The following is a 111,610-nucleotide window of genomic DNA, read 5'->3' on the forward strand; positions in this document are numbered from 1 at the left end:
GCGACAGGGTGCCGGCCTGCGCGTCGAACCGGATGGTCATGGGCGGAACGGGGGGTGTGATGAATTCGCTCACGGGCAGAAGTCTCCTGAGAATCAGCAAATAATCCGTTGCCGAAGCGGCAACCTGTAATTACAGGTTACATGCCAAGGGGGTCCTTGGGAATCGTCAGGAGGAGCGGGCCCGCGCGGCCCGCAGAGCTTAGCCGGTGGTGACGCGGTGGAAGCCGGCCGTGCCGGAGCCTGCCGAGGCGGCGTCGATGACCACCTCAAAACGGCTCTGGTCCCCGCGGTGGTGGGCCACAAAAAACTCCAGCGGCCGGTCCGCCGCGTCGTAGACGATGCTCCGCAGCTGCATCAGCGGGGCGCCCTTGACGATGCCCAGCGCCTCGGCCTGGGTCTTGTTCGCCACCGTGGCCTCAACCGAGCGGATGCCGTGGTGCGCCCGGATTCCGTTGCTGGCCAGCAGGGCGTAGAGCGACTGGTTCCGGAAGTCGGCGCCGAGCACAATCTCCGCCATGTCGCCGGGGAGGTAGGTGGTGGTGAGGGACCACGGGGAATCTTCGACGTAACGGAGCCGCTCAAGGGCGACGACGGGTTCACCCTTGGGGATCCGGAGCGCGTCGGCCACTGTTTCGTCGGCCGGGACCAGTTCCAGGCGGCGCACATCGCTGTAGACGCGGCCGCCGCGGGATTCCACGTCCGCGTAGAGGCCGCGGAGGGTGTGGACCAGGCTTTCGGAGACCTTGCGGGGAGCCACGAAGGTGCCCTTGCCCTTGACCCGTTCGATCACGCCGTCGTGCTCGAGCTGCCCCAGTGCCTGCCGGACCACGGTGCGGGACACCCCGTACAGCTCGCACATGCCGTGCTCGCCGGGGAGCCGGTGACCCGGGGCCAGCTTGCGGGTCGAGATTTCGCGGATCAGCTGGTCGCACAGCTGCTTGTACATCGGCAGCGACGCGTCCTTGACCATCTTGGCCGGGGCCGCGGCATCGCTCTGCGCCGCGGTGGCCGCGGCTGGGGGGTTTGTCATGGAAAACGCCATTCTGTGCATCCGGCGTCGGCACGCCTGAAAAACATCTTAGACCCGGTCATCCGGGGCCCCGGGCGGGAGGGAATCAGGCTCCCGCGCCGCGGCGGTACACCCGGTGCGCTGTGGCCGCGAGGATGTCGTCCTGTTCGGCCGGGCTGAGTGTTCGGATTAGTTCATGCAGCACCTGCCAGGTGGGCTGGTAGCCGCCGGAGATGACCGACACGGGCCAGTCGCCACCGTACATGAGCCGTGCCGGGCCAAACAGCTCAAGGGCGTCCTGGAACACCGGCTCCAGTGCGGCGATCGTATATTCCGCACCGGGAATATGAAGGCCGGACAGCTTCGCCACCGTGTTCGGGCGGGCGGCGCACGCGGCGAGTTCGCGGCGCCACAGTGCCATCGCGGCCGGATCCGCGAGCGGCGGCTTGCCCAGATGGTCCACGACAACGGTGAGCTCCGGGAGCGCCCCGGCCAGCTCCGCCGTGGCTCCCAGATGGCGCGGAAACGCGTCCGGGACGTCGAAGGGCAGGCCGGCCGCGGCGAGCAGGCCAAGTGATTCGCGGACCGGGGCGAGGGCGAGGAAATCGTCCCGCGGGTCGTCGTGGACCAGGTGCCGCACCCCGCAGAACATGTCCGCTTCCAGCCACCGGTCCAGCTGCGCCCCGGCGCGGGCGGGCGAGTCCAGCTGGATCCAGCCGACGACGCCGCGGATCCACGGTTCCGCGGCGGCCGTTTCCAGCAGGAATTCCGTGTCCTCCAGCGTGTCGTCGGCCTGGACGAGGATCGCCTCCGCCACTGCCGCCGCATCGAGCTCCGCACGTGCTTGGCCGGCAGTGAAATCCTGTTTCAGCTCCGGCACCGAATCCAGCCACCGGTACCGGCTGCGGCCAAGGCTCCACAGGTGTAGGTGCGAGTCGATCGTGGGCAGCCCGCTCATCGGGGAATCAGTCCCTCCGCTTCGAGCGCGTCCCAGAGCTCGTGGGGGAGCGGCCGGTCCATGCCGGCGATGTTGGCGTTGATCTGCTGCGCGCCCCGCGCCCCGATGACCACGTTGCGTACGGCCGGGTGCCGCAGCGGGTACTGGATGGCGGCGTCGGGCAGGGCCACGCCAAACGTGGCGCAGACGGCGGCCAGACGCCGGGCCCGGGACAACAGCTCCCGCGGCGCCGGTGCGTAGTTGTAATGGGCGGTGGCGGGAACTTTGGCCTTGGCCAGGACGCCCGAGTTGAACACTCCGGCGGCAACCACTCCGACGCCGAGTTCAACGCACCGGGGCAGCAGGCCGGTCAGGGCAGGCTGCTCGAGCAAGGTAAAGCGGCCGGCGAGCATGACCAGGTCCAGTTCGCTGCGGTCGACGAGCGTGAGCAGGGCTTCCGCGGAGTTGGAGCCCACCCCGATGGCCCGGACGAGTCCTTCGCTCTTCAAGCGTTGCAGTGCAGGCAGGGCGTCAGTGAGCGCTGCGCCCATGTCGTAGACGTCCGGGTCATGCAGATAGAGGATATCCACCTGCGGGATGCCCAAGCGGTCCAGCGAGTCTTCGAGGCTCTGCCGGATGCCGCGTTCGGTGAAGTCCCACCGCCGGTTGCTGCGGGCCGGTACCGCGAAGCCCTCGGTGTCCAGCTCGCCGGATTGGTATGTCGGGTTCGGCTCCAGCAGGCGGCCGACTTTGGTGGAAATGACGTAGTCATCCCGGGGGCGGGTGCGGAGGAAGTCACCGAGCCGCCGTTCCGAGAGCCCGAGTCCGTAGTGCGGCGCCGTATCGAAATAGCGGATCCCGCCGAGCCAGGCGGCCTCCAAGGTGCGCCGGGCGGCGTCATCGCCCATGCTCGAGTACAGGTTCCCGAGAGCGGCGGCGCCGTAGCCCAGCCGGCCGAGGGGCAGCTGCGTCATTGCCGTGCAAGCTCCCACACCATCGGTATGCCGCGGTCCTCGCCTGAATAGTCGTCCTCGACCTCGAGGAGCTCTGCCATTTCCGCTTGCCAGGGGATGTTCGCGGGATGGTCGGCCAGGAACTTGCGCATTTTGGCGTAGTCGTCGACCTCCACGACGTGGAAAAGTTCGCGTCCACTGCGCCAGATCCGCCAGCTGTGGACGCCGATCGCGCGCATGGCAGCCGCGAGCTCGGCGGGGATCCGGGCGTGGATCCGGTCGTAGTCGGCCTCGCGGCCGGCTTTGAGCCGGGTGTGCAATGCGATGCGTTCCGGGGCTGTGCTCATCGGATTAGCCTGCCACAGCTTCAACCGGAGCGGACCACGCCGGACCGGCGGGGAAGGCAAACTCCGCGAGGGAGTGCGCTTTCATTTCGCTGCCGCCGCCAGGAGCGGCAGGCGGCCAGTAGCGGCCGTCATGGACATCGACGGGGACGACGAAGTGCTCGTGGAGGTGGTCGACGAACTCGATCATCCTGCCCTCCAGCTGCCCGGAAACCGCCACGTAGTCGAACATCGAGAGGTGCTGGACGGCTTCGCAAAGGCCGACGCCGCCGGCATGCGGGCAGACCCGGACCCCGAATTTCGCCGCGAGGAGCAGAATGGCGATGTTCTCGTTCACGCCGGCGACCCGCGCCGCGTCGAGCTGCAGCACTTCGAGCGACCCGGCCTGCAGCATCTGCTTGAACACCACCCGGTTCTGGACATGTTCGCCGGTCGCCACCGGAACCGGGGCGATGGCGCGGGCGATTGCGGCGTGCGCCAGGATGTCGTCCGGGCTTGTGGGTTCTTCCACCCAGGCGAGGTCACTGTCGCCGAGGCCGCGGATCCATTCGATGGCCTGTGCCGTGTCCCAGCGCTGGTTCGCGTCCACGGCAATCTCGATGCCCGGACCGCAAGCCTCCCTGGCAACGCGCAGCCGCCGGACGTCATCTTCAAGGTTGGCGCCCACCTTGAGCTTGACCAGCGGGAAGCCGTCCGCGACGGCCTCGCGGCACAGCCGGGCGAGCTTGGCGTCGTCGTAGCCGAGCCAGCCCGGGGTGGTGGTGTAAGCCGGGTACCCCGCCCGGCGCAGCTCGGCCTCGCGGCCCGCACGCCCGGCCTCCGCGCTGCGCAGCAGATCGAGGGCCTCGTCCGGAGTGAGCGCGTCGCTGAGGTAGCGGAAGTCCACCAGCTCAACCAGTTCCTCGGGGGACAGCCGCGACAGCAGCTGCCACAGCGGCAGCCCGGCGCGCTTTGCCTTCAGGTCCCACAGGGCGTTGATGGCGGCCCCGATGGCCATGTGCATGACTCCCTTTTCGGGACCCAGCCAGCGCAGCTGCGAGTCGTGCACCATGGAGCGCCAGGTCCCGCCCATGTCCTCCAGGAGCTCCTCGGTGTTCCGGTTCTGGAGGTACGGGGTCAGGGCCGTCAGGGCGCTGGCGACCACTTCGGTGCCGCGCCCGATGGTGAAGACGAAGCCGTGGCCCTCGAGGCCGTCCCCGGCGTCGGTGCCGATCACCAGGTACGCCGCAGAGTAGTCCGGGTCGGGGTTCATGGCATCCGAGCCGTCCAGGGACGACGACGTCGGAAAGCGGACGTCACTGACCGTGACGGCGGTGATGGTACTCACGTGGGAACTCCTCATGCTCCGGGCAATGCCGGGGACGTCGCGTCGCCCGGTCGGGCGGTGATTTCGACAGTAAACATCCGATGTATGGCTTGTCAACGACGGTGTGGTCTGTATTGTGGTGTGCGACACCTTTCCGTGCGGCCGGCCCGGCTGCCGGGTTAACGGCGGGCAATGATGCCCGATTTGGAGGAAGTGTGAAGCTGGTTCGCCTGGGCGCCGCGGGAGCGGAACGACCCGCCGTTATTGCCGTCGATGGCGCCGGAACGGAAAAGACATATGATCTATCTCCTCTGACTCAGGACATCACCGGCGAGTTCCTGGCCGGCGGGGGAATCGCGGCCGCACGGCGCGCCCTGGAGCGCGGGGAACTCGAGCCGCTGGACGCGGCAGGGGTCCGGACCGGTGCCCCGATCGCCCGTCCGTCGGCGGTCATCTGCGTAGGGATGAACTATGCCGCGCATGCCGCGGAATCCGGAGCGCTCCCGCCCGAGGTCCCCATCATCTTCCTCAAGACGCCCAACACCGTCGCGGGACCGGACGATGCGGCGTTCATCCCGCGCAACTCCACCAAGACCGACTGGGAGGTCGAACTCGGGGTGGTGATCGGCCGGCGCGCCAGCTACCTCGGGTCGCCGGCGGAGTCCGCGGCGCACATCGCGGGCTACCTGGTTGCCAACGATCTGTCTGAACGGACTTTCCAGATCGAGGAGTCGGGGGGCCAGTGGTCGAAGGGCAAGTGCTCGCCGGGATTCTCCCCGCTCGGGCCCTGGCTTGTGCCGGCCGACGAGGTGGAGCCCGGCAGGCTCCGGCTCCGGAGCTGGGTCAACGGCGAGCCGCGGCAGGACTCCAGCACAGCGGACATGGTCTTTCCGGTCGACTTCCTCATACACCACCTCAGCCAGTACATGACCCTGGAGCCCGGTGACGTCGTCCTGACGGGCACGCCCCAGGGGGTGGCGCTCTCCGGCAAATTCCCTTACCTCAAAGCCGGCGACGTTGTTGAGGTTGAGATCGAGGGCCTCGGCCGGCAGCGGCAAGTCTTCACGCAGGCCTGAACCAGCGGCCCACGCCGCGCCTGCCCGCGCCAGCCGGCACAGCGCACCCGCAAAACGTTTTTGGAAAGGAAAAACATGACAACGGAGATGGATGGGCTGGTCGCGATTGTGACCGGCGGCGCCTCCGGCATCGGTGCCGCCGCGGCGGCGCGGCTCGCCGCAGCCGGAGCCGCAGTGGCGGTCCTGGACCTGAACCCGGAGGACGCCGCAGAAGGGCACTTCGCGGTGCGCTGCGACGTGGCGGACGACGCTTCCGTAGTCGCGGCCGTCCAGACCGTGGCCGAGCACTTCGGTCGGATCGACGTCGTCGTCAACAACGCCGGAATCGGCGCCCAGGGCACCATCGCCGACAACGACGACGAGGAATGGCACCGCGTGTTCGACATCAACGTGCTCGGCATGGTCCGGGTCAGCCGCGCCGCGCTGCCGCAGTTGCGCCGCTCGCCGGCTGCCGCGATCGTCAACACGTGTTCCATCGCGGCGACGGCGGGACTGCCTCAACGGGCGCTGTACGGTGCCAGCAAGGGCGCGGTCCTGTCCCTGACCTTGGCCATGGCCGCGGACCACATCCGCGAAGGCATCCGGGTCAACTGCGTGAACCCGGGCACCGCGGACACACCCTGGATCGGCCGCCTGATGGACCAGAGCGACGATCCGCAGGCCGAACGCGCCGCGCTCAACGCCCGCCAGCCCCACGGCCGTCTGGTCACGGCGGACGAGGTGGCGGCCGCCATCGTCTACCTCGCCTCGCCCGCCGCAGGCTCCACGACCGGAACGTCGCTCGCGGTCGACGGCGGCATGCAGGGCCTGCGCCTGAGGCCGGTAACGTGACGGAGCAGCCGGCCCGGACGCGGGCGGTGCTCGGCGTGGACATCGGCACCAGCAGCAGCAAAGGCGTCGTCGTGGCCCTGGACGGCCGGGTGCTCCGCTCCGCGTCGCGCAGCCATGATGTGAGCCGGCCCAGGCCGGGCTGGGCTGAGATGGACGGGCGCCTGTGGTGGGAGGAGTTCACCGCGATCAGCCGTGAACTGCTGGCCGGTGCGGGCGAGGCCGAGGAAATAGTCGCCGTCGGCGTCAGCGGCATGGGTCCCTGCGTCCTGGTCACGGACGCGGAGGGCACCCCGCTGCGCCCGGCCATCCTCTACGGCATCGATTCCCGGGCCACCGAACAGATCGAGTCGCTCACCGCCCGGTTGGGCGGCGACGACGTCATCATGGAACGTTGCGGTTCGGTGTTGTCCACGCAGGCGGTCGGGCCGAAGCTGGCGTGGCTGAACCGGCACGAGCCGGCAGTGTTCGCGATGAGCCGTCGGCTCTTCATGCCCTCGTCCTGGCTCGCGTACCAGCTGACCGGAGCGTACGTGCTGGACCACCACTCGGCCAGCCAGTGCACACCGCTCTACGACACGGGGGCGCTGGAATGGTATCCGCCCTACGCGGACCAGATCGCCCCCGGACTGGAACTTCCGCCGCTGCTTTGGCCCGGCGACACCGCCGGACACGTCACCCCGGACGCCGCCGCCGCCACTGGGCTGCCGGCCGGGGTGCCGGTCATTGCCGGAACGATCGACGCCTGGAGCGAAGCCGTCAGCGTGGACGGCCAGAACAACGGCGACCTGATGCTGATGTACGGCACCACGATGTTCCTCGTGAACACCGTGCCGGACCGGGTCACTTCTCCCCAGCTGTGGGGAACGGTCGGTGCCTTCGAGGGAACCCGCAACCTGGCCGGCGGGATGGCCACCTCCGGGGCGGTCACTTCGTGGCTCAAGGAACTCTTCGGGTCCCTCGACTTCCCGGAACTGCTGGGTCTGGCGGCCGCGGCCGGCCCGGGCGCGCGGGGACTTCTGATGCTGCCCTACTTTGCCGGTGAACGGACCCCGGTGGCGGATCCGCAGGCCCGCGGCATCATCGCCGGGCTGACCCTTTCGCACACCCGCGGGGACCTTTACCGGGCTGCCCTGGAGGCCACGGCGCTCGGCGTCCGGCACAACATCGAATCCATGGAGCGCGCGGGCGGGAACATCCGGCGCATCGTGGCGGTGGGCGGCGGGACCCAGGGCGAGCTGTGGACCCAGATCGTCTCCGACGTGACCGGGCAGCCGCAGCTCATTCCGAGCCAAACAATCGGCGCCAGCTACGGTGCAGCGTACCTGGCCGCAGGCGCCGTTGCTGAGGTCAGCATCAGCGAATGGAATCCGCCAGCCCGGACCGTGCACCCGAACCCCGCCCTCACCGCGGACTATGACGAGCTGTACGACCTCTATTTGCGGCTCTACCCGGCCACGCAGGACATCGCCCACGCCCTGGCCGGACGCGAGGAGCGCCTGAGCCCCCAAAACCTCGAAAGGGAACCCACACCATGAGCAACTACACCTTCCCGACCGTCGCGGAGACCCCCGCCGCTGAGGCCAACACGGTCTACACCATCAGCAGCGGCGACCTCCGGCTCGCCGCGAACACCAAGTGCTGGCCCACCCAGCAGCAGCTCGAAGGGCACTTCGCTGCGGCCGTGGAATCGCTCGGCTACCAGGTGGTCCGTGCGCACGGCGTCAACCCGGACACCGGGCACGGCTTTATCGACAGCCAGCGCATGGGCATGGAGGTCTTCAAGAATATTCCGCCGACGGCGCCGGTGGTGGTGGTGGAGGCCGTCTGGCAGTACAGCCACCACGTCCTCGCCGGCCTGCGCACGCACCGCGGTCCGATCCTGGTCGTGGCGAACTGGGCCGGTGACTTCCCGGGGCTGGTGGGCCTGCTTAACCTCACCGGAAGCCTGACAAAGGCCAAAGTCGACTACTCCGCGCTGTGGAGCGAAGACTTCACCGACGAATGGGCGGTGGGCAAGCTGAAGGACTGGCTCACCTCCGGCAGCATCACCCACGACACCAGCCATGTCCGCGAGCTGCCGCCGCTGGCGGACACCGAAGAGGTCCGGCTCGGACGCGCCCTGGCGCAGCAGCTGATGGCGGACAAAGCGATCATCGGCGTCTTCGACGAGGGCTGCATGGGGATGTACAACGCCATCATCGACGACGAAATGCTCAACCCGCTGGGCATCTACAAGGAACGGCTCTCGCAAAGCGCCCTCGTGGCCGAGATGCAGAAAGTCCCGGACGCCGAGGCCGACGCGGTGAAGAGCTGGCTCGACGACGCCGGCCTTACCTTCCACTTCGGCACCGACCCGGCGACGGAACTGACCCCCGACCAGGTCCACAGCCAGCTCAAAATGTACATCGCGGCGCTGCGGATCTCGGACGACTACGGAGTCGACGCCGTCGGCATCCAGTATCAGCAGGGGCTCAAGGACACCGTCCCGGCCTCGGACCTGGCCGAAGGCCTGCTCAACAACGTCCAGCGGCCACCGGTCTACTCCCGCGACGGGGGCCGCGAGCTGTTCGCCGGCAAGGCGCTGCCGCACTTCAACGAAGTGGACGAAGGGGTCGCCGTCGACGCGCTCATCACTAACCGGATCTGGACCGCGATGGGCCTCGACCCCGCCACCACGCTGCACGATGTGCGCTGGGGCGCCGACTACGACGGCGAATTCGTCTGGGTCTTCGAAATCTCCGGCTCCGTGCCGGCCTCCCACAACGGCGGGTACGACAAGTCCTACAGCATGCGCCAGCCCGCAATGTTCTTCCCGCTGGGCGGCGGCACCCTCAGCGGCGTCTCCAAGCCCGGGGAGATCGTCTGGTCACGGGTGTTCATCATGGACGACCGGTTGCACGTGGACCTCGGCCGCGGCCACGTCGTCGAGCTTCCGGAGGAGGAGACCCGCCGGCGGCTGGACGCGACCGACCCGCAGTGGCCGATCATGCACGCCGTCCTCAATGGGGTCAGCCGGGACCAGCTGATGGCCCGCCACAAGGCCAACCACGCCCAGGTGGTCTACGCCCCGGACGCCGCGACGGCGGACAAGGGGCTGGAAGCCAAGGCTGCTTTCTTCGCGGAGCTGGGCGTGCAGGTCCACCTCTGCGGCGACGTGTCGCTGTAGCGAAAGACCTGAGGGTGGCCGCCGCGGGACCGGAGGCGGCCACCACCGGGGTGCACGGATGGAATAGTCCGGGGTAGGTGCGGGTTGGCGCCTGTGGGACCCGGTGCTGCCTTAACGGGCAGGCCGGCCCCACGCACTGGGGCGGGAACCGCCGTCGACGCCGAACCCGGCGCCACCCGCGGTCCGCGCCCGAACCGGCTCAAAACCAGCCAGAAACGGAGATGGTGGACCTATGACTGCCTACAAGACAGTGAACCCCGCAACCGGAGAAACGTTGAAGGAATTCCCGCTGGCGACCGCCAGCGAGGTGGAAACCGCGCTCGCGGCCTCGGAGCAGGCGTTCCAGGCCTGGCGCACGGCCCCCGTCGAGGCGCGCGCCAAGGTGATCGCCCGCGTCGCCGAGCTGTACCGGGAACGCCAGGACGAGCTCGCCCGGCTGATCGCGACCGAAATGGGCAAGCCCCTCGCCCAGTCCCGCGGCGAAGTCCAGTTGGTCGCCGACATTTACGACTACTACGCCGCGGAGGGCCCGGGCTTCCTCAAGGACGAGCCGCTGGAGGTCAAGAGCGGCGGCTCCGCCGTCGTCCGCTCCGCCCCGATCGGGCCCCTGTTGGGCATCATGCCGTGGAACTACCCCTACTACCAGGTCGCCCGGTTTGCCGCGCCCAACCTGATGCTGGGCAACACGATCCTGCTCAAGCACGCCGGCAGCTGCCCGCAGTCGGCCCTCGCGATCGAGGACATCTTCAAGGACGCCGGCCTGCCGGAGGGCGCCTACACCAACCTGTTCCTGGACAACGACCAGGTTGCCGAGGTCATCGCCGACAGCCGGATCCAGGGTGTCTCCCTGACCGGCAGCGAGCGGGCCGGCGCGGCCGTGGCCGAGGTGGCCGGCCGGAACCTCAAGAAGTATGTGCTGGAGCTCGGCGGCAGCGACCCGTTCATCGTGTTGGACTCCGATGACCTCGACGCGACCGTCAAGGCCGCCGTGGGCGGCCGGATGGGCAACGCCGGGCAGGCCTGCACGGCGTCCAAGCGGTTCATCGTGCTCGAGGACCTCTACGAACCCTTCGTGGAGAAGTTCACGGCCCGGATGGCCCGGATCAAGCCGGGGGACCCGCTGCTGGACGACACCAAGTTCGGTCCGCTCTCCTCGCAGAGCGCCGCAGACGGCCTGATCGAACAGATCCAGGACGCCGTGGACAAGGGCGCAACCCTGCGTACCGGCGGCCACCACGTGGACGGCCCCGGGGCCTTCGTGGAGCCCACAGTGCTGACCGATGTCACGCCGGAGATGCGTGCCTTCTCCGAGGAGCTGTTCGGGCCGGCCGCGGTCATCTACAAGGTGGCCAGCGTCGAGGAGGCCATCGAGCTGGCCAACGGGTCCCCGTACGGTCTCGGCGGCTCGGTCTTCAGCGCGGACGCGGAAAAGGCCCAGGACGTCGCGGACCGCCTGGACACGGGCATGGTCTTCATCAACTCCGTGGCCGAAACGCAGGCGGACCTGCCGTTCGGCGGCGTCAAGCGCTCCGGCGTCGGCCGTGAACTGGGCCGGTTCGGGATGGACGAGTTCGTGAACAAGAAGCTGATCCGCACCCCGCGGTAAGCGTCGCCCCGCGCTAGGCGTGACCCGGCCACGCGGGACCCCGCCAGGCGGGAATGCAGGGGACACGGCTGCGGCCGGAGGCAGGGAGCTTCCGGCCGCAGCCGTTGCCGTCCCGTTAGGCTCCTGCCATGGAGAAAACGGCCACCGCACCGGCGCGGCGCAGCCTGGCACTGGTGGGGATCAACGCGGGTCTGGCACTGCATCCGGCGGACTCCCGCGGAGTCCAGGTTCCGGGCGAACCGGCCAGTTGCTTCGCCACGTTCTGGCAGGCCGACTGGTCCCGTTGGGGTGCCGGGAGCGCCCTGCTGGTGGCCACCCTGCAGGGCTGGCGCAGCTACGGCGCCAATGCGGCGCTCGCGGAGACCCTGGCCACCGAACTTACCCGCTATTTCCCCGAGGCGGCACGCTTCCCGCTGGCCGGGATCAGCCACACCCACGAGGAATTCACGGTGCAGGTGGACCCGGCGTCGGGCTTCCGCGCCACCGGCCACAAGGCGGAGCTGGCCATCACCGGCGTCCTGGACCGTCGGCAGTTCGCCGCCCCCGACTTCCAGCTCGGCGACACCAGCGCCGCCTTGAGCAATGTGTACCTGCCCTGCAGCTCCGGACGGCTCGCCGAATTCGGGGTGGAATGGCCGGGTGGGCCGTCGGTCTACCCGGGCCCCCTGGGCCCATCCTCCTCGGCCTTCATCGCGCTGGCCGAGTCGTGGGCGCTGTAGCGGACCGGCCCGACGGCGGCTAACTGGCGGCGCGCGACCGGCTGTCTGGCGGCGCGCGACCGGCTGTCTGGCGGCGCCCGGACCGGAGCAGCGGCCGTCCCGGCGCGGCCGGCGGGCACGTGGCCTAGTGTTAAGGCTGGACGAAGTTCAGCACCCTTATGGTTCACGGAGAGGCGATGATGGCCAAGCGCAGCAACCCGGCAATGAAGATTGCCCAGAAGACCGCCCACAGCGCAATGTTCGACGCCGAAGGCAAGCCCAAGCCCGGTGTCCACAACATGCTCCTGCGCGCGGTGGAAATCCAGCGGCCACTGGTCCTGGCGAACCTGCGCCGGCTGCAGCGGAAGCACCCGCAGGCCACCGCGGCGCAGCTCGCAGCCATCCTGGAACGCAACTACCTGACCGCCGTCACCGGCGGCGGTGCCCTCGTCGGCGGCTCCGCCGTTATCCCCGGCGTCGGCACCGTGGCCGCGCTGGGCCTCTCCGCCGCCGCAACCGTCGGCTTCCTGGAGGCCACCGCCCTGTTCGCCACCTCGCTGGCGGAACTGCACGGGGTGCGGATGGTGGATCCGGACCGGGCCAGCACGCTGGTCATGGCCATCATGCTCGGCGAAGAAGGCACGGCCCTGCTGAGCTCCCTCAGCGGCCAGGCCGCCGGACAGGGCAAGGGCCCAACGCAGGCCTGGGGCACGCTGTTCGCACGCCGGGCGCCGATGATCGGCTTTGGCTCGGTGCGCGAGCGGATCCAGCGGGCCTTCCTGCGGAACCTGCTCAAGCGCCAGGGCACCGCGCTGCTGGGCCGGGCCCTCCCCTTCGGCGTCGGCGCCGTGGTGGGCGGCGTCGGCAACCGGATCATGGGACGCGCCGTCATCGAAAACGCCAAGGAGGCCTTTGGCCCCATGCCGGTGACCATTCCCGGCGAGCTGAAGCCCGGCGCTCCCGCCGCGGACGCGGGTTCGGAGCTGGAAGGCGGAACCCGTGGATCTGAACGCTGACCTGGGGGAGTCCTTCGGCTCCTGGACCATGGGCGACGACGCCGCCATGTTCCCGCTGGTCACCAGCGCCAGCGTGGCCTGCGGCATGCACGCCGGGGACCCGGTCACCATGCTGGACACCTGCCGCGCGGCCTATGAACTCGACGTCAGGGTGGGCGCCCACCTGGGCTACCCGGACCTGGCCGGCTTCGGCCTCCGCGCCATGGACATGACCTTTGACGACCTGTTCGGAGTGGTCCTCTACCAGCTGGGGGCGCTCGACGGCGTGGCCCACGCGGTGGGCGCCTCGGTGGACTACGTCAAGGTCCACGGCGGCCTCTACGACCGCACGGTGCACGACGAGGACCAGGCCTCCGCCGTCATCGCTGCCATCCAGGCCTACGATCCTGGTCTGCCCATCCTGGGCCTGGAGCGCTCAGCCCTGCTCCGGTTCGCCCGGGAAGCCGGCCACCCCGTGTTCCACGAAGCCTTCGCCGACCGCACCTACCTCCCCGACGGCACCCTGGTGCCGCGCCTGGAGGACGAATCGGTGATCGAGGATCCCGACGAGATCGTCGAGCGGGCGCTCCGCCTGGCGCTCAAGGGCGAGGTCGTGGCGGTCGACGGCACCGTGGTGACGCTCTCGCCGCATTCCCTCTGCCTGCACGGCGATACCCCCGGCTCGGTCGCGGTGGCCGCGGCCGTCCGCGCCGCGCTGGAGAAGGCCGGCGTCGAGCTGGAGCCCTTCGCCTAAGCAGGACCAACAAGGCGCGAACGGACACTTGCGGTCCGCGCGCTGCCCAGTGCCCTAAGGCCCTAGCCGGGCCCAAGCGCGGCCCATAGCTTTGGGGGCATGACTGCCGGAGGCTCCGCGGGGTTGGACGGACCCGCCTCGGACGCAATGTTGAAGCTGGGCCGATTTTTCACGAAATGGGACCAGACCGACGACGGCAGGGCGGTGTTCCGGGAAGGCGGCCGCAAGGGCGACATCTTCTACCGGGACCGCTGGAGCCACGACAAGGTGGTGCGCTCCACCCACGGGGTGAACTGCACCGGCTCCTGTTCCTGGAAGGTGTACGTCAAGGACGGCATCATCACCTGGGAGTCCCAGCAGACGGACTACCCCTCGGTGGGCCCCGACAGCCCCGAATACGAACCGCGGGGCTGCCCGCGCGGGGCGGCCTTTTCCTGGTACACCTACTCGCCGACGCGGGTCCGGTTCCCCTACGCCCGCGGTGTGCTGGTGGAGATGTACCGCGAGGCCAAGGCCCGGCTGGGCGACCCGGTACTGGCGTTCGCCGACGTCGCGGGCGACCCGGAACGGCGCCGCCGCTACCAGCGGGCCCGCGGCAAGGGCGGGCTGGTCCGCGTCTCCTGGCAGGAAGCGATCGAAATCGCCGCCGCCGCGCACGTCAACACGATCAAGACCTACGGTCCGGACCGCTGCGCCGGATTCTCCCCGATCCCCGCGATGTCGATGGTCTCGCACGCGGTCGGGACCCGGTTCATCCAGCTCATCGGCGGGGTGATGACGTCCTTTTACGACTGGTACGCCGACCTGCCGGTGGCCAGCCCGCAGGTCTTCGGGGACCAGACGGACGTCCCGGAATCCGGTGACTGGTGGGACGCGGGCTACCTGATGATGTGGGGCTCCAACGTCCCCGTGACCCGCACCCCGGACGCGCACTGGATGGCCGAGGTGCGGTACCGCGGCACCAAGGTGGTCACGGTCAGCCCGGACTATGCGGATAACACGAAGTTCGCCGACGAATGGCTCCCCGCCCAGGCCGGCACGGACGCCGCGCTGGCGATGGCCATGGGCCACGTGATGCTCAAGGAGTTCTTTGTCGACCGCGAGGTGCCGTTCTTTGCCGACTATGTCCGCCAGTACACGGACCTGCCGTTTTTGGTCCGGCTGGAACGGCGCGACGACGGCTCCCTCACTCCGGCGAAGTTCCTCACCGCCAAGGATCTCCCGGCCGAGTCCTTGGCCGACGACGCGGCGTTCCGCACCGTGCTGTTCGACAAGGGGACCGGCCGACCGGCCGTGCCTAACGGCTCGATGGGCTTCCGTTATTCCGTCAGCGGCGAGGGCAAATGGAACCTGGATCTGGAGGGGATCGAACCGGCGCTGTCGCTGCGCGAGGTCTCCGCTGACAGCGCCGAGATCCTGTTGCCGTGCTTCGAGGACGCAAGCGGTGAGGGCAGCGTGCTCCGCCGCGGCGTGCCCGTCCTGGAGGTGGAGGGCCAGCTGGTCACCACCGTGTTTGACCTGATGCTGGCCCAGTACGGTGTGGGCCGCGACGGGCTGCCGGGGGACTGGGCCGCCGGATACGAGGACGCCGCGACGCCGTACACCCCGGCCTGGCAGGAGGAGATCACCTCCGTTCCCGCGCAGGCCTGCATCCGGGTGGCCCGGGAGTTCGCCCGGAACGCCGAAGAGTCCAAGGGCCGGTCCATGATCATCATGGGCGCCGGGATCTGCCAGTGGTTCCACGGCGACGCGACCTATCGGGCCGTGCTGGCGTTGGTGATGCTGACCGGCTGCATGGGCCGCAACGGCGGTGGCTGGGCGCACTATGTCGGCCAGGAAAAGACCCGCCCCGCCACCGGCTGGGTCTCGCTGGCGAATGCGCTGGACTGGTCCCGGCCGCCGCGGACCATGATCGGGACCGGGTACTGGTACATGCACACGGACCAGTGGCGGCAGGACGGCTACTCCGCCGACGCGCTGAAGTCCCCGCTGTCCACCGGCGCGCTGGACGGCATGCACACCGCCGACGCGATGGCCCAGTCCGCGCGGCTCGGCTGGATGCCGTTCTACCCGCAGTTCGACCGCAACCCGCTGGACCTCGCGGACGAGGCGGAAGCCGCCGTCGCCGCCGGCACGGCGCAAGACACCCCCGGCTACATCGCCGACGCGCTCAAAAACCGCACCCTGAACCCGGCGATCGAGGACGTGGACGCCCCGGAAAACTGGCCGCGGACCCTGGTGCTGTGGCGCTCCAACCTGTTCGGCTCCTCGGCCAAGGGCAACGAGTACTTCCTGCGGAACCTGCTGGGCACCCACAACAACGTGCTGGGCAAGGACCACGCGGAGGGCCTCAAGCCTAGGGATGTGAAGTGGCACGAGCAGGCGCCGGAAGGAAAACTGGACCTGCTGGTCTCCGCCGACTTCCGGATGACCTCCACCACGCTGCTGTCCGACGTCGTGTTCCCGGCCGCCACCTGGTACGAGAAGCACGACCTGTCCTCCACCGACATGCACCCCTTCGTGCACGCCTTTACCCCCGCGATCGACCCGCCCTGGGAAACCAAGACGGACTTCGACACCTTCCACCTGCTGGCCCAGGAGTTCTCCCGGCTGGCCAAAACCCACCTGGGTGTCCGCCGGGACCTGGTCAGCGTGCCGCTGCAGCACGACACCCCCGGCCAGCTCGCCCAGCCCGGCGGGATCGTCCATGACTGGCGGGACACGTCCATCCCCGCCGTGCCGGGGCAGAACATGCCCATCTTCTCCATGGTGGAGCGGGACTACACCGCCATCGCGGACAAGCTGGCCGCCGTCGGGCCGCTGGCCGGCAAACTGGGCTTCACGGTCAAGAACGTCACCTACAAACTCGCTGGAGCCTTGGACCGGCTCAGCCGCTCCAACGGGGTGATGCTCGGCGGCGCCGCGGACGGCCGCCCCGCGATCGACACCGACGCGAAAATGGCCGAGGCCATCCTGGCCTTCTCCGGCACCACCAACGGCGCGCTGTCGGTGCAGGGCTTCAAGGACCTGGAAGTGCGCACCGGCCGGAAACTGGCCGACCTGTCCGAGGGGTCCGAGGAGAAGTTCATCACCTTCGCGCAGACCCAGGCCGGCCCGGTCCCGGTGATCACCTCCCCGGAATGGTCCGGCTCCGAGACCGGCGGACGGCGCTATTCACCCTTCACGATCAATGTGGAGCGGCTCAAGCCGTGGCACACCCTGACCGGCCGGATGCACTTCTTCCTGGACCACGACTGGATCCGGGACATCGGCGAGGCGCTGCCGATTTACCGGCCGCCGCTGGACATGCACCGGCTCTTCGGCGAACCCAAACTCGGCCGGGACGGGGCCATGGAGGTGGTGGTCCGCTATCTGACGCCGCACTCCAAATGGTCCATCCACTCCGAATACCAGGACAACCTGCTGATGCTCTCGCTCTCCCGCGGCGGCCCCACGGTCTGGATGAGCCCCGCGGACGCGGAAGCCATCGAGGTCAAGGACAACGACTGGGTGGAGTGCGTCAACATCAACGGTGTCCTCGTGGCCCGCGCGATCGTCAGCCACCGGATGGCGGCCGGCGTCGTCTACGTCCACCACGCGCAGGAACGCACCATCGACGTGCCCAAGTCCGAGGCCACCGGGCGGCGCGGCGGCATCCACAACTCGGTGACCCGGCTGCTGGTCAAACCCTCGCACCTGATCGGCGGCTACGCCCAACTGGCCTACGCCTTCAACTACCTTGGCCCCACCGGAAACCAGCGCGACATGGTGGCCACCGTCCGTCGTCGTTCCCAGGAGGTGCAGTACTGATGCGTGTGATGGCTCAAATGGGCATGGTCATGAACCTGGACAAATGCATCGGCTGCCACACCTGTTCCGTGACCTGCAAACAGGCCTGGACCAACCGGGCGGGCACCGAATACGTCTGGTTCAACAACGTCGAAACCCGCCCCGGGCAGGGCTATCCGCGCCGTTACGAGGACCAGGAGAGGTGGCACGGCGGCTGGGTGCTGAACAAGCGCGGCAAGCTCGTACTCAAGGCCGGCGGCCGGGTCAAGAAGCTACTGGGGATTTTCGCCAGCCCGGTCCAGCCCGAGCTCAAGGACTACTACGAGCCGTGGACCTACGACTACAAAACCCTGGTGGACGCGCCGCTGGGCGACGATTTCCCGGTGGCGCGGCCCAAGTCCCTGATCACGGGGGAGGACACCAAGATCACCTGGTCCGCGAACTGGGACGATGACCTGGGCGGTTCCATGGAGAACGGGCACCTGGACCCGATCGTGGAAAAGGTCCGGCGCGAATCCGAGGACAAGATCAAGTTCGCCTACGAGCAGACCTTTATGTTCTACCTGCCGAGGATCTGCGAGCACTGCCTGAACCCGTCCTGCATGGCCTCCTGCCCCTCCGGCGCGATCTACAAACGCGTGGAGGACGGGATTGTGCTGGTGGACCAGGACAAGTGCCGCGGCTGGCGGCAATGCGTGACCGGCTGCCCGTACAAGAAGATCTACTTCAACCACAAGACCGGCAAGGCCGAAAAGTGCACCTTCTGCTACCCGCGGGTGGAGGTGGGGCTCCCGACGGTGTGCTCGGAAACCTGCGTCGGCCGGCTGCGGTATCTGGGGTTGTTCCTGTACGACGCCGACGCCGTTACCGCCGCGGCCGCCGTCACGGACCCGCAGGAACTTTACGACGCCCAGATGGACGTACTGCTGGACCCGAACGACCCTGCCGTCCAGGCCGGGGCGCGGGCCCAGGGCATCCCGGAGGACTGGATCGACGCGGCCCGGCGCTCGCCGGTCTACGCCCTGGCCAAGGTCTACAAGGTGGCCCTGCCGCTGCACCCCGAATACCGGACCATGCCGATGGTCTGGTACGTCCCGCCGCTCTCACCCGTCGTCGATCTGCTGCGGGACCAGGGGCACGACGGCGAGGACGCCGGCAACCTGTTCGGCGCCATCGATGCGCTGCGCATTCCGGTTGAATACCTCGCGGAACTCTTCACCGCCGGGGACGCGGATCGGGTCACCGCGGTGCTGAAGAAGCTCGCGGCGATGCGCTCCTTCATGCGCGGGATCAGCCTCGGCAATGATCCGGACGACTCGATCCCGGAAGCGGTGGGAATGGACAGCCAGACCATGTACGAGATGTACCGGCTGATGGCGATCGCCAAGTACGAGGAACGCTACGTAATCCCCAAGGCCCATGTGGAGCAGGCGCACGACCTTGAGGAAATGGGCTGCTCGCTGGACTTCGACGGCGGGCCGGGCATGCAGGACTCCTCGCCGTTCGGCGAGGCCAGCGGCAGGCCCGTCCCGGTGGCGGTGGAAACCTTCAACGCCCTGAAGGACCGGCAGACCTCCGGCGCCGCGCCCGGCGAAACGACGCTGCGGGGACGGGTGAACCTGCTGAACTGGGACGGCACGGGGGCGCCGGCCGGACTGTTCCCCGAAAAGCAGCCAGGTCCCGGACCCGTTCCTGGTCCCAGCGGCCGGCCGGGGGAGCGGCCATGACCCGCCGCGAGCAGGTCGTCTACCTCGCCGCCGCCTGGTGCCTGTCCTACCCGGACGAGGAGCTACTCGGCAAGGTCCCGTTGATGCGGGCCGCGCTGGCCGAGTTCCCCGGCGCCGGAGCGGACTTCGCCGAGGTGTTGGAACGGCTGGAAACCACCCCGCCGATGGAGCTCCAGGCCCACTACGTGCGCGAGTTCGACCTCGGCAAGCGCCACGCCCTGCACCTGTCCTACTGGACCGACGGGGACACCCGCCGCCGCGGCGAAGTACTGGGGAACTTCAAGAAGACCTACCGGCAAAGCGACATCCTGGTGGACACCCACGGCGAACTGCCCGACTACCTTCCGATGGTGCTGGAATACGCCGCGCTGGTGGATCTCGCGGCCGGCCGCGAGTTGCTGAGCCGGTTCCGGGCCAGCCTGGAGATGCTGCGCTTCGGCCTGCTCCGGGACGAGCTGCCGCACGCCCGGATCCTGCAGGCCATCTGCGCCACCCTGCCCGGGAAATCGCCGGCGGACGAGCAGGCCGTGATGCGGATGGCCGGCTACGGGCCGCCCAGCGAAGCGGTGGGCCTGGACCCGTACGATCCGCGTCTGCTGCCCGTGAAGGGGGCCTGACCATGCTGGAGCTCGAGACCGAACCCGGACCGGCCGTCGACATCACCGCCTTGGACATCGTGCTGTGGGGCGTCCTGCCCTACGTTATGGTGGTGGTCCTGGTCGGCGGCCTGGTCTGGCGCTACAAGTACGACCAGTTCGGCTGGACCACCCGGTCCTCCCAGCTCTACGAATCCCGGCTGCTGCGGATCGCCTCGCCGTTGTTCCACTTCGGCCTGCTCGCCGTGATCGCCGGGCACTTCTTCGGCCTGGTGATTCCGATGGCGTGGACCCAGGCCGTGGGCATGAGCCAGGAGTTCTACCACTTCAACGCCCTCCTGGTGGGCGGCATTGCCGGGGTTGGCACCTTGGGCGGCATCATCCTGCTGATCTACCGGCGGCGAACCACCGGGCCGGTCTTCATGGCCACCACCAAAAACGACAAAACCATGTACGTGGTCCTCACCGGCGCGATCGTTTTCGGGCTCTGGACCACCCTTGCCAGCGTCTTCGAGGGCGAACACGGGCACAACTACCGCGAGACCGTGGCCCCCTGGTTCCGCTCGCTGTTCATCTTCCAGCCGGACATCGCGGCGATGGCGGCGGCGCCGTTCTCCTTCCACCTGCACACCTTGGTAGGCATGGCGCTGTTCGTCATCTGGCCGTTCACCCGCCTCGTCCACGCCTTCACGGCACCGTTCCACTACCTCTTCCGGCCCTACATCGTGTACCGCTCCCGGGACCGTGACCGGGACGGCGCCAAAGCCGGCGCGGCCGCGGCACGGTCCTCTTCCACCGCCGCCCGCCGCGGCTGGTCCGCCGTCGGAACCCGCGACGGGGACACCCGGAACCGGTGACCGGCTGGCGGTGCTGAACGCGCAGCCCCAAACCCGCCCTGCCGAATCGAAAGGAGACCCCCAGTGGCCGGAACAGTGTCCCCCTCCGCGGCCGCCCCGGGCGGCCGGACCCTCAACCTGGTGCTCGCCACCGCGGCCTCGGTGGCCGGATTCTGGGCGTGGAACTCGGTGGCCACCCTGGGGGCCTTCTACACGCAGAACCTCCAGCTGAACCCGGCCACCACGGGCATCCTCGTCGCGATGCCGGTCTTCGTCGGCTCACTGGGAAGGATCGTCGTCGGCGCCCTGACGGACAAGTACGGCGGCCGCGCCCTGTTCAGTTTCGTGCTGCTGGCGGCCATTGTCCCCATCCTGCTGGTCGCGGTCGGCGGCACCATCCGCTCCTTCGCGCTGGTGCTGGGCGCCGGGCTGCTCCTTGGCGTCGCCGGGACGGTCTTCGCCGTCGGCATCCCCTTCGTCAGCGCCTGGTACGAACCCTCACGGCGCGGTTTCGCCACCGGAGTCTTCGGCGCCGGGATGGGAGGCACCGCGCTGGCCGCCTTCTTGAACCCGCGGCTGGTCGCCTGGATCGGGTACTTCCCGACGCACCTGCTGATCGCCGGGGTCCTGGCCGTCATGGCCGCGCTGGTCTGGTTCCTGATGAAGGAGTCCCCGGCCTGGCACCGCACCGACGCCCCGGTCCTGCCCAAGCTGCTCGACGCCGCGAAGACGCCGGTCACCTGGAAGATGTGTTTCCTCTACGCCGTGGTGTTCGGCGGGTTCGTGTCCTTCGCAACGTACCTACCCACCTACCTGCGCGACATTTACAGCTTCGACCCCAGCGCCGCCGGTGCGCGCACGGCCGGGTTCGCCCTCGCCGCCGTGCTGGCCCGGCCGGTGGGCGGCGTCCTCGCAGACCGGTTCGGACCCAAGCCCGTGGTCATGGTGTCGCTCGCCGGCGTCGCCGTGCTGGCCTGGGTAGTGAACCTGCAGCCCGACGGCGATGTGCCCGCCGGCCTGACCTTCGTCGCCATGGCAGCCGCCCTGGGACTGGGCACGGGCGGCGTCTTCGCCTGGGTCGGAGTCCTCGCCCCGCCCGGGAAGGTCGGCAGCATCAGCGGGGTGGTCAGCGCCGCCGGCGGTCTGGGCGGCTACTTCCCCCCGCTGGTTATGGGCGCCACCTACGACGCCGCGACCCGCAGCTACTCGATCGGGCTGATGCTGCTCGTGGTCACGGCACTCGCGGCGCTGGCGTTCACGGTCTTCGCCATGCGCGGCCGGGCCAGGGCGACGGTCGCGCCGGCCTGACGGGCGCTAAACGGACAGCGCACCGAGCTGACCCATGCCTTTGCAGCGACCGGCCGCGAGGCAGAAGCGCCGGATACACCGCGATCAACGGAGAGGTCATCCCCGCCGTACTCCGGCGGCCAGAAGATCTGCCTGGTGCCGGTCGGTGGACTGCCGCCGCCTTGAAACGCGTGCATGCCGATGAGTTTGATCATGCCTGCCGTATGGATGTCTCATAACCGCCGTTGGATACAACGATCCGACCAGAAGGTTTCGAGACGTAGTTATGAGAATCGCCCGTCAGGGGGACCCCGTGGGATGCCAACGAAACTGGAGACGCGCCTTCACTGCGCCGACTCGATGGGCGAGACGTCTCCTATCCCAAGGGTTTCGAGACGCCACAGTGTGTAGCGTTTAGGGCACGTTCGCCGGGCATTTTGCGGGCGGGGTATAACGGGAGTGGTAGTAGGTGGGTCGAGCGGGCCTCCGGTCGGGGATGGGTGCGCGGTGGGCCACGACTGAGGGAGCATTGACTGTCCGTCCGAAGGCAATAGGCTGACCTCCATGCCCTACCCACTGAGAACGCCTCGGCTTGCTCTCTCTCCTTTGACTACTGGTGACATTCCGGCGTTCGTCGCCTACCGCCAAGATGCGGACGTGGCCCGTTGGCAAGGATGGGACTCGAGCTACAACGAGACGGACGCCGCGGGGCTCGTAGCATCCCAACCGACCACGGAGCTCCCCGGCCCGGGCGGATGGCTACAGCTTGCGATTCGAAATCCCGAGGACGGGACCCTTTACGGCGATATCGCGATTCACTCCCTGGATGAATTCCACGACACGTTCGAGATCGGAATCACCATCGCCCGATCGAACCAGCACCGAGGGATCGCCCGCGAAGCGGTCATGCGAGTCCTGGATCACCTCTTCACGTCTGCAAATGCCTACCGGGTGACGGCGAACTGCGACACCCGAAACGCGCCCGTGGCCAAGCTTCTAACCGCGGTAGGAATGAAGAAGGAATCGACGGAGGCTGGCGTCGAATTCTCCAAAGGCGAATGGATCACCCTTGACAGTTACGCCATCCTCAAAACGGACTTCCTCCGAAGCCTTGACACAGTCACACCGGGCTAAGCCGCCCCGCCGAAGCCACCTGCGCGGGAGGTCGTGGAGCCCCCCCCGGCGGGATATTCAAGGATTTCGAGACGCCACAGTGTGTAGCGTTTAGGGCACCTTCACCGGGCAGTTTTGCGGGCGGGGTATACGGGACACCCTGAACCGGGACCCCGCAACGCCGCACGTCAGAGGCGGGTAGTCGCAGTAGGGGACCGTCTTACGGGACGGTGCATCGGAAAGCCCTCTTGCGGGTGAATTAGGCAGGTTGGGGCGGCTTGGAGGGTGCCCAGCTCCAGATTGACCTGTAATGATGAGCGTGGCTCCGGCTTCCTGAGCGGGATTCGAATAGCTGGTATTTTGCTCGCTTAGGGGGAACATCGAGATGTTTGAAGTCGAATCAACTGACCACGGGCGCGAACACCGTGTCATCGATAGAGCGGCCGACGTCTATCTGAAATGGCTGGTCGCCGGAGGACCCTACTTCACGGAGGTTTTCCAACTCGTGCACCCCAAGGGCAGTGTCCCCTTCACTACGTTGCGCGAGGAAGGCAATGACCCTGAAACGGGCCTGCCTTACTTCGTATTCAGGTTCTTAACCTTCGGCAGTGCGCCTAAGGCTCATCGAAACACCAGAGATCTGGTCAACTGCAGCTTCGAAGAAGAAACCGAAAAACGACACTGGATGAGCGTGGCGACAGAAGCCCTGCTGGTCTTTGGATGGGCCTATAACGGACTGAGGGCTCCCCATCCGAGCTACACCCGTGTGAACCTCGATGGAAGAATTTACACTCTAGGAGACTTCGGCTACACCCTCAGCCCGGATTGAAGTCACCGCGGCCCGGAGAGGGGACAGACCGCACTCAAGGACTCCGACATAAAGCCACGGGGTTTCCTAACCCGCTCCACTTACAAGCCGAACCTCTCACGGTCCGCGATGGATTGCCTCAACGGCGTCCGTTCAGGGATCCCCTATAGGGCACCGGGGCACGGGTGAGCAAGTTGGGTGTCAGGTTCAAACGCCGTCTGCACTCACTATTGGTCACCGGTACGCTTCGATGGAGATCCAGTGGGCGCAAGAAGGGAAGCTCCGTGAACCCTTTTGCGGCCAGCGGGCAATACATAGTGTGAGCACAGACAACGACATCATCAGGCGGTCCCGGGACAGCCCCGAAGTTTTCGGGGAGTTGTACGACAGGCACGCCTCAGTCATCTACAGATATGCCGCCAGAAGAGCCGGCGACTTCGCCGCCGACGACGTCACGTCTGAGACCTTTCTGGTGGCTTGGGAGCAGCTGGAAACCTACGACCTGGACCGGGACGATGCCCGGCCCTGGCTTTTCGGGATCGCCACAAACCTGCTCAGGCGGCACCACCGCGCCGAAGCCAAGATGCTGAAAACAGCAGCGAAAGCGGCTTCAAGAGAAGCCATGGCCGACGATTCGGACCGGATTGCAGCCCAGGTGGACGCCGTTGCGGCGACCGGGCGCATCGCCCTCAGTCTGAAAGCTATGGCGGCCATCGACCGGGAAACGCTGCTCCTCTACGCCTGGGCGGACCTGACCTACGAGGGCATCGCCCTGGCTATGGACGTTCCGCTGGGAACCGTGCGGTCCCGCTTGAACCGTGCTCGTCGGACCCTGCGAACCCAGCTCGACCTCAAAATACTTGATGAAACGGAGAATGACCATGGACGACTTGCAGCTGCTCCGCGAAATGCGTAGCGACGTCGGCTCCGCCCCGCCGGCCACGTTGGCCCGCGGACGCAACAAAGTCATGGACAGGATCAGCCCGGCATCCAACTACTCGGCAGGGGACACAGACGCCACTGCGACCGCCAGGCCGATCCGCTTGAAGCACCGCATCCTCCTTGCTTCAGCCGCTGCGGCCCTGCTCGTCAGCGGAATGGTCGTCGCAGACGTAGTAAAGCCCACAGGGACAGGCGCCACTGCCCAAGCGGCCGAGGTACTGAACGACGCCGCGGCAGCAACCATCCAGACAGCAGACCCCGCAGTAAGCCCTGGACAGTACCTGAAGATTCAAAGCACCAACCTATGGGCCTCAGCCGCAGTGGATGAAAACCGAAAAGAGTATCAGTGGCTGGATACGGAGAAGCAGACGATGTACATCCCGGCCGACAGGAACCAAGAATGGGTATGGGAACGCTCGGGCCGGATTCCGACGACATTTTTTGACGACGTGTCAAAGGAATACGTCCAGCGCACTCAAGGCGGCCAGCCGAAGGCATACGTCTTGCGGGGCGCGAACGGAGCCTTCTACGGGCCAGGAAGCGAATCCACATTCCCTTCTGTCAGCTACCTGAGCTCCCTCTCCCGGGAACCACGTGCGCTTCTGGATGACATCTATAAGAAAACCTCAGGAAAGGGTCAGTCGGTTGACGGTGAGGCGCTGGTCTTCATCGCCGATCTCCTCCGAACTGGGGTCGTTCCCGCCGACCTCCGCGCCACGTTGTACAAGGCTGCGGCGCTGATCCCAGGAGTGACGGTGATCGATGAACAAGCAACCCTCGACGGCCGCCAAGGTATAGCCATCGGACGTATAGAAGATTCCTCGCATTTCCGTCAAGACATCATCATCGACCCCCAAAGCGGGCTTCCCATTGGGGAACGGCAAGTGCTCACCAAACCACGAGGATCGATGCCTGCCGGAACAGCGACAGCATGGACAACGGTAGAAACTACGGTTTCGAACACCGCTCCCTAGTCCATTGGAAACGCCCGTTTCCGTCACACGAAGGCACGGAGGCGGGCATTTCTGAGATGCAATAGCTCTTAGCCAAAAGGTAGTGATTCGGTTCCGACCCGGCCAAAGGAGCTGGGAAGACGGTGTGTCCGGTAAAGGATCCCCTATCGTGCACCAGGGCGTCCGTTGAGCCACCGGCTAACGGGCGGGGCTCGACAACCGACGCCGATCCTTTGTCGTGGCCAGTGCAAGCGGCGCTACTTCTCCTACGCCGTCCGCTAGGGTGTCGAATATGGGTCCGGCAGCCGTGCGAAATGTAAAGACAGTAGCGCTGCCTCTCCTGGCCCGGGCTGTTCTTACCGGGGCACTGCTGGGTGCGACTGTCAGCGCGGGCATCTCAGCGTTTTCCACCATTCAGGCAGCTCTGTTTCCGGAGCAGTTCGGGCTCTGGGGCATGAATGGCGGCCAGATATTCTTCATCGCCATGCTTGGGCTCAGTATCGGAGCAGTTGCCGGGCTGGCAACGGGTGCCGGTTCGGTAGCGGCGCTTTGGATTGACGCCAGCGCCTCCCTATCAGTCGTGCTGCCACGGGCGCTCACCGCTGGACTGGGAGCAGCCGCGGTGACGGCCGTTTACACCGTCATCGCCTTCGATGTGTCGGGAGCAACCGGGTTGGCGCTGGCAGGATTCGGAGCCGGCTTCGCCACAGTCTCCGGGTTGCTGGCTGCCTTTCATACTCGACGACTTATCCGCCGGTACCATTCCACCCGCCAAAAGCAGTCCCACTGAACGATCGGTTACCGGACGACTATCGTGTCGATGTTCTCGATGTGACGAGATAGGTTCGAACGATGAATGAAGCCCTGAGGCTGCAGAGGCACGAAGACCTCGGCATGATGGAACTTGCCGCAATGCAAAAGCTTTTCGACAGCGAGTATCTAAGCGATTACGGCCGATGGAACCCACACGCGCCTTACGGATATTCTCCGGCGGATTTCCATGTGCTGGCGTTTCAAGGGTCTGTGCTGGCGGCGCATGTGGGCTTTCAGCGTCGCGTGATCTCAGTAGGAGCCGACGACGTCCTTGTGGCTGGCACGGGAGGCGTGCTGGTCGATCCACGCTTTCGCGGTACTGGTCTCGGCGGCCGAGCTATGCGACACGCTCAAAAGGCGATGCGCGATGAAGCCGAAGCCCACTTCGGTTTCCTCGGATGCCGGAAGGAGGTGGTCCCCTTCTACGAGTCGGCCGGGTGGGTTCAGGTGCACGCCACGGAACGGTGCTTGTCCCGCGCGGACCAGAAATCAGTCATCGTATCTCAGGAAGGGCCAACGCTCATCTGCTCGTCGACTTGCGATACAAGTGAGTGGCCGAACGGCGACATCGATCTTCGAGGGACGCCCTGGTGACATCATGGCTCAAAGCGTCTTCCCGCGTCCGGTAGAGGATCCTCTTACGGGACATCTGACTCGATGTGTCTCATAACCTCAGTGCCTCGAAACCCTAGGGTTTTGAGACAACAGGAGTCTGATGGCCCACGAGGTTGGACCCGAGGCCCACGGACTTAGTAGCCGATGGGCATCCTGAGGGTGGAGGGCTCTTCCATGGCATTGATTTCCTCGTCTGTCAGGCGGAGTCGTGGGCTGCGACGGCCGGTCCGTGGCGGGGCCTAGCCGAAGACCAGGTGCGCTGCGCTGAAGATGGCCAGCCCGGCCAGGGCGCCTACCACGGTGCCGTTGATCCGGATGAACTGCAGGTCCTTGCCGACCTGGAGTTCGATCTTTTCCGAGGTTTCCTCGGCATCCCAGCGGGCCACGGTATCGGTGATCACCCCGGCAATGTCGGCGCGGTAGTTGTTCACGAGGTAGCCCGCGGCGTCGCCGATCCAGGTGTTCACCTTGCCGGCCAGCTCCGGGTCAACCACCAGCCGGGTGCCGAAGTCGTGCACGGCGGCCTTGAACTTCACGGTCAGCTCGCTGTGCGGATCGTCGACGGCGGCCAGCAGGGCGGCCTTGACGGTGCCCCACGTGCGGGAGGCGAGTTCGCGGACCTCCGGGTCGCCCAGCACCTGGGCTTTGATGCCCTCGGCCCGGGCGATCATGACCGGATCGTGCTGCAGGTCCTGCGCCAACTCCTTGAGGTACTTGTCGATCGAGAGCCGGACCTGGTGCTGCGGATCGCCCTGCACCGCGCGGGTGAACTTCAGGATCTCCACGTAAACCTTGTCGCCCACGAGCCCGTCCACGAAGGTGGGCACCCAGGTGGGGGAGCGGTCCGTGACCAGCCGGTTGACCGTCTCGTGGTTGTCCCGCACCCAGTCCACCGCGCGGTCCACCAGCAGGTCCACCAGTGCGTGGTGATGGCCGTCGTCGAACACGCGCTCCGCGAGCCGGCCCACCGGGGGTCCCCACGGCGGCGCCAGCAGGTGCCTACGGACCATGCCCTCGATGACGGCCTGGACGTCGTCGTCGTTCAGCACCGTGAAGGCACCGCGGATCACGGCGGCGCCTTCCTTGGCCACCCGCTCGGGCCCGCCCGGACCGGACAACCAGCCGCCGACCTTCCGCGCGATGTCCACGCTGGCGAGTTTCTCCTTCACCACCTGTTCGGAGAGGAAGTTGGTTTCCACGAATTCGCCCAGCGAGGCCCCGATCTGGTCCTTGCGCCGCGGGATGATCGCGGTGTGCGGGATCTTCAGTCCGAGCGGGTACTTGAACAGGGCCGTCACGGCGAACCAGTCCGCGAGGGCGCCCACCATGCCGCCCTCGGCCGCGGCCCGGACGTACTGCAGCCACGGGTACTGTTTCTGCAGGGCGAAGGCGACCACGAAGATGACGGCCATGCCGATCAGCAGCGACACGGCCAGCAGCTTCATCTTCCGCAGCGCCGCGGCCTTTTCGGCGTCCGCGGCGGAGAGCCGGTGTTCGACGCCGGCCGGGGGGACGGCGGGACGGGCGGGTCGTTCAGTGTTCACCTGCATGTGCCCAGCCTAGCCGCGCATCCGTCACCGACGTCGGCTAACGTGTCAGCATGACTACCGAGGAGTCCGCCGCCGCCCGCCCGCTGGTCTACGCCCACCGCGGCGCCAGCGGAGCCTTCGCCGAGCACACCCGAGCCGCTTATCTGCAGGCGATCGCCGACGGCGCCGACGGCGTCGAATGCGACATCCACCTCACCCGCGACCAGCACGCGGTGCTGCTTCACGACGCCAACCTGGACCGCACCTCGAACGGCACCGGCCCGGTCGCGGACCGCACATTGGAAGAGCTGAAGATGCTGGACTTCTGCTCGTGGAAGGGCGCCCGGATCCCGGAAGAGTACGGCGCCCCCTCCGAGCAGTTCCTCACGCTCCCGGACCTGCTGGACATCCTGCGCCTGGCCGGCCGCGAGATCGGGCTGGCGATCGAACTCAAGCACCCCAGCCCCTACCAGCTCAAGCTCGAGGACCGGGTCCTGGAAATCCTGGAAGCCGAGGGCTGGGACCGTGCCACCTCGAGGCTCGAGAACATCCGGATCTCGTTCATGAGCTTCAGCCCGGACGCGGTGAAGCACCTGCTGCGGTCTGTGCCCGCCGCAGCCATCTGCCAGCTGGTGGACGACGTGAACGTTGAGGAAATCCGCGAGGAACTGGGCCTCGGAGCCGTCACCGGCGGTGCTCTCGCCAACGTCATGAAGGCCGCGCAGACCGAGGGGGAGAGGATTCTGGACGACTGCGAGGTGGGCCTGGCCGGACCGGGAATCGACTACGTCCGCGAGCACTCCCGGACCGTGCAGCGCTGGCTCGATTCGGGCCGCCGCTTCCGGGTCTGGACGGTGGACTCCGCGGCCGACGTCGACCTCTGCCGGGAGCTGGGCATCCAGGAGATCACCACGAACCGCCCCGCAGAGGTCCGAGCCCAGCTGCTCGCCCCGCTGTAGGGAACTGCTGCGGGCCGGCGGTGTCAGCCGGTGGTTTGGTGCGGTTCCGTGACCGTGCGCCCGCTGGCGCCCCAGCTGGCCAGCAGGCGGAGCCGTTCTGCCGACGGGGAACCGGGTTCTGCGGTGTAGACCATCAGGACGAGCCCAGGCTCCGCGGTGATGGCGAGCTCTTCGTACGCCAGGGTCACTTCGCCCACCACCGGGTGGCGGAAACGTTTCGTTCCGGAGCCGTGCATGCGGACGTTGTGCGCACCCCAGAGGGCGCGGAAGGTCTCGCTTCGGGTCGAGAGCTCTCCGACGAGGTCCTGCATGGTGCGGTCGTGCGGGTCGCGGCCCGCCTCGGCCCGCATGATGCCGACGCACATCTCGCTGAACAGCTCCCAATCCGGGTAGAAATCCCGGGCAGCCGGGTCGAGAAACTGGAACCGCGCGAGGTTCGGCACGCGACCGCCGTCGCCGATCAGCGGCGAGTAGAAGGCGCGCCCCAAGGCGTTGGTCGCGAGCAGGTTCTGGTACGGGTCGCGGACAAAGGCGACGCCCTCGGTGATCGCCTCCAGCGCCCACTGCAGGCTCAGTCGCGCCGGCGCCTGGGTGGCGGCACGTTTCCGGGGCCTGCCGGAGGTGGGGATGCCGTCTGCCGCCCGGGCCAGGTCGAACAGGTGCGCCCGCTCGGCCTCGTCAAGGCGGAGGGCGCGGGCCAGGGAATCGAGCACGGACGAGGAAGCCCCCGCGATGGAACCGCGCTCAAGCTTGGCGTAGTACTCGACGCTGACGTCGGCGAGGAGCGCGACTTCGCTGCGCCGCAGCCCGGCTACACGGCGATTCCCGCCGGCGACGATGCCGGCTTCTTCCGGGGTGAGCCGTGCGCGCCGCGACATCAGGAACTCACGTACTTCAGCCCGGTTATCCATGCTCCAAGGATAAATCGACGTCGGCACAGCAGGGGTTCCCTGCCGGTACACCCCTCCACAGTGACTCCCGCGCGGAATGCATCCCATGTTGACTGGATGAAGATTCCCAGCACATAACCCGTCCGCTTCCCCGCGGGCAAGGAGAGCATATGGACACCACCACCCTCCCGGCGCCGGCCCCGGCAGCTATTGAACCGGCGAAACGACTGCCGCTGGCCACTCTGGCGGTGCTGGCCGTCATCGGCTTCGTCCTCGTTGCGATGGAGACCATGCCGGCCGGCCTCTTGCCGTCCATCGCCGCCGGAATGGGGACCAGCGAAGGCACCGTCGGACTGTTCGTCAGCGCCTACGCCCTCGGCACGGTGGTCATCACGATCCCCGCCATCACCCTGACCCGGGGTATGCGCCGCAAGCCGTTGCTGCTCGGCGCGGTCCTCGGCCTCATCCTGGCCAACAGCGCCACCGCCCTCTCCGGCGACGTGACCTTGTCACTGGTATCGCGTTTCGTTGCCGGCGCCTTCTCGGGAATCATCTGGGGGATGTTGGCCGCGTACGGCAGGAAGATCAGCCCGCCCTCCCGTGCAGGCCTGTCGCTGGCGATCGTCTCCGTCGGGGCACCCGTCGGGTTCGCCCTCGGCACACCGTTGGGGTCCTGGCTCGGAACGACCTTCGACTGGCGCTGGGCGTTCGCCGGACTTACCGCGGTGGCCATCATCGCCGGGGTATTCATTGCTGTTATCGCCCCCGATGCCGGCGGGCAGCCTGGCGCCACCCGGCTTCCCCTGGCCCGGGTGTTCCGCCTCCCCGGCATCGCCGTGATCCTGGCCGTCATCTTCACCTGGATGCTGGCCCACAACACCATCTACACCTACATCGCCCCGTACCTGCGGACCACCGGAACCAGCCTCACCGTCGACGTCGAACTTTTCATCTTCGGAGTCGCCTCGATCGCCGGAATCATCATCACCGGCGCCCTCCTGGACAAACACCCCCGCCCGCTGCTGCACGGAAGCGTGGCCCTGTTCATCGCGGCCGCGGTGGTGCTGCTGGTCGGCTACGCCTCGGCCCCGGCTGTCATCGCCGCGACCGTCCTGTGGGGGCTCACCTTCGGCGGGGCCGCCGCCCAGCTCCAAGCCGCCCTCACCACCACCGGAGGCGCTGACTCCGACGTCGCCAACTCATTCCTGCCGGTGGCGTTCAACCTCGCCATCTTCACCGCCGGCATCCTCGGCGCCGCCCTGCTGACGAGTTTCAGCGGCCTGGTGCTGGCGGTCGTGATGATCGCCGCCGGACTGGCCGCGCTGATGCTGACCGTCTACGGGCGCCGCACCGCGTTCCCCGCCCGCCTGTAGTACCACGGAAGGGCGTCCAGATTCACCGCCGCGCATCCCCGGAAAGGATCCACCTATGAACACTCGCAACCGGTTCTTGCCGGGAAAAGCCCTGCGCCCGGGCCTTCTGGTGCCGGCGATGGTCGGGATCGCCATCGCCATGGCTGGCTGCAGCTATAACCCCGGCGGCAGCGCTGAAACACGGCCGCCCTCACCGGGCACACCGGCAGGCGGTCCGGCTGCCGCCCCGACCGCAACGCCAACCACCACGCCAATCGTCATCGAGCTCCAGGGCCGGAGAATTGCAGGAGAACTCGACGGCAGCGCCACGTCGGCGTCCCTCCTGGCCCAGCTTCCCCTGACCCTGGCGTTCCGGGACCACGGCGGCCAGGAAAAGCTAGCGCAGCTGCCGGTCCCCCTGGACCTCGCGGGCGCACCAGCGGGTAGCGAGGCCGCGCCGCTCACCATCGGGTACTACGCCCCCGACCAAAGTCTCGTCCTTTACTACCGGCACGTCGGCTACTTCAACGGGATCGTGCCCATCGGCACCTACGAAAACACCGACGCCGTCGAAAACCAGGCTGACGGATTCGCGGCCACCATCCGCAAAGCCGACTGACCGGCACCGCCGACCCGAGTCTCCACGCACCCACCGAAAGAAGGAACATCATGACTGACCAACCCAAGCAAGTCGGCGGCGGCCGGCGGATGTTCGGCGACTTCGCCCCGAAGCTGGCCGAACTCACCGACGACGTGCTCTTTGAGGACGTCTGGAGCCGGCCCGAGCTCTGCGCACGCGACCGCAGCCTCATCGCCGTTGCCGTCCTCGCCGCGGGCGGAAACACAGAGCAGCTTGGCTTCCACCTCGGCCGCGCCCTCGAGAACGGCGTGACGCGGGAAGAGCTCATCGAAGCCATCACCCACATCACGCTCTACGCCGGCTGGCCCAAGGGTATGGCTGCAATGGGCGTGGCCCAGCAACTCCTGACCGACAAAAAGTAGGGAAAAATCATGAACATCGAACCCCCCGTGCCCACCTCGAAGAACCCGGCCGAGCAGTTCGCCGGCGACGTCTGGCTTGATCCGATCGCGCTGCCCCACGAGCCGGACCAGACGATGGTCGTCGCCACCGTCCGCTTCGCCCCCGGAGCCCGGACCGCCTGGCACTCCCACCAGCGCGGCCAGTACCCCCGGGTCACCCAGGGCGTCGCCCGCTTCGGCGGCCGCGACGGCAAAATCATCGAAGTCCACCCTGGCCAAACGCTTTACACCCCGCCCGGCGAAGAGCATTGGCACGCCGCTGCCCCCGGCTGCTTCATGGAACACATCGCCATGCTCCAGAACGGCGAAGACCCCGCCGCCACCACCACCTGGGGTGAGCACATCACCGACGACGAATACAACGGCAGGTAGGCGACGGGCCCCTTTTTGGTCCAGCCACGGCCCGGACGACGTCGGAGCGGCGCAGCTACGCGGCCAGGTCCCGCCGCCGCCAGCCGACGAAGCCCAGTACCGCCAGCCCGGCGGCGACGGCGGTCAGGGCCGCCAGCGCGGGCACCGCGTCCGACCCGACCGGCAGCAGCGGGGAGTGCCGGAACGGGGAGAGGTCCATCAGCCAGCCGGGGGCGTTCCAGAGCACGCCAAACTCTCCGAGCGCCACGAACGCCAGCAGCACGCCCCAGACCGCCCCGGCCAGCCGGGGCGCCCAGCCGAACACCGCCAGCGCCACGCTCGTCAGCACCCACGCGGCGGGAATCTGGGCGAGCGAGGCGATTGTGGCGCGGCCCACCAGACCGGCGTCCTGGACGGCGGCTGCGGCGCCGGCGCCGATCGACACCCCGGCCAGCATCATCAGCACCGCGACCCCGGCCAGCGCGAAAACGTAGTGGCTGCCCGCCCACCTGGTACGCGTGGTGGCCGTCCCCAGCAGGGCCTCGGTGTGGCCCGCGGATTCCTCGCTGCGTAGATGGTTCGTCGCCGCCACACCGTACGCTGCGGCCAGCAGGCCCATGATGCTGATCTCCGCCGCCAGGAAGGCGTCCCTGAGGGCGTTCGTGCCACCGATTAGCTTGATCAGGTCCTGGGCATTGGAGGAACTCAGCATCTGTGCCACATTGCTGACCAGGGACCCGATCACCACGCCGAAAACGACGAAGGCCACCGCCCAGGCCAGCCACACCCGGTGCTGCAGGCGCACGGCCAGGGCCCAGACCCCGGAGAGCGAACCGACGGCGGGTCCGGGACGCTCGTCGCGCAGCCCCGCGCCAAGGTCCCGCCGGGCCCGGAGGGCAAAGGCCGCCGGGACGAGGAGGACGCACAGCGCCAGCGGCAGCGCCAGCACCCACCACCGGTCCCCGGCGAACGCCCGGATCTGCTGGTTCCAGCCGATCGGCGAGAGCCAGGAAAGGAACGACGGCCCCGGTTCGGCGAGGTCCCCGACGGCGCGCAGCCCGTACGTGACCGCGATGACGCCGACGCTGAGTCCGGTGGCGGCGCGGGCGCTCGCGGTCAGCTGTGCCGCGACGCCGGCCACGGCGCTGAAGGCCAGTCCGGTGGCGGCCCAGCCGAGGCCGAAGGCCAGCGACCCGGCAGCCGGCAGGCCCCCGGCGGTCAGGGCGGCGGCGGACAGCAGTCCCACGCCCAGGCTGGCGCCCAACCCGATCACCAGGGCGGCAGCCAGGGCCGCGTCGCGTCCCAGCCGGCCGCCCCCAAGCAGTTCCAGCCGTCCGCTCTCCTCGTCGGCCCGGGTGTGCCGGATGATCAGGATGGCGATCAGGACGGCGAGGATGGCCGTCATAAACGCGGTGTATTTGATCAGCGAGAGGGCCCCCAGCGAGGCGGGATCATAGATGCGGCCGAACATCGCTACCATCGAGGCGGTCGCATTCAAGGCGTTGGCGGCCTCGATCCTGCTGCGGACATCGGGATAGAGATCCGCGCCGGCCGCCGCCGTCGAATACGCCACGACGGCGAAGCCGAGCACCCAGGATGGCAGGAGCCAACGGTCCCGCCGCAGCCCCAGCCGGACCAGCGTCCCGGTGCCGGCCAGCGTCTCAGGCACTGCCGGCCCCCGGACCGGTGGAGCGCGTCCCGGTGGAAAGCGGCCCGGCGGAGCCGGCGTCTTCGGAGTCCGTCGGGCCCGCCGGGCCCGTCCCGCTCCGGGAGACGCCGTTTCCGGCGCCGTAGTGCCGCAGGAACAGGTCCTCCAGCGTGGGCGGCTGGCTGGTGAGTGCCCGCAGGCCGGCCGTGGTCAGGGCCTGCAGCAACGGGCCGAGGCCGGCGGGATCCACCTGGGCACTGATCCGGTGGTTGGCCACCACCACATCGTGCACGCCGGCCAGGAGCTCCAGCCCCGGCGGCACGGCGGCGACGTCGGCGGTAACGGACGTGCGGGTCAGGTGCCGCAGGTGCTCCAGCGGACCGGTCTCCACCACCCGGCCGGCCCTGATGATGCTGACCCGGTCGGAGAGCGCCTCGGCCTCGCTGAGGATGTGGCTGCTGAGCAGCACGGTGCGGCCCTGCGCCCGGAGTTCGCGGACGCAGCCGCGGAAGGCGTCCTCCATCAGCGGATCCAGGCCGCTGGTGGGTTCGTCCAGCAGGAAGAGTTCGGCGTCGGTGGCCAGGGCGGCGACGAGCGCCACTTTCTGCCGGTTGCCCTTGGAGTAGGTGCGGGCCTTCTTGGTGGGGTCCAGCTCGAACAGCTCCAGCAGCCGGTCCCGACGAGCCCGGTCCTGGCCGCCCTGCAAGCGGCCGAGGAGCTCGATAACCTCGCCACCGGTCAGGTTGGGCCACAGCGCCACGTCGCCGGGTACGTACGCCAGCCGGCGGTGCAGCGTCGCGACGTCGCGCCAGGGGTCCAGTCCCAGCACGCGGATGCTTCCGGCGTTGGACCGGAGCAGGCCCAGCAACAGCCGCAGCGTGGTGGACTTGCCGGACCCGTTGGGGCCCAGGAAACCGTGTACCTCCCCGGCGGCCACCTCGAAGTCCAGGCCGTCGAGGGCAGTCACGGCCCCGAACCGCTTCACGACGCCGGCCATTTCCACGACACTGCTCATAGTCAACAAGGTACTCCGGGCCGCCGCCGCCGGACCCCTGCGGAAAGTCCCGTGTTCGCAGCCCGCGGCGCAGGTTACGGCCCCCGGTTACCGGGCACCGCGCGGCTGTGGTTGCATGGTTCCATGCGTTTTCGCTGGTCCCCCCGGGCAACCCAGACACCCTCCGCGGCCGCCCTGAGCGGGCTGCTGCTGGCCAGCGCGGCAAAACACTTCCGCGATCCCGGATTCTACGCCCCGGTGGTCCCGGACTTCCTCTGCCGTGATGACTCCGGCAACCGGCGCAACGGGCCGCTCGCCGTGCTGTCCCGCGAGGAATGGGTGGCGGCGAGCGGGCTGCTGGAGGCCGGCGCCGCCGTCGGACTGCTGCTCCCGCCCACCCGCCGAGCGGCCGCCGCCTGCGTCACCGCCATGCTCACCGCCTTCCTCGCCGGACACCTGGACGCGCTCCGCAAGGCGTTCGGCCCCGACGGAACGCCCTCCCAACGCCGCATCCACAGCCTGCGTCTGCCGCTGCAGGCGCCGCTCATCGCCTGGGCGTGGAGCCTGGGCAGGCCGGTCCCGAAGCGGCCGGGCCGTTGAAGTTCACGCAATCCCCGGCGGTCCGCGTCGGGCTGTCCATCAGCATCGCCACCGGACTGTACGGCATCTCGTTCGGGGCCCTGTCCGTGACGTCCGGGCTGGATTTCTGGCAGACCATGGCCCTGAGCCTGCTGCTCTTCAGCGGCGGCTCGCAGTTCGCCTTCATCGGCGTCGTGGCCGGGGGCGGATCCGGCGTTGCGGCGATGAGCGCGGCCACCCTGCTGGGCATGCGCAACGGCATCTACGGGATGCAGCTCAACGCCCTGCTGCAGCCGCGGGGCTGGCGCCGGTTCGCCGCCGCCCACGTGACCATCGACGAATCGACCGCCACGAGCACCGGCCAGACCGACCCGGCGGAGCAGCGCCGGGGCTTCTGGACCGCGGGGATCGGCGTCTTTGTGCTGTGGAACCTGTTCACTGCGGTGGGGGCGCTGGCCGGCAGTGCCCTTGGAGACCCGAAGCAGTGGGGGCTCGACGGCGCCGCCGTGGCGGCGTTTCTGGGCCTGCTCTGGCCGCGGCTCAAGGGCCGCGAACCGGTCGCGATCGCCGTCGTCTGCGCCCTGGCCACCGTCCTGGCCGTGCCGTTCGTGCCGGCCGGGGTGCCGATCCTGGTCGCCGCGCTCGTGGCGGCGGTGGTCGGCTGGTTCAGCCACGGTCGCAGCGACGAGGGACTGGAACCCGACGTCGACCCCTACGCCGAGCCGCACCACGTGGCCGGCCGCGGCCCGGGGGAGGCCTCATGACGCTCTGGCTCTGGCTCCTGCTCTCCTGTGTGCTGGCCTACGCCTGGAAGCTGGTGGGGTACCTGGTGCCCGCCAGCCTGCTGCGCAATCCCCGGATGTCCCGGATCGCCGGCACCATGACGATCGGCCTGCTGGCCTCCCTGACCGTCGTGAACACGGTGGCGTCCGGGCAGTCGCTGGCGCTGGACGCCCGGCTCGGCGCCCTCGCCGCGGCGGCCGTCGCACTCTGGTTCCGGGCACCGTTCCTGGTGGTGGTCCTGGCGGGGGCGGGCGCCGCGGCCGGGCTGCGGCTGCTCGGCTGGAACTGAGGGCCGCCGCCGGACGCTCAACGGTCTTTAGCCCCTAGTTCCGCCCGGCGGCCGGTGCGAGCATTCGATCATGACCGACAATGACGCGCCGAATGCCGCTGCCTCCGGTCCGGATGATCCGGAAGGGGTGAACCCGGAAGCGGCCGGCAAGGCGCACCATTCCAAGACGCACGAACATTTTGTGTCCCCCGGGGCCGAGTCCACCCGGGAACTGCGCGAAATGGCGCGCCGCCGCCGGGAAGCCGAGGAGAAGCTGCAACAGCACCTCCAGGAGGCACACCACCTGCACGAAGCCAAGGAAAAGCCCGACCTCCACGAAGCCAAGGAAAAGCCCGCGGACGGCTAACCGCTCCGGATCAGGCGGCCCTAGTCGCCTCCGACCGTGACCACGATCTTGCCGCGGGTATGACCCTCCATGTTGAGCCGGAAGGCATCGGCGGCCTCCGCCAGCGGGAAGGTCCGCGCCACCTCGACCCGGAGCTTGCGCTCGTCGACCAGGTCGGCGAGCTCCTGCAGCTCGGCGCCCACGGGGTTCACCCACATCCAGGTGCCGCCGTGCTGCTCTACCTCGCTGTCCGCGATGGAGGCGTGGCGGCCGCCGTCGGCCAGCACCGCCAGGGTGGCTTCGAGGTTGCCGCCCACGAAGTCCGCGACGACGTCGATGCCTTCCGGGCGCAAGGCCCGCACCCGCTCCGCGAGCCCCTCGCCGTAGCTGACCGGCTCGGCGCCGAGGGACCGGATGAAGTCGTGGTTCTTTTCGGAGGCGGTCGCGATGACCCTGGCGCCGAGCGCCGCGGCGATCTGGATTCCCAGCGACCCGACGCCGCCGGCGCCGCCATGGATCAGCACGGTCTCACCCGAAATGAGGCCCAGCCGGGTGAGAACCTGGTAGGCAGTCAATCCCGCCAGCGGAAGGCCGGCGGATTCGTTCCACCCCAGGGACGCGGGCTTGCGGGCCAGGAGCCGTTCCGGCAGGGCGATGTATTCAGCGAAGCTTCCGCCGTGGACATAGTCTTTGCGGCCGTAGGAAATGACTTCCTCGCCGGGCTGGAAATGCGGAGCATCGATGCCAACCGACTCGACGACGCCGGCCACATCCCACCCGGGGATGGCCGGGAACTGCAGATCCATGGCGGCGTCCAGGTAGCCGGCCATAATTTTCCAGTCGACCGGATTGACCGACACCGCCTTGACTTTGACCAGGACCATCCCCGGCCCGACCTTCGGCATCGGCCGCTCCGTCAGCTCAAGGACGTCCGGACTTCCGTATTCGCTGTAAGTTATTGCCTTCATGCAGCCCATAACAGCGGCCGCCGGGGCCCTATTCCGCGCTCCGGTCCAGGACGGCCGGTGGTTGCGGTGCCTGAGAATGGTGCCTCAGCGCGCGGTGCCGAGGCCTGCCAGCTTCAAGATGAGCTGCAGGCCCTCCGGGGTGCCGGGCCAGTGCCGCTCCACCGCCTCCACGCCCGCCCGGGCGACCACGGACCGCAACACCAGGGCGACAATCACGGCGTCGTCCGCGTAACCGATCACCGGCACGAAGTCCGGCACCAGGTCGATCGGGGAGAGCAGGTACGCCAGCAGCAGGCCCAGCCGGACACGCACCCCCACCGCGACGGTGCGGTCGGCCAGCAGCCGGCGGATCAGCCGGAGCAGATCCGGCAGCAGCCGCAAGGCGTCCTTCATGGTGACGGTTTCGGGATGCCGCCGTGCGTAGCCCCAGAGGAGCAGGAGCATCACGGCATACAGCAGCAAGAGGCCGCCGAGCACGCCGGCAGCGGTTTCCCAGGTCATGGGGCCAACGCTACTTGGTTCCGTAGGCAGACCCGAAGCCGACGCCGAATGCGGTGCCGTACGTGGTTCCCGGCACCAGCGACTGGGGCGGCAGGGGACGGTCGGGCCGCTCGGCACGGATGGCATCCTCCACCAGGGCCACCGGACGGCGCCACGCGTCCGACCCGGCCTCCATCGTGTCCACCACGCCGATCAGCATGGCCAGCAGCCGGATCATGTCCGTCATCGAAATGTCACTGCGCAGCGTGCCCTGGCCCTGCCCGCGGCCCAGCAGCACGGCGACGGACTCGATCAGGTCTCCGGTGATCCCGGTGAGCACCCCGCGGCGTCCCGCCACCGCGCCGAGGAGGTTGGCCTCGTCGCTGGCAACACCCATCAGGGCCTCGATGATGCGGAACAGGCCTTCCGCGGCGTCTTTGCCGGCCAGGGCCTCCTCGATCACCGGATTGACCCGTAGCTTCAACTGCTGGTGCAGGGCGGCGAGGACGAGTTCTTCCTTGTCGGCGAAGTTCCGGAACAGCGTGGCGGGGCCCACCCCGGCGGTGACGGCGATGGTCTGCAGCGGGACTTCGGGGCCGTGGTCCCGGAAGCACTGGCGGGCGGCGGCAATGATCTTGTTGACGTTCCGCGCGGCGTCGGCGCGGAGCGGCCTGCGGTCTACTGCCCGGTTCATTTGCTCAGGGTAGCAACGGGAAGGCGGAGGAAACCTGTTACCGGCCGGTACTTCTGTATGTGACGTGTTGGGCCGCCGTTCCAGGCCCCGGCGCGCCCCGCCCCGCGTGGCAAACTGGAGCCATGTTGCTTGCATTTTCTGTCGCACCCTCAGGCCGCCCCGCGGGATCCCCGGCCGGTTCCGAAGCCGACGACGCGTCGGTCCACCACGCCGTCGCCGAGGCGGTGCGGATCGTCCGCGAATCCGGCCTGCCGAACCACACCGACTCGATGTTCACCACCATTGAGGGCGACTGGGATGAGGTGTTCGACGTCGTGAAGCGCGCCACCGAGGCCGTGGGCCGCTACGGCAGCCGCGTCTCCCTGGTGATCAAGGCCGACATCCGCCCCGGCTATACCGGCGAGCTGACCGGCAAACTGGACCGGCTGGAACAAGCCTTGGGCGGTTAGTCCCCTTCTGCTGCGCGGCGGCGGCCCGTGGCGCCTTGAAGCCCGGCCCTACCGCCGGGCGGGGGCAACTGGAAGACTGACCGCATGATCGAGCACCAGCCCACATCCCGCTGGATCGCCGTCGAGGAATTCCTCTCCGGCGTAGTAGTCCGGCCCGACAATTCGCTGCGGCACGCGGTGGCCGCCGCCCTGGCGGCGGGAATGCCGCCCATCGAGGTCACGCCAAACGCGGGCAAGCTCCTGAAACTGCTGGTCCAGATCTCCGGAGCCCGGCGGGTGCTTGAGATCGGCACCTTGGCGGGGTTCAGCACCATCTGGATGGCCCAGGGCCTGCCGGACGGCGGCCGGCTCACCACGTGCGAATTTGTGCCCAGGCACGCCGAGGTGGCCCGCGCCAACCTCGACCAGGCCGGACTGGGCCACCTGGTGGAAATCCGGGTGGGTGCCGCCCTGGACACGCTGCGCGCCCTGGAAGGCGAGGGCGCCGGGCCCTTCGACTTCGTGTTCATCGACGCGGACAAGGAAAACAACCCGCAGTACCTGGACTGGGCCATCCGGCTCGGCCGCCCCGGTACCACGGTGGTGATGGACAATGTGGTCTGGGAAGGGGCGGTGCTGGAGCCGGCCCTGGACACCGTCAACGCGCCGGGGATCGTCGCGGCGCTGCAGATGATGGGCGAGGACCCACGCCTGGACGCGACCGTGATCCAGACCGTGGGATCGAAGGGCTGGGACGGCTTCGCCCTCGCCCGCGTTCTCTAGTGCGGGAGGGTGTGCGGTGCTGAGTCCCGGTCCGGCGGGCAAGGACCGGCGGGCAGGGACCGGCCAAGTGCTAAGTATGCTTAGATTTACCCAGCGGCGGCTTCGGCCGGCAGCTGCAGGCACGGACAACACCAGGCGCACTTCGCAAAGGACACGGACGAGGCAATGAACGCGACCCAGGAAGCCCGTCCTCCCCAGGCCGTGCGGATCAGCTCCACACCTGGCGACCTGGCCGGGCTCAGCCCGCTGCTGGAAGCCGCCGAGTCCGGCATCGGTGATGTCCCGGCCCTGCTGGCCCTGGCCAAGGACCTGGGCGGGACCGCACCCAAGCCCGGCGCAGGCCGGACCGGCTACCTCTGGGAGATCCTCGCCTCGGTGACCGCCGTCGACGTCGCCGCGGGCCGGATCCTGGAACCCCACCTCGACGCCGCCGCCATCCTCACCCAGGCCGGCGCGGCCCCGGGTTCGACCGGCGTTTCCTTCGACGGGACGTGGGGTGTCTTCGCCGCCGAGGCTCCCGGGCTGAAGCTGGAAGCCAAAAGCGCCGGCGGCGGCGTCGTCCTGAACGGCTCCAAACCGTGGTGTTCCATCGCCGCGCAACTGGACCACGCCGTGCTCACCGCGCACCTGGACGACGGCGGCGGCCGCGCCGCGTTCGCCGTCGACCTGCACGCCGCCGGGGTGAGCTTCGCGGACCCGGAATGGACCAGCCTGGGCCTGCGCGAGGTCCCCAGCGGCACCGTACACTTCGACGCCGTGCCGGCCGTACCGCTCGGCCCGGCCGGCTGGTACTACCAGCGTCCCGGCTTCGCCTGGGGCGGCATGGGGGTCGCCGCCTGCTGGTTCGGCGGCGCCGTCGCGGTGGCCCGCAGCTTCGTGGACTCCCTGCAGAAAGCGGCCGACGGCGGCCGCGAACCGGACCAGCTCGCCCTCGCCCACCTCGGCGAAATCGACCGCACCCTGACCGGGCTCACCCAGTACCTCGCCCGGACCGCGGCCCGGATCGACGCCGGCGAGCTCTCCGGAGCCGGTGCGTGGAGCGAGGCGCTGCGCGTCCGCGGCACCGTGGCCGCCGCCGTCGAACGCGTCCAGGCGCTGGTGGGCCAAAACCTCGGGCCCGCCCCGCTGGCCTTCGACGCACGCTACGGCAAGCGCATGGCCGACCTCTCGCTCTACCTCCGCCAGCACCACGCCATGCGCGACGACGCCCAGCTCGGCGCCCTGGCCTTCAAGGGGGACCACCCATGGTGAGCTTCACCCACCACGACGCCGGGACGCCCGAAGGCGACTGGGCGCGCAGCGGCGCCGCCGCCCTGCCGGAATTGCCGCTCGACGCCGGCGAGCTGGCTGGCACCGCGTTCATTGTCCTGGCCGCCCACCCCGACGACGAGTCCCTGGGCGCCGGCGGGCTGATGGCCAGGCTGCACGGCCTCGGCGCCGAGGTGCGGCTGCTGCTGTGCACGGCCGGGGAGGCCTCGCACCCCGATTCGCCCAGCACCACGCCCGAACAGCTTGCCGACCTGCGGCTGCGCGAATTCGCCGGCGCACTCGGACAGCTCGTCCCGGACGCCGGCTGGCGGTACCTCGGGCTGCCGGACGGGCAGGTCGCCGGGCACCGGGAACAGGTCCTGGCCGCGATCACCGAGGCCGCTGCCGCCACCGGCCGGACCGCGGACCGCGTCGTCCTCGTGGCGCCCTACCGCCACGACGGACACACGGACCACGACGCACTGGGCTCCGCCGCCGCGGAGGCGGCCGCCGTTGCCGGCTTCGGGCTGCTGGAATACCCGGTCTGGTACTGGCTCTGGGCCAATCCCGAGGACCCGGCCTGGCAGTCCTGGCTGCGGCTCCCGCTGACCCCGGCCGAGGAACAGGCGAAGGCGCAGGCCATGGCCGCGCACACCTCCCAGGTCCGGGCGCTCTCCGACCAGCCGGGGGATGAAGTGCTGCTCCCGCCGGCCTTCCTGCAGCACTTCTCCCGGCACTGGGAAACATTCGCCTGGCAGCGGCCGGCCGTACCGGTCAACGGCCACGAGGCCGGCCCCACCGGCGGCGCGGCAGCAGACGCCGCACTGGCCCGCGCCGGCTACGCCGCCGCGGACGCGGAGGGACTCTTCGACACCGTCCACGCCCGCAGCGAGGACCCCTGGCAGTACACCACCAGCTGGTACGAACACCGCAAACGTGCCCTGACGCTCGCGGCCCTGCCCGGCCGCAGCTACAGCGCGGGCCTCGAAATCGGCTGCTCCATCGGCACCCTCAGCGTTGAACTCGCGGAACGCTGCGACAGCTTCCTGGCCGTCGATGCGAGCAGCGCCGCCCTGGCCCACGCCACCCGCCGGCTCGCGCACCTGCCCGCCGCGCAGACCCGCCACCTCACGGTTCCGCAGGACTGGCCGGAGGGCGCCTTTGACCTGATCGTGGTGTCCGAGGTCGGTTACTACCTCAGCCCGGAGGAACTGGCCGCCCTGTTCGAACGGGTCGAGGCCGCGCTGCTGCCCGGCGGCACGCTGGCGCTGTGCCACTGGCGGCACCCCATCGAGGGCTGGGAGCTCGACGGCGACACCGTCCATGCCGCCGCGCGCCGGCAGCTTCGCTGGGCCGACGCCGGGCTCTACCGGGAGCGCGACTTCGTGCTGGAAATCCTCCGCGCCCCGGAGCCGCACGGGTGAGCGGCACAGCCGCTGCGGCCCGGAGCCCGCAGCGCCGGCCGGACATCGACGCGGTTGCCGTGGTCATGCCAGCCCACAACGAGGACCAGCACATCGACCGGGCGCTGAGGGCGGTGCAGTGCGCCGCGGACGAACTGCAACGGCGCCGCCCCGGCGTCGCCGTCCGGGTGATGGTGGTCCTGGACAGCTGCACCGACCAGTCCGCTGCGATCACCGCCGGGTACGTCGACGCCGACCCGCGCTTCAGCGCGCTCGACGTCCGGCTGCGCAGCGCCGGCGCGAGCCGGGCGGCAGGCGTCCGCGCCGCCGTGCTCGGCCCGCCCCGGCGTGCCCCAGGCCAGCGTTCCGCGCCGCTGCCCTGGCCGGGACGGACCTGGCTGGCCAACACCGACGCCGACTCTCAGGTTCCGGTGAACTGGCTGGTGCGGCAGCTCGAATTCGCCGAGGCCGGGGCCGACGCCGTGCTGGGCTCGGTGGAGCCGGATCCCGTCGGGATGGATCCGGAGCTGCTGCGCCGCTGGCTGGAGCGCCACCCCTTCGAGGAAAACCACCCGCACATCTACGGCGCCAACTTCGGCGTCCGGGCCTCCGCCTACCTGGCCGCCGGCGGGTTCTCGCACCTGGAATCGCATGAGGACCGCACCCTGGTCCAGAGCCTGCGCAGCCTCGCCTTCACCGTCCTGGCCACGGACAGCATGCGGGTGCTGACCTCCGGCCGGACCCACGCACGGGCACCCCAGGGTTTTGGGACGTACCTGCGCTCGCTGGGCCGGCAGCGGCCGCCGGCGGCCGCCGGCAGCTAAGCCCTGCTGCTGAACCCTGCTGCCCGGCCCCGTTGCCGGGCCATGTTGGTGAGCCCGGCCGCGGTGACCTTTGGCCCTAACCGGCCGCGCCGCGCCGGCGCATCCTCGGAGGCATGAGGGACCTGGACAGGGCCGGGGCTGGGTGCTGCACGTGACGGGCGGCGGGCGGTGATCCCGGCCGCGGGCGCCGGGCCGCTGCAGGATCTTTCCGGCCTCAGTTCGGCGGAGGCCGCCCGCCGGCTGGAACGCAGCGGACCGAACCGGCTGCCCCAGGTCCGCGCGGTTCCGGGCTGGCGGCGGCTGCTGGCAGAGCTGACCCACTTTTTTGCCGTCATGCTCTGGGCCGCAGCGGCGCTCGCGTTCGTCGCCGGGATGCCGCAGCTGGGCGTCGCCATCATTGTGGTGATCGTGGTGAACGGGGTGTTCGCCTACATCCAGCAGGAACGCGCCCAGCACGCCGCCGCCAAGCTGCGGGAACTGCTGCCCGCCATGGTCTCGGTGCGCCGGGACAATCGCATCGTCAAGGTGCACACCACCGAGCTGGTGCCCGGCGACGCCGTCGTGCTGGTTGCCGGGGACCGGGTCCCGGCGGACCTGCGCCTCGCGCTGGCCGCGGGCTGCACGGTGGATGAATCGATGCTCACCGGCGAAAGCGAGGCGGTGGCCAAAGCGGCCGGGGACACCGCCTTCGGCGGGACCTTCCTGGTCATCGGCACGGCCGAGGGCCTGGTGGCCAGTACCGGGGGACAGACGCGGCTCGCCGAGATCGCCTCGCTCACCGGCAAGGTCGAGGCGCCGCCGAGCCCGCTGGCGCTGGAGCTGCAGCGGATCGTCCGGATCGTCGCCGGCGTCGCGCTGGGCATCGGCATCCTGTTCTTCATCCTTTCCCTGCTGGTGGGCATCTCCTGGCGCGACGCGTTCCTCTTCGCGATCGGCGTGGCCGTGGCGCTGGTGCCCGAGGGGCTGCTCCCCACCGTGACCTTGTCGCTCGCCATCGGTGCCCAGCGGATGGCCGCGCGCAACGCCCTGGTGCGGAACCTGCAGGCGGTGGAGACGCTCGGCTCCACCACGTTTATCTGCACCGACAAGACCGGAACCCTCACGCAGAACCGGATGAACGCCGTCGAGGTCTGGACCCCCGCCGGTCTGCTCGGCATCACCGGGCCCGGCTACGGGCCGGAGGCGCAGGTCAGCGGCGAGGACGGCGCGGACGCCGGGGCCGCGGCGTTCCAGGCCGGGCAGCGGCTCAGCGCCGCCGCGCGCGCCGCCTCGGTGGGCCGGGCCGTGCTGCACGAGGGCCAGTGGATCGCCGAGGGCGACCCGATGGAAGCCGCGATCGACGCCCTGGCCACCCGGCTGGCCGGACCCGGCGGCCAGCCGGGTGAGCCGGCGCCGTCGCACCGCTTCGCCTTCGACCCCCGCCGGCTGCGGGAGTCCGCCATCGTCGGCACCGAACTCCTGGTCAAGGGCGCGCCGGAGTCCGTGATCCCCTTATGCAGGCGCGGCGGCGGCAGTGTCGACAGCGGCGGTGACGGCGGCACAGACGGCACTGACGGCGCGCTGCGGATGGTGGACCAGATGGCCTCGCACGGGCTCCGGGTGCTCGCCGTCGCCGAGCGAACGCTGCCGGGGCCGGTGCCGGACAGCACGACGGCGGACGAAGTGGAGGCCGGGCTGACGCTGCTGGGCCTGATCGGCCTGCACGATCCGCCCCGCGCCGAGGTCCGGCTCTCGTTGCAGGCAGCCCGCGAGGCCGGCATCAAGGTGGGCATGGTCACCGGCGACCACGCCTTCACCGCCGCCGCCATCGCCCGGGAGACCGGCCTGATCGGCTCCCCGGAAATGGTGCTGGAGGGGCACACCCTGCCGGAGGACGACGAGGTCCTGGCCGCGCTGCTGGACCGTGACGGCGTCGTCGTCAGCCGGGTGACGCCCGAACAAAAGCTCCGGGTCGCCAGGCTGCTGCAGCACCGCGGGCATGTGGTGGCCATGACCGGCGACGGCGTTAACGACGGCCCGGCGCTGCAGCAGGCGGACATCGGCGTCGCCATGGGCCTGAGCGGCACCGACGTGGCCCGCGAAGCGGCGGACCTTGTGCTGCTCGACGACGACTTCGCGACGATCATCGCGGCCGTGGAGCAGGGTCGCGCAACCTACGCGAACATCCGGCGCTTCCTGACCTACCACCTCACCGACAACGTGGCTGAACTGACCCCGTTCGTGTTCTGGGCCCTGTCCGGCGGCCGGTTCCCGCTGGCGCTGAGCGTCCTGCAGATCCTCGCCCTGGACATCGGCACCGACCTGCTGCCGGCCCTGGCCCTTGGCAGCGAGGCACCCAGCAAGGGGGCGCTGAAACGCCCACCTGAACGCCGGCACCTGATGGACCGCGCCCTGATGTTCCGGGTCTTCGGCCTGCTGGGCCCGGTGGAGGCGCTGCTGGAGATGACGGCGTACACCGCCGTGCTCCTCGGCGCCGGCTGGAGCCCGGGTGCCGCACTGCCGCCGTCGGATGTGCTGATGGCGGGCTCCGGCGCCGCGTTCACCACCGTGGTGCTGGCCCAGCTCGCCAACGCCTTCGCCTGCCGCAGCGCCACCTCCCCGCCCTGGCGGCTGGGCTGGTTCACCAACCGGCTGCTGCTCTGGGCCGTGCTGGCGGAGCTGGGTCTGCTCGCGGTCTTCCTGTTCCTCGGCCCGGTCGCCGCGCTGCTGGGCCATGCCCCGCCGACCCCCGGGGGACTGGCCGTGGCCCTCGCCGCCATCCCGGCGGTCCTGCTCGCCGACTGGCTCTACAAGGTGGTCCGGCACCGGCGGTCCGGCGGCGGCGCCCAGTCCGGCCGCGCCGCCTAAAAGGTCGAAAGCCTCTGACCGCATACGGCCCCGGGCCGCAGGATCGGACCATGGATGACACACGCCCAAAGGAGCGCCGGCATGCCCGAACACGTGAAGTGGTTTGAAGAAATCGGCATGGGCGACGTCCCCCAGGTCGGCGGTAAAAACGCCTCCTTGGGCGAACTCATCCAGTCCCTCAAGGCCCGGGGCGTGCGGGTCCCGGACGGCTTCGCCACCACCGCCGCGGCCTACCGGACCTTCATCGCGGCGAACGGGATCGAACCGGCCATGCGCTCGCGGATCCTCGCCTACCGCGCCGGGGACGCCACGCTGCGCGAAACGGGCGAAGCCATCCGGGAACTGTTCCTGGCCAGCGATTTCCCGCCGGACATCGCCGACTCCATCCGCTCGCACTACGGCGAACTGGGGCAGCGCGCCGGGCGGGAGCGGCTTTCCGTCGCGGTCCGAAGCAGCGCCACGGCCGAGGACCTGCCCGATGCCAGCTTCGCCGGCCAGCAGGAAACCTTTTTGAACGTCGCCGGCGAGCGTGAACTGATGGATGCCTGCCGGCGTTGCTACGCCTCCCTTTTCACGGACCGGGCCATCAGCTACCGGGAGGTCAAGGGCTTCGACCACCTCGACGTCGCACTCTCGATCGGGGTCCAGCGGATGGTGCGCTCCGACGTCGGCGCCTCCGGGGTGATGTTCTCGATCGACACGGACTCCGGCTTCCCGCGGGCTGCCGTCATCAGCGCCGCCTGGGGCCTCGGCGAGACCGTGGTTCAGGGCACCATCAACCCGGACAAATACCTGGTCTTCAAGCCGCTCCTGACCGAGGCCGCGGCCGCCGGGGGGCCAGCGGAAGGACCGGCGGAAAGAATCAGCCCGATCATCGAAAAGACCCTCGGCTCCAAGGCACAGAAGATGGTCTACAGCCGCGGCGGCCACGCCCGCACCCGCACCGTGGACACCTCGGAAGCGGAGCGCCGGGCCTTTGTCCTGGCCGACGCCGAGATCCTCGCCCTGGCCCGCTGGGCCGTCTCGGTGGAGGAGCACTACGCCCGCCCGATGGACATGGAATGGGCCCGCGACGGCGAGACCGGCGAGCTGTTTATGGTCCAGGCCCGGCCGGAGACGGTGCAGTCGCTCAAGACCGGCTCGCGGTTCACCCTCCACCACCTCCTGGAAACCGGGCCGGTGCTGGCGACCGGGTCCGCGATCGGCGATTCGATCGCGCAGGGGACGGCGTGCGTGATCCGGAGCGCCGCGGACATTGAGAAATTCCGCGACGGCGCCATCCTGGTCACCGAAATGACCGACCCGGACTGGGTCCCCATCATGAAGCGCGCGGCCGGGATCGTCACCGACCGCGGCGGACCCACCAGCCACGCGGCGATCGTAAGCCGCGAACTGGGGGTGCCCGCCGTCGTCGGGACCGGCAACGCCACATCGGTGCTGGCGGAGAACCGGGCCGTGACGATCTCCTGCGCCGAAGGCGATGTGGGACGCGTCTACGCCGGCAGCCTCGCGTTCGAAACCGAGGACGTGGACCTCGGCGAGCTGCCGCCGACGCGCACCAAAGTCATGGTCAACATTGCCAGCCCTGCGGCCGCCTTCCAGTGGTGGCGGCTGCCCGCGGACGGCGTCGGGCTGGCCCGGATGGAGTTCATCATCAGCGCCCTGATCCGGGTCCATCCGATGGCGCTGGTCCATCCGGAACGCGTCACCGACCCGCAGGAAGCGGCGCAGATCCGGGAGCTGACGCGCGGTTACGCCGATCCATGCGACTACTTCGTGGACACCCTGGCGCTGGGCATCGCGAAGATCGCCGCCCCGTACCACCCGAACCCGGTCATTGTGCGGCTCAGCGACTTTAAAACCAACGAGTACGCCCACCTGGTGGGCGGTTCAGCCTTCGAGGAAGCCGAGGAGAATCCCATGCTCGGGTTCCGTGGCGCCTCGCGGTACTACGACGAGCGGTACCGGGAGGGCTTCGCGCTTGAATGCCGGGCCCTGAAGCGGGTCCGGGAGGAGTTCGGCTTCAGCAACATCATTGTGATGATCCCCTTCTGCCGGACGCCGCAGGAGGCGGACAAGGTCCTGGCGGTGATGGCGGAGAACGGTCTGGTCCGCGGCGAGCAAGGCCTGCAGGTGTACATGATGTGCGAGATCCCCTCCAACGTGGTCCTGGCCGACAAGTTCGCCACCCGCTTTGACGGTTTCTCGATCGGCTCGAACGACCTTACCCAGCTGGTCCTGGGGGTGGACCGCGATTCGGCGCAGCTGGCGGCGCTGTTCGATGAGCGCGATGAGGCCGTCATGGCGATGATCAGCGAGGCGATCCGGAAGGCGCACGCGGCAGGGATCAAGATCGGCATCTGCGGGCAGGGCCCCAGCAACCACCCGGAGTTCGCGGCGTTCCTGGTGGGCGAGGGCATCGATTCGATCTCGCTGAACCCGGACAGCTACCTCAGGACCGTCCCGCGGATCGCGGAAGCCGAGAAGCTGGCGTCCGGGGGCTAGGCACGCCGGCCGCTGCGCCGGGCACCGCGGGCCGCCCGGAACCCAGGGCGCGCAGCGCGTTCAGGATGGTGGCAAGGTCCACCACCTCCTGGGACAGGGCTCCGGCGATGGCCGGGACGTAGCCGGCGGCCGCGGCGAGCATCAGTGCCACGCTCAGCGCGATCCCGATCCAGATGCTCTGCAGCGCGACCTTCACGGTGCGCTGGCCGATCCGCACGGCCGAGGCCACCTTGGACAGGTCATCGAGGATGATCACGACGTCGGCTGACTCACCGGCCGCCGTCGATCCCCGCGCGCCCATCGCGATCCCGACGTCGGCGACGGCCAGGACGGGGGCGTCGTTGACGCCGTCGCCCACCATCATGACCGGGCGGACGGGGAGGGCCCGGACGGCTTCGACCTTGTCCGGCGGCAGGCACTCGGCCCGGACATCGGTCAGTCCGGCGGCTGCCGCGATGTGCTCGGCGGTGGCGAGGGCGTCGCCGGTCAGCATGACCGTCCGCGTGGCGCCGAGTTCCCGGAGTTCGGCCACGGTGCGGCGGGTTTCCGTGCGGATGGGGTCGCTCATCACCAGGGCTCCGGCGAACTCCCCGGCCACGCCCACGTAGATGGCGAGTTCGCCGCTGGCCAGCCCGGTTTCCACGACGCCGGCGGCCGAGTCCGCCACGAAGTTGGGCTTGCCGACGACCACGTCCCGGCCGTCGAAACGGGCCCGGACGCCGTGCGTGGCGAATTCGGTGGCCTCCGTGGCCGTATCGAAGACCAACCCGCGGCTCCGGGCCGCGTCCATCACCGAGGCGGCGAGCACGTGGGAGGAATATTGTTCGGCGGACGCCGCCAGCCCCAGGACCTGGTCCTCGGTGAAGGACCCCGCAGTCCGGATGCCGACCAGGGAGGGCCGGCCGTAGGTCAGGGTGCCGGTCTTGTCGAAGGCGACCGTTTTGATCCGGCTCAGCTGTTCCAGGACGCCGGCGTATTTGACGATGATGCCGCCGCGCGCGGCTCGGCTCATGCCGCCCAGGAAGGCCACGGGGGCGGCGATCAGCAGCGGACACGGCGTTGCCACCACCAGCACCTCCGCGAACCGGACCGGGCTGCCGCTGGCGATCCAGCCGATCGCCCCGAGAACGTAGGCCAGGGCCGTGAACGGCACGGCATACCGGTCCGCGAGCCGCACCATCGGGGCCTTGCTGTCCGCGGCCTCCTTGACCAGCGCGACGATGCGGCTGTACTGCGAATCCTCCATCCGTGCCGTGACCTGCATCCGGACCGCGGCTTCGCCGTTGAGGGAGCCGCTCATCAGCCCCTCGCCGGCCACCCGCTCCACCGGAAGGCTCTCCCCGGTGAGCGAGGACTCGTCGAAGGTCCCGGACTCGGACAGCAGGATGCCGTCCAGCGGCACCACTTCACCCGGCCTGACCAGCAGGATGTCACCGATCCGGACGTCGGTGGCGGCAACATCCTCGTGCTGGCCGCCAGCGTGGGTGTTGGCATCGGTGGTTCCGGCTGCGGCTCCCTCGGTGGTGCCGGCGGCATTGGTGGCGGTGCCCGAGCCACCGTTGGCGGAGTTGCCGTTGCGTTCCCGGTGGGCCGTCTGCGGAACGCGCTCCAGCAGGGATGTCAGTTCCTTCTTGGCCCGGCCGGCGGCGTAGTCCTCGAGCGCGGTGCCGCCGGCCATCATGAGCACGATGATCATCGAGGCGATGAATTCGCCCACCAGCACGGTGCTGACAATGGCGGTGACGGCCAGGATGTCAATGCCCCACTGGCCGCCGAGCAGCCGCCGGACCATGCCGACGGCAAGGTAGGCCGCCACGGCCAAGGCGTAAATGCTCGCCGCGATCCGCGCGATGCCTTCCTGGCCCGAAGCCAGCAGCAATACCACCGCCAGGAGGGCGGCGACCGTGCCCGCCACCAGCGGATACCGGAGCGCAATTTTCACGGTTGTCCCGCCTCGTTCCTCGCGCAGGACCTGACGTCTGCGCCTACCTGCATCCTACTGCGCCACCCCGCCCCGCCCCCGGGCCGAACGGACACTTGCGGCGGGGGCGTGCAGGGCCCCAAGGGCCCGTTCGCGCATGGTCAGGAGCTGGCTGCGGGCCTTTCAGCCCTACCCCGCGCGGGGCCGGTGGTGCCAGGGTGAAGCATGTGGTCGGTCTTCGCCGGCGGACGCCGTCGGCTGATTGCGCTGGTGGCCGCGGTGCTGCTCCTGGCCGCCGCGGTCGTCACGGCGCTGGTCCTCTCCCGGGAACGCCCGGCCGCCGCTCCGTCGACGGCTCCGGTTGCCAGCCCCTCCACCGCAACCCCGCGGACGGCCACTCCGTCGCCGAGCGTGTCGACGCCGACGGCGACGCCCAGCCCGACGCCGACCGCCAAGCCCGTCCCGCCGTCGAGCGCCGCCCCGGTCCCGCCGCCGGTTACGACCCCAGCGCCGCCCCCTGCACCTCCGGCCCCGTTCCCGGCCGCGCTCCGGGGACTCGACGTCGAGGTCATCCCGAACGCCGGCCGTGCGGTTGCCCTGACTTTCGACGCCGGGGCCAATTCGGCCGGGCTGCCCAGCATTCTGCGCACCCTCGGCGCCACCGGGGTCCGGGCCACCTTCTTCCTCACCGGCAACTGGGCCAGCGCCAACCCCGCGGGCGTCGCCTCGATCGTTGCCGCGGGCCACCGCGTGGGCAACCACTCGATGACGCACCCGGGTTTCACGACCCTCTCCGATGCCCAGATCGCCCAGCAACTCTCCGCTGCGCAGGCGGCGATCACGGCCGGGGGCGCCGACGCCCGCCCGCTGTTCCGCTTCCCCTTCGGCGAACGCGATGCGCGGACCATCGCCGCGGTGAACGCACTGGGCTACGTGCCGGTGCGCTGGACGGTCGACACCCTGGGCTGGAAGGGCACCAGCGGCGGAGTGACCGCCCAGATCGTCGCCGACCGCGCCCTCGGCGGCCTGCAACCCGGGGAAATCGTCCTGATGCACATCGGCTCCAACCCGGACGATGGCAGCACCCTGGACGCCGACGCGCTCCCGCAACTGATCAACCGGATCCGCCAGGCCGGCTACGGCTTCACCACCCTCGATGCGCTCCTCGGCTGAGCGCCGCAAACGGGGCCGCGCGCCACTGTTGCCGGCCCCGGATGACTGGTACGAATAGCCCATGACGGAGTCGCCCACGGTTGCAGCTGCCCTGGCGCCCGTCGACGCGGTGGTCTTCGAACTGGACGGCGTCGTGCTGGATACCGCCGAGCTCCGTGCCGCCGCTTGGAAACGGCTCCTCGCTGACGTTTTCAAGGACCCCCGGCTCCCGGCGCGCGCCCGCCGGGAGCCGCTCACCGACGCCGACTACACCGGCTACATCGAAGGCCGGACTCCCGCCGACGGCGCCTCGGCGTTCCTGGCCTCACGGGGCGTTTCACTGCCGGCCGGCTCACCCGCGGACGGTCCGGCCGACTGGACGGCGTTCGGGCTCGGGAAACGCCAGAACGAACTCTTCGGGCAGATGCTGCGCGGCCAGCCGCCGCGGGCCTTCCCCAGTACCCTGGCCCTGCTGGAACGGCTCAGGGCCGGCCGGATCCCGGTGTTGTTGGCCACCTCCGCCCCCAATGCGGGCACGCTCCTGGCCGCCGTCGGCCTCGACGGGTTCTTCGACCATGTGGCGAACGGGCAGGCGGCGCTGCGCCAGGCCATCCCCGGCAAACCGTCCCCGGCCCTGGCCCTGGAGGCGGTGCGGCGGCTGGATATCCCGCCCGCGCGGGCCATGGTCATCGAAGCGTCCGTCGCCGGGGTCGAAGCCGGCCGCCGCGGCGGATTCGGGCTGGTCGTCGGCATCGACCGGACCGGCCGGCGGGCCGAACTGGAGAACGCCGGCGCGGACATCGTGGTCGAAGACGTCAGCGAACTGGACATAGGACTGGTCATAACCCACCCGTGGATGCTGGTCTACGAGGGCTTCGACCCGGCCCACGAAGGGCACCGGGAGGCGCTGACCACCCTGGGCAACGGTTACCTGGCCACCCGTGGCGCGGCGCCCGAACACCGCGGCGGCGAGATCCACTATCCCGGAAGCTACCTCGCCGGCGTCTACAACCGGCTGGCCAGCGTCGTGCAGGGACAGCGCACCGTGGACGAGCACATGGTGAACATTCCGGACTGGCTGCACCTGGACCTCCGGATCGGGGACGGCGCCTGGTGGTCCGAGGGCGGCCTGAAGCTCCGGAAGGAGCGCCGCACCCTGGACCTCAAACGCGCGCTGCTCACCCGCGAGGCGCTGCTGGAGGACGACGCCGGGCGGCGGCTGCAGCTGGTACAGCGCCGCATTGTGTCGATGGCGGAGCCGCATCTGGCAGCGCTGGAAACCGTCCTCACCGCTGACGGCTGGAGCGGCAGCATCAGCGTCCGCAGCGGCTGCGACACCGCGGTGACCAACTCTAACGTTCCCGAGGACGCGCAGTTGTCCAACCGGCACCTGACGGCGGTGCAGGCGACCGAGTCCGCCGGTGGGCAATCCGCCGGAGGGCAAAATACAGTCGGACGCGGCGCCGTCGGACTGAGCGTGCAGGTGCAGACCAGCCAGAGCCGCATCGGCATCGCACTGGCACTGCGCACCGAAGTGTCCGGGCCGGCCAATTCCACCTTCGAGCAGCTGGACGGCCTCTACGCGCACCGCTTCGAAGTCCCGGTCGCGGACGGGACCGCGGTGAAGGTTTCCAAGACGCTGGGGGTCGCCAGTTCCAGGGACCACGCGGTCTCTTCGCCGCTGACCGCTGCCGAGGCGGTGCTGGCGCGCGCGGGCGGCTTCGAGGCGCTGCTGGCGGACCACGAGCGGGCCTGGTCGCTGCTGCTGGCGCCGTTCATCATTGAGTCCGACGCCCCCTCCCAGGCGCAGCTGATCCTGAACCTGCACGTCTTCCACCTGCTGCAGACCCTGACGACGCACACGGCCGAGCTGGACGCCGGGGTGCCGGCCCGTGGGCTGCACGGGGAGGGCTACCGCGGCCACGTTTTCTGGGACGAGCTGTTTGTCCTGCCGGTGCTGAACTCCCGGCTGCCCTCGCTCGCCCGGGAGCTGATCGATTACCGCTGGCGGCGTCTGGGCACGGCCCGCGACGCCGCGCGGGCCGCCGGCCTGCGGGGCGCGCTGTTCCCGTGGCAGAGCGGCAGCGACGGCACCGAGCAGACCCCCAAGCTGCTCTTCAACAAGTTGTCCGGGCACTGGATGCCGGACTACTCCCGCCTTCAGCGCCATGTGGGACTGGCCGTGGCCTACAACGCCTGGCAATACTTTGAGGCCACCCAGGACCGCGGCTGGCTGACCCAGCACGGCGCGGAACTGATCGTCGACGTAGCCCGGCTGTTCGCCTCGATGGCGGATTACGATGCCATCGACGACCGGTTCCACCTCAGGGGCGTTATGGGCCCGGACGAGTACCACACCGGGCCCCCGGGCAACCCGGGCGGCGGCCTCGATGACAACGCCTACACCAACATCATGGCCGCCTGGGTCTTCGACCAGGCCGAATGGATCATGCACTCCGTCCGGGGCTTCGACATGGAGGACCTCCGTGCCAGGCTCGGCATCACGGCCGGGGAGATCGCGGCCTGGGCCCGGCTGAGCCGGCGCATGTTCGTGCCTTTCCACGACGACGGCATCATCAGCCAGTTCGCCGGCTACGGCGCGCTCCGCGAGCTGGACTGGAACCACTACCGCCGCAGCTACCGCAATATCGAACGGCTGGATCTCATCCTGGAGGCCGAGGGGGACAGCGCGAACCGTTACCGGCTGGCCAAGCAGGCCGACGTCTTGATGCTGCTGTACGTGCTGGGCGAGGACCAGCTCGTGGGGTTCCTCGGGCGGCTGGGTTACACCGTCACCCCCGCGCAGATGGCCGCGACCGTGGATTTCTACCTGGCCCGGACCGCGCACGGCTCCACGCTGAGCCGGGTGGCACACGCCTCGGTCCTCGCGCAGCGCGATCCGGAGCGCGCCTGGGCAACGTTCCGGGAAGCCCTGGACGCGGACCTGGACGACACTCAGGGCGGCACCACAAGCTCGGGCATCCATCTGGGGGCGATGGCCGGCTCGATCGACGTCGTCCAGCGCAGTTTCGCGGGGCTGCGGATTACCCGCGACGCCCTCGACTTCACCCCCCGGCTCCCGGCGGAACTGCGCCGGGTGGACTTCCAAGTCCGTTACCGGGACCAGCTCCTCTCCGTGCACCTGGAAACCGACCGGCTTCTCGTCTCCGCCGCCCCCGGCGACGCCGCTCCCGTGCTGGTCCGGGTCGGTGCGCAAAGGGTGCTGCTCCGGGCCGGCGAGCAGCACGAATTCCCCCCACCGGCCCCGCGCCTAACTGACTGGCATTAGTTGGCGGGGACTGGGTCAGGGCGCGACGCGGATGACGGCGGCGCCGGTGACCCGGTCCGCGGCCAGGTCCCGCAGCGCCTGGTCCGCCGCATCGAAGGGGTAGGCGACCGTGGTGGGCCGCAGGGGAATCTCCGCGGCGATGCGGAAGAACTCCTCGCCGTCGGCCCGCGTGTTGGCGGTGACGCTGCGCAGCTGGCGCTCCTGGAATAGCTCCTCGGCGTAGTGCAGGGGCGGAATGTCGCTGAGGTGGATGCCGGCGACGGCGAGGGTCCCGCCACGGTCGAGGGCACGCAGCGCCGGCGGCACCAGGGTCCCGGCGGGGGCGAAGAGGATGGCGGCGTCGAGCGGGTCCGGCGGTTCCTCCTCGGCCCCGCCGGCAAAGGTGGCGCCGAGGTCCAGGGCCAGCCGCCGGGCCTCCGCGGACCGCGTCATCACATAGACCTGGGCGCCCTGGTAGAGCGCAAGCTGCGCGGCGAGGTGGGCGGAGGCGCCGAAACCGTAGATGCCCAGCCGGCCGCCGACGGGCAGTTCGGCCCGGCTTAGGGCGCGGTAGCCGATGATGCCGGCGCACAGGAGCGGTGCCGCTTCCTCGTCGTCGAAGGCTTCCGGAACCCGGTAGGCGAAGTCCTCGGCGACGGTAATGAGTTCGGCGTAGCCGCCGTCGCGGTCCCAGCCGGTAAAGGTGGGGGACAAGCACAGGTTTTCCTGCCCGCGCAGGCAGAACCGGCAGGTTCGGCAGGTCCCGCCGAGCCACGCCACCCCCACCCGCTCACCGCGGCGGAACCGGTCCGCGCCGCGGCCGCGTCCCACCACCTCACCGACCACCTCGTGGCCCGGAACCACGCCGGGGCGCCTGGGGGCCAGCTCACCCTCGGCCAGATGCAGGTCTGTCCGGCACACACCGCACACCCGCACGCGCAGCAGCACTTCGCCGCGGCCGGGGACGGGGTCCGGGCGCTCGCCTGAAACCAGCGGACCGGTGGCGATCGGTCCCGGCTGCGCAACCCACCAGGCTCGCACTGAGCCTCCCTTTCTGGCTCCTCGTCCGGCCCCGGGGCTGGACGAGGCACTGGTCCCGAAGCCTAAGAATCAGCGTGTAATCATGACATTGCAGGCGGCCTTGTGCAGCACGGCGGAGACGGTATTGCCGACGCCTCCGGCACGGCTATGGGTGCCCAGCACCAGCACGTCCGCTTCGTCGGCTGCCTCCACGAGCTCCTTGGCCGCAGAGTGGTCTTCCCTCAGGATCCCGGAGACCGGCAGCCCGGGGGCGAGTCGGCGGGCTTCGTCAAGGGCGTGCTCCAGCAGGTCCGAGCCGTGCAGCGGGGCGTGCCGGCCGTGCGGCTCCGCGTTGCCGCCCCGGCCCGAATCCACGTGGACCAGCTGCAGTTCGGCACCGACGGCGGCGGCCAGCCGGGCGGCCTCGGCCAGCACTGCCGAGCTGCGGGCCGCGGCATCGACGCCCACGACGACGGGCTTGCCGGGCAGGTGCGGGCGGCGGACCACCATGAGCGGGCACGGGGCGGAGCCGGCCAGGTCCAGGCATACCGAGCCGGCCAGGTGCCCGAGTACGCCGCCGATGCCGCGGCTTCCCACCACGAGCAGGGCGGCATCCCGGGCGGCCTGCCGCAGGATCTGCGCGGGTAGTCCGGCCTCCATCACGCCCTCGACGTCGAGTCCCGGGTCAACGCCGTGGGCCAGCCCCACCCCTTCAGCGATGATGGTCTCGGCGGAATGCCGGAGACCGCTGCCGGCCACGCCCTTGACCGGGCCGAGATCTTTGGTGAACATCGGCCAGACCCAGGCGTGCACCACCCGCAGGCGCAGGCCCTGCGCGGCGGCATGTTCTGCGGCCCAGCGGACGGCGAGCTGCGAGGATTCTGAACCGTCGTAGCCCACGGCGACGGCGGCGGGCGGGGGATCAACTGCGGGTGCCGGCATGGATCCTCCCGGTAGGCGGACGCAGCACCCCCAGCGGTGCGTCCCCCCAGTACAGCGGGTTGAGCGGCGGGGCGGCTAGGGGCTTTGGTCCCGCGCCCCGGACGCGGAAACGGCGCCGGCCGGCGGGTATCCCGCGCGTCCGACGCCGTTCGGCGCTTCCCCTCCCGGTACTAGGGTTCGCGGTGCCTGTTCCGGTCGGTGGCGCCGTACTCCGCGGAGGGCTGCCCGCTGCCGCTGTGCTCTTCGCGCAGCTCGCGGCCGCGGCGGACGTCCTCTTCCTCCTGGGCCTGCAGCTTGTCGCTCTTCTTCGTGTCGCGCGGCGGCAGCTGAATGGTTTCCTCAGCCTCGATGCCGGCCTGGAGCTGGCGTCCGCGCTCGGTCTCGGCGTCGAACTCGGCGCCGAAGAGCAGCGACATGTTCAGGATCCACAGCCAGAGCAGCGCGATGATCACGCCGCCGATCGCTCCGTAGGTCTTGTTGTAGCTGCTGAAGTTGGCCACGTAGAAGCCGAACGCGAGGGAGGCCAGCAGGAAGACCACCAGGGCGATGGCCGAGCCCATGCTCATCCAGCGGAATTTCGGCTGCTTGACGTTGGGGGTGGCGTAGTAAAGGACGGCGATCGCCACAATGACGAGTACCAGCATCACCGGCCACTTGGCGATGTTCCAGACGGTAAGGAACGCCCCGCCCAGGCCGACGATGTTCCCGACGGACTCCGCTACCGGCCCGCTGAGCACCAGCATCGCGGCCAGTACGACGACGATCAGCAGATTGACGACGGTGACGCCGAGCATGGTGCCGCGCAGCTTCAGGAACGGCCGGCCCTCATCGATCTCGTAGACCCGGTTCATGGCCCGGCCGAAGGCGCCCACGTACCCGGACGCGGACCAGAGTGCAGTGAGGAGGCCGATGACCAGCGTGAAGCCGGCTCCCGGGGAGCTTGCCAGGTCTTGAACCACCGGGCCGATGGTTTTTACCGTGTCCCCCGGGGCGAATCCCTGGACGACGTCCAGCAGCGCCGACGTGGTTTTTTGGGCGTCTCCGAAGAGACCCAGCAAGGACACCAGCGCCAGCAGCGCCGGGAAGATTGACAGTACCGCGTAATAGGTCAGCGACGCCGCGAGGTCGGAGCACTGGTCCTTGGTGAACTCCCGCAGCGTCTTTTTCGCGATGTACTTCCAGGACGGCTTGGTAACGTCCCCGGGGCTGTCCGGCTTGCGGGCATCGTCCGGCGCGGGTGCGGTCCGGGCTTTGGCGGTGCTGCTCTTCGCGGTTTCGGCGTCGTCCATGGAGCCAGTGTCCGCCTTGGTGAGGTTCTTGGCCATCGGAATCTTCTTTCGTGGGTTAAGCGCAACGGCCGGCTGCCCAGCGCGTCAGCGAGGGCAACCGGCCATCTTCCGGGTGGGGCTAGGCCTGCTGGACGTTGTCCTTGGCGTCAGTGGCGCGGTCCTTGACGTCGGAGACCGCCGTCTGGCCCTCGCCCTTGACGTTCTGGGCAGCGTCGGTGGCCGTGGCCTTGACGTTTTCCATAGCGGCCTGGGCAGGTTCCTTGAGCCCCTCGGCGACGTGCTGGGCGGCCTCGGTCAGTTCCGTCGTGAGCGGCTCAGCTGCCGTCTTCAACGCGTCGGCGGCCTCGCGTTCCTTCTGGCTGGCCGGGATCAGCGAGGACACCAGCAGGCCCGCGCCGAAGGCGATGAGCCCGGCAGCGAGCGGGTTGCCCTGTGCCTTGGCTTTGACCTGCTGCGGGGCGTCGGCGACGGCGGAGCCGGCATCGCTCAGGTGCGAGGCGGCGCTGCCGCCGGCAGAGTGCACGTTTCCGGCGGTGTGGTCGGCTGCTCCCATGACTTTCTCCTTCACTCCGAAGACGGCGTCCTTGACCTTGTCAGTCTGGCGCTGGACGATGTGCGACGGCGTGACCTTGTCGGCCACGGCATCTACGTTCGTTCCGAGCCGGGCGCGGGTTGCTTCAATGTCGGCGCGGATGGCATCCGGGTTTTCACTCATGGTGTTTTCCTCGCTTTAGTGGCTGGGCTTGAGAGTCGGGGGGATTTCCTGAATCGTCTCGGCGGTCTGGGGCATGCCCTTGATCGCTTTGAGTTCCTTGCGGCCGATCGAGGCCAGGACGGCGCCGATGATGCCCCAGATGATCGCGACGACGACGCCGGCCCACCCGAGTCCCATCAGCGTTCCCAAGCCCCACCACAGGGCGAGGGAGAGGAACAGCAGGACGAAGTGGCCAGCGACGCCGGCGCCGGCAAGCATGCCGCTGCCTTTGCCGGCCCGGCTGGTGGTCTGCTTCAGTTCAGCCTTGGCAAGTTCCAGTTCCTGACGCATCAGGGTGGACATGTCCCGTGTGACGTCACCGAGCAGGTCGCCCAAGGAGTTGGTTTCCGCCTTCACGTGGGCCTCCGAGGGAGGCATCGGGGCGCCCGTCGGCATCTCGCTGCTCATCGACGGCCTCCGTCGAACGGATCCTTACGGTCGGGATCGACGGTGGGATCGACCCGGTACGGATCGGCGGCCAGCGGGTCGGTTGCCCACTGGTCGGCGTGAGCACCGGTGCCCTCAAGCGGGCTGGGCGGGTAGGTATCGGCGACGCCGGCGGTCGTCGTTTCCGGGTAGGTTACCGGCGGCGGGGGGACCGCGACGCCGGCGTCGGGCACCCGGGTGACCGGTGCGCTGTACTGCGCCGGGGTGCCGGTGGTTGCCGTCTCCGGGGCGCCGGCGCTGAGGCTGCGGCTCAGGCGTCCGGCCAGGATGCCGGCGCCGGCAGCGGCCAGCAGGAAGGTGCCGGGACGCTGGCGGGCAAAGGACTTTACCTCGTTTAGCAGTGAACCGGGGTCGCGGTTATCCAGCCAGGTGGCCACGGACTGTGACCGTTCGGCGGCCTGGCGGATCAGGTCGGTCGCCACGCCGGGCTGGTCGGAGGCGTCAGCCATCGTGTGCAGCTCGCTCGAGATGGAGCGCAGGCCCTGGGCAGCCTTTTGCTGCTGCGTGCCGGCCTGGGCGGTGAGGTCCGTGCGTGCCTGATTGATGAGGTCCTTGGCGTTGCTCTTGACCTCGCCGGCGACGTTTGCCGCTTCGGCCTTCGCCGTTTCGGTGACGTTCTGGGCCGATTCCGCGGCCTGCTGCTTCACTTCGCTGGCTTCGCCCTTGGCGGCCTCGGTCTTTGAAGACGTCCCGGTTGAAGTCCCGGTGGAAGCGGGCGGGAACGTCGAGCTCTGCCGCAGGTCCGACTCTCCCTGCGCCACCCCGGGGGTGCCGTAGGTGGTGTCCTGGGGCCATTGGTTCTCTGTCATCGTCGCTCTCTTTCCTTGTAGATCTGCTGCCGGTGGGAAACCAGCAGCGCCGAACGCGAATAGTAAGCATGATTACTAAAGAATAGTAAGCACGCTTTGCATTGGATTACAAGGAGATCCCGAAAATCGGGGAATTCCAGCCGCTAGGGTTGGTTCATGAGCGAAACGGTGCATGGCTGATGGCCAAACGGGGCAGGGCGGCCGGCCGCAACTCCGGAACTGCTACGCCGGGAGTGGTGGAAGTTCCCAAGGGCTCCCGCCCGGACGGCCCCGTCGCGGGCGTCTATTACATCGACACCGGCGATTGCGAACTGATCCCGGACCAGGACAATTCAACCGGCTGGCTGCTGCGGATCAACGGCGTCATGAGCTCGCACATCGACCTTGCCGATCCGCTGTTCCTCGATTTCGAGTACATGCGCTGGATCGCCGCGCTGGTGGAGTCCCGCTGGCCGCCGACAGCCCGGCCCAGGCTGCGGGCCCTGCACCTCGGCGGGGGAGCATGCTCCCTGGCGCGCTACTTCCATGCCGCCTATCCGGACGCCCGCCAGGTGGTGGTGGAGCTGGACGGCAAACTCGCCGAGTACGTCCGCGGCTGGTTCGACCTGCCCAAGGCGCCGCTGCTGCGGCTGCGCGTGGGGGAGGCCCGCGAGGTCACCGAGAGCCTCACGCCGCAGACGCGGGACCTCATCATCCGCGACGTCTTCGCCGGCTCACTCACCCCGCGACCGCTCACCACAAGCGAGTTCACCGAGCACGCCAAGCGCGTCCTGGCACCCGGCGGAATTTACCTGGTGAACTCCGGCGACGCCCCCGCCCTGGCCAACGCGCGGGAGGACGCCGCCACGATCGCAGCCGCCTTCGAACACACCGTGATCATCGCCGATCCGGCCATGCTCAAGGGCCGCCGCTACGGCAACATGATCATCGCCGGCAGCGACGCGCCGTTCGACGACGACCCCGGGCTTGCGCGCCGGCTGCTGGGCGGCGCGGTCCCGGCCCACATCTGGCACGACGACAGGGTGCGGGCCTTCGCCGTCGGCGCCGCCGTCCGCCACGACCCGGCGCCGACTGCTCCGTGACGGCCCTTTTGCGGACCCGAAACGGCGGCTACTGAGCAATCGCTGCGTATCCGGCCCGGCCCATCAGCGCCTCCCGGTGCGCGTCGGTCTGCTCGCGCAGGGCCTGGACGAGCGCGGCGACGGCGGGGCGGCGCATCGAGTCGGGCCGCAGGACCATCCAGTAGGGGAGCAGTTCCGCGAACTCGTCCGGCAGCAGCCTGACCAGGTCCGGGTGCAGGTCCGCGGCGAAGCAGGGCAGGAAACCGATGCCGGCACCGGCCCGCGTCGCCTCGACGTGGACAAAAACGTTGGTGGAGCTCAGCCCGTCCCGCATGGTCGGCACCAACCGCCGCGGGGCGTCCAGGTCGTCCACCTGGAGCATGGAATCGACGAAGTAGACCAAGGGATGCGCCTTCAGTTCGTCCACCGACCGCGGCGTTCCGTACTCGGCCAGGTAGCTCCGTGACGCGTACATGCCCAGCATGTATTCGCCGAGCCGGGCCGCCTCGGCCCGGTGCACCTGCGGCTCGCCGACCACCACCTCGATGTCCAGCCCGGAGCGCTGCTGCAGCGCGCGCCGGGTCACCGTGATGATCTCCACGCTGAGCCCGGGATGGTGGCGGCGCAGCCGGGCCACAGCAGGGGCGGCGATATAGGCGCTGAACCCGTCGGTTGCGGTCATCCGGACGACGCCGGTGACCGGGTCCGGCGTCGACCCCGGCTTTTCGAGCGAGCGCACCGCGCCTTCGACTTGTTCGGCGACGGCGACCGCTGCGGCGCCGAGTTCGGTCAGTTCCCAGCCGCCCGAGGCCCGGGACAGCACACGGCCGCCGAGGGCCTTCTCCAGGGCCGCGATCCGGCGGGAAACCGTGGTGTGGTTCAGTCCCAGGACCTGGGCCGCCGTCGTAAATTTCGCCGAGCGGGAGACCGCCAGCAGCACCAGCAGGTCATCAGGATTCGCTTTCATATCTGCAATTCTGCACACACATCGTGCCGCTTTGGCCATTGAGCCGCCCGGAATGTGCGGCGATACTCGATGAGGCCCATTTTCAGTGCCGTGCATCACAGCGCGTGTCATCGTGGACACTAAGGAGAACCAGATGAGCGTAGATCAACGCTCCGCAACACCCCCTGCCGCACCCGCCAAGGGCACAGGCCTCAAGAAAATCGTCGCCGCATCGATGGTCGGCACCGTCGTGGAATGGTACGAATTCTTCCTCTACGCCACCGCCGCCACTCTGGTGTTCGGCAAGTACTTCTTCCCCGCCACGGGCAATGAACTGGACGGCATCATCCAGGCGTTCCTGACCTACGCCGTCGGCTTCGTCGCCCGCCCGCTCGGCGGCATCGTCTTCGGCCAGATCGGCGACAAGCTGGGCCGCAAGCCCACCCTGCAGCTGACAATCGTGATCATCGGTGTGTCCACGTTCCTGATGGGCTGCCTGCCGGGCTTCGCCGACATCGGCTACCTCGCGCCCGCCCTGCTGGTCGCGCTGCGCTTCATCCAGGGCTTCGCGCTGGGCGGCGAATGGGGCGGCGCCGTGCTGCTCGTCGCCGAACACAGCCCGAACGAGTCCCGCGGCTTCTGGTCCAGCTGGCCCCAGGCCGCCGTCCCGGTTGGCAACCTGCTGGCCACCCTCGTGCTGTTCATCATGTCCAACGTCCTTAGCGCCGCGGATTTCCTTGGCTGGGGCTGGCGTGTGGCGTTCTGGCTCTCCGCGGTGATTGTGTTCGTCGGCTACTACATCCGCACCAACGTCTCCGAAGCCCCGATCTTCCTCGAGGCCAAGGCGCAGCTGGAGCAGGAACAGGCCGCCAGCTACGGCGTCCGCGAAGTGATCCGCAAGTATCCCAAGGGCATCCTGCAGGCCATGGGCCTCCGGTTCGCGGAAAATATCATGTACTACCTCGTGGTGAGCTTCGCGATCGTGTACCTCAAGAGCGTGCACAAGTACGACACGTCCTCGCTGCTCCTGGCACTGCTGATCGCCCACGTCATCCACTTCCTGGTCATCCCGCAGGTCGGCCGGCTCGTGGACAGCTGGGGCCGGAAGCCGGTCTACCTGGTCGGAGCCATCACCGGTGCCACCTGGCCGTTCTTCGCCTTCCCGATGTTCGACACCCGCAACCCTGTGGTCATTGTGCTGGCCGTGACGATCGGCCTCTGCCTGCACGCCTTTATGTACGCCGGCCAGCCGGCCCTGATGTCGGAGCTGTTCCCGACCCGGATGCGCTACGCCGGCGTCTCGCTGGGCTCGCAGGTCACCTCGATCTTCGCCGGCTCGCTGGCGCCGCTGCTGGCCACCGCGTGGCTCAAAGACACCGGCTCCTGGCTGCCCACCGCCATCTACCTCGTCGTGGCCTGCGCTATCACCACGGTGGCAGTGCTCAGCCTCAAGGAGACCAAGGGCATCGCCCTTGAAGACGTGGACCGGGCCGACGCCGAACGTGAAGGCCTCGCCGTCGCCGGCGCCCGCTGAACTGCTCGACTCTGACCTGCTTGAATCTGATCACCGTGAATTTCTGAACTGGAGGGCTGGGAAATGGAAAATACGCTCAACGGCCGCAAGGCACTGGTCACCGGCGGCGCGGGCGGGATCGGCGCAGCCAGCGTCCGTGCCCTCGCCGCGCGGGGCGCGAAGGTGGTGGTTGCCGACGTCGACGAGGCCGCCGCCACCGCCCTGGCCGACGAGGTCGGGGGGACCGCATGGGCGGTCAACCTGCTCGACGTCGAAGCGCTGCAGACGCTCAGCCTGGATTGCGACATCCTGGTCAACAACGCCGGAATCCAGCGCATCAGCCCGATCGAGGACTTTGATCCGACCGACTTCCGGCGCATCGTCACGCTCATGCTGGAGGCCCCGTTCCTGCTGATCCGCGCCGCGCTGCCGCACATGTACGCCAACGGCTTCGGCCGGATCATCAACCTTTCCTCGGTGCACGGGCTCCGGGCCTCGCCGTTCAAGAGTGCTTACGTCTCCGCCAAGCACGGGCTGGAAGGGCTGAGCAAGGTCACGGCGCTGGAGGGCGGCGCCCACGGTGTCACGTCCAACTGCATCAACCCCGGGTATGTCCGGACGCCGCTGGTCGAATCGCAGATCGCGGACCAGGCCAAGGTGCACGGCATTCCGGAGTCCGAGGTGCTGAGCAAGATCATGCTCACCGAGGCCGCCGTGAAGCGCCTGGTCGAACCCGAGGAGGTCGCCTCGCTGGTGGCCTGGCTGGCCTCGAACGACGCCGGCATGGTCACCGGCGCGAGCTACACGATGGATGGCGGCTGGTCCGCCCGGTAGGCCGACGGCGCTGACACGCTGGCTCCGAGCCGATACCTCTGACCCGCCCGGGCACAACTGCCCGGGCGGGTCTTTCGCGCGTCAGGGCCGCCAGTTGGGCGGCCGGGCATGCTGGCCTGCCTGTGCCGCCGGGGCCTGCCGCTAGGCTGGGGGCATGCGCAAGGATTTCAGTCCCGCCGACCTGCCCTCCGCAGAGTTTTACCGGCTGCTGACCGCCGTCGTCGTTCCCCGTCCCATTGCCTGGGTGTCCAGCACCTCCGCCGACGGGGTGGACAATCTCGCGCCGCATTCCTTCTTCACGGTTGCGTCGGTGACACCGCCAATCGTCCAGTTCACCTCGGTGGGCCGGAAGGACACGCTGCGGAACATCTCTGAGCGCGGCGAATTTGTGGTCAATCTTGCGCCGGCTGATTTCATCGCCGAGGTCAACGCGACCGGTACCAACTTCCCGCCTGAAGTCAGCGAGTTCGACGCCGCCCACGTCACCCGGGAGGCCAGCCTGACGGTCAGCGTGCCGCGGGTGGCGGAGTCGCCGGCGGCCCTGGAGTGCCGGCTGCATTCGGTCCTGCCCATGGGCGACTGCGTCCTGGTGCTTGGCGAAGTCACCCACGCCGCGGTCTCTGCCGATGTACTGGAGGGCAACCACCCGCGGATCGACCTGCTCGGGCCGCTGGCCCGGCTGGGACGCGACGAGTGGGGGCACCTGGGGCCGGTTCAGGAACTCGGCCGGATCCGGAGGTCCGACTGGCCGGGCGACTTCCGGCGGAGGGGCGAACGGGAGGCATAACGCCCGCACAGGCCCGGGCCGCCGTCGGGCAACTATTCGGGGCGCCGCACGTTCCGGTGGTCGAAGAAGACCAGGCTTCCGGCGTGCGTCCCGGGGACGCGCAGGCCGACGAACGGGGCACGGATGACTTCAATCGTCCCCTCCCTGCGCCCATTGAACGGGTCGTCGCCCACGACCAGTTGGCCGATGCGGAACGGGACGCGGCCCTCGTAGATGCGGTGGGCAGCCTGCCGCAGGACCCGGGCGACCCGGGCCGCCGGCTGCGGCCGTGCGGGCTGTGCTGTGCTGCTTGGCTGTGCTGGGGAAATGCGCATCGGACTGCTCCTTGCCAGCGAACGAAGTTCATTCGCGGGGGGACCGAAACGGCGTGGACGGACTCCCCAGCCTTACCGTCTTCGTTCCGGCGCCCCCGTCCGCCCACTCTACGAACTCGTCCCACCAGTAACACGCGTAACACTTACTCCTTCTTCGCCGAGCACCACTTGGATCTAGGCTCCGGATACTCGGGGCAACGAATTCCGGCGCGATTCCGGCGCGATGGTTAGGGTGGGCCTATGAGTGACGACCTGTGGGGTGCCAGGCAGGGGTCCGCCGCGCCCGACGGCTGGATTCCGGCCACGGAGAACGGCTGGGGTGCGCTCGTGGTGTGGGCGGCGGGTCCGCCAAACGTCGTGCGGGTCCCCGCCGCACCCCGCAACCGGGAGACCGTCGTCGTCACGAGAGACAGCGACGGGCGCCAGACGCGGGAACCTTTGCGGCTGACCGACGCTGATCTGGAGTCCGTTGACGACGATATTGACTCTTATCTTGCCGAGGCCGGCCTCCCGCCCCGACCGCGCGGCTTCGACTGGTACCTGCGCCCGCCGGGCGCTGCCGCCGCCAGTCCCGACGGTTTTTGGGCCGCCGTCTGGGAGGCTACGACGGCGGGCCTGCCGGACGACAGACTTCATCCCTCGCAGCTGAGGGTGGCCGCCGCGGCGGCGCTGGACCGGCTGTACCGGGGCTGACGCCGCAGGTTCCGCCAGTGGACCGCCACCGCCGCGACAATCAGCGGGACGTGGATCGCCGGGAGGTTCCGGGCGAACCATCCCGGCAGGTACATGTCCGTGACGGATCCGGTGGCATCGCCCAGTCGCCTAGCCACCGCCGTCAACGGGCAATGGAAGCCGTTGCCTGCAAAGATCGCGGTCTCGGCGAGGACGATGGCGCCGGCAAGGCCCGCCCGACGGTCGGAACGTCCCCGGAATCCGGCGTACAGGACATAGACCATGGACGCCTCGATCGTGAACCACGCAAGGGTGTGGACCGTCTTCACCGCTGTCAGCCCCGCCCCCTGCAGCCCTGGCCGCACGCTTTTCATGCCGTCACCCGGCTTGCTGCAGCGCGAGCACGATGATGGCGGTGTTGATGCCCAGCCCGATCAGCCACCACCGGTTAAAGGTGAGCAGCAGCAGTGCGGTCGAGATTGCTGCCCCGGCTACGGTGACCGGGATCCACCACGGCGCCGCCACCAGGACGCCCAGTCCGGCCAGCCCCAGCACCGCCGCGGCGGCGACGGCCAGGGCGACAGCCGGCCGGCGCACCTCCCCAGCGAACGGGGAACGGCCGACGTCGAACGGCGCCTTCGCGTCCGGCCGCGGCAGCCAGATGGCGAGGTGCACCAGCCCGTGGGCGATCAGAAACAGTCCTGCGATCCAGCGCACGGCGGTCCTCCTGGTTCCGGCGGCTCCTTTCAGTGAAGCGCCGCCCCCGCGGCCGGGCTAGGGGCGGAAGTCCCGCGGGCGGGGCCCGGCAGGGAATCGGACCAAAGTCCGGTATTCCAGACAGGGGAGTACGGCGATACGATCCCCGTGGCAGAGGGCCGGGTGCATGCTTGAGTACGGGATACCGGACACCGCCCGACGTCGAAGAGGAACACATGCCTGCTGCCAGCCGCACTGCCCAGCCCGGGGAAGCCATCAGCCCCGTACCGAACTCGGCCGTACCGAACGCGGCCGCGCCGAAGCCGGCCGCCGCCAGGGCGGCGTCCAAGGTGCCGGCAGCCGAAAATACGCTGCGTATCCTGAAGCTCCTGGCCTCCAAGCGCGGGCCGATGGCGGCGTCGAACATTGCCACCTCCCTGGGCCTGCCGCGCTCCAGCGTCTATCACCTGCTGGGTGTGATGGAGGCTAACGGCTTTGTGCTGCACCTGCATGAAGAACAGCGCTACGGACTCGGCATCAGCGCCTTCGAGCTCAGCTCCGCCTATTCACGCCAGGAGCCGCTTTCCCGGCTGGGCCGGCCAATGCTCGCATCACTCGTGGACGTGATCGGGGAGAGTGCGCACCTGGCCGTGCTGCACGGCCGGGACGTGCTCTACATCGTCGAGGAACGGGCCAAGAACCGTCCTTCCCTCGTGACCGACGTCGGCGTCCGGCTGCCCAGCCACCTCACCGCGAGCGGCCGTGCGATCCTGGCCGCGCTGCCGAAGTCGCAGGTCCGGGCGCTGTACCCGAACGCCGCGGCCTTCAGCGCCCGGCACGAGACCGAATCGCCCATCACCAAGTATTCCGCGCTGTCCTCCCACCTGGACCAGGTCCGGCAGCGGGGCTACGCCACGGAACACGGCGAGGTGACGCCGGGCTTCGGCTCGATCGCCGCCGCCGTCACGGACCACACGGGCTGGCCAACGGCCGCCGTCGCGGTGACATTCCTGGAGGACAAGCTGCCGGCGGACCAATGGCCGGTGCTGGCCGCGCGGGTCAAGAAGGTGGCGGACGATCTCTCGGTCCGGATCCATGGGCGCCCCAGCCCAACCGGCTCGCTCTAGTTGCCGTTCTGACCCCCGAAAACGACAACTACTGCGCGCCGGTTGGGTCTGGAATCCCGGACAGCGCCCGCCGGAACCCTCTGTTTCCGGGGCTGCGGACAGGCTTTAGTTGATACAGAACCTCTTCCCAGGAACCACCCGAGACAACGAAGGAGCCCCCATGGCACCCGCCGATTTCACCACCGGTGCCCGCCCGGTCAAAGCAGCCCGCGGCACCGAGCTCACCGCCAAGAGCTGGCAGACCGAAGCCCCGCTGCGCATGCTGATGAACAACCTGGACCCCGAGGTGGCCGAACGCCCCGATGACCTGGTGGTCTACGGCGGCACCGGCCGCGCCGTCCGGTCCTGGGCCGCGTTCGATGCGATCACCCGCACCCTGGAAACCATGGAAAAGGACGAGACCCTGCTGGTCCAGTCCGGCAAGCCCGTGGGCGTCTTCCGCACCAACGAATGGGCGCCCCGCGTGCTGCTGGCCAACTCCAACCTCGTCGGCGACTGGGCCACCTGGCCCGAGTTCCGCCGGCTCGAGGCCGAGGGCCTGATGATGTACGGCCAGATGACTGCCGGGTCCTGGATCTACATCGGCACCCAGGGCATCCTGCAGGGCACCTTCGAAACCTTCGCCGCGATCGCCCGCAAGCTCACCGGGGACGAGAACGGCACCCTCGCCGGCACGCTGACCCTCACCGGCGGCTGCGGCGGCATGGGCGGCGCCCAGCCGCTCGCCGTCACCCTGAACGAGGGCGCCTGCCTGATTGTCGACGTCGACGAGAGCCACCTGCGCCGCCGCGCCGGCAAGCGCTACCTCGACGAGGTGGAGACCGACCTCGACGCCGCCATCGCCAAAGTCCTGAAGGCCAAGGAGGAGCGCCGCGGCTGGTCCGTGGGCTACGTCGGCAACGCCGCCACCGTTTTCCCCGAAATCCTGCGCCGCCATAACGCCGGCGAGCTCACCGTCGACATCGTCACCGACCAGACCTCGGCCCACGACCCGCTGAGCTACCTGCCCGAGGGCATCACGGTCGAGGAGTGGCACCGCGAAGCCGCGGCCGATCCCGAGGGCTTCACCAAGAAGGCACAGGCCTCGATGGCCAGGCACGTCCAGGCCATGGTCGAGTTCCAGGACGCCGGCGCCGAGGTATTCGACTACGGCAACTCCATCCGCGACGAGGCCCGCAAGGGCGGCTACAACCGCGCCTTCGAATTCCCCGGCTTCGTCCCGGCCTACATCCGCCCGCTGTTCTGCGAAGGCCTGGGCCCGTTCCGCTGGGTGGCCCTCTCCGGCGACCCCGAGGACATTGCGGTCACGGATGCCGCGATCAAAGAGCTCTTTCCGGAGAACAAGCACCTGCACCGCTGGATCGACGCCGCCGCCGAGCGCGTCGAATTCGAAGGCCTGCCGGCCCGCATCTGCTGGCTGGGCTACGGCGACCGCGCCAAGGCCGGGCTGCTGTTCAACCAGCTCGTCAAGGAGGGCAAGGTCAAGGCACCCATCGTGATCGGCCGCGACCACCTCGACTCCGGCTCCGTCGCCTCGCCGTACCGCGAGACCGAGGCCATGGCCGACGGCTCCGACGCCGTCGCCGACTGGCCGCTGCTCAACGCCCTGCTCAACACCGCCTCCGGCGCCACCTGGGTCTCCATCCACCACGGCGGCGGCGTCGGGATCGGCCGCTCCATCCACGCAGGCCAGGTCTCCGTGGCCGACGGCACCGATCTCGCCGCGCAGAAGCTCGAACGCCTGCTCACCAACGACCCCGGCATGGGCGTCATCCGCCACGTCGACGCCGGCTACGAGCGCGCCGTCGAGGTCGCCAGGGAAAGCGGCGTCCGCATCCCGATGCAAGAGACAGCGTCGGAAACCCGCTAACCGCCCCCACTCCCGCGTCGATTGCTCCGTAAGTGCCGTTTTGAGCTCTGAAAAGGGCCGTTACGGAGCAATCGACGGGGAAGCCGGACCAACCATTAGACCTAGGTAGATCTCAATGACTCTCACGACCCACTCACCGCTGACCGTCACCCTCGGCGCCGGCGGCGTGACCCCCGAGGACGTCGTCGCCGTCGCCCGCCACGACGCCAAGGTAACCATCGCCCAGGACGCCCTCGACGCCGTCGCCAGGGTCCGCGCCCACATCGACGACCTCGCGCACAGCGAGACCCCGGCCTACGGCATCTCCACCGGCTTCGGGGCGCTGGCCAACCGGCACATCCCCAACGAGCTGCGCACCCAGCTGCAGAAGTCGCTGATCCGCAGCCACGCCGCCGGCATGGGCCCGGCCGTGGAACGCGAGGTGGTCCGCGGCATCATGTTCCTGCGCGCCAAGACCCTCGCTTCCGGCCGCACCGGCGTCCGCCCCGTGGTGTTGCAGACCATGGTGGATGTCCTCAACGCCGGCATCACCCCGGTGGTGCGCGAATTCGGCTCGCTGGGCTGCTCGGGCGACCTCGCGCCGCTCTCGCACTGCGCCCTGGTCCTGATGGGCGAAGGCGAAGCGGTGGGCCCGGACGGCGAGCTGTACGGCGCCAAGGACGGCCGTCCGGTCGCGGAACTCCTCGCCGCGCACGGGATCGAACCCGTCACCCTCGCCGAGAAGGAGGGCCTGGCCCTGGTCAACGGCACCGAGGGCATGCTGGGCATGCTGCTGATGGCCATCGCGGACCTCCGCCAGTTGCTCACGACGGCGGACATCACCGCCGCGCTCAGCGTCGAGGCGCTGCTCGGCACCGACCAGGTGTTCCTGCCCGAACTGCACGCCGCGCTCCGGCCGCACCCGGGCCAGGCCGCCTCCGCGGACAACATGCTTCGGGTGCTGTCCAACTCGCCGATCGTGGCCTCGCACCGGATCAACGACACCAAGGTCCAGGACGCCTACTCGCTGCGCTGCGCGCCCCAGGTGGCCGGGGCCGTCCGCGACACCGTGGACCATGCAGCCCTGGTCGCCTCCCGCGAACTGGCAGCCGCGATCGACAACCCGGTGGTCCTGCCGGACGGCCGGGTCAGCTCCAACGGCAACTTCCACGGCGCCCCGGTGGCCTACGTGCTGGACTTCCTGGCCATCGCCGTCGCAGACCTGAGCTCCATCGCCGAGCGCCGCACCGACCGGATGCTGGACCCGGCCCGCTCGCACGGGCTTCCCGCCTTCCTCGCTGCCGACCCCGGCGTCGACTCCGGCCTGATGATCGCCCAGTACACCCAGGCCGGGCTGGTCTCGGACAACAAGCGGCTGGCCGTTCCGGCATCCGTGGACTCGATCCCCAGCTCGGCCATGCAGGAGGACCACGTGTCGATGGGCTGGCACGCGGCCCGTAAGCTGCGCCGTGCGGTGGAGAACCTGCGCCGGGTCCTTGCGATCGAGCTGGTGACCTCGGCCCGGGCCCTGGACATCCGCACGCAGCTCTCCGGCGGCGAACTGACGCCGGGCCCGGCCGGCGCCGCGGTGATCGAGGTGCTGCGCGACGTCGTCGACGGCCCGGGCACCGACCGGTTCCTCTCGCCCGAACTGGAGGCGGCCGAAGTCCTCGTCGCCTCGGGCAAGATCCGGGCCGCCGCCGAATCCGCCGTCGGAAATCTGGCCTGACGGCAAACAAAGTACGCGGTACGCGGGATTTCCTGAGGGCCCCCGAAATGTTCGGCAACACGGCGGGCGGGGCCCAAGGAAGTGTAGTAAAAATATGATCAAGCCCACACCAAAGATGTTGTGGCAGGAACCTACAAAGGGGTAGAAGTTCATGAAAGCACGCGGGACGGTTATGTCCAGGCGCACGGCGTTTGCCGCCACGGTCTCCGACTGGAGGAGCCTCAAGACGGGGGACCGGGTGGAAATCCTGAAGCACGCGCAGCTGCTGGCAGCCGGCGAGGTCGAAGAGGTTTCCTCCAGCGGCAACGTGCTCTGGCTGGTGCCGGAAGCACCGTCGGAGACGCAGCTGTTCCTGAAGTCCGACGGCGTCCAGGTGCGGCGGAGCTAAGCGCCCCGCGCCGCCTGGGGCAAGGAAAAAGGGCCGGTGAGGGGCGCATCCCTCACCGGCCCTTGGCCTGTCCCGGCCCGCGCAGGCTAGGCGGCGACGTCCTCGTGGGTCTCGCCGAACGGCACGGAGTCATCGAGCGCCACGGTGTACGCGCCCGGCTCGTGGCGGGTAACCCGGATCCCGCAGCGGCGGTCCTGCACGGACGAGGCGATCAGGGTGTTGACGGCGTTTTCGAGGCCGTGGTGGACCTCGTGGGCACTGGCGAACGAGAGCTTGATGGACGTAGCGTCAGAGGCCTGGGTCCGCATGGTGTGTGTGTTCATTAACTGGTCTTTCCTAGAATCCGGCCGGTTGGCCACCCTCCATTCTAGTCTGTCCGGCGTGGCGTCCCGGCCGGAAGCCGGTAGTGTGCTGGTGGCGGTATATCTTTGAGGCGAGGGGCGCCGTTCTTTTGGGAACGGCGCCCCGACCCATTCCGGGCCTGCTCCCCGGTTGCGGCAGGAGGGCGTGCAGATGTTCGAGGGTCCCAGTATTGTCTTCGTCGCGGCCGGAATCGCCGTGTTCATCGCGGCGGTACTGCCCAAGCTGCTGCGCAACGCGCCCCTGTCGATGCCGATGGTCTTCCTGGGGGCCGGCATGCTGGCGTTCACGCTGATGCCGGCGCTGCCGGACCCTGATCCGCTGCAGCACGGGGAGTTCGTCACGCACCTGACCGAAGTCTGCGTCATCATCTCGCTGATGGGCGCCGGGCTGGCGCTGGACCGGCCGTTGGGGCTCCGGCGGTGGGCCACGACCTGGCGGATGCTGGGCCTGGCCATGCCGCTGTGCATCATCGGCCTGACCCTGCTGGGGCTGTGGTTCCTGGGCCTCGGCCTGGGCGCCGCGCTCCTCGTCGCGGCCGCCCTGGCGCCGACCGACCCGGTCCTGGCCTCCGAGGTGCAGGTGGGGGAGCCCGCCGACGAGGAAGAGGAAACCGAACGCGAGGACGAGATCCGTTTCGGCCTGACGTCCGAAGCCGGCCTGAACGACGGCCTGGCGTTCCCGTTCGTCTACCTCGCCATTGCCATCAGCTTTGTTGGGGCCTCGCCGTCAGGCTGGCTGGGTAACTTTCTGGCGGTGGATGTGCTCTGGCGGATCGGCATCGGCATCCTGCTGGGCGTCGGGACGGGGAAGCTGTTGGGCCGGCTCTTCTTCACGGCCCGACATGAGAGCATCCGGCTCTCCAACCACTCCGAGGGGTTCGTGGCCTTGGCGGCGACGTTCCTGGCCTACGGGGTGACGGAGCTGATCGAGGGCTACGGCTTTGTCGCGGTGTTCGTCTGCGCAGTCACCATCCGGGCCGCGGAGCGCACGCACGGCTTCCACCGGGTGATGCACTCCTACGTGGAGCAGCTGGAGCGGCTCCTGACCGTGGTCATCCTGGTGCTGCTGGGCGGGGCCATAGCCCGCGGCCTGCTCGCCGGGATCGGCTGGACCGAGGTGCTGGTGGCTCTGGCGTTCCTGCTGCTGGTGCGTCCGCTGGCGGGGTGGCTGGGGTTGGCGCGGGGCAAGACCGGCCCGCGGGAACGGATCGCCATCTCCTTCTTCGGCATCCGCGGCATCGGCTCGCTGTACTATCTCGCCTACGCCCTGGGCCACGGGAATTTCGGCGCGCAGGCGCAGGAACTCTGGGCCTTTGTGGGACTGGTCGTGGCCATGTCGATCGTGCTGCACGGCGCGACGACGGCGCCGGTGATGAACCGGCTGGACCGGCTGCGCCAGCGCCGCGCGGTGGAAGAGCACGGCGACGAGGGCCAGGCCCCGCACACCGCCATCTGAGCGGCCCGGCTTTAACCCTGCCCCGCACTAACCCCGCCGGCCGGCTACCGCAGCAGCGTATTAATCAGCCGCGCGGCGACCCTGGCGGTGCGGCCGTCGACGTCGAACTCCGGGTTCAGCTCCGCGACGTCAATGTGCAGCAGTTTCCCGCTCGCGGCCACCTGCCGGCAGACCGCGGTGATCACCGGTAGCGGCACACCGTAGGCGGCAGGGGCGCTCACCCCGGGTGCCACCGACGCCGGCAGCACGTCCAGGTCGATGGTCAGGTACAGCGCGTCCACCTGGGCCAGGAACGCGGCCACAAACGCCTGTGCGGCGTCCGCGGAGCAGTCCTCGTCCAGCAGGTAGTCCACGCCCAGTTCCGCAGCGGTCCGGAACAGCGCACGGGTGTTGTTCGGTTCGGAGATCCCGACGACGGCGTACTTCAGTTCGCGGCCCGCGGCGGCTTCCGCCCCGGCCATCTGCAGGAACGGGGTGCCGGAACTGGGCACCGGCTCGTCGCGGAGGTCGAAGTGCGCATCCAGGTTCAGCACCCCCACGCGGAGGCCTTCGCGGACCGCAGCGAACCCGGCCACGCCCAGGTAGCTGGCGAAGGCCGTTTCATGGCCGCCGCCCAGGACCACGGGCAGGGCGCCGGCGTCGAGCAGCCCGGTGATGGCGAGTCCGGCCCGCGCCTGCCCGGCCTCCAGCGCGTCCCCGGCCACGGTGACGTCGCCGGCGTCGTGGATTTCCCGGTCCAGGTGGAAGGCGAGCGGGCCGAGCGCGGCGCGGATGGCGGCAGGTGCTGCAGCTGCCCCGACCCGGCCCTTGTTGCGCCGCACGCCGGCGTCGCTGCCGAAGCCGAGGATGACGGCGGGCCGGGCGGCGGGGGAGCCGGCCGGCTGCAGGTGCGCAGCCGCGTGCGCAGCGTGGGGCGTTACCGCCTGCCACCAGCGGCGGTGGTCGGCACCGTCGCCGTCGAACCTTCCGGTCCAGGGCTGCGGCGGGACATCAACGGCGGGGTTGGCGGAATGCATGTCCCTAGCTCACCGCAGCCCGGGGCGGAAAACCAGCAGCGCCGCCGTCGGGGTGTCCGAAATCCCGGAAACCCCGGCTTAAACGCCGCCGAGATGGCATTTCGCGGCAATGTTTTCCAAAAAAACTGTCGCGAAATGCCATCTCGGCGGAGGGGCGGGTCGGGATCTTTAGTGCATGCCCAGGGCGGCCTCGATCGGGCCGATCCCGAAGAACAGCAGGAACGCGGCGGCCACAACCCACATCAGCGGGTGCACTTCGCGGGCGCGGCCCTGGAACAGCCGGATCAGCACAAAGGAGATGAAGCCGGCGCCGAGGCCGTTGGCGATCGAGTAGGTGAACGGCATCAGCGTGAAGGTCAGGAACGCGGGGATCGCGATGCCCCAGTCCTGCCAGTCGATCTTGCCGACCTGGGAGACCATCATGAAGCCGACGACGACGAGCGCCGGGGCCACGGCTTCGAACGGGACCAGGTTGATCAGCGGGGTGAAGAACATGGCGACCAGGAACAGCAGGCCGGTGACGATCGAGGCCAGGCCGGTGCGGGCGCCTTCGCCGATGCCGGCGCCGGATTCAACGTAGATCTGGTTGGAGGAGACGGACGCGCCGCCGCCCACGATCGCGCCCAGGGCGTCAATCTGCAGCACCCGGTCCACGTTGGGGATGTTGCCGTCCTTGTCGATGGTGCCGGCCTCGGTGGCCAGGCCCACCATCGTGCCCATCGCGTCGAAGAAGATGCTCAGCAGGATCACGAACGCCAGCAGGGTCGCGGCGACGAAGCCGAGGTGCTCGAACGCGCCGAACGGGTTGGCCTTGCCGATCAGGGACAGGTCCGGGGCGGCCCATTCGGTGAACTTGGGCGCCACGAGGGACCAGCCCTGCGGGTTGTAGTTCTTGCCGTCGAAGCTGGGCCCGATGTGCAGGGTGAATTCCAGGATCACGGACAGGATGGTGGAGGTGATGATGCCGATCAGGATCGCGCCCTTGACCTTGCGGACCACCAGGGCGATGGTCAGGATCAGGCCGACCACAAACACCAGCGTGGGCCAGCCCAGCAGCTTGCCATCGAAGCCGAGGCCGACGGGCACGGTGGTGCCGGCGACGTCAGGGATGCGGCGGACGAAGCCGGCGTTGACCAGGCCGATCAGGGCGATGAAGAGGCCGATACCGACCACGATCGCGGTCTTGAGCCCTTCCGGGACGGCCTTGAACACGGCGGTCCGGAAGCCGGTCAGCACCAGGATCAGCATCGTGACGCCGGAGAGGACCACCAGGCCCATCATGTCCGGCCAGGTCAGGCCCGGATTGGTGGCGACGGTGACGGCCACGAATGCGTTGACGCCCAGGCCGGTAGCCAGCGCGAAGGGGTGCTTGGCCCAGGCCCCCATCAGGATGGTCAGGATGCCGGCCGCGAAGGCGGTCACGGCGGCGACAGCCGGGAAGCCGAGCGTCCCGCCGGACGAATCCGGGCCGGAAAGGATCAGCGGATTCAGCACCACGATGTAGCTCATGGCAAAGAACGTGGCGAACCCGCCACGGATCTCGCGCGAGAAGTTCGACCCCCGCTCGGAAATCTTGAAATACCGGTCGAGTGCAGAGCCCTGCTTAAGCATTGGTCCTCCGGGAGGGAAAGGGGGTGTTAGCTAAATCCTATTAGGCGTGACGGCGCCCACCTGCCAAATTCGCCTAGTCTGTAAGGAAGCCAACACAAGGAGCAGTTCTTCCATGCGTTCAATCCGAGAACTTCCGGGCGCCCTGCTGGGCCTGATCACCGCCGTGGCGGTCCTGCTGGGCATCGCGCTCCTGGGTGCCGCTCCGGCGTTGGCCCACGACGCTGTGGAGTCCACCAGCCCGGCCGCCGGCGCGACGCTGCCCACCCCGCCGGCCTCGGTCTCGCTCACCCTCACCAACAAACCGCTGGCGATCGGCACGCAGATCAAGGTCAGCGACGCGGCCGGGACCAACTGGGCCGACGGCGCGGTTGAGATCGTGGACAATGTGGCGTCGCAGAAGCTGAAGACGGGCGCACCGGCCGGTTCCTACACCGTGCAGTGGCGGGTGGCCAGCGCGGACGGTCACCCGATCGAGGGCACCTTCACCTTCACCGCCGCGGAAGCGGGCGCAGGCGCGACGGCGGGCGGCACGGCCCCGGCGTCAGGCTCGGTACCGACGCTGGGCACCGCCCAGCCGGGAACCACGATCGCGCCCTCGCCCCGGGCGCCGGACGCCTCGCAGCCCTTCCCGTGGAGCATCGTGCTCTTCGTGGCGGTGGCCGTGGGCATCCTGGTTGCCCTGGGCCTGATGGCGAAGCGGCGGCCTAAAGACGGCACCAATGAGGACGAGAGCGACGGCACCGGCGGCACGGACGCCAACCCGGACGAGCCGGCCGGGGAACCCCGAAACTAGCCGGGCCGAAGCCGACCCGAAGCCCGTCGTCGAGGCCGGTTCCTAGGCCGGCAGCGCCAGCCCTGCGGACAGCAGCGGGGGCGTGCCGTCCGGGTGGACCTTGGCGGAAATCGCCTGGCCCACCAGCTTGGCCTGGCGCAGGACTTCCTTCGGCGTGGGGGTGATCAGCTCGCCGACGCCGACGAGGTACATGCCGAGCGCGTGCATGGCCGCCATGAGGTTCTGGCCTGCGGCCACCCCCAAATCGGCGAGCATGCGGCGCAACTGGCTGTGCGCGCAGCGGGTCAGCACCAGGTGGTCGGCGTACAGGATGCCATTGGGCGTGCTGACGGCCCACTGCTGCGCCGGGTGTCCGGCTTCTTGGAAGTCAAGGCCCTCGACCGCCTGGCCGTCCGCCTCCAGGTGGTCCAGCTGCAGAGCCCGCACGTTGTTGCGGATGTCGAGGCTGTGGCTGGCGGCGTAGTTCCGCAGGTGGCGCAGGATTTCGTTGCGCTCCCTGAGGGTGGCGGCGTCCGCCGCGTCGCAGCGCTGCAGCGAGGAGGTATTGGCCGGGTTCCCGGCGCCCAGCAGGTCCAGTCCGTCAACCACGATGGCTCCGACACCCCGGCGCTGCAGTTCGCTGGCGACCGCCAGTCCGGACAGGCCCGTGCCGATGACCACAGTGCTGGTCCGTTCGATACCGCCGTACACAGGCATGCTCGACACTGCGGGGTCCCTCCTCGAATGGTGCGGATTCCGGGCCCATGCCCGGAACGCTGGTCCGGCGATCCGTCCTGACGCGCCCCGCAAGGGAGCCGGCGATCTGAAAGACGAGTCTCGGTTCAGCAGTGCCTCAGAGGATACCCAAGATTGGGGGCTGTGAACAGGGCCTGTCCGGCTTTGCTATTTCCGCGGGTTTTCAGCGGTTTAACCGCGAACCGGCGGGCCGGGCCGCCGCCGTTCCGCGGGTTTCCGGCCCGGGCCGCCGGTATGTAAACACCTGGTAAATCCTGCCCGTGCCTCCGGCGGACGCCGCACCCTGACACTTCTGGCAGAATAGCCGCAACACAGCCACGTAACGCGAGGAGGCGGACCCCATGGCCCGAGAACAGGTGTACCCGGATCCGGCGGGGGACGACGCCGGCGAGCGGTCCGCTCCTCGGGGGATCGTCGTCGGCGTGGACGGCTCGGAGCACAGCCACTGTGCCCTGGTCTGGGCCGCCCGCGAAGCGGCGCGACGGGGCAGCCCGCTGCACATCGTGACCGCCTACTCGGTGCCCGTCTTCGCCGCCTCCGGGCTGGATGGCGGCTACGCCACGGTCGACGATTCAGTCATCCGGGAGGGCGCCGAAGCCATCCTGAAGCAGGCAATGGACAAGGTGGCCGGCTACAACATCGACGTCGATGCGTCGGTGGAGAACGGAGACGCCTCCGGGGTCCTGCTGGACATGACCGAAACCGCCGAACTGCTGGTTTTCGGCACCCGCGGCCGGGGCGGGTTCGTGGGCCGGCTCCTCGGATCGGTCAGCAGCGCGCTTCCCGCGCACGCCAAGTGCCCCACGGTCACGGTGCCGCTCATTTGCGGCGACCGGCTGGGCGAAACCACGCAGGACAAACACGTCCGGGCCGAACGGGAAAAATCCGGCCACCAGCCGGTCGAAAACGTCGTGGTGGTGGGCGTGGACGGCTCCGAGCAGGCCCGGGTGGCGGTCCTGGAGGCGGCGGCCCAAGCCGAACGGCTCTCCGCGCCGCTGCGCCTGGTCTGCGCGGTCCCGCAATACAGCGGCTCCCTCGCCTGGGTCCCGGCCCCGATGGACCGCGAAGCCCTCTTCGCGGATATCCGCGTCCAGCTCGACGCCGGCGTGGCGTGGCTCAAGAGCCACTTCCCGCGGCTCGAGGTCGAAACCCAGCTTGTGGACGGCTCCCCGATCGACATCCTCGTCGAGGCCAGCCGGCACGTGGAACTCGTGGTGGTGGGCACCCGCGGCCGCGGCGGCTTCACCGGGATGCTGCTGGGATCCACATCCGACGGGATCCTGCACCACGCCAAGGGCCCGGTGATGGTGGTCCCGGACCGTGAGGACCCGCGGCTAGCCGACCGGGCCGCCTTCGGGCCCATGCTCGGCGACTCCTAGCCCGCCCCGGGACCGCAGCTTCGTCGTTGAAGGGGGCCGGGAGGTGGGGCAGCTACCCGATCCAGGGGCACAGCGGCGGCGCCCACCGCAAACGCTAAAACTGGCGCCGGGGCTGGTGGTCGCCCTGGAGCGGGCCGGCGCGGAGCTGCTGCCCGCCGTGGGCGGCAAGGCGGCCAACCTCGGCGAACTGCTGCGCGCCGGGTTCCCGGTTCCGCCCGGTTTCTGCTTGACGACCCAGGCCTACCGGCGTGCCACGTCCACTGCCGCGCTCGACGCCGTCCACACGCAGCTGGCCGCGGCCGCCCCCGCGGACCTCGCCAGGCTCGGCGGGCTGGCCGCCGCGGCCCGCCGGCTGGTCCTGGCCGCAGAAGTTCCGGCGGACGTCGCCGCGGCCGTGCGGGACGCGTACGCCGCGCTGGGAACGGACGCCCCGGTGGCGGTGCGCTCCTCCGCCACCGCCGAGGACCTGCCCTTTGCCAGCTTCGCCGGCCAGCAGGACAGCTTCCTGAACGTCGTGGGCGTTGACGCGGTCCTGGCCGCGGTCCGGCAGTGCTGGGCCTCGCTCTGGACGGACCGCGCCGTGAGCTACCGCGCCACCCACGCGATCAGCCCCGGGTCGGTGGCGCTCGCGGTGGTGGTCCAGCGGATGGTGGACACAGCAGTGGCCGGGGTCCTGTTTACCGCGAACCCGGTCACAGGTAGGCGGCACGAGGCAGTCATCGACGCCAGCCCGGGGCTCGGCGAGGCCGTGGTGTCCGGGGCGGTCAACCCGGACCACTTCGTCGTCGACAGCGCCACCCGGCAGATTCTGGAGCGCCGGGTCGGCAGCAAAGGGGTGCTCATCCGGCCGCTGCCGGGCGGCGGAACCGAACGGATTGTCCAGCCCGGCGCCGGCCCGGCGCCCTGCGTCGACGACGCCCGGCTGCTGGCGCTTGAGCTGCTGGGCCGCCGCGCGGAAGTGCACTTCGGTGCGCCGCAGGACCTCGAATGGGCGATCGACGGGGGCGGAGCGGCATGGTTGACGCAGTCCCGGCCCATCACCACGCTCTACCCGTTGCCCGAGCGGGCGCCAGTGGGGGAGGGGACCCGCGTCTACCTGTGTTTCAGCCTGGCCCAGGGCCTGACCCGCCCGCTGACACCGATGGGGCTGGCGGCCTTCCGGCTGATCGCCTCGTCCGTGGCCCGTGCGGCGCAGTTCGAGGTTCCCGCCCCGCACGACGGGCCGCCGCCGTACGTACAAGCCGGGCAGCGGCTCTTCTTTGACCTGACTCCGGTGGTGCGCAGCGGCGTCGGGCGGGCGATCGTTCCCCGGGTGTTCGACGTGATGGAGGCCCGCTCGGCGGCCGTGCTGCGCGGGCTGTTCCAGGACCCCCGCTTTTCAGTCATCGGCAGGTCTCCGTGGCGGGCATTGCGGCACATCGGCCCGGTGGCGGTGCGGGCCGGGGTCCCCGGCTCGTTGCTTCGGGCACTGTTCCGGCCGGAGGCGGCGCTGCGCCGGGCGGAACAGTTCGGAGAACGGTTCCGGGCCGCCCTGGTGGTCCCGGCCGGTGCCACCGCGGAGCAGCGGCTGGACCACGTGGAGCGGATCCTTGGCCAGGAGCTTTTCCCGGTGGTGCCCAACATCCTGCCCCTGCCGGCCCTGGGCTTCGCCCTGCTGGCGGCCGCCGGCAGGCTGCTGGGGCCGGGCGCCGGACCGGGGGTGCTGCAGCAGGTGCTGCGGGGACTGCCCCACAACGTCACCACCGAAATGGACCTGGCGCTCTGGCAGCTCGCCACGGCCGTCCGGGCCGACGCCGAGTCCGCAGCTTTGTTCGACGGCGTTGTGTTCACCGATGCCGGCACCAGCGCCGGCGCGGCGGTCCCGGACCTGGTGCGGCGCTACCGGGCGGGCACGCTGCCCGCCGCCGTGCAGTCCGGGATCGCCGCCTTCCTGGGCAGCTACGGTCACCGGGCTGTGGCGGAAATCGACGTCGGGATGCCGCGCTGGTCCGATGACCCGGCCTACATTTTCGGAGTCCTGGCCAACTATCTGCGCCTGGAGGACCCCGGCCGGGCCCCGGACCGGCAGTTCAGCAGGGCCGCCCGCGACGCCGAGGCCCAGGCGGAGCGGCTCGCCGCCGCTGCGGGGGCGCGCGGCAGGCTGCGCGGCGCGCTGGTGCGGGCGGCACTGAAACGCACCAGGATGTTCGCAGGGCTGCGGGAACTGCCGAAGTACCACATCGTGGAGGCCCTGGCCGCGGTGCGGGCACAGCTGCAGGCCATCGGAACGGAGCTGGCGGCCGCGGCCCGCATCCCGGACGCAGACGATGTCTTTTTCCTGGACCTGGTCGAAGTCCGGCAGGCCCTCACCGGGGCGCCGCTGCACCACCTGGTGGCGCAGCGCCGGGAAGCCTACGCCCGCGAACTTGGCCGCCGGCACATCCCGAGGGTGCTGCTCTCGGACGGGACCGAGCCGGAGGCGCTGCAGACCTACGCCGGCCGGACAGCAGTGGGTAGCCCGGGGCTCCTGACCGGCAGCCCCGCGTCTGCCGGTACCGTCACCGCCAGGGCCCGGGTCATCCTGGAGCCACAAGGGGCGCAGCTGGAGCCCGGGGAGGTCCTCGTGGCGCCCTCGACCGACCCGGGCTGGACCCCGCTGTTCCTGACCGCCGGCGGACTGGTGATGGAAATGGGCGGCCCCAACTCGCACGGCGCCGTCGTCGCCCGCGAATACGGGATTCCCGCCGTCGTCGGGGTGCCGGAGGCAACCTCGCTGATCGCCACCGGGCAGGATATTACGGTCGACGGCGGTGCCGGCACCGTGCTTCCGGCGGTCCCGCCGCAGGCGCCGGACGCCGGCGCGGAAGAATCTGCCGGCGCCCGGTGATCCTTGCCGTTTCCGGGCGTAACCTTGAAAGATGAGCCATGTTGGAGCGCGGTCGCAATGACCCGTACCTGGTTGCGCTGGCTGCCGGCCGCAACCGTCCCTGCCGTGATCGCTGCCGGCGTGTTGACGGGATCCCTTCCGGCCAGCGCGCAGGATCCCCTGCCGGCCAAATCACCCCAGCAAGTGCTGGAGCTGGTAGCCCAGCACCGCCAGACGTCCTTCTCCGGGACCCTGGAACAGACCTCCGAGCTGGGCCTGCCCGAACTTCCGCAGACAGGTCCGGGAACGGCGTCGGGCGACACCGCCTGGCTGGAACTGCTGACCGGACCGCATACGGCCCGGGTTTACCGCGACGGGGCGCAGAACGCCCGCGTCCAAGTGCTGGACCGGCTCGCCGAGCGCGACGTCATCCGGCACGGCAACGAGCTCTGGTTCTACAACTCCAAGGACAACACCGCCGCGCACGCTGTACTCCCGGCCCGGTCCGGAGACCGCCACCCGTCCGGGCAGGAGTCCGTGCCCACCCCGGACGTGCTGGCCGCGAAGCTCCTCGCCACGCTCGACCGCAGCAGCGATGTGAGCGTCGGAGCGGACGTGGAGGTCGCCGGGCGCGCCGCCTACCGGCTGGTGCTCACGCCCCGGTCCTCGACCACGCTGTTGGCCTCGATGGCGGTTTCGGTCGACGGCCAAAGCGGCATGCCGCTCGGCGTCGAGCTGACAGCGCGCGGCCAGGCCGAACCGGCGTTCAGCGTCGCCTTCACCAAGCTGTCGCTGGAGGCCCCGGACGCCGCCATCTTCCAGTTCAGCCCGCCGCCCGGCGCCACCGTCAAGGAGCTTCCGGTTCCGGACCATAAGGCAACGGGTGCTAAGCAACGGCCGGGTCCGGCCACGAAGGCCCCCGCCGCGGCTACGCGGGACAAGGCCAAAATCAGCGGGACCGGCTGGGAGTCCGTCGTCGAACTGCCCGCCGGCACCGTGCCCAAGGCAGCGCTGGACAACGGCACGCCGGAGCAACAGGGCAAACCCGGAAGCGCGGCGTCGCTGCTGGCCCAGGCGGCGGTCCCCGTGGCCGGCGGCAGGCTCCTCTCCAGTGCCCTGCTGAACGTGCTGATCCTTGACGACGGCCGTATCTTCGCCGGGTCGGTCCCGCTCGAGCGGCTCCAGGCCGCGGCTGCCGCCCGGTGACCGCCGTCGCGCCGTCCGCCGAACTGAGCATCGAGACCCAGGGCCTGAGCAAGCGCTTCGGCCGGCAGTTGGCAGTCGACGGCGTCGGCCTGGCGGTGCCCAAAGGCTCGGTCTTTGGTTTCCTGGGCCCCAACGGCTCGGGCAAGACCACCACGATCCGGATCATGCTGGGCCTCGCGGCGGCGTCGAGCGGCTCGGTGCGCGTTCTGGGCGAGGAGATGCCGCGGCAGCTGCGCGCGGTGCTGCCCCGGGTGGGCGCCCTGGTGGAAGGGCCTGCGTTCTACCCCTTCCTCTCCGGGGCCGCGAACCTGCTGCGCTTCGACGCCGCGGATCCGGAAGCGCCCGCCGGGACACGGCGCGCACGGGTGCACACGGCGCTGGAACGGGTAGGCCTGGCCCACGCCGCGGATAAAAAGGTCCGGGCCTATTCGTTGGGCATGAAGCAACGGCTGGGGATCGCCAACGCGCTGCTGGCACCCCGGGAGCTCCTGGTGCTGGATGAGCCGACCAACGGCCTGGACCCGCAGGGCACCCGCGAGGTGCGCCACCTCGTCCGGTCCCTCGCCGCGGACGGCGCCACCGTGTTCGTCTCCAGCCACCTGCTGGCCGAGGTGGAACAGATCTGCACACACGCCGCCATCATGAGCGCCGGCCGCCTGGTGGCCCAGGGCCCCCTGCCGGAACTGCGGCAGGCCGGGCATTCCAAGGTCCGGCTGCTGACCCCGGACCCCGGCGCCGCCGCCCGGGTGCTGGCCGGCCTGGGACTGACGGTCGACGGCGGGAAGCCCGACGGCGGTGCTTCCGACGGAGGGAGTGCCGGGGCTTGGGGCGAGGTGCTGTATGCGCCGCTGCCGGTCGGCGCCGCCGCCGGCGCCCCCTCGCCGGAGGAGCTGGTGGCCGCCCTGGTGGCCGCCGGCGTCCGGGTCCGCGGCTTCGCCGTGGAACAGGGCAGCCTCGAGGACCGCTTCGTCGAATTGACCGGGGAGGGCTTCGACGTTGCGCAATAATCCGCCCGCCCCGAGTGCAGGCGACCCCGCGCGGGGGGAGCCTCAGCTGACGCCTGCCCCGGCTGCCGCTTCTGCCCCGGGGGTGGCAAGGGCACCGGGCCTTCGGCTGCTCGGCTCCGAGCTGAGTGTGCTTTTCCGCCGCCGCCGCACCTGGGCGATGTTGCTCGCCCTGGCAGCCATCCCGGTGCTGATCGCCGTGGCCGTGCGGCTCTCCTCGGCGGTGCCGGCCGGCCGCGGGCCCGCGTTCCTGGACCGGATCAGCCAAAACGGCCTGTTCGTCGGCGTCACGGCCATGCTGGTCGCCGTCCCGCTGTTCCTGCCCCTGACGATCGGGGTGGTCGCAGGTGACACCCTGGCGGGGGAGGCCGGGCTGGGGACGCTGCGCTATCTCCTCGCCGCCCCGGCCGGGCGGGGCCGGCTGCTGTTGGTCAAGTATGCCGGCGCCGCGGTGTTCGCCGTCGCAGCTCCGTTCACGGTGGCTCTGGTCGGGGCAGGCATCGGGGCGGCGCTGTTCCCGGTGGGGCCGGTGACCCTGCTCTCCGGCGACTCGATCGGCGCCGGAGAGGCATTCGGGCGGCTGCTGCTGATTGCCGCTTATCTGGCGGTTTCACTCGTGGGGCTGTCGGCCATTGGCCTGTTCATGTCGGCCCTGACGGACGTGCCCGTCGGTGCGATGGCGGCCACGGTGGTGCTGGCCGTCGTCGCCCAGGTTGCCGACGCGCTGCCGCAGCTGGAGTGGCTGCACCCGTGGCTCTTTACGCATCGGTGGCTCGACTTTGCCGACCTGTTGCGCCAGCCCGTCGCCTGGGACTCGTTCGCCGCCAACGCGCTGCTGCAGGGCGGCTACCTGGCCTTCTTCGGCGCCCTCGCCTACGCCCGGTTCACCACGAAGGACGTGCTCTCCTAGGGCGTCGGGGGTGCCGTGCCGGGGGTCGGTCCCGGCTCAGTACCGGGCGGCGTACGGGTACAGCTGCATCCCGGACATGGATGCGAGGTCCGTCACGGTCAGCCCGCTCTCCGGGTTCAGCGCCTGGACCACGCGGCCGCCGCCCAGGTAGATGGCCACGTGGTAGAAGCCCGGGGCGGAGCCCCAGACCAGCAGGTCGCCGGGCTGCGCCGCGGAGAGGGGCACGTGTACCGGAGCCTGCGCGTACTGCTGGGAGGCCGTGCGCGGCAGCTGCTTGCCGGCTGCGGCGAACGCATTCTGGACCAGGCCGGAGCAGTCGAAGCCGTAGGCGCCGGTGCCGCCGTACTGGTAGAAGTACGGCGAACCGACCTTGTTGAGGGCCGCGGAAATCGCCACCTGGTTGGAACCACCCGGCGCGGGAGCAGGTACCGGTGCAGGCGGGGCAGGACGCGGGGCGGGTGCCGGCGGGGCGGGACGGTGTGCCGGCGCCGGGGCGGGCCGGACGGGTGCGGGCTGGACCGGCGCTGGGAGGGTGGGAACGGGCTCCGGCCCGGCCGGTGACCGGGGAGGCGCGGGCGACGTCGGCGTTGCACCGGCCGGGAGCGCCGGTGCAACCGGCGCAGGCTCCGCTGCCCGGGCAGGCTGCGGGCCGGCGGCCGCCGCTGCGGTCAGTGCCGCGAGCCGTGCCTGCTGGCGCTGCCGGTCCAGGGCGTCCACCCGGGCGGACTCCAGTGCCACGGTGGTGTTCCGCAGCGTGGCCAACTGGCCCACCAGGATTTTCCGCTGGGCGGCGGCATCGGACACGGCTTTTTGCCTGTCTTTGTCGGCGCGTTCGGCGTCGGTCTTGCGGGACTCCGCGGTGCGGGCAGCGTCGTCGGCAGCGCGGTCCGCGTCCGCAGCGGCGTCCTTCGAGGACCGCGCGGCGGCGGCAGCATTCTCCGCGGCCTGGAAGGCACGGGTTCGGCCGGCGGCCACCGCCTCGAGCGTGGCGGCCTGCTGGAGCGCCTCGCCGTTCCCGCTGACCAGGCTGAGCGCCGGCGTCATGCCGCCATTGCGGTAAAGGTCACCGGCGAGTTGGCCGATCAGCCGGCGGGCTTTCTTCTGCTCGGCCTCGGCGGCGGCGGCCTTGGCGTCCGCCACGGCGGCGGCGTCCCGCCTGATCTGCAGTTCCACCAGGGCGTCCGCATAGGCGTTGTTGGCGGCGAGTGAGGTGGCCAGTCCGGCCTCCTTGGCCGCAGAGGCGTCCGCCAGGATGCGGTCGATCCGGCTGACCTGGTCCGCCGTCGCGCTTTCACTGGTCTTGGCCGCGGCGATCTCCCCGGGCGTCGGCAGTTCCGGCGTGGCCGGCATCCTCAGTGAGGGAGCGGGCCTGGTGGCCGCGGGCGAGGCATGGGCGGGGACAGCGAGCGCCCCGAGCAGTACGACGGCGGTGCACAGCGCCGCGGCCCTGCCGGCGGATCCGGTCCAACCCATGGAAAACCTCGTTGCAGTCAGGCTGGCGCGAGCGAGGTCGGAATGTGGCACGTGAATGGCCCCTCTGCGGATCGCCCAGCAGGGACGAGGCTACGTGCCATATGCCACTTTGGCAACAAAGGTCACATCAGTAACATAAACAACAAGGATGTGATTTGGGCACATCTTGCGGGGTGTGTCGTGCCCGCCGAGGGCGGTTCCGGGCCTTCGGCGTGCGCCGGACCGGCGGATTATGCCGGGCTGTCAGGCGTGCTGGTGGGCCTCGTGTTCCGCGTGCGTGACCGGTTCAAGCTGGAAGGTGCAGTGCTCGGTGTCGAAGTGCGAGCCCAGGCAGCTGACCAGCTTGTCCAGCACCTTGTCCGCCCCGCGGGCTCCGAGCGCCGCGTCCTCCACCACCACGTGGGCGGAGAACACCGGCACCCCGGAGGTGATGGTCCAGATGTGGATGTCGTGCACGGACACCACACCGTCCACGGCCAGGATGTGCTCCCGGATCATCTGGACATCCACACCTTTGGGCGTGGCTTCGAGGAGCACGTCCACAACGTCGCGGAGCAGGTGCCAGGCCCGGGGCAGGATCATCAGCGCGATCACGATCGAGGCAATGGTGTCCGCGGCCTGGTAGCCGGTGGCCATAATGACGATGGCGGCGACAATGACGGCGAAGGAGCCCAACAGGTCGCCCAGGACCTCCAGGTAGGCGCCGCGGACGTTGAGGCTCTCCTTCTGGGCGCCGCGCAGGATCAAGAGCGAGACCAGGTTGGCCACCGCGCCCAGGACAGCGGCGAAAAGCATGACGTCGGTCTGGACTTCGGGGGCCGAGCCGAGGCGCCGGATGGCCTCGGTGAAGATGACCACGGAGATGACGATCAGGACCAGCGCGTTGGCCAGCGCGGCGAGGACCTCGGCCCGCTGGTATCCGTAGGTCCTCGAATCGCTCGCCGGACGCGCGGCAATCCAGGCGGCCACCAGCGCGATGAACACGCCGGCAGCGTCGGAGAGCATATGCCCGGCATCTGCTAGCAGTGCCAGCGAACCGGAGACCAGGGCACCAACAACCTGGATCAGGACCACGGACAGCGTGATGCCCAGCACGGCGATCAGGCGCTTGCGGTGCTTCCCCGTGGCCGTCATCCCGTGCGAGTGGCTGTGGTCGTGTCCCATGCCTCCAAGGCTAGTCGCCCCGGGCGCGGCTAGCCCCAGCCGAGTTCGTGCAGCCGCTCGTCGCTAATGCCGAAGTGGTGCGCGACCTCGTGGACCACGGTGACCGTCACTTCCTCGACCACGTCATCACGGGAGGCGCAGAGGTCCAGGATCGGCCGGCGGTAGATGGTGATCCGGTCCGGCAGCGAGCCGGCGTCCCACCAGGAGTCCCGTTCGGTCAGCGGCACGCCCTCGTAGAGTCCCAGCAGTACCGTGTCCGGGTCCTCGCCGGGTTGCGGGCTGTAGTCGTCCTCGATAAAGACGGCCACGTTGTCCATGGTCTTCGCCAGTTCCGGCGGGATGCGGTCCAGGGCGTCACCCACCGCGGCTTCGAACTCGTCCTCGGACATCGGGAAGGGGCCGGCGCCGCCGTCGTGGACGCCACCTTCGTCGTCATTGTTCCCGCCGGGAATGATCGGCAGGCCGGGCGGAAGGGATGCGGACATCTCCCGGACCCTAGGACCTGGCCGGAGCGCCGGGCAGGGCCCGGGAACGGCGCCGGGTCAGGGCGACGCCGGCGAGGCAGATCACCCCGCCCACCAGGCCCCAGAGGGTGGGAATTTCGCCCAGCACCAGCCAGGAGATCAGGATCGTGGTGCCGGGCACCAGGTACGTGGTGGCGGCAAGCCTGCCTGCGTCGATCAGCGAGAGCGCGTAGGCCCAGGTAGTGAATGCGATCGCGGTGGGGAAAATGCCGAGGTAGACCAGCCCCAGCGTTGCGGGCAGCGGAGCGGCCTGCAGCTCGGCGACGAGCTGGCCGCTGAACGGCAGGCAGCACACTGCGCCCACCATAATGCCGAACCAGGTGGCCTGCGCTGCGGGGAATTTCCGGAGCACCGGCTTCTGCACGATCACGCTCACCGCCGCGAGGGCGGCCGCGAGCAGACAGAGCAGCACGCCGGCGACGTCCGCCGTCGACCGCTGGCCGGAACCGAGAGCGATCACCGCCACACCGCCGAATGCGACCAGGCTGCCGATGATCAGCCAGCGCGGGAAGCCTTCCTTCAGGATGACCCCGGCCATCACGGCGACCAGGATGGGGTTGACGTTTATCAGCAGGGCGGCCGTGCCGGCGTCGAGCAGGTGTTCGGCGGCGTTCAGGGCGACGTTGTAGCCGCCGAACCACATCACGCCATAGGCCAGGATGGGCCACCACTCGCGGCCCCGCGGGAGCGCGGCGGCCCTGCGGAACTGCGGCAGGACCACCAGGCCCAGCACGACGGCGGCCACGGCAAGCCGTCCCAGGGTCAGCGGTCCCGGAGAGAAGCTGGGGCCGACGGCGCGGATGCCCACGAACGCCGACGCCCAAAGCACCACGGTGACGATGACGGCGGCGATTCCCAGCCGGCTGATCTGCCCGGGCCGGAGGGCGGCGCCTGGAGCGGCCTTCGGAGCGGCCGGCGGGGCCGCGTCGTGGGTGCTGTCCGGATGCGTATGGTCCGGATGGGTGCTGTCCGGGGAGGGGGAGCCTGTCTCGGCTGTTGTTGCCATGCTGCCAATCTAGCCCGTGCGGCGGGCCGGCGGCTGGCGGAAATCGGCCAGGTCTAGTCGACTTCCTGCCAACCTGCAGCCAAGTTCAGCGCCGTACCCGGCCCTGGCTCGCCGGCCATGATCTACCGGAGGGGCCGCGCGGCGGCCTGGATGGCAGCCGCGACCTCGTCAAGTGCGGCCGATCCGTGCCGCCACTGCTGCCAGTGGAGCGGAACGTCCATGCGCGCGGCGGGATCCAGGGCCACCATCGTGCCGTGCTGCAGCTCCGCGGCCACTTCTATTTCGGGGAGCAGTCCCCACCCCATTCCCCAGCGGATTGCCTCGCCGAACTCGTTGGCGGCCGGGATGTAGTGCCGGGGCGGTTTCAGTGCCGTGCGGCCCACCGACCGCAGGTACCGGTCCTGCAAATCATCCTTGCGGTCGAAAACTATGACCGGTGCGGCGGCGAGCGCTTCTGTTGCGGCGCCGTCGGAGAACCACCGGGCGGCGAAGCCGGGCGTGCAGACCGGGAGGTAGCGCATCACGCCCAGCCGCCGGGAAGAGCACCCGGGCGCCGCCTTGGCCGTGGTGGTGATGGCAGCGGCTGCGGCGCCGCTGCGCAGAAGCTCCAGCGAGTAGTCCTGGTCCTCGCGGAGAACCTCGAGCTGGACCCTTCCCGCCACCGCGGCCAGGCCGGCCAGCGCCCAGGTGTGCAGGGAATCGCTGTTGATCACCAGCGTCAGGCGTGTCCGCCCCTGGGGTTCCTGCGGCTGCAGCTCCCCGGCCAGGTCTGCGGAGAGCAGCTCCAGCTGCCGGGCGAAGCGCACCACGGCCTGGCCGGACTCCGTGAGTTCCGCAGGCCGCGCCCGGGTCAGCATCGGGCGGCCGACGGCGGTCTCGAGCGCGCGGATCCGCTGGCTGACGGCCGAGGGCGTCACGGATAAGTGGGCGGCAGCGGCGTCGAAGCTTCCGTGTGCGACGATCGCCGCCAGTGTCCGGGCCTGCTCCGGGGAGATGTCGATCATTAGCCAATCTTATGTAACAACAGAAAGATTAGCTGGCTTCAGCTTTCTCCGGCGCTTACCGTCGAAGGGTGATCCTCCCCCTGTTTTCCGGCCTCTCCGCCGGCCTGTCCCTCATTGTTGCCATCGGCGCCCAGAATGCCTTCGTCCTCCGCCAGGGCATCCAGCGCTCGCATGTCGCCATGGTCGTGGCTGTCTGCGCGGTCTCGGATCTGGTGCTGATCCTGCTGGGCGTCGCGGGCATCGGCGTTCTGTTGGACCGGGCACCCGCCGCCCTGGTGGTGATCAGATGGGCCGGGGCCGCCTTCCTGCTGGTCTACGGAGCCCTCGCGGCCCGGCGGGCGGTACGCGGGGAGCGGCTGGACGTCCCCGGAGACAAGCCCCCGGGCAGCAGGGCGGCGGTGCTGGCAACCTGTCTGGCTTTCACCTGGCTGAACCCGCACGTCTACCTGGACACTGTCCTGCTGCTCGGGTCGCTCGCAGCCGCCCAGGGCGAAACCGGCCGCTGGTGGTTTGCCGCCGGAGCCGGCCTTGGGAGCATCGCCTGGTTCACTGCCCTCGGTGCGGGGGCGCGGTACCTGACGCCGTTGTTCCAGCGCCGGGCGGCCTGGCGGGTACTGGACGCCGGAATCGCCGTCGTGATGGTCACCCTCGCCGCGTTGCTGCTCGCCTGAGCGCCGCGCCGGCAGCCGCTACGTGCCGCGTCCGGACCATTCGAGGAGCCGGTCCACCGGCCAAGTGGTGATGATCCGCTCCGCGGGAACGCCGTTCCGGGCGGCCCGTTCCGCGCCATATTGCAGGAAATCCAGCTGGCCCGGAGCATGCGCGTCGCTGTCGATGCTGAACAGGCACCCGGCGTCGAGGGCCAGCTGGATCAGTTCGTCCGGCGGGTCCTGGCGTTCCGGGCGGGCGTTGATCTCGACGGCGACGCCGTGCTCCGCGCACGCCGTAAACACCCGTTTCGCGTCAAACTCCGACGGCGGCCGGGTCCCGCGGGAGCCGTTCAGGAGCCGGCCGGTGCAGTGCCCCAGCACCCGGGTGTGCGGGTCCTCGATGCCGGCCAGCATCCGCCGGGTCATGGTCCGGCGGTCGGAGCGGAGCTTCGAGTGCACGCTCGCCACCACGATGTCCAGGCGGTCCAGCAGCTCCGGGGCCTGGTCCAGCGTCCCGTCCTCCAGGATGTCGACTTCAATGCCGGAGAGCAGCCGGACCTGCGGGCTGCCCGTGCCGGCGTCTGCCGCTTCGGCGGCCCCGGCGCCGATCCTGGCGATCACTTCCAGCTGTTCGGTGAGGCGCTCGGCGCTCAGGCCGTTCGCGATCCTGAGCGTGGGGGAGTGGTCGGTCAGGGCCAGGTACTCACGTCCCAGCGTCCGGGCCGCGTCCAGCATGGCCTCGATCGGTGAACCGCCGTCGGACCAGTCGCTGTGCGTGTGCAGGTCTCCGCGGAGGCTTGCCAGCAGCTCCCGCCCGCCGGTGGCGAGGGGTTCGGCGCCGCGTTCGCGCAGGGCCGCAAGGTAGTCGGGAATGCCGCCGTCGACCGCCTGGGCGATCACCTCGAAGGTCCGGTCGCCGATCCCCTTCATACGCTTCAGCCGGCCATCCGCCCTTCGTGCCGCCAGTTCCTCGGGGGAAAAGCCGCCAATCAGTCCGGCCGCCTTGCGGAAGGCCTGCACCTTGTAAGTGGTGGCACGTTCGCGTTCTAGCCAGAAAGCGATCTCATTGAGGGCAGCAAGGGCGTCCATCCGTCCATCATCCGCACAGCCCTACGGGCCCTGTCCAGAGCCTATTCCCGTTTGGTGGAGCGGATTTTGGAGATTTCGGGAGTTGGCCCTATAGTTTTATAGGTCCAGTTCGGAGGAACCCGAAGGGAACAAAAACGAAGGCTTCGGCCCTTAATTTTTGCCCTCGCTTCAGCGGTTTTTTCGGATGGCGTCCTGGCCCCCATCGTCTAGCGGCCTAGGACACCGCCCTTTCACGGCGGCGGCACGGGTTCGAATCCCGTTGGGGGTACGCAAGGAACTGGTCAAGCCGGATGAAAAAGTCTGGTAGGCTAAAGGCCTTGAAAAATTGCAGTAGCGATACTGCAGGCAGCAAGAAACAGCAGTAAATAAGCAGTAAAAGCAAGGCCCTGTAGCGCAGTTGGTTAGCGCGCCGCCCTGTCACGGCGGAGGTCGCGGGTTCAAGTCCCGTCAGGGTCGCTCTGATTGCCAGAAGAAATTCCGGCCGTCATGGTGACACGTCACCTAGGCTCTGTAGCTCAGTTGGTAGAGCGTTCGACTGAAAATCGAAAGGTCACCGGATCGACGCCGGTCGGAGCCACCACTGGGAAGCATCAGTTCTTACACGAACTGGTGCTTTTCTTCTTTAACGCCCATCGACTGTTCCGTAGGTGCCCTTTTGGGGCGTGAAAACGGCGCTTATGGAGCAATCGAGGTGCCTGGAAGCTCGGTACGAAGTTGCAGGCAATACGCAGAGGCTACGGATAGACAGGATGCGGCGCAGGGAGTAGACATTGAGCGAACCCATGGCGTAGAGGGGGAGGACGCTCAGTGGAGATCGCCGACAGCTCGGATCTGCGGGAGACAGACACCGGTGAGCCGTGTCCGGGCGCAGAGACCCGCTTCAGCCCCGCCGCCGCACGCGGCTGCTTCGCCCGGCGCCGCCGGCGCGAGGGTTTGCCCGGGCGAGGGGGGTTCAGGTGTTGATGACTTTTTGGCGGTTCCGCCGCGCCTTGGCACCACGCGCCGCGGCCTTGGGTGCCGGAGCTGCCCTGGTCGTCCTCGCGGCTGCCCTGCAGGTGGCGCTGCCGTGGCCCCTGAAAGTCATTGTCGATGATGTGCTCAAGACCCCGGGCGCTGCGAGCCAGAACGAGTTCCTGCGAACGTTCGGCGCGGCCGGACTGCAGGGTCAGCAGCTCCTGTTGGTGGCAATTGCCTGCCTGTTGGTGCTCACCCTGGCCAACGCGATGGCCCACTATTTTGGGGCGCGGCTGCTGAACGGCGTCGGAGAGCGGGTCATGGCATCCATCCGCTCCGAGGTGTTCACCCACCTCCAGCGGCTGTCCCTGTCCTTCCATGACAAGCAGAGGCTCGGGGATCTGGTCACGCGCGCGACCACGGACATCGACTACGTGCGCGCCATGATCATCTCAATGCTGGCGGTCCTGGTACCCAACATCCTCATTCTGGCTTTTATCACGACGATCTGCGTGGTGGTTGATCCGGGCTTCGCCATGATTGCTTTGGCTGTCTCACCGGTGCTGTTCGCGACGGTGCTGATGTACCGCCCCCGCATCAAGGCGGCGTCCCGGACTGCGCGGAGAAGGGACAGCGACATTGCCTCCACGATGACGGAAACCTTCTCTTCGGTCCGGGTTATGCAGTCCTCCTCCAGCGAGGCCCGTCATGAGGCCGCCTTCCAGCTCCGCAATGCCGCGCGGATGAATGCGGGCCTGAGACTGGTCCGGTTGCAGGCGGCACTGTCCCCGCTGGTGGATGTCATCGTCACACTTGGCACCGTCGTCGTGCTGTGGGCGGGTGTGCAGCGGGTGCTGGACGGTTCGATGACGCTGGGGCTGTTGTTGGTCTTTCTGGCGTACCTCAAAGCCCTTTACGATCCGATGAAGGAACTTTCCAAGCTGACGACGGTCATGAGCCGGGGCCAGGTCAGCGCGGAGCGGCTCCAGGACGTCCTGAGCACCGCCCCCGCGATAACAGACCCCCCTGGTGCCCGGCCGGCGCCCCGGCTGGAGGGCGCGGTGGAGCTGCGGGATGTCGACTTCCACTACGACGATTCCGAGGTGCTGCACCAGATTAACCTCCGTGTGGAGCCGGGCCGGATGATTGCGCTGACCGGACCCACCGGTGCGGGCAAGTCAACGGTGGTCAGCCTTATCCCGCGGCTCTACGACGTGACAGGCGGCGCCGTTCTCCTGGACGGCATGGACGTCCGCGAACTCCAGCTGGCCACGGTGCGCCAGCAGATCTCGATGGTCCTGCAAGAGTCCATACTGTTTCACGGCACCATCTACGACAACATCGCCTACGGCTCGGACAACGTCACTCCGGAACGGGTCTTCGCCGCAGCCCACGCCGCGCACGTCGACGAATTCGTTGATCAGCTGCCGCTCGGCTATGACACACCCGTTGCTGAGCGGGGTGTCAGCCTGTCCGGCGGCCAACGCCAGCGCATCGCGATCGCCCGGGCCCTGGTCCGCGATACACCGATCGTCATCCTTGATGAGCCCACCTCCGGCCTGGACGCCATTTCCGAACAATACGTGATGCAGGGCATGGACCGGCTCATGGCCGGCCGGACCGTCATCGTCATTGCTCACCGCCTCTCCACTCTCCGGCGCGCGGACAAGATCTACGTGCTGGACAAGGGGCGGATTGTGGAAAGCGGTAACCACCGGCAACTCCTCGCCGCCGGCGGTCTCTACAGCCGGCTCGACGGGCTGCAGGGGGCCCAGGATCTTCCGGTCCTGCCGCTGCCTGCTCCGGGCGTTGTCCGCGAGGTAACGTCGGACAGGCCCAAGACCTCAGGAGCCCTCCCCTGGCGGATCGGGAGGGAGGGTGCCTTGGAGGTGATGTTGGTCCATCGGCGCAGCCATCAGGATTGGTCCATCCCCAAGGGAAAGGCAGAGCCGGGCGAGACAGACCAGGAATGTGCGCTGCGGGAAGTCAGCGAAGAGACGGGTCTCGTCTGCCGCCCCGGTTCGGAATTGCCGCAGGTCACCTATCTGGACCGCCGACGGCGCCTCAAAACGGTCCGCTACTGGGCCGCCGAGGCCCAGGGCGGCGTCTTCTCGGCCAACGATGAAGTGGACGAGGCGCGCTGGTTCAGCCTTCCGGCGGCGCTGCGCACCCTGAGCGAACCACGCGAAAGGCCCGTTATTCTCGCCCTGGGCGGGGTCCTGGAGCGGGAACTTGGGATCCGTGCGGTGCCGGCCCGGGACAGGATGCTGTTGCTTATCCGCGGAGCCCCAGCAACACCCCGGCACCTGTGGGACCACTCCGAAATCACCCGGCCGCTGGCCCACGAAGGACGCACGACAGCCCGCTCCCTCGAGAGCCTCGGCTCGTTCTTCGAAATAAACCGGGTCCTCTCCGCGCCGGCCGCCCGGTGTATCGACACTGTTGAGCCGCTGGCACGCCGTGCAACCCTGACGGTGGAAGTAGCCAGTGACCTTTCCGACGGCCGTATCGAACAGGCGATGCGGCTCGTCGACAATGCCCGCGGCACGGGGACCGTGCTGTGCACGCATGAGGATGTCATCTCCTCGGTCCTGGACCGCCTGGCCGCGCGCGACCGGACAGACCTCGACAGCCGCGCGGGCCGCCGGCGCGGCTCGGTCTGGGCCCTGACGGGGGACACGTCACGCTACACCTGCGCGTATTACCTCCCCATGCCCGAGGCGGTCCAGCTGCCTGAACAGTGCGCGAACAGCAACTGACTGTCCCTCGCTGCGCGCCCCGATAATTCCCTCCGCGGCCAACCCGGTCGGGGCGGGCCTCAAAAACGTCCGCCTGGAGTGGGGTCCGACACCGCGCCCCGGGTTGGGGCACGCCGCCGGCCCGGCTAGACTCGCACGCTGGGGAAGAACGCCATTGCCGCGGACCGTTCCCGGACAGGTCCGCGGCGCAAGCCCGACCAGAAGAGTGATTTTGAACAGCATCCTGCACAAGACCCGCCGCCCGCTGACCGTCACCGTCCTCCTCGCCGCCGCGGCCCTGGCCGGCTGCTCCGCGCCGGAAGCCGCGGCCCCGCCGTCGTCGTCGGCCCCGGCGGCGTCCGCCACCGCCTCCGCAACGCCCAGCCCCGCCAAAACGTCCGGCCCGTATGGCGACTTCCCGACGGCCGCGGAGGCCTGCAAGACGATCTCCGAACAGGCCACGGGCGCCTCCCTGTTCCCGCTGTCGGCGGCGCAGGGCAAAACCGCCGAACTTGAGCAGCTCAAGGCGGAACTCAGCCGCACGGCAGAGCGCGTCCCGGACAGCCTCAAGGCCGACTTCGCCAAGCTCAACCAGGTCGCCGTTGCGGGCCTGAGCGACCAGACGGTCTACTCCAGCGGCACGTTCCAGGACGCCATGGCTCCCGTGACCGGTTGGATTGCCGCCAACTGCAAGTAGGACGCCCCGTGCTCGGCGCAACCGCGGAAATCCCGGCGAGGGGGCCCCACCCTCGGCCCCAAGGGCTAGGGTGGTGTCAAAGAGAAGGGGGAGTGCCAGATGGAGTACCAGAATTCTCAGTCCGCGGTTCCGGAGGTCGGGCTGCCTAACGCCGGGCTGCCGGGTGCGGCCCGGACCGCGACCGGCCGCACCGTCATTTCCGAAGCCGCCGTCGCCAAGGTGGCCGGCATCGCTGCCCGCGCGGTCCCCGGCGTGTATTCGCTGGGCACCGGGCCGTCCCGCGCACTGGGCGCCATCCGGGACGCGGTCGGCAGCTCGGACCACGCGGCCGGGGTACGCGCCGAGGTCGGCGAGACCCAGGTGGCCGTGGACATCGACCTCGTGGCGCTCTACGGCACCCCGCTGCACCCCCTGGCGGATCAGATCCGCGCCGCCGTCTACGCCGCCGTGGAGGAGCTCGTCGGGCTCCAGGTCATCGAAGTAAACATTGAAATCCATGACGTCTTCGTCCCCGGCCCGCCCAAGCCCGCGGCCTCCGGCGAGGTACGGCCCGTGAGGGAGGCCCTGCAGTGAACCTGACCGTAGTCGGCATAGCGGCGGGCGCCTTCCTGGCGTTCATGTCCTTCGCATTCGGCGTCTGGGGCTTCCTGGGCTCCCTGCTCTTCATGGCCCTCGGAGCCCTGCTGGGCCGCGCCGCGGAAGGGAAACTGGACCTGCGCAGCGTCATTGACGCCCTCACGGGCCGGCGTTCCTCCTCATGAGTGCCGCCGCCGGACGGCTGCTGGCCGGACACAACCGGATCAGCACCCAGGCCCTCACCAGCGTGGCGCGCGCCGCCGCTGCGGAGGCGCTCGGTGTGCCGCCGCAGGACGTCCGGGCCGACTGGGCCGACGACGACGGGCTGCTGGCGCTTTCGCTCGTCACCCCCATCGCCGTCCCGTCGCTCACAGCGGTGCTCAAGGACCCGGCGCGGGTCACCGCCTTCGGCGGCCCCATCTGGGACCGCGCGGTTGCCGCGAAAGCGGAGATCCTGCGCCGCGTCACGGAGCTCAGCGGTGCGCAATTGAGCCGGGTGGACATCCGCATCAGCGGGGCCAGCGTCACCGAGGGAGGCCGGATCCGGTGAGCCAGGCCGCCGAACGCCACTACGGCGACGCCGGGACCGGGCCCGCTGAGCCCGTCCCCGACGACGCCGGGGCCCGGCCTGCCCGATCCGGTGCAGGCTCCGGCGCGCCCGAAATGGAGAAAGTCCTGGCCCGCGAGACCACCTCGTCCCGGGCGGCCGCCGCCGTCATCGCGGCCCTCCTGGTCATCGGGCTGTGCAGCTACGCCCTGCTGGAAACGGCAGTGCGGGCCGTGGGACAGCCGCCATGGCTGATTGACCCGCAGACCGCCGCGGAGCGGGCCACGGCCCTCCCCGCCGGCATTCCCCCGCTGCTGCTCGGCGTCACCGGCGCGGTCCTGTTCGCGGCCGGGCTGTTCTTCTTCCTTAACGCCGTGCTTCCCGGACGACGTGCCCGGCACGTCCTCGCAGACCCCCGCGCCGGCGTCGTGGTCGATGACGAGGTCATCGCCTCGGCCCTGGCGCGGCGGGCGCGGCTCGCCGCCAACGTGACGCAGGAGCAGGTCATGGTGGTGGTCTCCCGGCGGCAGGTGCTGGTCAACGTCCGGCCAACCTCCGGCGTGCCGCTCCGCGCAGCGGACGTCCAGGCCGCTGTCCAGGCCGAGCTCCGGGAGATGGCGCTGTCGCCGATGCCCGAGGTCCGGGTCAACCTGGCATCCTCGGGGGTGATCGGCGCATGAACGGCACCCCGCGGCTCCTTAACCGGCTCCTGATCGGCATCCTCGGCGTCAAGCTCCTGGTGATCGGGGGCCTGCTGGTCCTGCTGGCCACCGTGCCGGCCGTCGGCCGCTGGTGGCAGGGCTGGTCCGCGGGCCTCTGGGGCGGAGTCCGCGGTCTCTTCGACCGCACCCGTTTCCCCGGTCAAACGATGAGCTGGCTGTGGATTGTCATGGTGGTGCTGCTGCTGCTCGTCATCGCGCTGATGGTGGCGTGGCTGGCGCAGCAGGGCAAAGGCCGGGCGAACCTGCTTGTCGCCCAGGACGACGCCGGTGAAGTGCCAGGCTATGTCCGGATCGGCGGCGGCGTGGCCGAGCAGGCACTCCGGGCGGCACTGGCCGACCGGCCGGATTTGGCCGGCGCCACGGTGGCCACCTACGAATTCAGGGGTGAGCCGGCCCTGCGGATCCGGGTGCAGCCGCGCCAGGGTGTTGCCCCGCATACCCTCGCGGCAGAAGTCTCGGCCCTGGTGGAGGCCCTGGACGCCGTGGTCGGCAAACGCACGCCGGTGCTGATCCACATCGGTTCCGGGGCGCGGTCCCGGTTCGGCCGGGCTGAACGCGTCCGCTGACGCGGCGCGTCGTGGTCCGACGCGGTCCGACGGGGTCCTACGGGACGCTCGGTCCGAGCTGTGCCTGGTGAGGTTTTGGAAACTTCCGCCCCACCCGAACCGCGGGTCCCAAGGGCTTTCCGCCCCCGCGGGGCCGCGGGTTGCGCGGTGAAGTCAATAACCGCAGCGGGGTCTCCGTTGCGTAAAGGTTTAATGTAAACGCTTGCATTCCTCACTAATTGCTCGCTACTGTGATTGGCACCACACCAACTGCACCACCGGTCCACGCCGGTACTCAGCGAGGAGCACCTGTATGAAAAACCGTAAGTACCTACTTCCCGCGGCCGCGGCCGGTGTCCTGGCCCTCTCCCTCACAGCCTGTGGAGGCGGCGGCAGCACGGGCGGTGGCGGCGGCTCGGCCGGCGGCGGCGACGCGGCGGCCGGCCTGGACGGCCGCGGCCCCATCACCTACGTACAGGGCAAGGACAACAGCAACGTGGTCCGGCCGCTGATCGAAAAGTGGAACGCGGCCCACCCGAACGAGAAGGTCACCTTCAAGGAGCAGACCGACCAGGCCGACCAGCAGCACGACGACCTGGTCCAGCACTTCCAGGCGAAGCAGTCCGACTACGACGTCGTCGACGTCGACGTGGTGTGGACCGCCGAATTCGCCGCCAAGGGCTGGCTGCAGCCCCTGAAGGACAAGATGGCCATCGATACGAGCGCCATGCTCAAGCCGACGGTTGACAGTGCCACCTACAAGGGCACCCTCTACGCCGCTCCGCAGACCTCCGACGGCGGGTTCCTGTACTACCGCAAGGACCTCGTCCCCACGGCGCCCAAGACCTGGGACGAGATGATGGGCATGTGCTCCATCGCCAAGACCAACAACATCGGCTGCTACGCCGGCCAGTTTTCGAAGTACGAAGGCCTCACGGTCAACGCCTCCGAGGCGATCAACTCCGCCGGCGGCTCCGTGCTGGACAAGGACGGCAAGCCGAACCTGAACACCGAGGAAGCCAAGGCCGGACTGGCTAACCTCGCGAAGGCCTACAAGGACGGAAACATCCCCAAGGAAGCCATCACCTTCAAGGAAGAGGAATCCCGCCAGGCCTTCCAGGATGGCAAACTGCTGTTCCTGCGCAACTGGCCCTACGCGTACAACCTGATCACCACCGAAGGCTCCTCCAAGGTGAAGGACAAGCTCGGCCTGGCTCCGCTTCCCGGCAAGGACGGCCCCGGCGCGTCATCGCTGGGCGGCCACAACGCGGCGGTCAGCGTCTACTCCAAGAACAAGGCAACGGCGCTGGACTTCCTGAAGTTCCTGACGTCGGAGGAAACTGAGAAGTTCTACGCCACCCAGGGTTCGCTGGCCCCGGTGCTGACGAAGCTCTACGACGACAAGGAACTGGTCGCCAAGCTGCCGTACCTGCCGGTGCTGAAGACCTCGATCGAGAACGCCGTCCCGCGTCCGGTGACCCCGTTCTACCCGGCCGTCACCAAGGCCATCCAGGACAACGCCTACCCCGCCATCAAGGGTGAAAAGCCGGTGGACCAGGCGCTGTCGGACATGCAGAAGTCCATCGAAACCCAGTCAAAGTAGTCCACCATGGCAACTGAATTGGGCCCGACGCCGGTTAAGAAGCCGGCGTCGGGCGGGACCGAGCTCCACCACGCACCCAAGGGGGTGGGGGAGGACAACGTCATCGCCAGCCAGGGCAAGTGGGCGTCGTGGCTGTTGGCCCCCACCATCATCGCGCTGGCCGTCGTCATCGTTTACCCGATCATCAGCGCCATCGTGATGTCCTTCCAGGCCGACGCCGGCCTGGATCCGGCCACCGGCCTCTTCACCGAGGGCGGCCCGGCCGGGTTCTCGAACTACGTCAACTGGCTCGCCCAGCAGTGCAGCGCGCCCGCCGGCGGAACGGTGGCCTGCCCGCCGGGTACCCTCGGATCCCAGTTCTGGTCCGCGACGGCCACGACGTTCTTCTTTACCGTCGTGACCGTGGCGCTGGAGACGGTGCTCGGCTTCTGGATGGCCATGATCATGGCCCGCACGTTCAAGGGCCGCAGCCTGGTCCGCGCCGCCGTGCTGGTGCCGTGGGCCATCCCCACCGCCGTCACCGCCAAGCTGTGGCTGTTCATCTTCGCCTTTGAGGGCATTGCCAACAAGCTTTTCAACACCACCATCCTGTGGACCGGCAGCGAATGGCCGGCCAAATGGGCGGTCATCATCGCCGACGTCTGGAAGACGACGCCGTTTATGGCGCTGCTGATCCTGGCCGGCCTACAGATGATTCCCGCGGAGGTGTACGAGGCGGCGAAGGTCGACGGCGCCACGGCCTGGCAGCGGTTCCGGATGATCACCCTGCCGCTGGTGAAGCCGGCGCTGATGGTGGCCATCCTCTTCCGCACCCTCGACGCGCTGCGCATGTTCGACCTGCCCTACATCCTGACCGGCGGGGCGAACAACACCACCACGCTGTCCATCCTGGTGATCAACCAGATCAGGCAGGGCTTCAACGCGGCAGCGGCGCTATCAACCATCACGTTCATCATCATTTTCCTTGTCGCCTTCATCTTCGTGCGATTCCTTGGCGCGAATGTGGTGGAGCAGCAGACCGGCGCTAGTAAGGGGAAGAAATGACCACGGCCGCGACCGAGCTGCGCGCGCAGCAGGACCGGGGGCGCAAGGTCGCCCAGAACCGGGAAAAGTGGGCCCAGGGCCGCACGTACATCAGTGCCCTGGTGATCCTCATCTGGTGCCTCGCCCCCGCGTACTGGATGGTGGTGACCGCCTTCCGCGACGTCGGGTTCACCTACGACACTTCGATCCTGCCGACGCACGTCACGCTGGAAAACTTCAACACGGCGTTCGACACCTCCTTCGGGAACCGCTTCGGCCAGGCGTTGCTGAACAGCGTGTTCATCGGCGTGGTGGTGACCGTGGTCTCGCTGCTGATCGGTGTGTTCGCCGCCTACGCCCTGGCCCGGTTGAACTTCCGGTTCAAGTTCCTGGTGCTGGGCTTCATCCTGGGGGCCTCGATGTTCCCCGGCGTCGCCCTCATCACCCCGCTGTTCCAGCTGTTCACCAACATCGGCTGGATGGGCACTTACCAGGCCCTGATCATCCCGAACATCTCGTTCGTGCTGCCGCTGACCGTCTACACGATGACGTCGTTCTTCCGCGAAATGCCGTGGGAGCTCGAGGAATCGGCGCGGGTGGACGGCTGCACGCAGGGCCAGGCCTTCCGGAAGGTGATCATGCCGCTCGCGGCCCCTGCCATCTTCACCACGGCCATCCTGGCGTTCATCTCCTCGTGGAATGAATTCCTCATCGCCAGCCAGCTCTCGTCCGACGCGACCCAGCCGGTCACCGTCGCCATTGCGAGCTTCGCCGGTGCCCAGCCCAACCAGATCCCGTACACGGCGATCATGGCGGCTGGAACCATCGTGACCATCCCGCTGGTGATCCTGGTGCTGGTGTTCCAGCGCAAGATCGTCGCCGGCCTGACGGCCGGCGCCGTCAAGTGACGGTTTCATGATGGCGGGTTCCTGATGGCACGCGGCCAGAACCAGGGCGAGATCCACCCCACGCACCGCAGGGTTCGCTCGGGTGAGGACTTCGACATCATCATCGGATTCCTGGGCTTCTGGGCGCTGGTCCTGCTGGCGGTCACCGTCTGGATGGAGGTGACCGCCCAGCCGGCCCTCGGCTGGGCCCTCGGGCTGCTCGCCACGCTGCTCGCACTCTACGGAATGATCCGGCTGCGGCGGCGCTTGCCCGGCCGGACGGCCGCCCGGCGGCGCTGAGGCGCCCGCCGGGGGCGGACCGGATACTGGAAAGGATCGGCGCCGTGGGGGGGCGGCACGCTGGACGCGATTTTGCGGATGGCCGACAAGGGGACACGGTGGCAAGGACAACTGACAGGGCGCAACGCGGCGGCCATTCCGGCGTCAGCATCGAGGACGTGGCGGCCGCCGCGGGCGTCTCCACCGCCACGGTCTCCCGGGCTGTCCGCGGCCTGCCCAGGGTCTCGCCCGCCACGCGGCAAAAGATCCTCGAAATTGCGGGGGCCCTCGGCTACGTGGCCTCCTCCTCGGCCTCGGGCCTGGCCACCGGGCGTACCCGGACCATCGGGGTGCTGGCACCGTTCGTGAGCCGCTGGTTCTTCTCGAAAGCCATCGAGGGCGCGGACCGCGAACTGCACGGACGCCAGTACAACCTCTCGCTGTTCAACCTGGGCGGGCACGGCAGCCACCGCGAGCGGCTGTTCAGCAAGACCATGGTCTACAAACAAATCGACGCCCTCCTGGTCCTCTGCATGGCCCTGACCCGGGAGGAACTGGAGCACCTGCAGAAGATCGACATCCCGCTGGTCGTGGTGGGCGGCCACGTCGAAGGCTGCGCCTACATCGGGATCGACGATTATGAGGCTGCCGCCACCGCGGTCCGCCACCTCATCGGGCTGGGCCACCGGGACATCGCGCTGCTGCACGGCGACGACGAAACAGACCTGAACTTCGACGTTCCGCGGGTCCGGATCAAGGCGTTCCAGGATGTTATGACCCAGGCGGCCCTGGACGTCCGGCCCGAGTGGGACGAGTGGGGGGACTTCACCGTCCGCAGCGGCCAGGCCGCGTTCCAGCGGCTGTGGGACCGTCCCGGACCGAAGCCCACCGCGATCTTCTGCGCCTCGGACGAGATGGCGATGGGGGTGGTCTTCGAGGCGCGTCGTGCCGGCGTCCGGATCCCGGAAGATCTGTCCGTGGTGGGGATCGACGACCACGAATTTTCCGCCGCGATGGGCCTCACCACGGTCGGCCAGCGCCCCGACGAACAGGCCGAGCTTGGCACCAAGATGCTGCTCGATGAACTCGACGGGATCGCGGGGGCGGTGCGCTCCACCGTGGCCCCGCACCGGCTGATCGTCCGGGACACGACGGCGGCGCCACGGCTCGCGCAGCCGCTCGCCCCGGCCTCCGGCTGATCGGTCCGGCGAAAAACCGACGCCGGAATCCTGGACAGGCGGCGAAGATATGCCTGGGCAGGCATACCTTCGGCGGGGCGGGCCTCAGGAGGCGCGTGCCTCAGGAGGCGCGTGCCAGCTGCCGGATCGGGATCCAGCGGGAGGCGAGCCGCCGGTACGCTGCGGCCGCCCCGGTCATGTCGCCCTCGGCAAGGCACTCGATGCCCAGCCGGACGTCCAGCGGGGAATCGTCCGGGTAGACCTTGTCGGCCACGGCGCCGTAGTCGAGCTCCACGACCGAATCAGGGTGGAAGAGCTCCAGCCATTCGGTGAGCTGGGTCAGGTCCTCGAGCATGTCCAGCTCGGGGGCGGCGAGGGCCAGGTGGGCCACGGCGTGCCGGACCCGTTCCAGCGCGGTGCCGATCGTGGCCCGGATGCGCACCGTGATGATCCGTCCGCCGGACTCCACCACATCCGTGGGGTCTGATTCCTGGAAAAGGCAGAACCAGCTGAACGGAATCCCCCAGGTCGAGGCCCGGGTGTGGACCCGGCCGATTCCTTCGCGCGCCTTCACTTGGTCGATGCGTTCCTGATGCCGGTCCCGCTGTTCCTCCGGGATCAGCAGCTGGGCGAGCGGGCCGTGGATCCCCTCCATCAGGGCGTTGGCGGCCAGCCCGGCGCGCAGCACCAGCTGGCTCGGGCAGTACAGCAGCCTGGCCGGCAGGACCTCTTTGTTGGGTGCACTGCCGGCTCCGTTGTCGGTAGGAGCATCGCCGTCGGCGGGGCCAGCCGGTCTGCCGGCAGAGCTGCTGACGGCCAGCACGCGGACCAGGTCGGTCTGCCCGGTGGGAAAGGGATCCCCGCCGGGACGCGTGATGCGGCCCAGGGACGCCAGCAGTTCGGCATTTTCCACCGCGGCGCGGGACTCCGAGCGGGCGCCTGCGGCCCGCAGGGCCTCCTGCTGGTCGGCGGGGAAGGCCTCCAGCGGTTCGTAGACCCGCAGCGTTGAGGAGAACGGCAAGCCCGCCTGGCCGTGGTAGAGGTTGCCTGTCATCGCGGACCGGCGCTTCCCTGGCGGGCGTCCATCAGCCTGCCAGCTCCACGACGACCGGGGCGTGGTCCGAGGCGCCCTTGCCCTTGCGCTCCTCGCGGTCGATCGAGGCGCCGGTCACGCGGGCCGCCAGGGCGGGGGAGGCGAGGACGAAGTCGATCCGCATCCCCTCCTTTTTCGGGAAGCGCAGCTGGGTGTAGTCCCAGTAGGTGTAAACGCCCGGTCCGGGCGCGTGCGGGCGGACGACGTCGGTGAACCCCGCCTCCTCGAAGGCGCGGAACGCCTCGCGCTCCGGTTCGCTGACGTGTGTAAGCCCTTCGGCGCGGAAGTAGTCGATGTCCCACACGTCCTCGTCCCGCGGGGCGATGTTCCAGTCACCCATCAGCGCGATCTGCGCCTCCGGGTCGGACTGGACCCAACCTTCGGCGTGGGCGCGGAGCGTGTCCAGCCAGCTGAGCTTGTAGGGCATGTGCTCATCATCGAGCGCCCGGCCATTGGGGACATAGAGGCTCCAGACCCGGATCCCGCCGCACGTGGCGCCGATCGCCCGGGCCTCCTGCACCTCGTCCTTGCCGCCCTTGCCGAACACCGGCTGGTTCATGAAGGTGCGTTCGACGTCGTCGAGCCCCACCCGGGAGGCGATGGCCACCCCGTTCCACTGGCTCAGGCCGAAGTGCGCGACCTCGTAGCCCATCCGCTCGAACAGTTCCCACGGGAAGTTGTCGTCCTTGCACTTGGTTTCCTGGATGGCCAGGACATCACAGTCGGTGCGCTGGAGCCAGGCCTCAACGCGGTCGGCACGGGCACGGAGCGAGTTCACATTCCAGGTAGCAATCTTCACAGTCCCTAACTTACCTTTCCTTGGCACCGCCGCGGCGGTGCCGGGACCCGCCGGACCGGGCCCGCAGCCGCCGCGCACTCTGGAGATTAGTAGGAAGTCCGAGTATATTCGGGTGCAGAGATGATCTAGGTCACATGCAAAGGAGCATTCCATCATGGTTCGTGAGCTTTCCCATTACGTCGGCGGACAGCACGTGGAGGGCACCTCGGGGCGCTTCAGCGACGTCTACGATCCCTGCACCGGCGAGGTGCAGGCCCGGCTCCCGCTGGCCAGCGCGGAGGAGGTCCGCAACGTCATCGCCAACGCCGAAAAGGGCCAGCTGGAATGGGCTGCGATGAACCCCCAGCGCCGCGGCCGGGTCCTGCTGAAGTTCGTGGATCTGGTCAACCAGAACATGGACGAGCTGGCCACCTTGCTGTCCTCCGAGCATGGCAAAACGTTCCTGGACGCCAAGGGCGACATCCAGCGCGGCATCGAGGTCGTCGAGTTCGCCGCCGGCGCCCCGCACCTGCTCAAGGGCGAGTTCTCCGACAGCGCCGGGACCGGCGTCGACGTCCACTCGATGCGGCAGCCGCTCGGCGTCGTCGCCGGCATCACCCCGTTCAACTTCCCGGCCATGATCCCGCTTTGGAAGTCCGGCCCGGCCCTGGCCGCCGGCAACTCCTTCATCCTCAAGCCCTCCGAACGGGACCCCTCCGTGCCGCTGCGGCTGGCGGAGCTGTTCACCGAGGCCGGGCTGCCGGACGGCGTGTTCAACGTGGTCAACGGCGACAAGGAAGCCGTGGACGCGCTGCTGGAGGACCCCCGCGTCCAGGCCATCGGTTTCGTCGGCTCCACCCCGATCGCGCAGTACATCTACGCCACCGCCGCCGCGCACGGCAAACGCGCCCAGTGCTTCGGCGGCGCCAAAAACCACATGGTGATCATGCCGGACGCGGATCTGGACATGGCCGCGGACGCGCTGATCGGCGCCGGCTTCGGGTCCGCCGGCGAACGCTGCATGGCGATCTCGGTCGCCGTCCCGGTGGGGAAAAAGACCGCCGACGCGCTCGTGGCAAAGCTGCAGGAACGGATCGCGGACCTGAAGGTGGGCCACAGCCTCGCCAAGGACTCGGACTTCGGCCCGGTCGTGGCCGCCTCCGCCAAGGAACGGATCGAGGGCTACATCGCCTCCGGCGTCGAGGAAGGCGCCAGCCTGGTCACGGACGGCCGCGGCCTCAAGGTGGAGGGCTACGATGGCGGCTTCTGGGTCGGCCCCACGCTGTTCGACAACGTCACCAAGGACATGAAGATCTACCAGGAGGAAATCTTCGGCCCGGTGCTCAGCGTGCTCCGCGCGGAGGACTACGACGAGGCCCTCCGGCTGTGCAGCGAGCACGAGTTCGGCAACGGCGTGGCCATCTTCACCCGCGACGGCGACGCCGCCCGCGACTTCGCCAGCCGCGTCCAGGTCGGCATGGTGGGCATCAACGTCCCGATCCCGGTGCCGATCGCCTACTACACCTTCGGTGGCTGGAAGGCCTCCGGCTTCGGTGACCTCAACCAGCACGGCGCCGACGCGTTCCGCTTCTACACCAAGACCAAGACGGTCACCACCCGCTGGCCCTCCGGCATCCGCCAGGGCGCCAGCTTCGTGATGCCGGAAGGCAGCTGATGGCGGAGCAGACGGCCGGAGAGCCCGCCGACGTTCTGTTCGAGCGCCGCGGCCGGCTCGGCGTCGTTACGCTGAACCGGCCCAGGGCCGTCAACGCGCTGACCGCCGGCATGGCAGCGGCGATGCTGCAGCAGCTCACGCTCTGGGCCGACGACGACGCCGTGGCCGCCGTGCTGGTCCGCGGCGCCGGCGAGCGGGGGCTGTGCGCCGGCGGGGACATCGTGGCCATCTACCGGGACATGCTCGAGGGCGGGGACGCGACCGCGGACTTCTGGGCCGTCGAGTACCGGTTGAACCTGCTGATCTCGGAGTACCCCAAGCCCTACGTCGCCTTCATGGACGGGCTGGTCCTGGGCGGCGGGGTGGGAATCTCCGCGCACGGCTCAGTCCGGATCGTCACCGAACGCACCCGGATGGGGATGCCGGAGACCACCATCGGTTTTGTGCCCGACATCGGCGGGACGCTCCTGCTGTCCCGGTCGCCCGGCGAGACCGGCACGCACGCGGCCCTCACCGGGGCGCATCTGAGCGGCGCGGACGCGTTGTTCTTGGGCCTCGCGGACACCTTCGTCCCCTCCGGGGAGCTCGCGGAGCTGGCCGCGGCGCTGGAAACCGAACCGGTGGACGCCGCCGTCGCCCGCTTCGCAGAGCCGGCGCCGCAATCGGTGCTGGCCGCCCAGCAGGAGTGGATTGACGCCTGCTACTCGTCCGACGACGCCGAGGAGATCCTGGACCGGTTGCGGACGGTGGGCGGCGAGGCCGTCGACGCCGCGGACACCATCGCGGCGAAATCCCCGACGGCGGTCAAGGTGGCGCTCGCGTCACTGCGCCGCGCCCACGGCCTGGGCCTCGCCGAGGCCCTGGAACAGGAGTACCGGGTGGGCCTGCGGTTCCTTGCCGGCCCGGATTTCCGCGAGGGCATCCGCGCCCAGGTGGTGGACAAGGACCGCACGCCGCACTGGCAGCCGGCCAGCCTGGCGGAGGTCAGCCGCGACGATGTCGAGGCCTACTTCGCGCCGCTGGGCGTGCGTGAACTGAAACTTTCGAAGGAGCGCGACAATGTCTGAAGCACAGCCGCCAGCACCGGCCCGGCCCGGCACGCAGACTGGCACCATCGCCTTCCTCGGCCTGGGCCACATGGGTGGCCCGATGGCCGTCAACCTGGTTAAGGCCGGCTACACCGTGACCGGCTACGACGTGGTGCCGGCGGCGCTGGAAGCGGCCCGCGCCCACGGGATCACCACCGCGGACACCGCCGCCGACGCCGTCGCGGGCGCCGCCGTCGTGCTGACCATGCTGCCCAGCGGCCAGCACCTGCTGGACGCCTACCGCGGCACGGACGGCGCTCCGGGGCTGCTGGCCGCCGCGGCGCCGGGCACCATGTTCCTCGATTGCTCCACCATCAACGTCGACGAGGCGCGGGAGGCCTCCGCCCTGGCGGTCGGGGCCGGCCACCGGGCCGTCGACGCCCCGGTCTCCGGCGGCGTGGTCGGAGCCGAAGCCGGCACCCTGACGTTTATGGTCGGCGCGCTGGAGGAGGACTTCGAGGCGGTCAAGCCGATGCTGGAGGTGATGGGCAAGCGGGTGGTCCACTGCGGCGGGCACGGCGCCGGGCAGGCCGCCAAGATCTGCAACAACATGATTTTGGGTGTGTCGATGATCGCCGTCAGCGAGGCTTTTGTGCTCGGCGAGAAGCTCGGGCTGACGCACCAGGCGCTCTTCGACGTCGCCTCGGCCGCATCCGGGCAGTGCTGGGCACTGACCACCAACTGCCCCGTGCCCGGCCCGGTGCCGACCAGCCCTGCCAACCGCGACTACCAGCCAGGTTTCGCCGGCGCGCTGATGGCCAAGGACCTGAAGCTGGCCCTCAACGCCCTCGAAAGCACCGGCGTCGCCGCCCGGCTGGGACCGCTGGCGTCCGAAATTTACGATACCTTTGCCGCGGAAGGCGGTGCCGGCCGGGACTTCTCCGGCATCATCACCGACATCCGGGACAAATCCGAACAGCAGCCGAGGGGACAGGCATGACCGAGTACACGAACATTCTGGTGGAGCGCCGCGGCCGCGTGGGCCTCGTGACGCTCAACCGGCCCGAGGCGCTGAACGCCCTGAACAAGGCCACCATGGACGAACTCGTGGCCGCCGTAACGGCGATGGACACCGACCCCGGGGTCGGCGCCGTCGTGGTGACCGGTTCGGCCAAGGCGTTCGCGGCCGGCGCCGACATCAAGGAGATGCAGTCCAAGGGCTACATGGAGATGTACGCGGCGGACTGGTTCCGCGGCTGGGAGGACTTCACCCGGCTGCGCATTCCGGTGGTGGCGGCGGTGTCCGGGTTCGCCCTCGGCGGCGGCTGCGAGCTGGCGATGATGTGCGACTTCATCATCGCCGGGGACAACGCCAAGTTCGGGCAGCCGGAGATCAACCTGGGCGTGCTGCCGGGCATGGGCGGCTCGCAGCGTCTCACCCGTGCCGTGGGCAAGGCCAAGGCGATGG

106 protein-coding genes and 3 tRNA genes (2 of these 109 cut by a window edge) are annotated in these 111,610 nt (G+C 69.3%); 73 read left to right on the plus strand and 36 right to left on the minus strand.

Annotated elements, in window-relative coordinates:
• The 6 genes from AC1MBE_RS10780 to AC1MBE_RS10805 all read right to left on the minus strand — a co-directional run.
• Positions 1-73, minus strand: partial view of a glucose-6-phosphate isomerase family protein gene (locus AC1MBE_RS10780; RefSeq protein WP_479778089.1) — the start only. The gene continues 512 nt to the left of window position 1, outside the view; 73 of the gene's 585 nt are visible here — the first part of the coding sequence; the start codon lies at positions 71-73; the stop codon falls past the left edge of the window.
• A gap of 126 nt (positions 74-199) precedes the next feature.
• Complete coding sequence (locus tag AC1MBE_RS10785; RefSeq protein ID WP_479778091.1) at positions 200-1,030, minus strand: GntR family transcriptional regulator; 831 nt, start codon at positions 1,028-1,030, stop codon at positions 200-202.
• An 85-nt stretch (positions 1,031-1,115) separates the two neighbouring features.
• The gene (locus AC1MBE_RS10790) at positions 1,116-1,967 is read right to left on the minus strand and encodes an amidohydrolase family protein (RefSeq protein ID WP_479778093.1); all 852 of its coding nucleotides are present in this window, start codon (positions 1,965-1,967) and stop codon (positions 1,116-1,118) included.
• Positions 1,964-2,920, minus strand: coding sequence for an aldo/keto reductase (locus AC1MBE_RS10795; RefSeq protein WP_479778095.1), 957 nt, complete (start codon positions 2,918-2,920; stop codon positions 1,964-1,966). Before AC1MBE_RS10795 ends, AC1MBE_RS10790 begins: the two co-directional genes overlap by 4 nt.
• A complete protein-coding gene (locus tag AC1MBE_RS10800) occupies positions 2,917-3,246 on the minus strand; it encodes an L-rhamnose mutarotase (protein ID WP_479778097.1) in 330 nt (109 codons plus the stop codon). Before AC1MBE_RS10800 ends, AC1MBE_RS10795 begins: the two co-directional genes overlap by 4 nt.
• A 4-nt stretch (positions 3,247-3,250) precedes the next feature.
• Positions 3,251-4,570: an enolase C-terminal domain-like protein gene (locus AC1MBE_RS10805; RefSeq protein ID WP_479778100.1), complete on the minus strand. Its 1,320-nt coding sequence runs from the start codon at positions 4,568-4,570 to the stop codon at positions 3,251-3,253.
• Positions 4,571-4,764: 194 nt separating this feature from the next.
• Here AC1MBE_RS10805 and AC1MBE_RS10810 point away from each other — a divergent pair, with 194 nt between their 5' ends.
• The 19 genes from AC1MBE_RS10810 to AC1MBE_RS10900 all read left to right on the plus strand — a co-directional run bounded on the left by AC1MBE_RS10810 (position 4,765) and on the right by AC1MBE_RS10900 (position 27,133).
• Complete coding sequence (locus tag AC1MBE_RS10810; protein ID WP_479778102.1) at positions 4,765-5,625, plus strand: fumarylacetoacetate hydrolase family protein; 861 nt, start codon at positions 4,765-4,767, stop codon at positions 5,623-5,625.
• Between the two features lie 75 nt (positions 5,626-5,700).
• Positions 5,701-6,456: an SDR family NAD(P)-dependent oxidoreductase gene (locus tag AC1MBE_RS10815; protein ID WP_479778104.1), complete on the plus strand. Its 756-nt coding sequence runs from the start codon at positions 5,701-5,703 to the stop codon at positions 6,454-6,456.
• Positions 6,453-7,991: an FGGY-family carbohydrate kinase gene (locus AC1MBE_RS10820; protein ID WP_479778106.1), complete on the plus strand. Its 1,539-nt coding sequence runs from the start codon at positions 6,453-6,455 to the stop codon at positions 7,989-7,991. The genes AC1MBE_RS10815 and AC1MBE_RS10820 overlap by 4 nt, the downstream gene beginning before the upstream one ends.
• On the plus strand, positions 7,988-9,622 hold the full coding sequence (locus tag AC1MBE_RS10825; RefSeq protein WP_479778108.1) for a fucose isomerase: 1,635 nt from the start codon (positions 7,988-7,990) through the stop codon (positions 9,620-9,622). The genes AC1MBE_RS10820 and AC1MBE_RS10825 overlap by 4 nt, the downstream gene beginning before the upstream one ends.
• 232 nt (positions 9,623-9,854) lie before the next feature.
• Positions 9,855-11,228 carry an NAD-dependent succinate-semialdehyde dehydrogenase gene (locus AC1MBE_RS10830; RefSeq protein WP_479778110.1) on the plus strand — a complete coding sequence of 458 codons (1,374 nt, stop codon included), beginning with the start codon at positions 9,855-9,857 and terminating at the stop codon, positions 11,226-11,228.
• A 128-nt stretch (positions 11,229-11,356) separates the two neighbouring features.
• The gene (locus AC1MBE_RS10835) at positions 11,357-11,947 is read left to right on the plus strand and encodes a hypothetical protein (RefSeq protein ID WP_479778112.1); all 591 of its coding nucleotides are present in this window, start codon (positions 11,357-11,359) and stop codon (positions 11,945-11,947) included.
• Positions 11,948-12,126: 179 nt separating this feature from the next.
• Entirely contained in the window at positions 12,127-12,942 is an 816-nt protein-coding gene (locus AC1MBE_RS10840; protein ID WP_479782576.1) for a hypothetical protein, read from the plus strand.
• A complete protein-coding gene (locus AC1MBE_RS10845; RefSeq protein ID WP_479778114.1) occupies positions 12,926-13,675 on the plus strand; it encodes a LamB/YcsF family protein in 750 nt (249 codons plus the stop codon). The genes AC1MBE_RS10840 and AC1MBE_RS10845 overlap by 17 nt, the downstream gene beginning before the upstream one ends.
• A gap of 99 nt (positions 13,676-13,774) precedes the next feature.
• A complete protein-coding gene (locus tag AC1MBE_RS10850; RefSeq protein WP_479778116.1) occupies positions 13,775-17,485 on the plus strand; it encodes a nitrate reductase subunit alpha in 3,711 nt (1,236 codons plus the stop codon).
• Positions 17,485-19,191, plus strand: coding sequence for a nitrate reductase subunit beta (gene narH, locus AC1MBE_RS10855; RefSeq protein ID WP_479778118.1), 1,707 nt, complete (start codon positions 17,485-17,487; stop codon positions 19,189-19,191). Before AC1MBE_RS10850 ends, narH begins: the two co-directional genes overlap by 1 nt.
• The gene (gene narJ / locus AC1MBE_RS10860) at positions 19,188-19,808 is read left to right on the plus strand and encodes a nitrate reductase molybdenum cofactor assembly chaperone (RefSeq protein ID WP_479778120.1); all 621 of its coding nucleotides are present in this window, start codon (positions 19,188-19,190) and stop codon (positions 19,806-19,808) included. Before narH ends, narJ begins: the two co-directional genes overlap by 4 nt.
• A gap of 2 nt (positions 19,809-19,810) precedes the next feature.
• A complete protein-coding gene (narI, locus tag AC1MBE_RS10865) occupies positions 19,811-20,644 on the plus strand; it encodes a respiratory nitrate reductase subunit gamma (protein ID WP_479778122.1) in 834 nt (277 codons plus the stop codon).
• A 63-nt stretch (positions 20,645-20,707) separates the two neighbouring features.
• Complete coding sequence (locus tag AC1MBE_RS10870) at positions 20,708-21,931, plus strand: MFS transporter (RefSeq protein ID WP_479778124.1); 1,224 nt, start codon at positions 20,708-20,710, stop codon at positions 21,929-21,931.
• 543 nt (positions 21,932-22,474) lie between these two features.
• Positions 22,475-23,044: a GNAT family N-acetyltransferase gene (locus tag AC1MBE_RS10875; RefSeq protein WP_479778126.1), complete on the plus strand. Its 570-nt coding sequence runs from the start codon at positions 22,475-22,477 to the stop codon at positions 23,042-23,044.
• Positions 23,045-23,408: 364 nt separating this feature from the next.
• A complete protein-coding gene (locus tag AC1MBE_RS10880; RefSeq protein WP_479778128.1) occupies positions 23,409-23,852 on the plus strand; it encodes a hypothetical protein in 444 nt (147 codons plus the stop codon).
• Positions 23,853-24,150: 298 nt separating this feature from the next.
• Positions 24,151-24,747 carry an RNA polymerase sigma factor gene (locus tag AC1MBE_RS10885; RefSeq protein ID WP_479778130.1) on the plus strand — a complete coding sequence of 199 codons (597 nt, stop codon included), beginning with the start codon at positions 24,151-24,153 and terminating at the stop codon, positions 24,745-24,747.
• The gene (locus AC1MBE_RS10890) at positions 24,707-25,747 is read left to right on the plus strand and encodes a CU044_5270 family protein (protein ID WP_479778132.1); all 1,041 of its coding nucleotides are present in this window, start codon (positions 24,707-24,709) and stop codon (positions 25,745-25,747) included. The genes AC1MBE_RS10885 and AC1MBE_RS10890 overlap by 41 nt, the downstream gene beginning before the upstream one ends.
• Before the next feature lie 271 nt (positions 25,748-26,018).
• Entirely contained in the window at positions 26,019-26,516 is a 498-nt protein-coding gene (locus AC1MBE_RS10895) for a hypothetical protein (protein WP_479778134.1), read from the plus strand.
• Positions 26,517-26,578: 62 nt separating this feature from the next.
• The gene (locus tag AC1MBE_RS10900) at positions 26,579-27,133 is read left to right on the plus strand and encodes a GNAT family N-acetyltransferase (RefSeq protein ID WP_479778136.1); all 555 of its coding nucleotides are present in this window, start codon (positions 26,579-26,581) and stop codon (positions 27,131-27,133) included.
• 260 nt (positions 27,134-27,393) lie between these two features.
• On the opposite strand, the gene AC1MBE_RS10905 is transcribed toward AC1MBE_RS10900, so the two are convergent.
• The gene (locus AC1MBE_RS10905; protein WP_479778138.1) at positions 27,394-28,704 is read right to left on the minus strand and encodes a DUF445 domain-containing protein; all 1,311 of its coding nucleotides are present in this window, start codon (positions 28,702-28,704) and stop codon (positions 27,394-27,396) included.
• Positions 28,705-28,754: 50 nt separating this feature from the next.
• Here AC1MBE_RS10905 and AC1MBE_RS10910 point away from each other — a divergent pair, with 50 nt between their 5' ends.
• Entirely contained in the window at positions 28,755-29,642 is an 888-nt protein-coding gene (locus AC1MBE_RS10910) for a glycerophosphodiester phosphodiesterase (RefSeq protein WP_479778140.1), read from the plus strand.
• A gap of 23 nt (positions 29,643-29,665) precedes the next feature.
• On the opposite strand, the gene AC1MBE_RS10915 is transcribed toward AC1MBE_RS10910, so the two are convergent.
• Positions 29,666-30,553 carry a helix-turn-helix transcriptional regulator gene (locus AC1MBE_RS10915; RefSeq protein WP_479778142.1) on the minus strand — a complete coding sequence of 296 codons (888 nt, stop codon included), beginning with the start codon at positions 30,551-30,553 and terminating at the stop codon, positions 29,666-29,668.
• A 149-nt stretch (positions 30,554-30,702) separates the two neighbouring features.
• On the opposite strand from AC1MBE_RS10915, the gene AC1MBE_RS10920 reads away from it, so the two are divergent.
• From AC1MBE_RS10920 to AC1MBE_RS10935, 4 genes are read left to right on the plus strand one after another with little or no spacing between them, the layout of a single operon-like run.
• Complete coding sequence (locus tag AC1MBE_RS10920; protein WP_479778144.1) at positions 30,703-31,905, plus strand: MFS transporter; 1,203 nt, start codon at positions 30,703-30,705, stop codon at positions 31,903-31,905.
• Positions 31,906-31,960: 55 nt separating this feature from the next.
• Complete coding sequence (locus AC1MBE_RS10925; RefSeq protein WP_479778146.1) at positions 31,961-32,503, plus strand: cyclophilin-like fold protein; 543 nt, start codon at positions 31,961-31,963, stop codon at positions 32,501-32,503.
• A 50-nt stretch (positions 32,504-32,553) separates the two neighbouring features.
• Positions 32,554-32,886, plus strand: coding sequence for a carboxymuconolactone decarboxylase family protein (locus AC1MBE_RS10930; RefSeq protein ID WP_479778148.1), 333 nt, complete (start codon positions 32,554-32,556; stop codon positions 32,884-32,886).
• Between the two features lie 9 nt (positions 32,887-32,895).
• A complete protein-coding gene (locus tag AC1MBE_RS10935) occupies positions 32,896-33,297 on the plus strand; it encodes a cupin domain-containing protein (protein WP_479778150.1) in 402 nt (133 codons plus the stop codon).
• Between the two features lie 55 nt (positions 33,298-33,352).
• On the opposite strand, the gene AC1MBE_RS10940 is transcribed toward AC1MBE_RS10935, so the two are convergent.
• Both AC1MBE_RS10940 and AC1MBE_RS10945 read right to left on the minus strand, forming a co-directional pair.
• Entirely contained in the window at positions 33,353-34,945 is a 1,593-nt protein-coding gene (locus tag AC1MBE_RS10940) for an ABC transporter permease (protein WP_479778152.1), read from the minus strand.
• Positions 34,938-35,939 carry an ABC transporter ATP-binding protein gene (locus tag AC1MBE_RS10945; protein ID WP_479778154.1) on the minus strand — a complete coding sequence of 334 codons (1,002 nt, stop codon included), beginning with the start codon at positions 35,937-35,939 and terminating at the stop codon, positions 34,938-34,940. Before AC1MBE_RS10945 ends, AC1MBE_RS10940 begins: the two co-directional genes overlap by 8 nt.
• Positions 35,940-36,062: 123 nt before the next feature.
• On the opposite strand from AC1MBE_RS10945, the gene AC1MBE_RS10950 reads away from it, so the two are divergent.
• The 4 genes from AC1MBE_RS10950 to AC1MBE_RS10965 all read left to right on the plus strand — a co-directional run bounded on the left by AC1MBE_RS10950 (position 36,063) and on the right by AC1MBE_RS10965 (position 37,915).
• Positions 36,063-36,518 (plus strand): DoxX family protein, encoded by a 456-nt coding sequence (locus AC1MBE_RS10950; RefSeq protein WP_479778156.1) that lies wholly within the window; start codon positions 36,063-36,065, stop codon positions 36,516-36,518.
• The gene (locus tag AC1MBE_RS10955) at positions 36,515-37,261 is read left to right on the plus strand and encodes an AzlC family ABC transporter permease (protein WP_479778158.1); all 747 of its coding nucleotides are present in this window, start codon (positions 36,515-36,517) and stop codon (positions 37,259-37,261) included. Before AC1MBE_RS10950 ends, AC1MBE_RS10955 begins: the two co-directional genes overlap by 4 nt.
• Complete coding sequence (locus AC1MBE_RS10960; protein WP_346958469.1) at positions 37,258-37,569, plus strand: AzlD domain-containing protein; 312 nt, start codon at positions 37,258-37,260, stop codon at positions 37,567-37,569. The genes AC1MBE_RS10955 and AC1MBE_RS10960 overlap by 4 nt, the downstream gene beginning before the upstream one ends.
• A 70-nt stretch (positions 37,570-37,639) precedes the next feature.
• Positions 37,640-37,915: a hypothetical protein gene (locus tag AC1MBE_RS10965; protein ID WP_479778161.1), complete on the plus strand. Its 276-nt coding sequence runs from the start codon at positions 37,640-37,642 to the stop codon at positions 37,913-37,915.
• 20 nt (positions 37,916-37,935) lie between these two features.
• Here the strand turns inward: AC1MBE_RS10965 and AC1MBE_RS10970 are convergent, their stop codons facing one another.
• From AC1MBE_RS10970 to AC1MBE_RS10980, 3 genes are all read right to left on the minus strand, one after another.
• The gene (locus AC1MBE_RS10970; protein ID WP_479778163.1) at positions 37,936-38,862 is read right to left on the minus strand and encodes an NADP-dependent oxidoreductase; all 927 of its coding nucleotides are present in this window, start codon (positions 38,860-38,862) and stop codon (positions 37,936-37,938) included.
• An 84-nt stretch (positions 38,863-38,946) separates the two neighbouring features.
• Positions 38,947-39,363 carry a YkvA family protein gene (locus tag AC1MBE_RS10975; RefSeq protein ID WP_479778165.1) on the minus strand — a complete coding sequence of 139 codons (417 nt, stop codon included), beginning with the start codon at positions 39,361-39,363 and terminating at the stop codon, positions 38,947-38,949.
• Between the two features lie 10 nt (positions 39,364-39,373).
• Positions 39,374-40,036 carry a TetR/AcrR family transcriptional regulator gene (locus AC1MBE_RS10980; protein ID WP_479778167.1) on the minus strand — a complete coding sequence of 221 codons (663 nt, stop codon included), beginning with the start codon at positions 40,034-40,036 and terminating at the stop codon, positions 39,374-39,376.
• Between the two features lie 122 nt (positions 40,037-40,158).
• Here AC1MBE_RS10980 and AC1MBE_RS10985 point away from each other — a divergent pair, with 122 nt between their 5' ends.
• The 7 genes from AC1MBE_RS10985 (at position 40,159) to ppsA (ending at position 50,074) form a co-directional block, all read left to right on the plus strand.
• Entirely contained in the window at positions 40,159-40,485 is a 327-nt protein-coding gene (locus AC1MBE_RS10985; protein ID WP_479778169.1) for a thiamine-binding protein, read from the plus strand.
• A gap of 84 nt (positions 40,486-40,569) precedes the next feature.
• Complete coding sequence (locus AC1MBE_RS10990) at positions 40,570-41,247, plus strand: O-methyltransferase (protein ID WP_479778171.1); 678 nt, start codon at positions 40,570-40,572, stop codon at positions 41,245-41,247.
• Positions 41,248-41,412: 165 nt separating this feature from the next.
• Complete coding sequence (locus tag AC1MBE_RS10995; RefSeq protein ID WP_479778173.1) at positions 41,413-42,498, plus strand: acyl-CoA dehydrogenase family protein; 1,086 nt, start codon at positions 41,413-41,415, stop codon at positions 42,496-42,498.
• On the plus strand, positions 42,492-43,919 hold the full coding sequence (locus tag AC1MBE_RS11000; RefSeq protein ID WP_479778175.1) for a PIG-L family deacetylase: 1,428 nt from the start codon (positions 42,492-42,494) through the stop codon (positions 43,917-43,919). The genes AC1MBE_RS10995 and AC1MBE_RS11000 overlap by 7 nt, the downstream gene beginning before the upstream one ends.
• On the plus strand, positions 43,916-44,722 hold the full coding sequence (locus AC1MBE_RS11005) for a glycosyltransferase family 2 protein (RefSeq protein WP_479778177.1): 807 nt from the start codon (positions 43,916-43,918) through the stop codon (positions 44,720-44,722). The genes AC1MBE_RS11000 and AC1MBE_RS11005 overlap by 4 nt, the downstream gene beginning before the upstream one ends.
• Positions 44,723-44,890: 168 nt before the next feature.
• Positions 44,891-47,569, plus strand: a complete 2,679-nt coding sequence (locus AC1MBE_RS11010) for a cation-translocating P-type ATPase (protein WP_479778179.1) — start codon at positions 44,891-44,893, stop codon at positions 47,567-47,569.
• 81 nt (positions 47,570-47,650) lie between these two features.
• On the plus strand, positions 47,651-50,074 hold the full coding sequence (ppsA, locus tag AC1MBE_RS11015; RefSeq protein WP_479778181.1) for a phosphoenolpyruvate synthase: 2,424 nt from the start codon (positions 47,651-47,653) through the stop codon (positions 50,072-50,074).
• Here the strand turns inward: ppsA and AC1MBE_RS11020 are convergent.
• Positions 50,022-52,016, minus strand: a complete 1,995-nt coding sequence (locus AC1MBE_RS11020) for a heavy metal translocating P-type ATPase (RefSeq protein WP_479778183.1) — start codon at positions 52,014-52,016, stop codon at positions 50,022-50,024. The genes ppsA and AC1MBE_RS11020 overlap by 53 nt on opposite strands.
• Positions 52,017-52,220: 204 nt before the next feature.
• Here AC1MBE_RS11020 and AC1MBE_RS11025 point away from each other — a divergent pair, with 204 nt between their 5' ends.
• A complete protein-coding gene (locus AC1MBE_RS11025) occupies positions 52,221-53,168 on the plus strand; it encodes a polysaccharide deacetylase family protein (RefSeq protein ID WP_479778185.1) in 948 nt (315 codons plus the stop codon).
• A gap of 61 nt (positions 53,169-53,229) precedes the next feature.
• Positions 53,230-56,436, plus strand: coding sequence for an HAD family hydrolase (locus AC1MBE_RS11030; RefSeq protein WP_479778187.1), 3,207 nt, complete (start codon positions 53,230-53,232; stop codon positions 56,434-56,436).
• 15 nt (positions 56,437-56,451) lie between these two features.
• Here AC1MBE_RS11030 and AC1MBE_RS11035 read toward each other — a convergent pair whose 3' ends face one another.
• The 6 genes from AC1MBE_RS11035 to AC1MBE_RS11060 form a co-directional block, all read right to left on the minus strand.
• Complete coding sequence (locus tag AC1MBE_RS11035) at positions 56,452-57,456, minus strand: zinc-dependent alcohol dehydrogenase family protein (protein WP_479778189.1); 1,005 nt, start codon at positions 57,454-57,456, stop codon at positions 56,452-56,454.
• 69 nt (positions 57,457-57,525) lie between these two features.
• The gene (locus tag AC1MBE_RS11040) at positions 57,526-58,377 is read right to left on the minus strand and encodes a universal stress protein (RefSeq protein WP_479778191.1); all 852 of its coding nucleotides are present in this window, start codon (positions 58,375-58,377) and stop codon (positions 57,526-57,528) included.
• A gap of 170 nt (positions 58,378-58,547) precedes the next feature.
• Entirely contained in the window at positions 58,548-59,702 is a 1,155-nt protein-coding gene (locus tag AC1MBE_RS11045) for a YihY/virulence factor BrkB family protein (RefSeq protein ID WP_479778193.1), read from the minus strand.
• Positions 59,703-59,784: 82 nt separating this feature from the next.
• Positions 59,785-60,381: a DUF3618 domain-containing protein gene (locus tag AC1MBE_RS11050; RefSeq protein ID WP_479778195.1), complete on the minus strand. Its 597-nt coding sequence runs from the start codon at positions 60,379-60,381 to the stop codon at positions 59,785-59,787.
• 15 nt (positions 60,382-60,396) lie between these two features.
• On the minus strand, positions 60,397-60,828 hold the full coding sequence (locus tag AC1MBE_RS11055; RefSeq protein ID WP_479778197.1) for a phage holin family protein: 432 nt from the start codon (positions 60,826-60,828) through the stop codon (positions 60,397-60,399).
• Complete coding sequence (locus tag AC1MBE_RS11060) at positions 60,825-61,676, minus strand: ATP synthase subunit B family protein (protein ID WP_479778199.1); 852 nt, start codon at positions 61,674-61,676, stop codon at positions 60,825-60,827. The genes AC1MBE_RS11055 and AC1MBE_RS11060 overlap by 4 nt, the downstream gene beginning before the upstream one ends.
• Positions 61,677-61,855: 179 nt before the next feature.
• On the opposite strand from AC1MBE_RS11060, the gene AC1MBE_RS11065 reads away from it, so the two are divergent.
• Positions 61,856-62,758, plus strand: a complete 903-nt coding sequence (locus AC1MBE_RS11065) for a spermidine synthase (protein WP_479778201.1) — start codon at positions 61,856-61,858, stop codon at positions 62,756-62,758.
• Between the two features lie 28 nt (positions 62,759-62,786).
• On the opposite strand, the gene AC1MBE_RS11070 is transcribed toward AC1MBE_RS11065, so the two are convergent.
• The gene (locus AC1MBE_RS11070) at positions 62,787-63,704 is read right to left on the minus strand and encodes a LysR family transcriptional regulator (RefSeq protein WP_479778203.1); all 918 of its coding nucleotides are present in this window, start codon (positions 63,702-63,704) and stop codon (positions 62,787-62,789) included.
• A gap of 133 nt (positions 63,705-63,837) precedes the next feature.
• On the opposite strand from AC1MBE_RS11070, the gene AC1MBE_RS11075 reads away from it, so the two are divergent.
• From AC1MBE_RS11075 to AC1MBE_RS11085, 3 genes are all read left to right on the plus strand, one after another.
• Entirely contained in the window at positions 63,838-65,217 is a 1,380-nt protein-coding gene (locus AC1MBE_RS11075) for an MFS transporter (protein ID WP_479778205.1), read from the plus strand.
• A gap of 63 nt (positions 65,218-65,280) precedes the next feature.
• A complete protein-coding gene (locus tag AC1MBE_RS11080) occupies positions 65,281-66,030 on the plus strand; it encodes a 3-hydroxybutyrate dehydrogenase (RefSeq protein ID WP_479778207.1) in 750 nt (249 codons plus the stop codon).
• Between the two features lie 154 nt (positions 66,031-66,184).
• Positions 66,185-66,817, plus strand: a complete 633-nt coding sequence (locus AC1MBE_RS11085; RefSeq protein WP_479778209.1) for a flavin reductase family protein — start codon at positions 66,185-66,187, stop codon at positions 66,815-66,817.
• A 32-nt stretch (positions 66,818-66,849) separates the two neighbouring features.
• Here the strand turns inward: AC1MBE_RS11085 and AC1MBE_RS11090 are convergent, their stop codons facing one another.
• Entirely contained in the window at positions 66,850-67,131 is a 282-nt protein-coding gene (locus tag AC1MBE_RS11090; protein ID WP_479778211.1) for a hypothetical protein, read from the minus strand.
• Positions 67,132-67,371: 240 nt separating this feature from the next.
• Between AC1MBE_RS11090 and AC1MBE_RS11095 the strand changes: the two genes are divergently transcribed.
• Entirely contained in the window at positions 67,372-67,824 is a 453-nt protein-coding gene (locus AC1MBE_RS11095) for a DUF5956 family protein (protein ID WP_479778213.1), read from the plus strand.
• On the opposite strand, the gene AC1MBE_RS11100 is transcribed toward AC1MBE_RS11095, so the two are convergent.
• Complete coding sequence (locus tag AC1MBE_RS11100) at positions 67,764-68,177, minus strand: hypothetical protein (protein WP_479778215.1); 414 nt, start codon at positions 68,175-68,177, stop codon at positions 67,764-67,766. The genes AC1MBE_RS11095 and AC1MBE_RS11100 overlap by 61 nt on opposite strands.
• Before the next feature lie 4 nt (positions 68,178-68,181).
• On the minus strand, positions 68,182-68,520 hold the full coding sequence (locus AC1MBE_RS11105; protein WP_479778217.1) for a hypothetical protein: 339 nt from the start codon (positions 68,518-68,520) through the stop codon (positions 68,182-68,184).
• Between the two features lie 215 nt (positions 68,521-68,735).
• Here AC1MBE_RS11105 and AC1MBE_RS11110 point away from each other — a divergent pair, with 215 nt between their 5' ends.
• The 4 genes from AC1MBE_RS11110 to AC1MBE_RS11125 all read left to right on the plus strand — a co-directional run bounded on the left by AC1MBE_RS11110 (position 68,736) and on the right by AC1MBE_RS11125 (position 73,592).
• A complete protein-coding gene (locus AC1MBE_RS11110; RefSeq protein WP_479778219.1) occupies positions 68,736-69,626 on the plus strand; it encodes an IclR family transcriptional regulator in 891 nt (296 codons plus the stop codon).
• A 160-nt stretch (positions 69,627-69,786) separates the two neighbouring features.
• On the plus strand, positions 69,787-71,496 hold the full coding sequence (locus AC1MBE_RS11115) for a urocanate hydratase (RefSeq protein ID WP_479778221.1): 1,710 nt from the start codon (positions 69,787-69,789) through the stop codon (positions 71,494-71,496).
• Between the two features lie 115 nt (positions 71,497-71,611).
• A complete protein-coding gene (hutH, locus tag AC1MBE_RS11120) occupies positions 71,612-73,204 on the plus strand; it encodes a histidine ammonia-lyase (protein ID WP_479778223.1) in 1,593 nt (530 codons plus the stop codon).
• A 151-nt stretch (positions 73,205-73,355) separates the two neighbouring features.
• A complete protein-coding gene (locus tag AC1MBE_RS11125) occupies positions 73,356-73,592 on the plus strand; it encodes a hypothetical protein (protein ID WP_479778225.1) in 237 nt (78 codons plus the stop codon).
• A gap of 86 nt (positions 73,593-73,678) precedes the next feature.
• Here the strand turns inward: AC1MBE_RS11125 and AC1MBE_RS11130 are convergent, their stop codons facing one another.
• Positions 73,679-73,915 carry a hypothetical protein gene (locus tag AC1MBE_RS11130; RefSeq protein ID WP_479778227.1) on the minus strand — a complete coding sequence of 79 codons (237 nt, stop codon included), beginning with the start codon at positions 73,913-73,915 and terminating at the stop codon, positions 73,679-73,681.
• A gap of 190 nt (positions 73,916-74,105) precedes the next feature.
• Between AC1MBE_RS11130 and AC1MBE_RS11135 the strand changes: the two genes are divergently transcribed.
• Positions 74,106-75,410 (plus strand): cation:proton antiporter, encoded by a 1,305-nt coding sequence (locus tag AC1MBE_RS11135; protein WP_479778229.1) that lies wholly within the window; start codon positions 74,106-74,108, stop codon positions 75,408-75,410.
• A 44-nt stretch (positions 75,411-75,454) separates the two neighbouring features.
• Here the strand turns inward: AC1MBE_RS11135 and hutG are convergent, their stop codons facing one another.
• Both hutG and AC1MBE_RS11145 read right to left on the minus strand, forming a co-directional pair.
• Complete coding sequence (hutG, locus tag AC1MBE_RS11140) at positions 75,455-76,426, minus strand: formimidoylglutamase (RefSeq protein ID WP_479778231.1); 972 nt, start codon at positions 76,424-76,426, stop codon at positions 75,455-75,457.
• Between the two features lie 168 nt (positions 76,427-76,594).
• Positions 76,595-78,037, minus strand: a complete 1,443-nt coding sequence (locus tag AC1MBE_RS11145; RefSeq protein WP_479778233.1) for an NCS2 family permease — start codon at positions 78,035-78,037, stop codon at positions 76,595-76,597.
• A 112-nt stretch (positions 78,038-78,149) separates the two neighbouring features.
• On the opposite strand from AC1MBE_RS11145, the gene AC1MBE_RS11150 reads away from it, so the two are divergent.
• Positions 78,150-78,830: a copper resistance CopC family protein gene (locus tag AC1MBE_RS11150; protein WP_479778235.1), complete on the plus strand. Its 681-nt coding sequence runs from the start codon at positions 78,150-78,152 to the stop codon at positions 78,828-78,830.
• Positions 78,831-78,872: 42 nt separating this feature from the next.
• Here AC1MBE_RS11150 and AC1MBE_RS11155 read toward each other — a convergent pair whose 3' ends face one another.
• Entirely contained in the window at positions 78,873-79,526 is a 654-nt protein-coding gene (locus AC1MBE_RS11155) for an FAD-binding protein (RefSeq protein ID WP_479782577.1), read from the minus strand.
• A 380-nt stretch (positions 79,527-79,906) separates the two neighbouring features.
• Between AC1MBE_RS11155 and AC1MBE_RS11160 the strand changes: the two genes are divergently transcribed.
• The 5 genes from AC1MBE_RS11160 to AC1MBE_RS11180 all read left to right on the plus strand — a co-directional run bounded on the left by AC1MBE_RS11160 (position 79,907) and on the right by AC1MBE_RS11180 (position 86,909).
• The gene (locus AC1MBE_RS11160) at positions 79,907-80,944 is read left to right on the plus strand and encodes a universal stress protein (RefSeq protein WP_479778237.1); all 1,038 of its coding nucleotides are present in this window, start codon (positions 79,907-79,909) and stop codon (positions 80,942-80,944) included.
• 115 nt (positions 80,945-81,059) lie between these two features.
• Positions 81,060-83,810: a PEP/pyruvate-binding domain-containing protein gene (locus tag AC1MBE_RS11165; RefSeq protein ID WP_479778239.1), complete on the plus strand. Its 2,751-nt coding sequence runs from the start codon at positions 81,060-81,062 to the stop codon at positions 83,808-83,810.
• Between the two features lie 57 nt (positions 83,811-83,867).
• Entirely contained in the window at positions 83,868-84,995 is a 1,128-nt protein-coding gene (locus AC1MBE_RS11170; protein ID WP_479778241.1) for a LolA family protein, read from the plus strand.
• Entirely contained in the window at positions 84,992-86,002 is a 1,011-nt protein-coding gene (locus tag AC1MBE_RS11175; protein ID WP_479778243.1) for an ABC transporter ATP-binding protein, read from the plus strand. The genes AC1MBE_RS11170 and AC1MBE_RS11175 overlap by 4 nt, the downstream gene beginning before the upstream one ends.
• Positions 86,003-86,048: 46 nt before the next feature.
• A complete protein-coding gene (locus tag AC1MBE_RS11180) occupies positions 86,049-86,909 on the plus strand; it encodes an ABC transporter permease (RefSeq protein ID WP_479782579.1) in 861 nt (286 codons plus the stop codon).
• Positions 86,910-86,945: 36 nt separating this feature from the next.
• Here AC1MBE_RS11180 and AC1MBE_RS11185 read toward each other — a convergent pair whose 3' ends face one another.
• From AC1MBE_RS11185 to AC1MBE_RS11205, 5 genes are all read right to left on the minus strand, one after another.
• On the minus strand, positions 86,946-88,382 hold the full coding sequence (locus AC1MBE_RS11185) for a C40 family peptidase (RefSeq protein WP_479778245.1): 1,437 nt from the start codon (positions 88,380-88,382) through the stop codon (positions 86,946-86,948).
• Positions 88,383-88,625: 243 nt separating this feature from the next.
• A complete protein-coding gene (locus AC1MBE_RS11190) occupies positions 88,626-89,546 on the minus strand; it encodes a cation diffusion facilitator family transporter (protein WP_479778247.1) in 921 nt (306 codons plus the stop codon).
• Between the two features lie 29 nt (positions 89,547-89,575).
• On the minus strand, positions 89,576-90,031 hold the full coding sequence (locus AC1MBE_RS11195) for a metallopeptidase family protein (protein ID WP_479778249.1): 456 nt from the start codon (positions 90,029-90,031) through the stop codon (positions 89,576-89,578).
• Positions 90,032-90,041: 10 nt separating this feature from the next.
• Positions 90,042-91,076, minus strand: coding sequence for a DMT family transporter (locus tag AC1MBE_RS11200; protein ID WP_479778251.1), 1,035 nt, complete (start codon positions 91,074-91,076; stop codon positions 90,042-90,044).
• Between the two features lie 122 nt (positions 91,077-91,198).
• On the minus strand, positions 91,199-92,080 hold the full coding sequence (locus AC1MBE_RS11205; protein ID WP_479778253.1) for an ArgP/LysG family DNA-binding transcriptional regulator: 882 nt from the start codon (positions 92,078-92,080) through the stop codon (positions 91,199-91,201).
• A 68-nt stretch (positions 92,081-92,148) separates the two neighbouring features.
• On the opposite strand from AC1MBE_RS11205, the gene AC1MBE_RS11210 reads away from it, so the two are divergent.
• Positions 92,149-92,751 (plus strand): LysE/ArgO family amino acid transporter, encoded by a 603-nt coding sequence (locus tag AC1MBE_RS11210; RefSeq protein WP_479778255.1) that lies wholly within the window; start codon positions 92,149-92,151, stop codon positions 92,749-92,751.
• Between the two features lie 18 nt (positions 92,752-92,769).
• On the opposite strand, the gene AC1MBE_RS11215 is transcribed toward AC1MBE_RS11210, so the two are convergent.
• Positions 92,770-93,819, minus strand: a complete 1,050-nt coding sequence (locus AC1MBE_RS11215; protein ID WP_479778257.1) for a PHP domain-containing protein — start codon at positions 93,817-93,819, stop codon at positions 92,770-92,772.
• A gap of 195 nt (positions 93,820-94,014) precedes the next feature.
• Here AC1MBE_RS11215 and AC1MBE_RS11220 point away from each other — a divergent pair.
• From AC1MBE_RS11220 to AC1MBE_RS11290, 15 genes are all read left to right on the plus strand, one after another.
• Positions 94,015-94,087: transfer RNA gene (locus AC1MBE_RS11220), tRNA-Glu, on the plus strand.
• 114 nt (positions 94,088-94,201) lie between these two features.
• A tRNA-Asp gene (locus AC1MBE_RS11225) sits at positions 94,202-94,275 on the plus strand.
• A gap of 48 nt (positions 94,276-94,323) precedes the next feature.
• Positions 94,324-94,399 (plus strand) — tRNA-Phe (locus AC1MBE_RS11230).
• Between the two features lie 382 nt (positions 94,400-94,781).
• A complete protein-coding gene (locus AC1MBE_RS11235; RefSeq protein ID WP_479782581.1) occupies positions 94,782-97,532 on the plus strand; it encodes an ABC transporter transmembrane domain-containing protein in 2,751 nt (916 codons plus the stop codon).
• A gap of 211 nt (positions 97,533-97,743) precedes the next feature.
• Positions 97,744-98,208, plus strand: coding sequence for a hypothetical protein (locus AC1MBE_RS11240; protein WP_479778258.1), 465 nt, complete (start codon positions 97,744-97,746; stop codon positions 98,206-98,208).
• Positions 98,209-98,307: 99 nt separating this feature from the next.
• Positions 98,308-98,781, plus strand: coding sequence for an Asp23/Gls24 family envelope stress response protein (locus tag AC1MBE_RS11245; RefSeq protein WP_479778260.1), 474 nt, complete (start codon positions 98,308-98,310; stop codon positions 98,779-98,781).
• Positions 98,778-98,969 (plus strand): hypothetical protein, encoded by a 192-nt coding sequence (locus AC1MBE_RS11250; protein ID WP_346958528.1) that lies wholly within the window; start codon positions 98,778-98,780, stop codon positions 98,967-98,969. The genes AC1MBE_RS11245 and AC1MBE_RS11250 overlap by 4 nt, the downstream gene beginning before the upstream one ends.
• On the plus strand, positions 98,966-99,334 hold the full coding sequence (locus tag AC1MBE_RS11255; protein WP_479778262.1) for a hypothetical protein: 369 nt from the start codon (positions 98,966-98,968) through the stop codon (positions 99,332-99,334). Before AC1MBE_RS11250 ends, AC1MBE_RS11255 begins: the two co-directional genes overlap by 4 nt.
• Entirely contained in the window at positions 99,331-100,011 is a 681-nt protein-coding gene (locus tag AC1MBE_RS11260; RefSeq protein ID WP_479778264.1) for a hypothetical protein, read from the plus strand. The genes AC1MBE_RS11255 and AC1MBE_RS11260 overlap by 4 nt, the downstream gene beginning before the upstream one ends.
• Positions 100,008-100,619, plus strand: a complete 612-nt coding sequence (locus tag AC1MBE_RS11265) for a hypothetical protein (protein WP_479778265.1) — start codon at positions 100,008-100,010, stop codon at positions 100,617-100,619. The genes AC1MBE_RS11260 and AC1MBE_RS11265 overlap by 4 nt, the downstream gene beginning before the upstream one ends.
• Before the next feature lie 292 nt (positions 100,620-100,911).
• Positions 100,912-102,201: an ABC transporter substrate-binding protein gene (locus tag AC1MBE_RS11270; RefSeq protein WP_479778267.1), complete on the plus strand. Its 1,290-nt coding sequence runs from the start codon at positions 100,912-100,914 to the stop codon at positions 102,199-102,201.
• Positions 102,202-102,207: 6 nt separating this feature from the next.
• The gene (locus AC1MBE_RS11275) at positions 102,208-103,245 is read left to right on the plus strand and encodes a carbohydrate ABC transporter permease (RefSeq protein WP_479778269.1); all 1,038 of its coding nucleotides are present in this window, start codon (positions 102,208-102,210) and stop codon (positions 103,243-103,245) included.
• Complete coding sequence (locus AC1MBE_RS11280) at positions 103,242-104,132, plus strand: carbohydrate ABC transporter permease (RefSeq protein ID WP_479778271.1); 891 nt, start codon at positions 103,242-103,244, stop codon at positions 104,130-104,132. The genes AC1MBE_RS11275 and AC1MBE_RS11280 overlap by 4 nt, the downstream gene beginning before the upstream one ends.
• Before the next feature lie 24 nt (positions 104,133-104,156).
• On the plus strand, positions 104,157-104,411 hold the full coding sequence (locus AC1MBE_RS11285) for a hypothetical protein (protein WP_346958534.1): 255 nt from the start codon (positions 104,157-104,159) through the stop codon (positions 104,409-104,411).
• A gap of 98 nt (positions 104,412-104,509) precedes the next feature.
• Positions 104,510-105,589, plus strand: coding sequence for a LacI family DNA-binding transcriptional regulator (locus AC1MBE_RS11290; protein ID WP_479778273.1), 1,080 nt, complete (start codon positions 104,510-104,512; stop codon positions 105,587-105,589).
• A 100-nt stretch (positions 105,590-105,689) separates the two neighbouring features.
• On the opposite strand, the gene AC1MBE_RS11295 is transcribed toward AC1MBE_RS11290, so the two are convergent.
• Together AC1MBE_RS11295 and AC1MBE_RS11300 are read right to left on the minus strand one after the other, a co-directional pair.
• Positions 105,690-106,622 carry a DUF8083 family protein gene (locus tag AC1MBE_RS11295; protein ID WP_479778275.1) on the minus strand — a complete coding sequence of 311 codons (933 nt, stop codon included), beginning with the start codon at positions 106,620-106,622 and terminating at the stop codon, positions 105,690-105,692.
• A gap of 31 nt (positions 106,623-106,653) precedes the next feature.
• Positions 106,654-107,460 carry an exodeoxyribonuclease III gene (locus tag AC1MBE_RS11300; protein ID WP_479778277.1) on the minus strand — a complete coding sequence of 269 codons (807 nt, stop codon included), beginning with the start codon at positions 107,458-107,460 and terminating at the stop codon, positions 106,654-106,656.
• Positions 107,461-107,614: 154 nt separating this feature from the next.
• On the opposite strand from AC1MBE_RS11300, the gene AC1MBE_RS11305 reads away from it, so the two are divergent.
• The 4 genes in view from AC1MBE_RS11305 to AC1MBE_RS11320 are tightly spaced (each overlapping or abutting the next) and all read left to right on the plus strand, a layout consistent with a single transcriptional unit that may run on beyond the window.
• Positions 107,615-109,114, plus strand: coding sequence for a CoA-acylating methylmalonate-semialdehyde dehydrogenase (locus AC1MBE_RS11305; RefSeq protein ID WP_479778279.1), 1,500 nt, complete (start codon positions 107,615-107,617; stop codon positions 109,112-109,114).
• Positions 109,114-110,181 (plus strand): enoyl-CoA hydratase/isomerase family protein, encoded by a 1,068-nt coding sequence (locus AC1MBE_RS11310; RefSeq protein ID WP_479778281.1) that lies wholly within the window; start codon positions 109,114-109,116, stop codon positions 110,179-110,181. Before AC1MBE_RS11305 ends, AC1MBE_RS11310 begins: the two co-directional genes overlap by 1 nt.
• Positions 110,174-111,142 (plus strand): 3-hydroxyisobutyrate dehydrogenase, encoded by a 969-nt coding sequence (gene mmsB / locus AC1MBE_RS11315; RefSeq protein ID WP_479778283.1) that lies wholly within the window; start codon positions 110,174-110,176, stop codon positions 111,140-111,142. Before AC1MBE_RS11310 ends, mmsB begins: the two co-directional genes overlap by 8 nt.
• Positions 111,139-111,610: the 5' portion of an enoyl-CoA hydratase gene (locus AC1MBE_RS11320; protein WP_479778285.1), read on the plus strand. The gene runs 305 nt beyond the window's last position; 472 of the gene's 777 nt are visible here — the first part of the coding sequence; its start codon is at positions 111,139-111,141; its stop codon lies off the right edge, out of view. The genes mmsB and AC1MBE_RS11320 overlap by 4 nt, the downstream gene beginning before the upstream one ends.

The sequence above is a fragment of the Arthrobacter sp. BG5 genome, assembly GCF_056680155.1.

Bases quoted from the DNA above. Each gene is read 5' to 3' on its own strand.
- AC1MBE_RS11115 (WP_479778221.1), top strand. From the start codon at position 69,787: ATGGCACCCGCCGATTTCACCACCGGTGCCCGCCCGGTCAAAGCAGCC.
- AC1MBE_RS11060 (WP_479778199.1), bottom strand. From the start codon at position 61,676: ATGACAGAGAACCAATGGCCCCAGGACACCACCTACGGCACCCCCGGG.
- AC1MBE_RS10930 (WP_479778148.1), top strand. From the start codon at position 32,554: ATGACTGACCAACCCAAGCAAGTCGGCGGCGGCCGGCGGATGTTCGGC.
- AC1MBE_RS10910 (WP_479778140.1), top strand. From the start codon at position 28,755: ATGACTACCGAGGAGTCCGCCGCCGCCCGCCCGCTGGTCTACGCCCAC.
- narJ (WP_479778120.1), top strand. From the start codon at position 19,188: ATGACCCGCCGCGAGCAGGTCGTCTACCTCGCCGCCGCCTGGTGCCTG.
- AC1MBE_RS11030 (WP_479778187.1), top strand. From the start codon at position 53,230: ATGACGGAGTCGCCCACGGTTGCAGCTGCCCTGGCGCCCGTCGACGCG.
- AC1MBE_RS11075 (WP_479778205.1), top strand. From the start codon at position 63,838: ATGAGCGTAGATCAACGCTCCGCAACACCCCCTGCCGCACCCGCCAAG.
- AC1MBE_RS10835 (WP_479778112.1), top strand. From the start codon at position 11,357: ATGGAGAAAACGGCCACCGCACCGGCGCGGCGCAGCCTGGCACTGGTG.
- AC1MBE_RS11095 (WP_479778213.1), top strand. From the start codon at position 67,372: ATGAGTGACGACCTGTGGGGTGCCAGGCAGGGGTCCGCCGCGCCCGAC.
- AC1MBE_RS11160 (WP_479778237.1), top strand. From the start codon at position 79,907: ATGGCCCGAGAACAGGTGTACCCGGATCCGGCGGGGGACGACGCCGGC.
- AC1MBE_RS10985 (WP_479778169.1), top strand. From the start codon at position 40,159: ATGTTGCTTGCATTTTCTGTCGCACCCTCAGGCCGCCCCGCGGGATCC.
- AC1MBE_RS10905 (WP_479778138.1), bottom strand. From the start codon at position 28,704: ATGCAGGTGAACACTGAACGACCCGCCCGTCCCGCCGTCCCCCCGGCC.
- AC1MBE_RS10995 (WP_479778173.1), top strand. From the start codon at position 41,413: ATGAACGCGACCCAGGAAGCCCGTCCTCCCCAGGCCGTGCGGATCAGC.
- AC1MBE_RS10800 (WP_479778097.1), bottom strand. From the start codon at position 3,246: ATGAGCACAGCCCCGGAACGCATCGCATTGCACACCCGGCTCAAAGCC.
- AC1MBE_RS11130 (WP_479778227.1), bottom strand. From the start codon at position 73,915: ATGAACACACACACCATGCGGACCCAGGCCTCTGACGCTACGTCCATC.
- AC1MBE_RS11235 (WP_479782581.1), top strand. From the start codon at position 94,782: ATGACTTTTTGGCGGTTCCGCCGCGCCTTGGCACCACGCGCCGCGGCC.
- AC1MBE_RS10960 (WP_346958469.1), top strand. From the start codon at position 37,258: ATGACGCTCTGGCTCTGGCTCCTGCTCTCCTGTGTGCTGGCCTACGCC.
- AC1MBE_RS11185 (WP_479778245.1), bottom strand. From the start codon at position 88,382: ATGGGTTGGACCGGATCCGCCGGCAGGGCCGCGGCGCTGTGCACCGCC.
- AC1MBE_RS11090 (WP_479778211.1), bottom strand. From the start codon at position 67,131: ATGCGCATTTCCCCAGCACAGCCAAGCAGCACAGCACAGCCCGCACGG.
- AC1MBE_RS11245 (WP_479778260.1), top strand. From the start codon at position 98,308: ATGGAGTACCAGAATTCTCAGTCCGCGGTTCCGGAGGTCGGGCTGCCT.
- AC1MBE_RS11170 (WP_479778241.1), top strand. From the start codon at position 83,868: ATGACCCGTACCTGGTTGCGCTGGCTGCCGGCCGCAACCGTCCCTGCC.
- AC1MBE_RS11295 (WP_479778275.1), bottom strand. From the start codon at position 106,622: ATGACAGGCAACCTCTACCACGGCCAGGCGGGCTTGCCGTTCTCCTCA.
- AC1MBE_RS11155 (WP_479782577.1), bottom strand. From the start codon at position 79,526: ATGCCTGTGTACGGCGGTATCGAACGGACCAGCACTGTGGTCATCGGC.
- AC1MBE_RS11070 (WP_479778203.1), bottom strand. From the start codon at position 63,704: ATGAAAGCGAATCCTGATGACCTGCTGGTGCTGCTGGCGGTCTCCCGC.
- AC1MBE_RS10875 (WP_479778126.1), top strand. From the start codon at position 22,475: ATGCCCTACCCACTGAGAACGCCTCGGCTTGCTCTCTCTCCTTTGACT.
- AC1MBE_RS10980 (WP_479778167.1), bottom strand. From the start codon at position 40,036: ATGAACCGGGCAGTAGACCGCAGGCCGCTCCGCGCCGACGCCGCGCGG.
- AC1MBE_RS11125 (WP_479778225.1), top strand. From the start codon at position 73,356: ATGAAAGCACGCGGGACGGTTATGTCCAGGCGCACGGCGTTTGCCGCC.
- AC1MBE_RS10895 (WP_479778134.1), top strand. From the start codon at position 26,019: ATGGGTCCGGCAGCCGTGCGAAATGTAAAGACAGTAGCGCTGCCTCTC.
- AC1MBE_RS11110 (WP_479778219.1), top strand. From the start codon at position 68,736: ATGCCTGCTGCCAGCCGCACTGCCCAGCCCGGGGAAGCCATCAGCCCC.
- AC1MBE_RS10830 (WP_479778110.1), top strand. From the start codon at position 9,855: ATGACTGCCTACAAGACAGTGAACCCCGCAACCGGAGAAACGTTGAAG.
- AC1MBE_RS11045 (WP_479778193.1), bottom strand. From the start codon at position 59,702: ATGGCCAAGAACCTCACCAAGGCGGACACTGGCTCCATGGACGACGCC.
- AC1MBE_RS11205 (WP_479778253.1), bottom strand. From the start codon at position 92,080: ATGATCGACATCTCCCCGGAGCAGGCCCGGACACTGGCGGCGATCGTC.
- AC1MBE_RS10970 (WP_479778163.1), bottom strand. From the start codon at position 38,862: ATGAAGGCAATAACTTACAGCGAATACGGAAGTCCGGACGTCCTTGAG.
- AC1MBE_RS11040 (WP_479778191.1), bottom strand. From the start codon at position 58,377: ATGCCGGCACCCGCAGTTGATCCCCCGCCCGCCGCCGTCGCCGTGGGC.
- AC1MBE_RS10840 (WP_479782576.1), top strand. From the start codon at position 12,127: ATGGCCAAGCGCAGCAACCCGGCAATGAAGATTGCCCAGAAGACCGCC.
- AC1MBE_RS11085 (WP_479778209.1), top strand. From the start codon at position 66,185: ATGCGCAAGGATTTCAGTCCCGCCGACCTGCCCTCCGCAGAGTTTTAC.
- AC1MBE_RS11135 (WP_479778229.1), top strand. From the start codon at position 74,106: ATGTTCGAGGGTCCCAGTATTGTCTTCGTCGCGGCCGGAATCGCCGTG.
- AC1MBE_RS11190 (WP_479778247.1), bottom strand. From the start codon at position 89,546: ATGGGACACGACCACAGCCACTCGCACGGGATGACGGCCACGGGGAAG.
- AC1MBE_RS10880 (WP_479778128.1), top strand. From the start codon at position 23,409: ATGTTTGAAGTCGAATCAACTGACCACGGGCGCGAACACCGTGTCATC.
- AC1MBE_RS11145 (WP_479778233.1), bottom strand. From the start codon at position 78,037: ATGCTTAAGCAGGGCTCTGCACTCGACCGGTATTTCAAGATTTCCGAG.
- AC1MBE_RS11265 (WP_479778265.1), top strand. From the start codon at position 100,008: ATGAACGGCACCCCGCGGCTCCTTAACCGGCTCCTGATCGGCATCCTC.
- AC1MBE_RS11065 (WP_479778201.1), top strand. From the start codon at position 61,856: ATGGCCAAACGGGGCAGGGCGGCCGGCCGCAACTCCGGAACTGCTACG.
- AC1MBE_RS10975 (WP_479778165.1), bottom strand. From the start codon at position 39,363: ATGACCTGGGAAACCGCTGCCGGCGTGCTCGGCGGCCTCTTGCTGCTG.
- AC1MBE_RS10825 (WP_479778108.1), top strand. From the start codon at position 7,988: ATGAGCAACTACACCTTCCCGACCGTCGCGGAGACCCCCGCCGCTGAG.
- mmsB (WP_479778283.1), top strand. From the start codon at position 110,174: ATGTCTGAAGCACAGCCGCCAGCACCGGCCCGGCCCGGCACGCAGACT.
- narI (WP_479778122.1), top strand. From the start codon at position 19,811: ATGCTGGAGCTCGAGACCGAACCCGGACCGGCCGTCGACATCACCGCC.
- AC1MBE_RS10785 (WP_479778091.1), bottom strand. From the start codon at position 1,030: ATGACAAACCCCCCAGCCGCGGCCACCGCGGCGCAGAGCGATGCCGCG.
- AC1MBE_RS10935 (WP_479778150.1), top strand. From the start codon at position 32,896: ATGAACATCGAACCCCCCGTGCCCACCTCGAAGAACCCGGCCGAGCAG.
- AC1MBE_RS11100 (WP_479778215.1), bottom strand. From the start codon at position 68,177: ATGAAAAGCGTGCGGCCAGGGCTGCAGGGGGCGGGGCTGACAGCGGTG.
- AC1MBE_RS10850 (WP_479778116.1), top strand. From the start codon at position 13,775: ATGACTGCCGGAGGCTCCGCGGGGTTGGACGGACCCGCCTCGGACGCA.
- AC1MBE_RS10915 (WP_479778142.1), bottom strand. From the start codon at position 30,553: ATGGATAACCGGGCTGAAGTACGTGAGTTCCTGATGTCGCGGCGCGCA.
- AC1MBE_RS10900 (WP_479778136.1), top strand. From the start codon at position 26,579: ATGAATGAAGCCCTGAGGCTGCAGAGGCACGAAGACCTCGGCATGATG.
- AC1MBE_RS10790 (WP_479778093.1), bottom strand. From the start codon at position 1,967: ATGAGCGGGCTGCCCACGATCGACTCGCACCTACACCTGTGGAGCCTT.
- AC1MBE_RS10890 (WP_479778132.1), top strand. From the start codon at position 24,707: ATGACCATGGACGACTTGCAGCTGCTCCGCGAAATGCGTAGCGACGTC.
- AC1MBE_RS11285 (WP_346958534.1), top strand. From the start codon at position 104,157: ATGGCACGCGGCCAGAACCAGGGCGAGATCCACCCCACGCACCGCAGG.
- narH (WP_479778118.1), top strand. From the start codon at position 17,485: ATGCGTGTGATGGCTCAAATGGGCATGGTCATGAACCTGGACAAATGC.
- AC1MBE_RS10945 (WP_479778154.1), bottom strand. From the start codon at position 35,939: ATGAGCAGTGTCGTGGAAATGGCCGGCGTCGTGAAGCGGTTCGGGGCC.
- AC1MBE_RS11200 (WP_479778251.1), bottom strand. From the start codon at position 91,076: ATGGCAACAACAGCCGAGACAGGCTCCCCCTCCCCGGACAGCACCCAT.
- AC1MBE_RS11025 (WP_479778185.1), top strand. From the start codon at position 52,221: ATGTGGTCGGTCTTCGCCGGCGGACGCCGTCGGCTGATTGCGCTGGTG.
- AC1MBE_RS10815 (WP_479778104.1), top strand. From the start codon at position 5,701: ATGACAACGGAGATGGATGGGCTGGTCGCGATTGTGACCGGCGGCGCC.
- AC1MBE_RS11275 (WP_479778269.1), top strand. From the start codon at position 102,208: ATGGCAACTGAATTGGGCCCGACGCCGGTTAAGAAGCCGGCGTCGGGC.
- ppsA (WP_479778181.1), top strand. From the start codon at position 47,651: ATGCCCGAACACGTGAAGTGGTTTGAAGAAATCGGCATGGGCGACGTC.
- AC1MBE_RS11150 (WP_479778235.1), top strand. From the start codon at position 78,150: ATGCGTTCAATCCGAGAACTTCCGGGCGCCCTGCTGGGCCTGATCACC.
- hutG (WP_479778231.1), bottom strand. From the start codon at position 76,426: ATGCATTCCGCCAACCCCGCCGTTGATGTCCCGCCGCAGCCCTGGACC.
- AC1MBE_RS11215 (WP_479778257.1), bottom strand. From the start codon at position 93,819: ATGGACGCCCTTGCTGCCCTCAATGAGATCGCTTTCTGGCTAGAACGC.
- AC1MBE_RS10925 (WP_479778146.1), top strand. From the start codon at position 31,961: ATGAACACTCGCAACCGGTTCTTGCCGGGAAAAGCCCTGCGCCCGGGC.
- AC1MBE_RS11255 (WP_479778262.1), top strand. From the start codon at position 98,966: ATGAGTGCCGCCGCCGGACGGCTGCTGGCCGGACACAACCGGATCAGC.
- AC1MBE_RS11080 (WP_479778207.1), top strand. From the start codon at position 65,281: ATGGAAAATACGCTCAACGGCCGCAAGGCACTGGTCACCGGCGGCGCG.
- AC1MBE_RS11195 (WP_479778249.1), bottom strand. From the start codon at position 90,031: ATGTCCGCATCCCTTCCGCCCGGCCTGCCGATCATTCCCGGCGGGAAC.
- AC1MBE_RS11000 (WP_479778175.1), top strand. From the start codon at position 42,492: ATGGTGAGCTTCACCCACCACGACGCCGGGACGCCCGAAGGCGACTGG.
- hutH (WP_479778223.1), top strand. From the start codon at position 71,612: ATGACTCTCACGACCCACTCACCGCTGACCGTCACCCTCGGCGCCGGC.
- AC1MBE_RS10920 (WP_479778144.1), top strand. From the start codon at position 30,703: ATGGACACCACCACCCTCCCGGCGCCGGCCCCGGCAGCTATTGAACCG.
- AC1MBE_RS10950 (WP_479778156.1), top strand. From the start codon at position 36,063: ATGCGTTTTCGCTGGTCCCCCCGGGCAACCCAGACACCCTCCGCGGCC.
- AC1MBE_RS10795 (WP_479778095.1), bottom strand. From the start codon at position 2,920: ATGACGCAGCTGCCCCTCGGCCGGCTGGGCTACGGCGCCGCCGCTCTC.
- AC1MBE_RS10965 (WP_479778161.1), top strand. From the start codon at position 37,640: ATGACCGACAATGACGCGCCGAATGCCGCTGCCTCCGGTCCGGATGAT.
- AC1MBE_RS10990 (WP_479778171.1), top strand. From the start codon at position 40,570: ATGATCGAGCACCAGCCCACATCCCGCTGGATCGCCGTCGAGGAATTC.
- AC1MBE_RS11305 (WP_479778279.1), top strand. From the start codon at position 107,615: ATGGTTCGTGAGCTTTCCCATTACGTCGGCGGACAGCACGTGGAGGGC.
- AC1MBE_RS11055 (WP_479778197.1), bottom strand. From the start codon at position 60,828: ATGAGCAGCGAGATGCCGACGGGCGCCCCGATGCCTCCCTCGGAGGCC.
- AC1MBE_RS11280 (WP_479778271.1), top strand. From the start codon at position 103,242: ATGACCACGGCCGCGACCGAGCTGCGCGCGCAGCAGGACCGGGGGCGC.
- AC1MBE_RS11310 (WP_479778281.1), top strand. From the start codon at position 109,114: ATGGCGGAGCAGACGGCCGGAGAGCCCGCCGACGTTCTGTTCGAGCGC.
- AC1MBE_RS11050 (WP_479778195.1), bottom strand. From the start codon at position 60,381: ATGAGTGAAAACCCGGATGCCATCCGCGCCGACATTGAAGCAACCCGC.
- AC1MBE_RS11270 (WP_479778267.1), top strand. From the start codon at position 100,912: ATGAAAAACCGTAAGTACCTACTTCCCGCGGCCGCGGCCGGTGTCCTG.